Below are 115,343 nucleotides of genomic sequence, written 5' to 3'. Positions count from 1 at the left end.
TCGATATCGGCGGAACCTTTACGGATGCCATCGTAACAGACGGACATGGACAGGTTGTCGCTGCGCTAAAAACACCCTCCGTAGCTGATGCTCCCGAACAGGCGATTTTTCATACATTAGAGCAACTGCAGTCCAAGGGAGTAGATACCCGCAGCATCAAACTTTTCGTGCATGGTACTACACTCGGGGTAAACACGCTGATCGAACGCAGTGGTGCTGTAACCGGACTGCTGGTGACCAAAGGCTTCCGGGATGTGCTCGAAATACGCCGCTTGCGGCTTGAGAATACCACCAACCTTTATGGGGATAAAACGCAGCCGCTTGTCCCCCGCCAGCTTGTAAAAGAAATTAATGAACGGCAGCTTGCAGACGGCAGAGTGCTGACGGAGCTGGACCCGGAGGAACTGCTTCGGGCGGTGGACGAATTGGTGAAGGACGGAGTTACAGCTCTGGCAATCAGTTTCCTGCACTCTTATGCCAATTCTGGACATGAGCAACTGGCTGAACAGCTGATCCGTGAGCGTCATCCGCAGCTGTTCATCTGCAGAAGCAGCGCAATCTGGCCGCAGCAGCGTGAATACGAGCGTACACTCGCCACGGTGATGAATGCTTATGTAGGCGAACGGATGGGTTCTTATTTCAACCGTCTGCAAGCCGGAATTGGACAATACGGAGTATCGGCGACGCTGCTGTCCACGATGTCGAACGGAGGAATGATGACTGCCGCCCGTGCTGCAGTTGAACCGGTAAGGACACTCCTGTCTGGACCCGCCTCCGGTGTAATCGGTGCAACCTATATCGCGGAACAGGCAGGGATCAGTCAGGTCGTTACCTTCGATATGGGCGGGACAAGCGTAGATGTCGCCTTGATTGACGGAGAACCTGCCTACTCTACGGAGAATCAAGTGGGTGATTTCCCGGTCATTATTCCGGCAATAGACGTGACCGCTATCGGTGCGGGCGGAGGTTCCATAGCCTGGGTTGATTCGGTAGGGGTACTGAAGGTAGGGCCGCGCAGTGCAGGCGCCAAGCCGGGACCGGCCTGCTACAACCGGGGCGGTGAGCAGGCAACAACCACTGATGCCTATCTCCATCTGGGCATTTTGCAGGCAGACCGCTTTCTTGGCGGTCAGATGCGCCTCTTCCCGGAACTGGCTGAACGGGCGCTTACACATTTGGGCAACCAGCTTGGGCTGAATGCCACCCAGACTGCGCAAGCTATTCTGGATGTGGCTACCGCCAATATGTATGCCCAATTCTCACCGCTGATGGCGCGAAAGGGAGTCGATCCCCGCGACTTCACTTTGCTAGCTTATGGCGGAGCGGGCCCGATGCACGCTTTTCTGATGGCGCGTGAGGTTGGCATCCGCCGGGTGCTGATTCCACCATCTCCCGGAACACTTTGTGCAATGGGCTGTACGGTTGCGAACCTGCGTAATGACTTTGTTTTCACGCTCCACAAGAGCAGCCGTGGACTGGCTGAGGATGAACTCAAGACCCGTTTCTCCTCGCTGGAGCAGCAAGGCCGCCGCTGGATCGAAGAAGAGGCCCGGGGCGGAGTGAAGCTGGAAGGTACCTATGTCATTTACAGTGCCGATATGCGGTATGAAGGACAGGCATTTGATCTGGAGGTCATGCTTTCCGAATCTGAGATTTCCGAACCTGAAGAAGCCAAGAATAAGTTCCACGGACAGTATGAGTCTGTCTTTGGCATCAGCCAGCCAGAGGCGGAAGTCATGTTCGTCAATTTGCGGGCAAGCATCGTCGGGCTTCTGCCGGGCAAGACCATGGCAATTCTTCCACAGGCAGAAGCGAGTGGGAAACCTATTGAAGCCCGGAGAATCTCATTTGATGGACAGGAATATCAGGCCAAGGTGCTGAGCCGGGAGCATCTGACAGCAGATAGCCGGGTTTCCGGTCCGGCTATCCTTGAGGAATATGATACGACGGTCTTTATTCCTTCCGGTTACACGATACACGGTGATCTTTACGGAAATATTATCGGGGAGGCAGATTAATGATTACGGATAAAGTCTTCCTGGAGATCTTCAACAACCGGATTCAGGCTGCCGTAGAGGAAATGGCTAACGTCGTGCTGCGAACCGGCTTTACCGCCTTTGTCAAAGAAACAGGAGATTTCGGTACTTATCTGTTATCCCCGGAAGGTGAGACGTTCGGTTCCCCGCTGGATACGGGATACAACCTGTCGCTGGGAATTCCTGCGGCTACCACCATCCGGGCAATCGACCATTGGCAGGATGGTGATATGGTCATCTGCAACGATCCTTATACCACGGGGGGGATGGTTACCCATCTTCCGGATATCCACTTGATTAAACCCTATTTCCATGACGGCAGGATTATTGCCTTCGGCCTCTGCTTCGTGCATTCCTCGGATGTCGGCGGCAAGGTTCCGGGAAGTGTGTCGCCAAGCGCGTATGACATTCATATGGAAGGCATCCGGATAGCACCGGTCAAACTGTATGAAGCCGGCCAGCTTAATGAGCAGGTGCTCCGGCTGCTGCTGGACAACAGCCGGATTCCTGAGCAGAACCTTGGAGATCTCAAGGCGCTTATGGCTGCGCTGAATAGAGGGGAGCAGCGTTTGAAGGAGCTGATCGTCAGATATGGTGCACAGCAAGTGGAACAAGGCATCGAGAATCTGCTTGAATATGCCGAGCTTAAAGCTCGGACGATCATTCAGGACATACCCGACGGCTCCTATGACTTCTGGGACTACCTGGAAAAGGGTCCTGGCGGCTATCCGATCCGGCTGCGTTGCCGGATGACAATTACCGGAACGGATATCCATCTGGACTTTAGCGGAACCGACCCGCAGGTTAGAGCCTCATTTAATATTCCGACGCATAACCAGCAGGGTCACTATATGCTTGTGCCTGCGCTGATCCGCTACTTCCGGACCCTGGATCCGACGATTCCCTGGAATTCCGGGATGGTAAGGATGGTGCGCAACTACGCGCCCCCGGCATCGGTGCTTAATCCGGAACCGCTGGCGGCGGTAGGTGCGAGAGCAGCAACCTTTATCCGGGTGATGGATGTCATTACCGGTGCGCTGAGCCAGGCGCAGAGCAGTAAAGTGCCGGCTGCGGGAGCGGGCCAAGCCTGTATTGTCATGATGGCGATGACCGATGCTTCCGACGGCAAGCGCAAAGTCGGTGTGATCCAGCCGGTCTGTGGCGGATCGGGGGCCAGACCGATGAAGGACGGAATTGACGGGATGGATTTTGCCGTAGGCCATTTGCGGAACATCCCGGCTGAAACCGTTGAGGCGGAGATGCCGGTACTGATTGAACGTTACGGCCTGCGGGCGGATTCAGCCGGAGCCGGCAAATTCAGAGGCGGCAGCGGCATTGACTTGCGCGTTAGAATCCTCAGTCCGGATACCGTAATGACCGCAAGAAATATGGAACGGATGGAATTCCAGCCCTGGGGCCGTCTGGGAGGCGGTGTAGGAGAGCATGGAGAAGCGATTTTGAATGAAGGCCGGGCAGATGAACGTAACCTTGGCCGGATTGACGAGCTTTTGCTCCAGCCGGGGGATACCGTGACTTTCCTCTCCCAGGGTGGCGGCGGATATGGAAGTCCGTATGAACGGGACCCGGCACTCGTACTGAACGATGTGCAGAAAGGGCTTTTGTCGGTGGAGCAGGCTCGTGAATGCTACGGTGTAGTGATAAATGCCAATACCATAGATGAAGTGTTCACAAGATTGCTGCGTGGCGGGCTTCATAATAATGGGGAGGCCTTCAGCTTCGGGGAAGCCCGGAACGAATTTGAAATCCTGTGGACGGATGAGATGCAGCTCGCCGTGAACGCTGCCTTGAGCAGCTATCCACTGGCGCTTCGGGATTATTTGAAGCGACAGACAATGGCTGAAGCCGAGCGTAGGGTGGCCTCAGGCCATCCGGTCTCACCTTCAGCAGTTCCAGGAATAATGGAAGAATTGCGCGGGGGAATAGGACTGCGCTGATGACTACAACCGCTGATGATCGTAAGAAAACTAAATTACACCAAATAGTAAACAACCTGGAGGAGAGAAACCAATGAGTATTCAAAAACCTAAGCGTTCTTATATCTTACCTGCCGTGTCGCTTGCCCTGATGCTGGCACTCTCGGCTTGCGGAGGGGGGACCAATGTGAATAACGCTGCCGGAAACAATGCTGCAGGAAGCCCGGACAATTCCCCGGCAGCCGGTAGCGGAGAAAAAGTAAAGCTGACCATGTTTATCTGGGCCGGCTCCAATCAGGATGTGGTTCCTAAGGAAGTCGTAGCTGAATATGTAAAAAACCATCCGAATGTTGAGGTGACCTTCGAGGAATCCTCCAATTCTGTAATGTATCCGAAAATGCTGGCAGGCAAGCAGGCCGATGCTGACAATCCGATTGTAAACTTCGGGTATTTCAATGCGGATGCTTCGGCGAAGGGCCTCAATGACGATATGTGGGAGCCGCTGGATCCGGCCATAGTGACGAATATGAAGGATATTCCCGAATCCTTCCATACAACAGACAACAAGGGTATCGTCTGGGGAGTATCCAGCTTTGCGCTGGTCTACAACAAGGATCTGGTGAAGACACCGCCCACAAGCTGGAACGATCTGTGGGGAAGCGAAGAGTTCAAAGGCAAAACTGCATTGTGGGATTACATGTTCTATTCTTATCTCTCCCCGCTTCTGGCTGTAAAAGGGGAAGAACTCGGCGCATCCTATGACAATCCTGAACCAGCCTTCCAATTCTGGGCAGACAACAGTGATCAAATCGGAACGCTGGTTACCTCGAACGATCAGCTCAAGGGTCTGCTTGACTCAGGCGACGCGCTGATTGCTCCATTCAGTGCACAGGTAGCACAAACATGGATCGAAGGCGGCTCCCCACTGGCTGTAGCCTATCCTAAGGAAGGTGCGATTTCCTTCCCGTATTCCCTGCAGGTTGTCAAAGGCTCCACACCAGAGCAGGAAAAAGTGGCCAACGAGATCATTAATGAGCTTCTTAGCGCAGAAGCGCTGTCCCGGTATGCCGAGGTAACAGGAACTCCAGTTACAAGTACAGCTGCAGCGATTCCGGATAAATACAAGGATGATCCATCCTTCTCCGTTGAAGAACAGGGCAAGGGGATTAATCCGGACTGGGATACGTTGGCCAAGAACAGCTCTGCCTGGAAGGATCTATGGGACCGTCTGGTCAAAACAGAGCTATAATCCGGCAGCTGTCATCAACCGAATAGATAGGAGATGAGCACAATGAGCGGCGGAGTGGGGCCGATTGCAATCGAGACGCGGGACGTGGTCAAGCGTTATGCGGGAAGTACTGCCGTTAATCAGGTATCGCTACAGGTGAAACGGGGAGAGTTCGTCTCTCTCCTCGGGCCCAGCGGCTGCGGGAAAACCACGCTGCTCCGGCTTCTCGGCGGTTTGGAGCAGCCAGATGAGGGTGCAGTACTGCTGTCGGGACAGGATGTCTCAGGTATTCCGGCTTATGGCCGCAATACGAATATGATTTTTCAGCAGCTGGCATTGTTTCCCCATATGGATGTTTTCAACAATATCGCTTATGGCTTGAAGGTCAGAAAAACGCCGAAAAGCGAAATCAAACGGCGTGTTCAGGAGATGCTGGAACTGGTGCAGCTCGGTGATTACAGCCGGCGTGCCATTTCCCAGCTGTCCGGCGGTCAGGCGCAGCGTGTTGCCATTGCCCGCGCTTTGATTAACAAGCCGGAAGTTCTCCTGCTGGACGAGCCGTTATCAGCACTGGATATGCAGCTGCGTCTGGATATGCAGCGGGAACTGAAACGGATACAGCGCGAATTCGGAGGCACGTTCATTTTCGTTACCCATGATCAGAATGAGGCGATGAACATGTCGGACCGCATTGGTGTCATGCGTGGCGGCAAGCTGCTTCAATACGGGACGCCTGATGAAATTTACGAACGGCCGGTTGACAGCTTTGTAGCCAAATTCATCGGCGATACGAACCTGCTGCAGGTTAAGATAGTGGGTACTGAAGAAGGCCTGGTATGGGTTCAAGCAGGCGGTTTGAAGCTTGCCGTGCGGCCGCAGGAAGGACTTTCGGCGATTTCTGCAGGTAGCGGGGCTTCGCTGTCTATTCGGTACGAGTATCTAAGGATAGGTGCAGAGGCAAATAGCTGCGTCAACCGTCTGGAAGGAACCGTCACCGAGAGTGTGTATGTCGGTGCAAGCATCCGGTACACGCTGGATATGGGCGGTCATATCCAGCTGCAGGCCAGCAGTCTGTATCAGCGGGGAGATGCCCGGTATGCACCAGGAAATTCGCTGCAAATCGGATTCAATCCCGAAGATGGACTGCTTTTGCCTATAGAGGCACCTGCCTACGAGGAGAGTTCCTTATGATGCGTGCAACTGGCAAGCTTATAGGGCTGTTCTCCCATAGGAACCGTACCTGGGCTGCACAACTGCTGTTGCTTCTACCTGCACTTGTCCTAATGGGTGTCGTCTATCTGGGTGGTCTGCTGATCTTCGGCCGGTACAGTTTTGATCTCTACGAGAACGGGCGGCTGATCAGGGATTGGAATTTGGCATCCTACCGTGCTTTCCTTGGAGATCCCTATTATTGGACCTTGATAGCCACCACCTTTAGAGTTGCCGCCAAGGTTACCTTATGGAGCCTGCTGCTTGCTTATCCGCTGGCCTACTGTATTGCCGGACTGAAGCGGGCGGTACTGAAGCAGACCCTCTTGCTGCTCACATTTCTTCCGCTTCTGGTCAGTGCTGTTGTCAGATCATACGGATGGCAGCTGCTGTTGTCCAAACAGGGTTTCATAAACTGGCTGTTTGTTGAGCTCGGCCTAACGGATAACGGTTTTGAGATGATGTACAATGAGACCGGTGTGGTTGTTGCACTGGTACATATCTTTTTGCCGTTTATGGTATTCCCGCTCTTGAATGTGCTGACCCAGTCTGACGGTACGCTGAAGGCGGCGGCCCATGATCTGGGTGCAGGCAAATGGCGCACGTTTCTCACCATTACACTGCCCTTGTCCGCGCGGGGGATTGCCAGCGGAGTGCAAATTGTCTTCACACTTTGCCTGACCGCATTTACAACCCCGCAGCTGATCGGAGGCGGGCGCGTCATGACGCTTCCGGTATTGATTTATCAGCGTACATTGGATACGAACTGGCCGATGGCAGCCGTGGCGAGCCTCTTTTTATTTGTTTCGTCGATCGTCGTCTCAATGATTGTGAACAAGGGAGCCGACTGGCTGATGTTCCGGCGTACACGGGCAGGGGGACAAAGCCATGTCTAAAAAAACACGGAATTACAAGTGGGTTCTCTATGTAGGTGTCGGCGCGGTCGGGCTATATCTGCTGCTTCCGCTGTTGATGATCCTGCTGACTTCCTTAAGCAGCGGAACCTCCAGCAAGTTTCCGCCCGAAGGGCTGACGCTGGAATGGTATAGCCGTCTGGGAGATCAGAAGCAGTTCATGGAAGCCTTCCGGAACAGCATTCTCGCTTCAGCGGGTGCGGTTTTGTTGGCTCTCATTACAGGTACGCTGGCTGCACTGGCCATTGTTCATTATTCTTTTCCGGGCAGAGGGCTTTTGCGGGCCTTTTTTATGTCACCAATGGTAATGCCCAAAATTACACTGGGCGTGGCGTATCTGATTCTGTTCTCAAAGATGCATATCGCCGGAGGATTGTTTGCCCTGATTCTGGGGGAGGCGGTCATCGTACTGCCGTTTGTACTGTCTATTGTGGGCAGCGCTCTGGCCAACCTGAATCCGGCACACCGCGAAGCTGCTGCGGATTTGGGTGCGGGTCCATTTCGTATTTTTTTCACGGTTACGTTGCCGCAGCTGCGGCTTTCACTTCTTCTGGCAGGCTCCATTTCCTTTGTCTTCACCTTCGATCAGGTTGAGACAGCATTGCTTATTCTGCGTCAGGGAAATTACACCTTGCCTATTCAGCTCTTTCTGTATATGGAAAAATGGCAGGATCCTACGGTTGCCGTTGTTTCCGTCGTACTGATTGCTTTTGCGCTCGCTTTGTTCTTTGCAATCAAACTGGTCATCCGTTCCGCACCGGGCGTGGAAAACATGCTCGGCAGCAGAACGAATAAAAGGAGGTCTTGAACCTGATGGACAAGCCAATTTCGATACCTGTTTCCGGAGTGAACCGGACACGTGCTGCTGAATTGATGGCTGCCAGCAGCTTGGCTGCTCTTGTAGCAACCACACCGGAGAATATTAACTATATTCTAGGCTCTCAGCTGCGGGCCAGCAACTGGACCATGCAAATCTATGCGGTACTGCCACAGGAACCGGAAGCCCGTCCCTGTGTCATTATTCCGACCAACCGGCTGGGTGTAATCGCACAGATGGGGATTACCGGCGCGGATTTATATGTGTATAGCGACTTTTTTGTGGAGGGATCTATCGAAGGCAAGCCATCCACGCCGGATATTGATCTCTTTTACTCCTTGCTGCAGAATACGACAACCCATGCGGGACCGATTGAAGCCTTGGAGGCGGCACTTGAGCATCTTGGCCTCAAAGGACAAGCGGTCGGCGTGGATGAGATGAGAATTGCTCCGGATCTGCTTGCCAAATTTGCCGGTGGACTTCCCGGCGGACAAGCTATGCCTGCGTATAAACTGTTCCGTCAAATCCGCCAGATCAAAACACCGTTTGAAATCGAACGTCTGCGGCAGTCTGCGGTTCTGAATGAGGCCATTGAGCAGCAATTAATCGATCTGATCGCCGCAGGTGTGCACGAGAAAGAGTTGGCCGACCATTACCGGCTTGCCGTGATGAGAGCAGGCGGCACCCCCGCAATGACGGCGGTCGGTGCAGGGCCGCGCAGTGCTCTTCCCCTGATTGAGAATTATTTCCGCGTCATCGAGCCAGGGGATCAGATCCGTTTTGATCTGTGTCTCCAATTGGAAGGATACTGGGGAGATACCGGCAGAACGGTTGTGCTTGGTGAAGCCACCCCATGGATGGAACATCACTTTCAGGCGGTACGCAGCGGCTGGGAGCAGGCACTTGAAACGATCCGTCCCGGTGTGAAAGCGTCCGATGTCTTCCAGGCAGCCGTAGCCAGAGTTCAGAAGGAAGGGATTCCTCATTACCGGCGCCAGCATGTGGGACATGCCATCGGCCTGGAATTGTACGACGATATCACCCTGTCGCCCGGGGATCACCGCGTTCTGGAGCCTGGAATGGTACTGTGTGTGGAAGTTCCTTATTATGAATTGGGTGCTGGAGGGTTTCAGATTGAAGACACCATTGTAGTGACAGCGGACGGTTATGAATTTCTGACACAGATGGAACGCAAGCTGTTCCGCAAATAACAAGGGAAGGTTCCGGTCAACCGGTCCTGTTCCGACAACCGGAGCTTCTCCAGTGAAGAAGGTTGGAAGCAATGAAGATTCTGCAGGGTTCAAAATCGTTCCGCAACGTTAGCCTTGCACTGTTTGCCGGAGGGTTCGTCACCTTCGCGCTTCTGTACACCCTGCAGCCGTTGATGCCGGAAATCACCGGTGCGTTTGGAATCACACCGACAGAAGCCAGTTTAACACTGTCCGTCACCACCATATCCATGGCACTGACCATGCTGTTCATAGGTTCTCTATCCGATGCCGTTGGCCGCAGAGCTATTATGACAGTATCGCTTGTCGCCGCTTCCGTGATCGCCATTATCTCCGCTTTCAGCCCGTATTTCCCTGTGCTACTGCTGCTGCGCATCCTGCAGGGGATTGCACTGGCCGGATTGCCGGCTATTGCAATGACCTATCTGGTGGAAGAGATTGATCCTGCCAGTCTGGGTTATGCGATGGGATTATATATCAGCGGCAATTCCATCGGAGGGATGGCCGGCCGGATCATCAGCGGTTTACTCACCGACTGGTTCGGTTGGCGGGCGGCAGTCGGTGCGATTGGCTTGCTGGGCCTGGCCGCAGCGATGATATTCTGGCTGGTGATTCCGCCTTCGCGCCATTTCGTGAAGCAGACAGGCAAGCTTAGCAAGGTTATTCCACTGCTCTGGTCACAATGCCGCAATCCCCGGCTCTTATGCTTGTATGGGCTGGGTTTTCTGCTGATGGGCAGCTTTGTCACCTTATTCAATTATATTGGCTTCGAACTGACAGGTGAACCGTACAACCTTAGCCAGTCACTGGTCGGCAGCATTTTTGTCGTTTATCTGATGGGAACCTTCAGTTCCACTTGGATGGGACGGCTGGCTGACCGATATGGCCGCAGCGGTGTGGTCATGCTCGCGCTGGCCATTATCTTAACGGGGGCACTTTGCACCCTGCATCCCTTCCTGTGGGTCAAAATCATCGGTCTGGCGCTGTTTGCCTTTGGTTTCTTTGGTGGACACTCCATTGCCAGCAGCTGGGTAGGCCTGGTGGCCGATGAGCATAAGTCGCAGGCCAACGCACTTTATCTCTTTTTCTATTACGTGGGCTCCAGCTTCAGCGGTACGGGTGGCGGAGTGCTGTACGGAAATTTCGGCTGGGGAGGCATCATCAGTATGATAGCAGCTTATGTGGCTTTAAGCCTGTTGCTATGCAGTTTCCTGGTGCGTAAGAGCCGGCTTGGACACCGGCGGTGAGGAGCAGACACAGCGGGAGATTACGAAGGATCAGGGGATCTCGCGGAGTTATGTGTCACGGATAGAGAAAAAGGCGCTCATGAAAGCATATCATGAGTTTTATAAGGTGAAGCGTTAAATTTGAATTATGATTCTAAGTAAGCAACTTATCCGCGGATAAGTTGCTTTTTGTTAGTAAATTCGGATTACTGTTGAGTATCTGAATTCTTCTGATTAGGCTTGAGAAGTAGACTGAGCAATGCTCCGGCAAGAGCAATACAAGCAGCTAACATGAAAGTGTCGGAATATGCACCCAATCCGGCTAATGCACCGCTCACAGTTTCAGTTTCGCGCACTGTGGCCCGCATTAGAAGGAAATTATTAAGGCCTGCGATGGCGAGGGGGATCACTAGATTAGCACTGGCTGAGGTCATCGGCGTAACTCGGCTGATGGATTCAGGAGGTGCTGATTGCAGAATGTAAGTGTTAAGTGACATCATACATAATCCCATGCCAATACCCATCAATCCTACTATTCCACCAATCATCATACCGCTTGTACCCTCATTCATTTGAGATAATAGTAACAAGGCTATACCGATTACACTGAGCCCTGATCCAGCAAGCGGACGAATTCCAATGCGATCAAACAACCTGCCGCCAACCGGCATTAGAAGTCCTGAGGTTACCGCTAACATACTCATGACTAACCCAGCCTCGAACGGGCTATAGGCTCTGAAGTTCTGCAAGTATTGAGGGATGAATACGAGCGAGCCGTTGAGCGCTATATACTGTATCCAGCTGATCAGCATCCCTCTTCTAAATCGTACTTCACGAAAAGCACGCACTTCGAGAATGGGATGGGGATGTCTCAGTTCATGAAACCATAACCAAACCAGTAGCAGGAAACCAGCTCCTCCCATCAGCCATCCTGCCCAAAGGCTGGATTTAAGATTAATGCTTAGTGCAAGCAGAACAAATGCAGAAGGAGCCAAGAAAAGGCCGGGCGCATCCAAGGATTTCTTTTCTTTGGAGATAACAGATATTTGGGGCGGGCTTTTTTTCAATAAGTGACGGCTTGCTAAAGCTAATGTAATCATTCCGATCGGGACATTAATCCAGAAGATCCAATGCCAGCTTATGGTCTCCAACAGCCAGCCGGATAAGACCGGGCCGGAAGCGGGAGCGAGCAGCATCGGAATGCCAAGCATCCCCATGATCTGTCCCTTTTTATTGTCAGGAGCAAGACGGAAGATCATAGCCATGCCGATGGGCTGGATCATCCCCCCACCCAAGCCTTGTATGATCCGGAAGACAATTAACTGATTTACATCCTGGGCCATTGCACACAGCACTGAGCCGATAACGAAAAAAGTGACTGTGACCATAAATGCTCTTGCTGCACCGATTTTGTCTGAAAACCAGCCCGAAAGCGGAATCGTAACCGACATAGCCAGCATATAACCTGTAATCACCCACTGCAAAGTGTCAAAGGAGACATCGAAATTATGGCTTAGATTGGTAATCGCCACATTCATTGCGGTACTGTCAATCATCACCATCATCATGCCAGGTATAATTGCCATCAGCATCAAAATAAAAGTTTTCCTGGGTAAAGCAGTGTTCTCTCTCGCAGTTTCGTTAGGATAAATAGGTTGTTCTGCCATCTCTTTTTCTCCTTTTAGTGAACGCCGTGTTGATTAACCATTCGTAGATGATTATAATCAAAACGTATAAAAATTCGATGAACATTTCCCGGATCAGTGTTTATTAATCAACAGCCGGAATTGAAATGATCAGTAAATCCTGTTTTTTTTAGGAGGAGAGGCAGTGCAAGAGAAAACAGACCGTCGTATTTTGCGAACCCGGCATCAATTGCGGGATGTATTACTTGATTTGGCTATGCAGATGCCTCTGGAGAGCGTTACTGTAAAAATACTAACAGAACATGCCGGATTAAATAGAGGTACTTTTTATCTGCACTATCAGGACATCCATGATTTTCATGAACAACTAAAGAATGATATCTTAGAAGAATTTCATGCAATTATAAAAAAACTTAGTCACCCTATTGGAAGTCATCAGTCCATTATGGACCCTCCTTCCGGTTATGTGCGCCCCTTTGAATATGTCTTAGAACAAAAAAGGTTTTTTCAAGTTTTTATGGGGTCAACCGGAGATAATGTGTTTTCGTTACAACTGACAGAATTATTAAAAAAACAATTTCTCCATGCTTATCTGTTGCAGCATAAGCAGATTAAGTTAAGCGATGTTCCCGATAAACAGTATTATTTGTTTGCCTACCTGGCTTCAGCTTATGTGGGGACCATGCAATTTTGGATTCAACAGGATTTTCAATTATTGCCTACTGAGATGGCTATATTATTTTCACAAATCTCGAGACTTGGTTCTGCTCATGTTCGTTTTTAATCTGTTGATCTTAGGCGATAAGGGAACTAGCTGGAGAATTAAAAGATAACCAGCAGGAATGAGAGATTGAAGTCTCAATCCTGCTGGTTATTTGTGTGATCATTAATATTGGGTTTTATTTCAATTAATTAATCTGCGGAATCTTCACAATTTCTACGAATTGTTCCTATGGAGAATCGTAATAGAGCATGCACAAGAAAAGGACATGCCGCTGAATGGTACAGATGATATGATGGAACTAAACCTGCATTGAAATGAATAAAGATAAGGCTGAGAAACGGAGTAGATCCACAAAATGAGAAAAATGCTGATGGGCCTGATTGTAGTGGGCCTCGGATGTTTTGCTATATTATTCGGCCTAGTGAAAGCCTCTGATCATAAAGTTCAGAACCCCGTTCCCGCCCGGCATGGTGTACTAGATTTGAGTGCATGGGACTTTCAGGGAGAACAGGTCGTTTCGCTGGATGGACAATGGGAGTTTTATTGGGATCAGCTGCTCAGGCCGGGAGCAGAACCAGCTGTTTCTCCTGGATATATGCAGGTACCCGGTTTTTGGAAGCATGCGAATGAAGACGGGGGCCTAAACAGCCAAGGAGCCGTTACCTACCGTCTAAAGGTTAAGCTTGAGCCTTCGGCAACGATGTATGGGCTTAGAATATCCAACATCCGCATGGCCAGCGAGATCTACATGAACGGGAACAGGGTTGCCGGCAGCGGTAAGCCCGCGGAATCCGAAAGCCTGTATAGGTATGAGAATAAACCGTACAATGCCTTTTTTACGGTACAGGGAGATACGGCGGAGATCATCATCCATGCAGCAAATTACGAGAATTCGCAGGGCGGGATTCCTTATAGCCTTTATTTCGGGAGCGCCGGGGGAATTCTTAAGCTGAATACCCATACAACCATTCTCAATTTAATTCTGATTGTATCGCTCCTTATGCTCGGGTGCTATCAGCTTAGTGTGTTTATTATACGGAGAGAAGAAAAAGGACTTCTTTATTTCGGACTCAGCTGTATCATTATCGCCTGGTCTTTTGCCAGCAACGGTGACCGGATTCTGGTTGAGTATGTGAATCTGCCGCATGAGATTTATTATAAGATTCAAGCCGTATCGCTGTATCTCTCCCTGATCACGATGGTCATGTTTATTAAGACTATGTGTAAAAGCATGATTCCTGAGTGGTTAATTAATAGTGTTGTCGGTGTGACGGCATTGTACATCGGCTTTGTGCTGCTCACGCCGTTTCAATGGTATTCGCGTTTCAATGCGGTATTCAGCTATCTGCAGCTATTCATCTATGTCATCATTCTGGGATTGATGCTTCATTCATACCTGAAGGGCAGGTATGGAGAATTCAGCAAACGGACACTGCTCCTCTTTATATTGGCCTTAGGCGGATATGTAATAGGGCTGTTTGATTACGGGTTGTATCTGAGCAGCCTGACACCCACTTATACCATAGGATACTGCTCCATATTGATTTTTTGCTTTCTGGCCTCCTTCCTCCTGTCTTACCGGTATTCGGAAGCGTATAAGACGATAGAAGGAATGGCTGTAATGCTACAGCAGGCGGATAAGCAGAAAGACGAGTTCCTGCTGCATACTTCTCACGAATTCCAGACTCCGCTTCACGGAATTATTAATTTATCCCAATCCATGCTGGAGACAGGAGCCGGAGCAGAAGCAGAAGCCGGAGAACTCAGCGCAAGCCATATCCAGAATCTGTCCCTGATCAGAGATACCTCCAGAAGGCTCTCGGGACTGGTTCATGACATTCTGGATCTGGAGAAAATCAAACGCAACGAGCTAAAGGTTCAACTAACCGGTGTGGATGTCCGTGTGTCTGTCTCCCTCGTGTTCGATTTATTCCAGGGTTTGATTACTGGTAAAAAAATCAGGTTTGTCAATGCCGTACCGGAGCATCTGCCCCTCGTCTATGCGGATGAGAACCGGCTCAGGCAAATCCTCCATAATCTGGTCGGCAATGCGGTGAAATTTACTCATGAGGGTATGATTACGATTCATGCTCAGGTGATAGAGGGTCAGGTCAAAGTTGTGGTGGAGGATACCGGAGTGGGGATGAGCTTATCTGACTGGGAGGATATATTCCAGCCCTTTGAGCAAGCACACTCTCCTGAGGAGTACGGGGGAACAGGACTGGGGTTGTTTATCTGCAGGAAGCTGCTGCATTTAATGGGCGGTACCATCAAGGTAGAGTGGTCAGAACCGGAGCAGGGGACGGGCATCGCTTTTACACTTCCGGTTGCCGAAGCAGCCCGGAATTCACTCCCGGATTACGAAGCAGCCAAGGAATCTGCCTCCATAAGCGAAGAATGGGGCATGGCGGAATTACCAGGCCGGAGCAAGAGCACCTTCACACTGCTGGCCGTTGACGACGAGCCATCCAATCTTCAGGTCCTGTCCCGGGTTTTTGCCAATGAGCCTTATCAGGTCATCTGGGCGACCAACGGGCTGGAGGCCTTGGAAATGTTAGAGAAGCGCTCTGATATTGACCTGGTTCTGCTCGATGTAATGATGCCCAAAATGTCGGGGGTTGAAGTCTGCAGAGAGATCCGCGGGCAATATTCCCTGTTTGAGTTGCCTGTTGTATTGCTGACGGCGCGTTACGGCAATAGCGATATTGCTGCAGGCTTCAAGGCAGGGGCGAATGATTATATCATCAAGCCGTTTGATGCTGCAGAGGTCAGGGCCAGAACGGAAACGCTCCTGAAGCTTAAGAAGTCAGTGGAAGAAGCTTTGAAGGCAGAGGTGGATTTTCTCCAGTCGCAGATCAAACCGCATTTCTTGTTCAACTCCTTGAACTCGATTATTGCCTTATGCCGGACAGACGGCGCGCGTGCGGAGAAGCTGATTATGCATTTAAGCTATTACTTAAGAAGAAGCTTTGACCCGAAGCCTGACAGCTTTGTCCGGATCGAGGACGAATTACAGCTGGTCGATGCTTACGTGCAGATCGAGGAAGCCCGGTTTGAGGAGAGGCTTACGGTCGTATATGATGTGGACCCGCAGGTTCTGAAGCGGAAGATTTTGCCGCTGACGATACAGCCTTTAGTAGAGAACGCTATCCGGCATGGGGTAACGAAGAAAATGGAGGGAGGAACGGTCAGAATCTCCATCTCCCTGGACAAGGATACGGTTTATGTGGAGGTGTGGGATAACGGGGGCGGTATTAGTGAGACGGGAATCCAAGCCTTATGGACAAGCGAAAGGGCTTCTTCCGAAAGAAGGGGAGTTGGACTCGTGAATATTCAGCGGAGACTGAAGTATTTCTATGGAGAAGCATTACAGGTATCCAGTGAAGAAGGGGAATGGACAAGCGTTCGGTTTCAGTTCAAAATTCAGCATTACGCGTAAGCCTTAGAAGAGGGAAGGGTCATTCATGAGAGTTGCAATTGTTGACGATGAACGGCTGGCGGTCCAGCGGCTTGTACAAATTCTGGAGTGCCGTGACGATGTCGAAGTGGTTGGGGCGTTTACCAAATATACAGACCTATTGCATGACTTCACCTGTCTAAGACCTGATGCGGTCTTTCTGGATATTGATATGCCCGGAATGAACGGGCTGGAATTGGCCGCTTCCTTAATTGAGCTAGACGAGCACGTGGAAATTGTATTTATTACGGCTTATGATCAATATGCACTGGAGGCCTTCCGCGTAAATGCTGTCGATTACCTGCTCAAGCCGGTTGATGAGGATGCTTTGGCACGTACCCTCAAACGGCTCAACAGGCGGAAAGGCCATACAAGGATTAGCCAAAGTATTGGCCGCTCCACTCCGCAAATAGAATGTTTCGGACATTTTTATGTTCACCATTCAAGTGGAACCGGGCCTGTAGATTTTCCGACCGCTAAGGCGGAGGAGCTGCTGGCTTTTCTGCTCATTCACAGGAATACGAATGTTTCTAAATGGGTCATTTGCGAGAGCCTGTGGCCGGAGCATGATCCCCATAAGGCAGAGCAGAACTTGCATACGACAGTATTCCGGACGAAAAAAACTTTGCTGGAAAGCGGACTCTCCATCCAGTTAACCTCCAAAAAAGGCCATTATTATTTTCAGCTGCTTGGAGAGTGTGACTATATCCGCTTTGAAGAATTGAAGAAGGAAGGGACAACACGGCTTGCCAGCATGGCTGCAGATGCGGAGCGTATTCTCAGGCAATACAGAAGGCCTTTATTCGGATATAAGGATTACCCGTGGTGTGAGAGCGCAAGGGAGCAGGCGGATCTGAGCTTCAGAGAGATGTCCATAGCTCTCGCACGTTCTTATATCAAGGCTGGGGAATTCCGGCTGGCCCATGACTTCCTGAACTTTATGCTGTCCCTTGTTCCCTACGATGAAGAGGCGCATGAGCTGATCCTCCGCATCTATCTGCACTGGAAGGACCGGGCAGCTTTTTATAAGCATTACGATAAAATGAAAACAGCCTTGCAGCAGGAAGTCGGCGTTGAGCCGCCCGCGTTTCTTGAATCCCTGCTTCAAGAACTCATGAAGGATTCCTGATCAGGAAGTTCATACTCACTGCTCTTCTATAACTCTGAGACCTTTCGTACCCGGAAGGATGACTCAGAGTTTTTTGTGCAACCCGGCAATGCATGTTTATGAAAGGTTTCCTGTAAGCGTTTTGTAAGAATTGTCGAATAGAATGAGTGTTGGAGCCTTTTGTCGAATGATTGGGAGATTCGGTGATTGGATCGGGGGTTTCGTATAATTTATTGTGGAGGGAACAGGATGGGGAGTTTATTTAAAAGAAAAGCCAAGCGTATGATATCAGGCGTTATGGCTTTTATGCTGGTGGCATCATTGTTTGGAACGGTAGTGCATGCGGGTACGAATAGCCAGGTGTCAATAATAGTCTCGGCAGATAAGCAATCCTATTCGCCAGGAGATGAAGTAACCGTCACTGTTTCCGTAAAGAATATTGGTGGCGTAACTGCTGCAGGTCTTTCAAAGGTATTTATTGCTCTCGATTATGATCCCAGGTTTTTGAGTGCAGATGACTATGTTACAGAGCAAGACGGAATGCGCATATTTAAAGAGGAAGCCTATTCTCCTGGAGGCACCCTCGATAAATCAGCTTATAATTATTCAGCACCCACAGATTTATCTTATGAGGCAGGAAACTATGTTCCGGAGGGATATAACGAGGTCCAGTTTTCGGTCGACGCGCTTATTGAACCTGCAGCACTGTATTCGGATACGGAGCTGTTATCTTTTAAACTAAAGGCACTAGACAATGCGCCTGATGATGCAGATCACTTAATTAAATTGAATCCGCAAATCACTTATTTGCAGGAATATGGAGTGGGGCACCTTGATCCATCAGAAGTGGCTTTACACCCTGCAGAGGTAGTGCTGGCAACGAACCCGGGGCCAACAGGCCCAACACAGCCGACAGATCCAAGCGGTCCGGGAACTCCGGCTGCAACACTCACTGATTTCAGATTGGATACGTACACGACAAACATAACTGTTGGTGATGTCATTAAAGTTACAGGGACAGCCTACTACAGTGATGACAGTACGGTTGAAATCACTAAAGATGTGGAATGGTCGTCAAACAGCGGTAAAGCTTATATGAATAACGGGTGGTTGACAGCGTGGGAGTCAGGCAGCTATCAGATCACAGGCAGTTATGAAGGGTTCACAGATTCCCTGACATTTGTTATTGCACAGCCTCAAGGAGAAGTTAATATAGAACATGACTTACTTCTTAATGCTTCTTATCTTATTTTCAAGATTGGTGATTATAAAGATATTTTAGCCTATAAACGTTATATGAATGATAAAATAGATCCGCTTGATTTATCCGAAATTGAGTGGTCCAGCTCAGACGCATCTGTCGCCAGTTTTGGCGAAGATGGCAGAATTACTGCTCATGCCGCAGGGATAGCGACTATTACTGCCAGTTATCATGGTTATCAAAGAATGGTTACTGTTGAAGTTTCAGGAGAATCCAATACAACCCCTTCCAAGACTGAAAGCGGTATTGTCCTCAGTTCTACGGAGCTGACGGTTGGAGAAAACGTCGACCGGCATGTAACCGCCTCAAGAACGTTTAGCGATGACACGCAGGAAGAACTTGCAGCCTCTGCAGTAACCTGGTCTTCCTCTGACGAGTCCGTTGCTAAAGTTCAGGACGGGCAAATTACAGGGATTAGCAAAGGTGTTGCCACGATAACAGCACAATATAATGGTTATGAAGCTGAGACCGAAGTTATCGTGTATGTCCTGGATCTGGGGATGAAAGATTATAAGGTTAGGGGTACCTCAGATTTGAATATCGTAAAGGTTGGAGAGACAGACGCCTTTACAGCAACCGCTGAGTATTATGACGGTCCTTCCAAAAATGTTACAAACGATTCCGTGTGGATCAGTTCAAATCCGGACATTTTCACAGTAAATAATGGCGTTGTAACGGGTGTAGCACCCGGATCGGCAAAATTGACTGCTGTCTACTCAAGCGTAAAGTTTGAGCAATGGGTTTCTGTTGAAGTGAAAGACACAACCGGCGGAGGTACCGAACCCGGTACGGGAACACCGACCGATCCTGGGGCAGGATCTGGTGGCGGTTCAACCAATCCGGGAGTCCCTTCCAAGACAGAAGTAGGGATCAGTCTGATTCCAAATGATAATCTTTTGCTTGCGCCAGCCGGTAAACAACCGATAGCGGTGTATCAGAAATTCAGCAATGATTCGGAGGAGTCACTCTCAGGTGAAGACGTACAATGGTCTTCCTCTGACGAATCGGTCGCTACGGTTGATGACCAAGGCTTTGTTACCGGGATAGCCAAAGGCGTATCTGTAATAACGGCCAGACATAACAATTTCGAAGCAAAAATCAATGCCATAGTGTATACACCAGACACTGGTATCATGGCATTTGGGATTGCGGGCGAATCGGCTTCGAATGTTGTGAAAGTGGGTGGTACGTATGCTTTTACGGCGACTGTGAAGTATGCAGGTAACTCGCAAAAAGATGCTACGCAGGATGCGGTTTGGGTTAGTTCTAATCCCGCTGTGTATACAGTTAAGGATGGGATAGTAACCGGGATATCTCCCGGTATGGCCCAAATGTTCATCTTCTATGCAGGAGCTAAGTATAGTCAATGGGTAATGGTTGAAGCGGGAGATCCAACCGGAGGAGACACACCGGGAGGAGGCACGCCTGGAGGAGAAACACCAGGAGGAGGTACGCCTGAAGTAGAAACACCAGGAGAAAGCACGACTGGAGGAAATACATCCGGTGGAAACTATTCCAGTGGAAATACAACCACTAATACCGGAACGAGTACAAATACTACAACCGGAACAATCATCACTGGCAGCATAGCAGACACCAGTATGCCTGTACAGCCGTCCACTCCATCAGTAACTGAAGTATTTAACACAAAGGTAGTAAGTCCTCAAGCGGTGGTCAGCAAAGTACAGACTCTGGTATCTTCGGCCACACCTGCCGCCAGCTTCCAACAACCGGCAGATGTGAAGGGACATTGGGCAGCGAAAACAATCGACATGCTCCTCAAGCTTAATATCATTAAAGGCTACACAGATGGAACGGTGAAACCGAATCAGGCCATTACCCGCGCCGAATTTGTGGGTATCCTGTCCCGCATCTTTGATGTGGAAGGGACAAGCGCTGTATCGTTCAAGGATGTAACGGGCAGCAGCTGGGCCAAAACGGCAATTGAGCAGTTTGCAGCTGCGGGCATCATCAATGGTTATGCAAATGGCGAGTTCCGGCCCCACCAGACGATTACCCGGGAAGAAATGGTGATTGTACTTAGCCGGGTGATTAATCTGGAAAGCCTGGAAACAGATGCTGCGAAAGGCGGCTTCAGCGATATTCAAGGAGCCAAAGCGGCCAGCGCCATTGAGCAGGCGGCACAAGCCGGAATTATCAGCGGCTTCAGCGGCGGCACCTTTGCACCGGATGGTAATGCTACCCGTGCGGAAGCGTTAACGATGATCCTGAACGCCTTGAACCTGAACGGCCAAATCAAGACCATGCTGGATACCTTGAAATAAATTAATTTAAATTATAGCCTGGATCGGGCGATTGAAAGAACGGCAGAGATGCCGTTCTTTCTTTATTTTCTTCGTATCCGGTTATTTGAGTAGAAGTTTGCAGCATGGTCTTGCCTCCTAAGGGGATATGATATTTGTTAGACGATAAATAGCGCTCCCCCCTGCAGTTCAAGGGAGATATCTAATGTTGTAGATTCTATTAATATTTATAAAGAATGAAGCTGTAGATCCAGTAGCAAAAAGATATAATAAGAGAAAACTGCCAGGATGATCCGGTTCGGGTTGTTCCTAATCCATTGGAGGCTATTATGTTTCAAGTAACGGAAGCAACAGGGTGTCCTTTTGACAGAGGCTATTTAATGAAGGAAACGCATACATTCGATATCCGCGGGTATGGGGCGGATCCGGAGAATGCGCCTGTGGAGAATACCAAGGCAATTAACCGCGCCATTCAGGCAGCATCTGCAGAAGGCGGCACTGTGGTTATTCCTGAAGGCAGCTTCAGAGTATATACGATTCGACTGCGGAGCGGCGTTAATCTGTACTTGTCGGCAGGGAGCGTGCTTTCCGCAGCAAGAACGGATATCCGCCATTCCTATGAGCAGCAGATCGGGGAAGGTGGCAATTATGAAGAGCCTGAGGTTAATTTATATGCCGGTCTGCAGGATCACGGTCATACGTACTTTGCCAACAGCCTGATTTATGGCACGGATATCCGGAATGTGATGATTTATGGGCCCGGGCTGCTGGATGGAAGTTCTTTGAATGATGAGGGAGAACTGGAGCAGGTTCTGATGGGCGGGGACCCGCATGAGCCACTGCGCCGGGACGAGCCCGGTCACCGCGGTGAATGGTTCGGCAATAAGGCGATTGCGATGGTGCGGTGCGAGAATGTCGCATTCTGCGACTTTTCTATCCTGGCCGGCGGCCATTTTGCCATTATAGCAACCTGTGTGAAGAATCTGCATGTCGGGCATATTCTTGTGGATACGAACCGGGATGCGTTTGATGTGGACTGCTGCGAGAATGTGACCATTGTTCATTCCACCTTCAATTCATTAACCGACGATGCTATTGTGCTTAAGGCCTCCTATGGCGGTGGAATCTTTATGCCGCTCCGCAATGTATTGATTGAAGACTGCGTGGTTAGCGGCTACGACACAGGCTCCGTATATGCGGGAACGTATACACAGGACAAGCTGATTGCAACAGACCGCTGCGGTCCTACCGCCCGCGTCAAGCTGGGTACGGAATCTACCTGCGGGTATGATTGTGTTACGGTCCGCCGTGTAGCGTTCAAACGGTCGAGAGGTTTTGCCCTTGAGGCTGTTGACGGGGCGGATTTGAGTAATATTATTTTTGAGGACTCCACGATGGAGGACATCAGCAGCTCGCCTATTTTCATCAAAATAGGAGACCGGGGACGTTTCCCTGTCACGGGGAATAGCACCGGGGAAGAGATGATAGCGACCGGGGATGCAGCACCTAATGTAAGATTGGACCAGCCTAACTGGGTGCTGCCGGCCAAGGAATCGTATCAGGTGTATCCGGCAAAGCGCTATCTGCCAGCCTATAACAGAACACGCAAGGTTTCTGCGGACGGTGTGTCCACTTTTAATATTGTAGATCCTGAGCGGCCTTGCCGGTTGAATCCTGCTAACTATCAGGAAGAGGGCGGCAAATGGTTTGCTGTCCGCTACGATGAGCACTCGAAGAAGTATGTGCCTGACTACACTAAGGAATTACAGGAAAGCGAGCTGTCGCTGTACGGCAATGCCAATGGTAGCGGCCGTATAGCCAATGTTCACGATATTATCATCCGCAATATTACCGCTAAGAATGTCGACCCCCGCTATCCCATTGAACTGATGGGGCTGGTAGGCAACCGGATTAAAAATGTCTCGATCTCCAATATTCAAGTGGATTACCGCGGTGGTCTATGTCTGGAGCATGCGGTGGAACAGCGCCAGCTGAATACGAACTGGGAATATACCCGGTACGGCAGTCCGAAGCGCAGCATTCAGTTGCTGCCGTGGCTGGTGAACACCTTTTTCCTGAAAAATGAAGGGTTATTGCCCCGGGTGGAATGGAATCCGGAAGCAGGAGCGTGGAAAGATGCGCCGTTTAACGTACCAGAGCTGCCGGAGGTGTATCCTGAGCCCAGCAACTGGGGAATCCTGCCGGCTTATGGTCTGTACGCCAGACATGTGGACAATCTGTATCTGAAGGAGATTCAGCTGCGCTATATGACGGAAGATACCCGGTATCCCATTGTGCTCGATGATGTTGTAAGTGGCGCTCTTGAACATATCCATGCCAGCCATGCGCAGGGGGTAGAAGAAGTCGTACTGGTAAGCAGCAGCTTCAAACGGCCCGCAGGCCTGGAATATGTGCCGGATTATCCGTATCAGCAGACTGCAGTTGAGAATGTGACAATGGACAGCAATCTGTCCGTCAAAAGGATAGAAGTGGAGGCGCCTGCTCCAGGCACGCCGAAGGACAGCTTGTATCCGTATGAAACTGTTGCAATTCCCGGAAACGGCTATACATATCCGTCTGCAACCGAAAATTATCCTTTGCCTCAAACGGTATTCCGGCCCTTCTTCACAGTTGTTCCGGCACAGAGCGTGAAGGCAGGTGAGACGCTATCCTTTGCTGTTGTAGCCAGACAGCCTGCATTCGAGACTTCGTCCCGGGAGACGGATGGCAGGATTTATAATGAAACCAGCCCGGATAAGGACCCGGCAGTACAGGGGATTGCTGAGCCGATGACTGTAACAACGGGCAATCTGCCTGAGGGGGCAACTTTTGACACCTCCTCTTTTGTACCAGGCCAGGCTTGTATGTTTAGCTGGACTCCTGCTGCTGATGCGGTTCGTGATGAACCTTACACTGCCACTTTTATTGTTGATGACGGGATAATCCCGGTCAAGATGAATGTCAGCATTAAGGTTGTAGGATGAACTATATGAAAAGATATATGAATTCAGTAGACCCCAAACGATTGATCATTATGCTTATCGGGAATGTTTTCTTAGGGATGGGCATCAGCATTTTTAAGCTGTCCGGGATGGGGAATGATCCCTTCAGCGGCATGGTGATGGCACTTGCAGACACCAGCGGGCTCGCCTATGCGAATTTTCTAATCCTGCTGAACCTGGTATTGTTTGTAATCGAGTTTATCACGGGAAGGAAGTATATTGGAGCCGGAACTTTCGTAAACGCCATTTTGCTGGGTTACATCGCTACCTTCTTTCATAGTACCTGGCTGGAGCTGCTCGGCGAACCTCAGCTATTGTGGCAGCGGGTGGTTACAGTGGCGATTGGTGTGGTGATCTGCAGCTTCGGGGTATCCATGTATCAGACGTCGGATGTGGGAATAGCTCCCTATGACAGCCTGTCCCTGATTATGAGGAATAAGTTTCCGGCAATCTCTTATTTCTGGCACAGGATGTTTACAGACGCTTTTTGTGCTTTGATCTGCTTCCTGTTCGGAGGCATCATCGGTTTGGGGACTCTGGTGTCCGCACTGGGCCTTGGCCCGATCATTCATTTCTTTAATGTGAGTTTTACGAACAAGCTTCTGGCAAAAAAAGGTCCATAAGCAAATGAGGATTCCATTTCGCTGAGTTAATATTAAACAAGGGTAGCCCGGGCTCTGCAAAATTTTGCAAGCCCGGCTACCCTTTTTCATCGTTCAGGCTTGAATCGGCTTCAGGTATAGGGTGAACGCCCGGCCGGGTGAACCACCAAATCCTGCTTTTCCCGATTCACATCCTCCCGTTAAAAGCTTGTTACCTTTTTGGTTTTATGAATATCTTCCGTACCGCTGTCTAAGGCAGTCTTATAATAAGAGCATTTATGTTCGATGACTTCCATCGTTTTCTTCAGCTCCTCCATCTGTGCTTCAACTGAGGCTTTCCGCTCCAGGAACATGTCATATCTCTGCTGCAAAGTGGAATCTCCCTCAGAGCACCACTCAATGAAATGTTTGATTTCCTTAATCGGCATCCCGGATGATTTCAGGCATTCAATTATTTTTAGAGCTTCCATATCCGCTTCCTTGAACACACGTCTTCCGCTGGAGGTCCTTTCGATAAAGGGTATAAGACCTTCCTTGTCATAGTAACGCAGAGTATGCGGTGTCATATTAAAATGTTCTGCAGCCTCAGTTATAGAGTATGTCTTCATCACGAATCTCCAGTCTCAATTGTTTTTTGTGCTTGACTTAGAGTTAACTTTAAGTAATATCATATGGTTTGTAAAGTCGTCCTTACGGATTCTACTATGAACAAGAAGAGAGGTTACACCATGATACAAGTTAATGCACGCGCTACATTCAGCCAGGAAGGCCCGTTCAAGCTAACGACCATTGAGCGCCGGGAGCTTCAGCCGCAGGATGTTCTGATTGAGATTAAATTCGCCGGGATCTGCCACTCGGACATTCATACCGCCCGCGGGGAGTGGGGTCCAGTCAAGTATCCGCTCGTTCCAGGCCATGAGATTGCCGGGATTGTCAGCCAGGTCGGTACCGGAGTTACAAAGTATTCCGTTGGTGACCGGGTAGGGGTGGGTTGTATGGTCGACTCCTGTGGAGAGTGCAGTAATTGCCATAAAGGCGAGGAGCAGTATTGCCTGCATGGAAATACGGGTACCTATGGATCTACCGACCGGTACGGTCACTATACACAGGGCGGGTATTCCACCCATATTGTGGTGACAGAGGACTTCGTGGTCCAGATTCCAGACGCTATTCCGCTTGACGCCGCTGCCCCGCTGTTATGTGCCGGAATCACAACCTATTCACCGCTTCGCCATTGGGGAGCCGCTCCAGGCAAAAATGTAGCCGTAGTAGGTCTTGGTGGACTTGGACACATGGCTGTGAAGATCGCTCATGCTATGGGTGCTGAGGTTACGGTTCTGTCACAGTCACTGAAGAAGAAGGAAGACGGTTTGCAACTAGGTGCGGATCATTATTATGCGACTAGCGATGCGGAGACATTCAAGCAGCTTGCCGGTTCTTTCGACCTGATCATAAATACGGTAAGCGCGCAGATAAATATCGATGCTTATCTATCGCTTCTGGCGCTGGATGGTACCTTGGTCAATGTTGGTGCGCCTGCTGATCCGCTGGCCGTTAACGTATTCTCGCTGATCGGCCACCGCCGTTCATTTGCCGGATCGATGATTGGCGGAATCCGTGAGACGCAGGAGATGCTTGATTTCTGCGCCGAACATAACATTGCCTCTGAGATCGAGGTTATCTCTGCCGACCAGATTGATGAAGCGTGGGAACGTGTACTCGCCTCCGATGTCCGTTACCGGTTTGTCATTGATATCAGCACGATGGGTAAGGAGTAAAATCCTGCACATAATACAAAATTTACCATATAATCTCGGCTAAAATTCAGTATTGTTGTATAAAAGGCAGCATTTCTTCTCCTTCAAGCAGCTCAGCGAAACAATTGTTGTATTTCATACAACAATCTGTCTCAACACCCGGATATCCGGGCAGCTAAGTTGCAGTTTGTACAACATTTAGGCCTATACAGTGTAAGTGTAGACCAATCTGGTTATATTTGCTTATGAAATCCAAAGGGATCATATCCTTTTGGATTTTTTTGTTTTTTGAAATGCTCAGAACTAATGCACAGCAAATGCTATTGACAAACCCGCCAACAAGTCATATATTCAATATATCGAAACGATATATATCAACATATTATATATAAACCCGCTATATGTCGTACTGAGGAAGGAGGGAATGAATGCTTATATATGTAATACTCGGGTTTCTGTGCGACAAGGATATGACAGGCTATGAAATCAAGCAGAAGATGATGCGCAGCACCTCCAGCTTTATTGATGCCAGCTTCGGCAGCATCTATCCTATGCTCAAGAAAATGGAAAAGGGGGAGCTGATCAAGGCTGAAGAAGGGGTTGAGGAGGGCAGATTCAAGAAAGCCTATGGGATCACGGAAAAGGGGAAGGGTGAGTTTATGGAATGGCTACAGACACCCTGTACATTTTCCCCGTTCAATTATGAGTATTTGAATAAGCTGTTCTTCTATAAATATCTTGACGAGCATGAGGTTGCCCGGCTGATTGCCAGCTTCCGCACCACTGTCGCCAGTGAATACAACAAGCTTACTTTAATAGAAGAGAAGCACATTCAAGAGATGGGTGTATACGAACACGCGACGTTGAGGTTTGGCAAAGAATATTATCAGATGATTATGAATTGGCATGAGGATCTCATTAGTGAAATTATAAGAAAGAAGGAAGATAACAATGAGAATGACCAAGAAATTTAAATTGCAGATTGCCGCGGACAAGGTGGATTTGTACAAATGGGTGACGGAGATGACTCCAGGTGAATATGAATCTTTCTCGAAGGGCCACAAGGCAATGGGCAGTTATTTTGAAGAGGGTGAGTTCTATATGGTTAATGTGGAGAATATGGGGAATGAGATGATTGTTCAGCACTATCAGTTAAAAGAGCATGCAGAGGATCATTTGCGGTTCTACTCTGACCGGACAGAAGCCTATATCATGCGGTGGATACCCGCCATTGTCGGAGTGCCATGGGAAATGAAGATTACGCCTATTAACCGCAACTCTTGTGAATTCAGCTGTACGATTGGAGCAGATTTCCCCTCACGGTTGCTGGCTATGGCAGCTTGGATAAACGGCCTTGGGGGGTTCTTTATGAGACAACATTTGGCCGGTGAGGGCGTGAAATTTGCTGAAAATATTGAAAAGAAGTTTAACAAAGCCAGTACACGCTGAGCTTGGGAGATAGTACATGTGTACACATACAATGTTCGACAATCAATGAGCAAATGACCAGACTGAGAACCCTATTTTATGGTATTATCATAGAACAGTATTTACGCAGGTAAGCTACTCTTCATCAATCTAAAGGTATAAGCAGAGAAGCCCAGTGTATGCGGGGCTTCTTTATTTTAGATAAATTTACCGTAGGAACAGGGGGCACACCATGAAAAAAACACCGATGATGCTACAGCTGGCATTGATTCTATTCTGTATCATGGCCATTCCGGCAGCGATCTTGACGTGGTATAGCGGGGCACAGATCATAGAAAATTCAGAGACAGCCATCGGTGAATCCGCACTTGCCGGTCTGAATGCCAACCGCAAGTTAAATGAGAATGCACTGGCCAATCTCGCCCAGGATACGGCGCGTCTGGCTGCAACCAATGTATTTGATCGCATCCGCAGCTTCGAGACGTATGACGAGGTGAACGCAAGCTACACTAATGTGACCAAGGCCTTGTCTGTGATGAATGAACTGCTGAACCTGAACCGCCGTGTAGACGGCGTTTATTCCTCATACTTTTATCTGAATAACTCCGATTATGTTATTTCTACAGACAATGCAGTTACGAAGCTGGAGCGGTATGAGCAGGTGGGCTGGACAACCGAAGCACTGGCAGGCCAGAGAGGAATCAGCGGTGTGTGGGTACCCCGCGTGCTGGGCTCGGGCGATCATGTGGTGTCTTATGTATACCCTCTCAATCGTCTCTCCTCCACAACGGACGGATTGATTGTCGTCAATATGCGGGAGAGTCAGATCGGCAAATATCTGAATACGGCAGAGGCCGGGGACGGCCATTCCCTGCTCCTTGGATCTGACGGAAAAGTAATATCACACAGTGACAAGTCGCTGCTGCTCACCGACGGCTTTGAGCAGCCCTTCCTACAAGAAATCCTGGATCAGGATTCAAGCGAGGGCTATACGTTCCGCGAGCTGGACGGCAACCGGATGGTTTATGCATGGAGCCGCTCGTCATTGTCCGGATGGTGGAATGTAAGCTGGAGCTCGATGGATAAGCTGATGACCAAATCACGGGATATGCAGGGGAATATTATTTTGCTAACCGGAGCCATTATTGTGCTGGGAACGGTACTGGCGGTCTTTCTCGCTACCTGGATGTCCAGACCACTCCGGCAATTAGTCCGGATGATACGCTCGAAAAGCAATCTGGAGGTAGTCAATAAGAATGAGCTTGCCTTTCTGAATGTAGCGTTTAAGCGGATGCAGGAGGAGGAGGAAGGCCTGTTCCAGCTGCTGCAGGAGCGCGAACAGGACACCCGCAGCTTCGCCGTTCACCGCCTGTTGCGCGGAGAGATTCCGCCCCGGATTACGGAGATCTTCCCTGAGGTGTATTACAGAATAGCTGTGGTCTCCATCGACCAGTACAGAGTGTATGTTGGCAATACGAATCTGGAGACACGCAGCTATCACGGATATCTGCTCAACGCGAAGTACGAGAGCCTGTTCCCGGAGGGGGTTCTCGCCCGTTCTGTCTATCATAGTGACGGCTGTATTGTGATTGTAATCAACTTTGCTCCGGGCGGGGATGAGCAGAGTTATGACCGGATCCAGCAGGCGCTGGACAGAATCCGGGAGGAGTCGCTAGTGCTGCTGGGCCATTCGGTCACCATAGGGGTAAGCGGCTTGGCAGATGCACCCGAAAGGGTTGCCCAGCGGTTATTCGAAGCGATGGAGTTGATTAAGCAGCGGATGATTAAGGGAGCCGGAAGCGTGATGTACTGGCAGGACGAAGAGGAGAACAGCCGTAAATATATGGATTCCGAGAGCAGCGAGCGGCGGATTCTCAACTTCCTGGATGCCGGCGATCTGAACGGGATACTTAAGGAGCTTCAGGTCATCCGCTGCCAGATCGGCTCAGCAGAGAATATTTCCTACGATAACATTATGTTCATTTATCACCAGCTGCTGGGTGCGACGATCAAGCATCTCCGTGAGAATCATATCAGTACCGGAAGAATGATTATGGGGAAAGGCAACATCTACACCCTTCTGGCATCGATGGATACGCTGGATGAGCTTGAGGCATATTTGCACGGGTTCTTCCAAGAAATCGTGCAGGACCTGGACCGGGGTACCCGTGAAGCCAATCATGGGGAACGGATCATTCAATATTTGCAGGATCATTACCGTGAAGAAATTGTATTGAAGGATATGAGCCATGATTTTGGCATCAGCTACTCCTATATGCGCAAGATTGTGTATGACTTAACCGGCAAGAGTATGATTGATTATCTGAACCAGCTGCGTATAGAGAAGGCCAAGGAATTGCTGCTGGATACCGACCTGACGATCAAACAGATTGCGGCAGAGGTGGGCTACTTCAATATACAGAGCTTCAACCGGTTTTTCCGCAAATACGAGGGCATGCCGCCGAGCAGCTACAAAACAGCCAAGACCAAAAGCTCTTAAGGGCCTGCTTCTGGCCGTAATTATTCAATTCATGACTCTTAATGAAAACGTTTTAGCCTATCATATTTGATCATATTGCGGCTGCGGAGGCCTTATAAACCGCGCGGTTGTCAGTTTTAATGGCCAGCAGCATTACTCATCGTATTCAAAACCGGCTAATGGAGATAGCATAGAGCTCAGGCCGGTGGATGCAACTGGCACAGAGATAAAATGATGTAGGAGGTGAGACTTTGAAAGTTGCAAACGCTTCAAAGACAAATCAAAATGCTCTATTAAGAAAGAAACAGGGGCCCGGGTATTTTTTAAAGCGTGACTGGCAGCTCTATTTCCTGGTATTGATTCCACTGTCTTTTGTAATCGTATTCAAGTATCTGCCGATGACCGGACTTGTAATCGCTTTTAAAGACTACAAAATTGCAAAAGGCTTCTGGGGCAGTGAATGGGTGGGCCTCCAAATCTTCCAGGATATTTTCGCCAAGCCTGACTTTGCTCCTGCTGTCCGCAATACGCTGCTGCTGAATATTCTGGATCTGTGCTTCAGCTTCACGATGCCGATTCTGCTGGCGCTGCTGCTGAATGAGGTCAAAAGTATCCGGTTCAAACGCATCAATCAGACGCTGCTGTATTTGCCGCATTTCCTGTCCTGGGTCATTATCGGGGCTATCGCTTATCAGCTTCTTAGTGAAGGCGGCGGTGTGATTAACAATCTGATTGAACTGATGGGCGGTACCCGTGTTCCGTTCCTGCAGGAAGATACGAACTGGCTGATCAGCTATCTGGCTATCGGTGTGTGGCAGAGTATGGGCTGGGGCACGATTATCTACCTGGCGGCGATGAGCGGGATCAACCCGGAGATGTATGAAGCGGCTACGGTCGATGGAGCAGGACGCTGGAGAAAGGTATGGAATATTACGGTACCTTCTATCCGTGCAACCATCGTAACCCTGCTGATCATGAATCTGGGGAAAGTAATGGAGGGCTCGTTCGAGCGCATCTTCGCTCTGCAGAACAAGGCTACCACGGAGTACACAACAACCATACCGGTCCTGGTATACCGCTGGGGGATTGAATCCGGTAATTTCAGCCGGGCGACTGCGCTTGGATTATTCCAATCTGTTATCGGAATTATTCTTGTAATAACGGCAGATCGCGTCGCTAAAAAGCTCGGTGAAGATGGAATATTATAGAAAGGAGGGAAACCATGAGAGCATCAACAGTCCGTTCGGCCTCACTAAGTAAAGGACGTTTGGACATCTGGGATGTGCTGATCCGCATCGTCTTAATTGTTGTTTCACTAATTTGTCTGCTGCCGTTCCTGCATGTCGTGTCGAAATCCCTGAGCTCTGACTCCTTCGTCATTGCCAATAAGGTCTTTCTGTGGCCGCAGGGCTTCACCATCGAAGCGTATAAGAAAATCTTCGCGGATGCCAGCATCCTCCGTTCCCTGTACATCTCGGTAATTGTAACCGTACTGTTCACGATTCTGGGAATGATTCTGACGATATGCGCTGCGTATCCGTTGTCGAGAGCCCAGTTCAAGGGCCGCCGGGTTATCACCTTCATTTTCCTGTTCACGATGTACTTTAGTGGAGGGATCATCCCGGATTACATGAACATTAATAATCTGGGACTGATGGATACGATCTGGTCACTGATTCTGCCCTTGTCATTCAGTGCCTTCAATTTGCTGATTATGAAGACATCGTTAACGCACGGGATTCCGGTGAGTCTGGAAGAATCGGCGCGCATCGACGGTGCCGGTCATTTCCGGATTCTGTTCAGCATCGTCCTGCCGTTGTCCAAGCCGATTATGGCGACACTTGCCCTCTTCTACGCAGTTGGACGCTGGAATGCTTACCAGGATGCACTGTTCTACATCAAGCATGAGACTTCGCTCCGGCCGCTACAGCTGAAGCTGTATTATCTGGTCATTCAGGCGAGTGAAAGCTTCCAGCTGGAAGCCACCACAGTATCACTCAGCAACCCGGAAGTGCTTAAAGCATCCGTCGTGGTGTTTGCTACCCTGCCGATTCTCTGCGTGTATCCTTTCGTTCAGAAATACTTCGTGCAAGGAGTTATGCTAGGCGCAGTTAAGGAGTAACCGTATGTTCCGCAAGCAGCAGTAAATAGCACCCGAAAATTAAAAATGGGGGAATTACGATGAACAAAAAAGGTTTTGCTTCATTAATGATGGCATCTGTCATGACAGCCGGCATGCTTGCCGGATGCTCCGGCGGAAATGATAAACAGAGTGCAGGAACGGACACGCCTGCAGCTTCCAGCAACCAGAGTGAGGGCTTTGCAGATTATTCACAAGGCTTTAAAGAGAAGGTTACGATTGATATTCCGGTCTATGAACGCGCTTTCGAGGGCTGGAATGTAAGTGATAACTATTACACCCGCTGGGTTCAGGCGGAGTTCGGTGACAAATACAATATCGATGTTAATTTCGTGCCTATCTCCCGCAGCAGTGAAGTAACCGATTACGAGCAGCTGCTCGCATCGCATAAGGCGCCGGATATTATTTTCCACTACGATATGCCTCAAGCGCTTACTTATTACGGTGAAGATGTAATGCAGACGCTTAATTATGCAGAAATAGAAAATTATGCTCCAACTTACTGGGCGAATCTGGGTGAAACGATCCAGCAATACGGTAAAGTGGACGATAAGAATACCTTCTTCTTCGCTGCACGTCCTGAAGCCGATAACTTCGTCAGTATCATCCGTAAAGACTGGGTGGAGCAGGTGGGCATGAAGGTGGAGGATTTGACCTCCCTGGAGAAGTATAATGAGATGCTGGCGAAATGGAAAGAAGCCGGACTTGGTGTGACTGCGGGGAATCTGATTAAGGACTTCTACAGCTATAACTATGCTTTCCGTGAATGGCCGGTGGATCAGGCATATCGTGCCCTGTATTCGGATGTAAGTGTTGCTGACTTCACCAGCGCCGATACCGAACGTTTCCTGCGTAATCTGAACTATCAGTACAATAACGGTCTCGTGGATAAAGAATTCTATCTGCGCAGCGATGATAACAAGATCAAATCTGAATTCGTTGCCGGCAAAACGGGTAACTACGCATTCTATCTGACCAACAATGCAGACGTCTTCGCAGCTACGCTGGCCAACAACCCGGATGCCGAATTTGCGGTAATTCCTCCGAATGCAATGGTGCCGGAAGGTTACAAGCCTCAAGGACGCGCTTACTGGCCGTTCGGCTTCATCATGGGCATCAACTATGAGACTACGGATGAAGAGCGCGCTGCCGTCTGGATGTACCTCGAATGGCTGAGCCAGCCGGAGAACCTGTTCAAGTTCCAGAACGGTATTGAAGGCGAGAACTATACACTTGATGCTGAAGGCATTGCTGTGAAGAACCCGGATTACAAAGGCGAATCGGTCCTCTCCACGAACAACAATAAAGACTACTGGGGACTAGTGACTGAAATTGCGCAATATCCGGATGCAGAGAAGACCCTCCAATCGAATCTGCGTAACTGGTCACCGGCCGGCTATGAATATCTCGCTGAGGATATGGTCAAATACTACAACGAGGTTGCGGAATTCCGTACACCGGATGCCATGTTCAGTGTAGTGCTCGAAAAGGTTAATGAATACAAAGCGGATCTGAACTCGCTGTTCCAGGATCTGTATGTGAAGACCGTTCTGGCTCCGGAAGCTGAATTCGATGCAGCCTATGCAGATGCCAAGAAGAGCTTCCTTGATGCTGGATATCAGGAAATCCTTGATGAGAAGCAGGCAGCCATCGATGCGGGCCAGTTCCGTTAATTTGAAGTTATAACGACAAAAAGCAGCGATTCTCTTGTTATTGGAGGATCGCTGCTCTGCATTTTTGGTCATTTTGTGGCTTGCATTTTTTATGTTATGAAGACCGGAATTCGCATTCCGCTTAAACAGCGGAGAGGACGGAATGACCCGCGGAAAAGCGGCAGCGGTCGCCTTTGTGTCCGGATTTTAACCGCTAAGGAAAATTAAAAAAATCTGGACACAACAGCGATTGGAACAACGATCCGTTCGCGCAGCGTTCTCACGAGCTCAATCGTCTATCTGACTCCAATTTGTTGTTTCACAATGCCTTCGTCATAAACACACTGTAAGGATCCTCAATGTAATCCCCGAACGGGCGGCAGGTCTCAAACCCGAATCGTTCGTATAATTTCCGGGCCGCCTCGAAGCCTTCCGTCGATCCGGTTTCCAGACTCAGCCGCACATAGCCTTGCTGCATAGCTTCCTTAAGGATGTGGGCAAGCATTGCAGAGGCGACGCCTTTTCTGAGGTGCCTGCCAGAAGTCCGCATGGATTTGATTTCACCATGATGGTCCCCAAGGTCTTTAAGCGCCCCGCAACCTAACAATTCGCCGTGTTCCCAGGCACTCCAGAAGGTGATTTCCGGTGACCGTAATTTGTCCAAATCCAGTGCATGTACACTTTCCGGCGGGGATTGCTCAAACATGCTCTGTAAATGCTCGCTGATCAATGCTATGATTTCAGTTCCAGTCAAATTATCGATTCTAATCTCCATGTGATTCACTCCTGAGTGTAAGATGACGATCCAGGGCCTTCTGTGTAAGTGGCATAAAGTAATTAAGAATGAAGCCGCCCAGACCAATCGTAAGCAGAGTTCCGATACCAATCGGCCCCTTGAACATAAGTGCGGCAACTAAGAAAATCAGGTAAATGAGGGTTCGGGTAAAAAGTATATTAAGCCCGGTTACCGTTTGTAGTACTAATGTCAGCCGGTCTACCGGAATCGGGGCGTATTTTGAATACAAATAAATCGAAGTCCCTAATCCAATGGCGATTAAGCCCAGACTATAAAAAGCAATTTTACTGACCCACAGATGAGGTTCGATCAGATGGTGTAAAAGGAAAAGCCAGCCGTCGATGCCGATACCTGTGATAAATGCAGTGACCAGCCCTAATATTTCCGGCCTCTGCCGGGTTAACCACGAGTTGCAGCCAATCAAGAGGATGGCGATCAGCACTTCCCAGCTTCCTACGGTAAGGCCAACATTCCTGGACAGGCCGACTAAGAGTGCATCAAATGGTGAAGCTCCAAGGCCGGATAAGATGGTAAGCGAGACGCCCAGGGTTAAGATGAGAATTCCGCAGCTGAAAATGAAAAACGCAGGTAAACGGGACTTCCTTATCCTTGCCCACTCCATTCTACATTTGTTTTTTGTGCCAAAAACGCCATAATGAAATAACGATATTCATTAGTATATATAGATTTATTATTGTTGTAAATACAACATTATTGGACGGGCAGGTGATCAAGTGAAAGAGATACTTCGTGAGGTTGGAATGATTGCGAGGGCACTGGATTCTATAAGTAATATAGAGTTCAAGGAATTAGATCTGACTAAGGGGCAATATTTATATCTCGTCCGCATCTATGAGAATCCGGGAATTATTCAGGAGAAGCTGTCCGAAATGATCAAGGTAGACCGGACAACTGCCGCACGTGCGGTGCAGAAGCTTGAAGTCCAAGGCTTCATTGAAAAGAAGGATGATGAAACAAACAAAAAAATCAACAGGCTGTTTACAACTGAAAAAGGTGATCAGGCTTACTCTTTTCTGAAAAGAGAAGGGGATCATACGGACAGGGTTGCCTTAGCCGGGTTCTCCGGACAAGAATCAGAACTATTATTTCAGCTTCTGCAGAGGGTCCGGAAAAATATCGAGGTTGAATGGGAGTATGTGAAGAAGGGGAATAAAAGAGAGTACTAATTAGTCCGCCCGAGGGGAATTGTAGAGATGAGAACTCTCAAATTCGAATCAGGATGAGGACGGAATTCATGAAGCAAACCTCCAGTAAAACCGAAGATGACAAGAAGCTTAAATGGTGGCAGCTCAGTTTATTGGGCATAGCAGGGACTATAGGAACCGGATACTTTTTGGGCTCGGGACTGGCCATCTCCATGGGCGGTCCTGCTGTGCTGCTGGCCTACATTTTGGCTGCTGGCGGAACTTATGTTGTATTTGATGCGCTGGCAAGAATGACGGCAGAACATCCGGAGCAGGGCTCCTTCCGGTCCTATGCCAAGAAAGCATTCGGCAGCTGGGCGGGGTTCGGAAGCGGCTGGGTATATTGGTTCTCGGAGCTGCTGATTATGGGAAGCCAACTTACAGCGTTATCCATCTTCTCGCGTTTTTGGTTTCCGGCCGTACCGATGTGGGTTTTTGCTGCGGGGTTTGCCGCAGTGAGCCTGTTAATTGTGTTTTTCGGGAATAAGGGATTTGACCGGGTTGAAAACCTTCTGGCTGTCATCAAAGTGGCGGCGATCCTGATGTTTCTTGTGATTGCTGCTGCGCTGCTGGCAGGCTGGATCGGCGGGGGGAAGTTCACACCAAAGGTTCCGCTCGGGGTTAAGGCATTGTTTCCGTCAGGAGGTATCGGACTATGGTCGGCCTTTATTTTTGCTTTTTATGCTTACGGCGGCATTGAGGTGCTGGGGATTATGTCCTACAGGCTCAAGAAACCTGAGGAGGCTCCAAAAGCAGGGAAGGTCATGCTGCTCGGACTGGCTGGGGTGTATGTCCTGTCGATCGGACTTGCGGTGATCATGGTGCCGTTAAGCGCCTTCAACCCGAAGGAAAGTCCTTTTGTTCTCGCACTCAGCAGCGATCATCTGGCCTTTGTGCCGCATTTGTTTAACGGGGTGCTGATCATTGCCGGATTCTCCACGATGACAGCCTCGCTGTATGCCATTACCTCGATGATGATCACTCTTGCGCAGGAAGGCGATGCGCCCAAGTTATTCTCGAAGAAATGGAAGGATAAATATCCATTCTACGCACTATGTCTGATTGCTGCCGGTCTAATAGGCGCTATCATGATGTCTTTGTGGCTGCCGGGAAAAGTATATGAATACATTACCACGGCTGCGGGCCTCATGATCCTGTATAACTGGTCCTTTATCTTGCTCTCAGCCGGCCGACTGCTTAAGCCCAGTCTTCTCAGCGGAGTGAAACGCTGGACGGGCCTGGTGCTGATTGCGGCTGCTGTAGCAGGGACACTGTTTCATGCGCTCAGCCGTCCGGGCTTCTACATCAGTCTGCTGATTGTTTCACTGATTGCGTTGAGTGACTGGATTGTTCAACACTTTCGCGGCAAAAAAGGCGGTACCCATGAATCTCATTCTCTGCAGGGCGGTCCTGAGTTCCGGATCACAGGGATCAGACTGCGCAAAAACAAGGTTTAATGAAAAAAGAGCAGCCGTGCAGCCTGTACACCAAAATAAAAACCAAAGCCAATCAGCGACAGGCCGGACAGTACGGAGATCACCTGTAATACCCTGACCGTCAGAAACTTACGGAAGAGACTGGAGGCGGCCGCCATGGTTACGTCCCAGAGCAGAATCCCGAGGACGATTGCCCCGCTGTAGATCAGCAGCTGCTGCATCGGATAATTACGGGCAGCCTCAGCCAATATCGAGCCGTATATACCCAGCCAGAACAGGATGGACAGGGGATTGAATAAGGACATCAGAAATCCCGAAACATAAGATCTGGACAGTGAGGCATCGCTTCCCCTTAGGCCGGCCACTGAAAGGTCTCCTGTATTCTTGATGCTGTCCACCCCTGTATAGACGAGGACGAAGAACCCGAACAGCCACAAGAATACTTTCACAAACGGGTCGTCCAGCAGGTGAATTAGGCCGAAATAGACAAGCAGCATATAGATAATATCTGCGCTGACCGCCCCCAGGCCAACAGCCCAGGCATGCATGAATCCTCCGCGGAGTCCCTTGTCCAGCTGTGCAGCATTAATGGGCCCCAAGGGTGCGGAAAGAGATAATCCCAGAAAGATATAACCTATAAATACGTTAATGTTGTCCTCCCCCTTTATACAGATAGCATATTCTGGTAAAGGTGGATATAGGACAACCAAAAAAGGGCCCGCGAAAGATCGCGGCCACTTTCTATAAATTGTTGAGCGTTACTGCAAGGTGTATAAATAATGCCGTATGAACCACAATAAGCAGGATGTGATTACAAAGAAGGTGGTTCGCCATGAAAGGTTCAAAAGGAGCATTAATTGCACTTGCTTCCATCCCGTTAATCATGACACTTGGCAATTCCATGCTGTTGCCTATTCTGCCGCAGATCTCCAAAAAGCTTGGTATCAATGCTTTTCAGGTCAGTATGATCATCACGGTGTATGGCCTGATCGCCATATTAATGATTCCGGTTGCCGGTTATCTGTCAGACCGCTTTGGGCGTAAAATCGTTATCCTGCCCAGTCTCATCCTTGCGGCCATAGGCGGTGCTATTTGTGTTGCCGCTGCCTGGTTCTTAACCGGAATAACTGCCTATTGGGTCATCCTCGGAGGGCGTCTAGTCCAGGGGATTGGAGCCGCAGGAGCCTTTCCGATCGTCCTCCCCTTCGTAGGCGATCTGTTCAAGGATGAGAAAGAGGTTAGTAAAGGGTTGGGAATCATTGAGACCTCCAACACCTTCGGCAAAGTATTAAGTCCGATCCTTGGCGCGTATCTCGGTACATTGCTATGGTATGCACCCTTCATCGCGATTCCGGCCTTGTGTCTGATTTCCTTTGCGCTTGTTGTATTTCTCGTCAAGAAACCAAAGTCAGAGGAGAAGGCCGAAAAGAAAAGCATCGGGCAATTCTTAACCGGCATTAAAGAAATCCTGCATGAAAGAGGCCGCTGGCTGTATGCCATATTTGCGATAGGTGGAATCTGTATGTTCGCAACCTTCGGTGTGCTGTTCTATTTATCGGAGACACTGGAGTCGGAGTATAACCTGCATGGGGCCTCTAAGGGATTTGTACTGGCCATTCCCCTTGCACTTCTGTGTCTGGCCTCTTACGGAAGCGGCAAAATCATCGGCAAAAACAAGCTGTTAATGAAATGGCTCGGTTTCGGAGGTATGGCGGTGCTTACAGCAGCTATGCTGATAACAGGCTTTAGCCAGAATATATACTTCATGGTAGGCTTCTTAAGTTTAAGCGGTGTCGGGATTGGTGTGGTTCTGCCCTGCATGGATGCATTGATCACGGAGGGGATTGAAAAAGAGAACCGTGGTACAATCACCTCCTTATACAGCAGCATGAGATTTATCGGGGTTGCGCTGGGCCCGCCGGTCGTGTCACTTCTAATGAACCGGGGACATTGGGTTTTATTCGGTACTATGGCAGCCGTAGGGGCGGCTGGCGGGCTCCTGTCCTTTTTCGCCGTTACTCCAAGCAAAGGAGAGGCTGGAGGCGAGAACAATCTGAAGCAAGCCAGCATGAAGCATAAAAAAGCAAATCCGATGCGCCAGCGTGTCCGTTAGAGCGGTTGATATCAAATCTTATCAAATTTCTCCTGTACAAACTTCTCCAGCACCCTGAAATCCTCGGTAACCCGCTTGAAGGGCAAAGCCCCCAGCACCTTATCCCGGTAGTCCTTACGGGCTCCGGCGGACAGGCGGGAATCGAGGATGCTGAGCACACCCAGGTCTGTTTCACTGCGGATCAGACGTCCTGTGCCCTGTCTCAACCGGAGCAGCATGTCCGGGACGAATACGTCTTTCAGGGGGTTCTCAGCCAAAGAGGCCTTATATTCATAGACCGGATCGGCAGGAACCGGGAAAGGGAGCCGGACCACAATTAACTGCGATAAATCAGAGCCTGCGATATTCACGCCCTCCCAGAATACCCCCGTACTCAGCAGAACGCCTTTACTGGCCCGGAATTCAGCGATTACCCCATCCTGGGACGAGCCTTCCCTCTGCACATGCAGCGCCCAGTTAAGCTTCTCGGCGCTTAGCTTCTGATGAATGTACTTCATATCCTCTTTGGCCGAGAAAAGCACCAGTGTCCGCCCGTCCGTCAAATTGCAGAGCCTCAGCAGCTCCTTGTACGCTGCTTCCAGATAGGCTTCCCGGTTGTTGTGGTTATAGTAGGGAACGTTCCTGGCAATGTACATCAGGGTGTGGTTATCGTAATCAAACGTTGAAGCCTGGCGCTCCATATAATCTCCCCGGTATCCGAGCGACTCTGTCAGATAAGCATATTGTTCCTCCAGCGTATCTCCGGTCTGGCACAGGGTTGCTGACGTTAAGATGACAGAGGTCTTCCCGTTAAACAGGCTGTGTTTCAGGAACTGGCTTATGCCTTTGGGACAGATGCTGACCGTGCTCTCCCCCCGCGTATGGCTTGCCCAGATCAGGTAGTTGTCCTCCGCTCCGGCGAGTACAGCAAAGAGGCTGATAAGTCCGTTCATGGCTTCAAAAGCATTGTCAATCTCCCGCTCACGCCGGGAAGTGAGGACCGACAGGCTGAGACTGAACTCTCTCAATACCTGAATTCCCCGCTGCAGCGGGACTCCTGTAATCTCCGATACTTTGATCCGGTCATTGTCCTGCTTGGCTGTGTGCAGCAGATCCGCCTCTACCTGTCTGAAAATATCCCCGGCGCATCTTTTTATAAATTTATATTGTGCCATTAGCTCCTTATCTGCGGATTGCCTGAAAAGAATCTGTAAGGCGTCCTCCAGTATGCGGCAGGTTCCCCGGAAGGTGAATTCGAGCGTTCTTGCATCTCTGACCTTTGCTTCGAGATTATGCGCTTCATCTATTACGATCAGCGCCGGCCGTTCCGCAATTAAGCCCTTAGTTCCTTCCTTCTTCTTAATCAGGTCACGGATAAGCAGGTCCTGATTAACGATGATGAAATCCATGTCGCCGGGGCCGGCATTAATTTTGGCCCTCATCTCGTAGAACGAGCAGGTGCTCCGGTAATGGCATTGCTCAAATTTGCAATCATTCACACAAACGCCGGACCATACCGCGTCACTAACACCGCCCTCAATATCTGCCCGCTCATCGATCCCGTAATTCACAATACGTTCGGCAAGCGCAGACAGGGGGGAAGCAGCAGCATCCGGCTTGATTAGTTCAGCTGCCCTGTACCGGCAGGCATATTGCCCCATACCTTTCCCGACTACGGAGCGGACCGAGGTGAACCCGAGCCGGCTGCCGATGAACCGCAGATCTTTATGGATCTGTTCGGAGAGCTGGATGGAGGAGGTGGCAATAATGACCGGCTGCCGGGAGATCTGGTTAATGAGCAGGCCGGGGATGAGGTAGGCAAAAGACTTGCCGATGCCGACTCCGGCTTCAATCATCGCATTGCGGCTATGTACATAAGCATCCGCGATATCCAGAGACATATCCTGCTGGCCGAGCCTCTCTGTGAGGCCGATCCTCGGAAACCGGTCATACATCCGGAAGATGGCATTGACCAGAGCGGGTTCGATGTCCTTTTTCAGCTCCCGCTTCTGTAATTTATAGAGATCATTTAACCAGCTGATAACGACCGCCCCTTTTCTATAATCAATGATGTGCCTGTCCCGTATCTATTTGGGTGAGGTTGTTATTATCATAGATGAAGCGCTAACAGTCAAGGGTTAGAATGTAATAGATCCGTGCAATGCTCCACTCTGTGTCAGACCGTTCTTGAAAACAAAAGGCGCGCCTGCTACTGTTACTGTTATATAGAGAGAAGGAAGGTTTAAAGATGACAGAACACATGCAAGTATTCAAAGCTACGGAGACATATGTGAAATTGACCGGCCGGACGCACTACAGCAATGATGTGCTGTGGCTGGCACTCTCCGGCAGCGGTATCGAATTTTCATTCTATGGCACCAAAGCGGAGATTACATTGAAAGCTGATAATATTGCCTTAACCGGTAATAATCTGGCCAGGATTGGCATCTGTGTAAACGGAGTACGGGTCATTGACGATCAGCTGGACACGCTGCTTAGAACGTATACGATATTTGAGAGCGAGACGGAGCAGGAGGTCAGGGTAAAGGTCACCAAGCTGTCTGAGGCGGCAATGTCAACGGCAGGGATTCAGGAGATTGCTGTCCATGCAGCGGATGGAATCAAACCCGCTCCGGCAAAAGTACATAAGATCGAATTCATCAGCGATTCCATTACCTGCGGCTACGGCGTGGATGATGATGACGGGCTGCATTCCTTCTCCACAGCTACAGAAGATGTCACCAAAAGCTATGCTTATCTGACGGCCCGCCATCTTGATGCGGACTATAGTATGGTTTCGTATAGCGGCTATGGCATTATTACAGGATACACAGAAACCGATCAACGGCTGCTGACACATCTTCTCCCGGATTATTATGAACAGGTAGGCAAGTCCGAGGGTAAGTTTGACGGTGTTCTGCTGCCCCAGGATATTCGTTGGGATTTCAACAGGTTTGTGCCCGATCTGATTGTCATCAATCTCGGAACGAATGATGATTCCTATACCAGAGACGATACCGGCAAGCAGACGGAATATGCCAGGGAGTATGCTGAATTCCTCAAAATGGTCAGACGCAATAACCCCCGCACACCCATTCTGTGTACGCTGGGCATCATGGGAGACAGATTGTATCCTTATGTCGAACAGGCAGTGAAGGGATATAGTCAAGAAACAGGAGACAGCAATATTTCTGCCATGAAATTTGATGTGCAGGAGGCAGCGGATGGATACGCCTCCGACTCCCACCCTTCCCAAGCTACGCACAGCAAAGCGGCCCGGAAGCTGACGGCTCATATCAAGGGGCTTATGGATTGGTGATACAGAGAAGCTTGATTGGGCAGGATAATATCTGCTCTGAATATTGCCCAAAGAAAGAAAGCGGCCCGTCCACGGACGATCGCTTTTTTTGTTTTCCCGGCACTGGTGCATATATAGAGAACAATGGGAAAGCTATAAGGGTAAAGGGAGTTTCGTTATTTGAAATTATGGGTATATAAGCTATATTTTCGAAATATAAACGTCAGCAAGCCACAAGTCGGAAAGTGAGGGTCCTCATGGATTTCCCAGTCAACATCCTTCTCGTAGACGATCACCCCGAAAACTTGCTTGCCATTGAGGCTGTTCTAAGCGGAGAACCATATCATCTGTTTCGGGCATATTCCGGGGTAGAGGCTTTGCGCTGTTTATTGGAAGAAGAATTTGCCGTCATCGTCATGGATGTGCAAATGCCGGGAATGGACGGGCTGGAGACGGCACGCCTCATCCGGACCCGGGAGAAAAACAATTACGTGCCTATCATCTTTATGACAGCGACCAGTAATACAATGGAGGATATCTTCGCAGGCTATTCGGTCGGCGCTATGGATTATATGACGAAGCCCTTCGTCCCGCAGCTGTTCAAATCCAAAATCGAGGGCTATGTCAGTATGTATGAAGCTAACAAAACCCTGCAGATCCAAAGCGACATGCTCAAGCAACAAGCGAAGCAAATGGAGAAAACGAATCAGGAGCTCAGAGAGGCTAAGGAAGCGGCGGAAATCGCATCCCGTGTGAAATCGGAATTTCTGGCCATGATGAGCCATGAGATCCGGACTCCGCTGAATGGGATCATAGGCATGTCTGATCTGCTGCTCACCTCCGATTTGCCGGAAGAATACGCTGAGATGGCAGGAATTATCCACACGAGCAGCAATGCACTGCTTTCGGTCATCAATCCTATTCTCGATTATTCCAAAATTGAATCCGGAAAGATGGAAGTGGAAGAGGCGCCGTTCTCCCTTCAGGACTGCCTGGCTGAAACGATAGATTTGTTCACAGCCAAAACCAGGGAACGGAAACTGGAGATGGCTGTGACCGTAGATCCTTCGGTTCCGCCTTATATAACGGGTGATATGACCCGCCTCCGTCAGGTATTGAATAATCTGGTGGGCAATGCAGTGAAATTCACCCATGAAGGCAGTATATACATAATGGTTAACAAGCTGTCCGAAGAGGCGAATACGCTTACGCTTGAATTTACAATTAAAGATACGGGCATCGGAATTCCCCCGGATAAGATAAACGAGCTGTTCCAGCCCTTCTCCCAGCTGGATGCCTCTACAACACGCAGGTTCGGAGGCACAGGGCTGGGATTATCGATCAGCAAATCTTTAGTTGAATTAATGGGGGGCAGCATCCGGGTAGAACCGTCGAATGAACCTGGCGCCACCTTTGTTTTTACAATTGCAGTCAAAACAATTCCAAGTAAATAATGCATAAGGGGCAGGGTTGATACTATGAGCGATCAGAACCAAAGCAAAGAGATAAGCGGGGAGCAGATTGACGCCGGCGAATTGCTCAACGCCTTAATGGCGATGAAGAAAGGAAACTTCTCCCACAGAATGCCCTATGACCGCACGGGAATAGCCGGTAAGGTAGCGGATACCTTCAACGAGATCATGGATATTCAGGAGAGTCTGGTGAATGAAGTCCAGACAGTAGCCAGGGTGGTCGGTAAAGAAGGTAATCTGTCGCGCAGATTCGTGCAGAAGAATCTGGGCGGCTCCTGGGAGACCATTACCGATTCACTTAACGGGATGGTTATTGACTTAATACAGCCGACCAGCGAGATGGTCCGGGTGATTAACGCCGTAGCCAAAGGCGATCTGTCCCAGAAGGTGGAGCTGGAGATCGAAGGACGGCCGCTCACTGGTGAATTCCAGCGGACGGCAAGCAATATTAACATGATGGTGAATCAGCTCAGCACATTTGCCTCCGAGGTTACCCGGGTAGCACGCGAGGTTGGTACGGAAGGGATTCTGGGCGGCCAGGCAGATGTCAAAGGAGTATCGGGAACCTGGAAAGACTTAACTGACAGCGTGAATTACATGGCGACTAACCTTACGGATCAGGTACGTAATATCGCGGCGGTAACGACTGCTGTGGCGAACGGTGATCTGTCAAAGCAAATTACAGTAAATGCACGGGGAGAAATCCTTGAGCTCAAAAATACGATCAACACCATGGTGGATCAGCTCTCCATGTTCTCTTCCGAGGTTACTCGTGTAGCGCGAGAGGTTGGCACGGAGGGGAAGCTTGGCGGGCAGGCAGACGTGAAGGATGTATCGGGTACATGGCGCGATCTAACCGAAAGTGTAAACTACATGGCCTCCAACCTGACCAATCAGGTGCGTAACATCGCGGTTGTGACCACTGCGGTCGCAAACGGCGATCTGTCGAAGAAGATTACTGCCGATGTCCAGGGCGAAATCCTGGAGCTCAAGAACACCATCAACACGATGGTGGATCAGCTGTCGACCTTCGCTTCCGAGGTTACCCGGATGGCGCGTGAGGTAGGAACGGAAGGAATCCTTGGCGGACAGGCGGATGTTAAAGGCGTATCGGGCACCTGGCGGGATTTGACGGAAAGCGTAAATTACATGGCCTCGAACTTAACCAATCAGGTCCGCAACATTGCCGAAGTAACAACTGCCGTCGCTAAGGGCGACTTATCGAAGACAATAACCGTTGATGCGAAAGGCGAGATTCTTCAGTTGAAGAGCACCATCAATATTATGGTGGATCAGCTCAGCAACTTCGCCTCCGAGGTGACGCGGGTGGCGCGGGAGGTCTCCACAGAAGGAATTCTCGGCGGTCAGGCGGATGTGAAGGGCGTATCCGGCACCTGGAAGGATTTAACGGACAGCGTTAACTTTATGGCGGGTACCCTGACCGATCAGGTGCGTAATATCGCTGAAGTGACGACGGCGGTGGCCAAGGGCGACCTGTCCAAGCAGATCACGGTAAATGCGACCGGCGAAATCCTGGAGCTCAAGAACACCATTAACACGATGGTGGAGCAGCTCTCTACCTTCGCTTCCGAGGTTACCCGTGTGGCGCGCGAGGTGGGTACCGAGGGCATGCTGGGCGGACAAGCCCAGGTTAAGGGCGTGGCCGGGACCTGGCGGGATTTGACCGAGAGTGTAAACTATATGGCCTCGAACTTGACCAATCAGGTGCGTAACATTGCTGTTGTAACGACGGCAGTAGCGAACGGAGATCTGTCCAAGAAAATCACTGCCGATGTACAGGGCGAAATCCTGGAGCTCAAAAATACCATCAATACGATGGTGGATCAGCTCTCGATGTTCTCCTCCGAGGTGACGCGTGTGGCCCGCGAGGTAGGTACAGACGGCAAACTGGGCGGACAGGCGCAGGTGAAAGGCGTCGGCGGAACCTGGAAAGACTTGACCGAGGGCGTAAATAATATGGCCCGGAATCTGACGGATCAGGTGCGGAATATTGCGGACGTAACGACGGCGGTAGCCAAAGGGGATCTGTCCAAGAAGATTACCGTAGATGTCAAAGGTGAAATTCTTGAGCTGAAGAATACGATCAACACCATGGTGGACCAGCTCTCGATCTTCGCCTCCGAGGTTACGCGTGTGGCGCGCGAGGTCGGTACGGACGGCAAACTCGGGGCGCAGGCGGAAGTTAAGGATGTTTCCGGTACCTGGAAGGATCTGACCGATACGGTCAACTACATGGCCAGCAATCTGACCATTCAGATGCGCAACATTGCCGGCGTTACGACAGCGGTAGCGAACGGCGATCTGTCCAAGAAGATTACGGTAGACGTTAAAGGCGAACTGCTTGAGCTGAAGAACACGATTAATACGATGGTGGACCAGCTGAATTCGTTCGCATCCGAGGTTACGCGTGTGGCGCGCGAGGTCGGTACAGACGGTAAGCTGGGCGGACAAGCCCAGGTGCGCGGTGTCGGGGGGATCTGGAAGGATCTGACCGACAATGTTAACATTATGGCGACCAATCTGACGGATCAGGTGCGCGGGATCGCCAAGGTTGTGACTGCCGTTGCGAACGGTAATCTGAAGCAGAAGCTGACTGTGGAAGCCAAAGGTGAAATCGCTGAGCTGACCGATACCATCAATAATATGATCGAGACGCTGGCGACCTTCGCCGACCAGGTGACCACGGTGGCGCGGGAGGTAGGCGCCGAAGGGAAGCTGGGCGGACAAGCCAGTGTGCCTGGAGCAGCAGGAACGTGGCGTGACCTGACCGACAACGTTAACTACATGGCGAGTACGCTTACCACACAGGTGCGGGCCATTACGAATGTTGCCACGGCGGTAACGAATGGCGATCTGTCACGGGCCATCGACGTATCCGCCTCCGGGGAAGTCGCGACACTCAAAGATAATATTAACGAAATGATCCGAAACCTGAAGGAGACGACCCGGATCAATACAGAGCAGGATTGGCTCAAAACCAACCTTGCCAAATTCTCACGGATGCTGCAAGGGCAAAGAGATCTGTATGCGGTGAGCCGTATGATCCTGTCCGAGCTGGCTCCGCTTGTATCCATGCAGCATGGGGTCTTCTACATCAATGAGCCTTCTAACGGTGAAGCGGTTCTGAAGCTGTTCGCCAGCTATGCTTACCAGAGCCGCAAGCATCTGGCGAATGAATTCCGGGCCGGGCAAGGGCTGGTCGGCCAGTGTCTGATTGAGAAGCAGCGGATTCTGCTTACCAATGTGCCGGGCGACTATGTTGTAATTTCGTCCGCATTGGGAGAAGCTACCCCGCTTAATATTATTTTGCTGCCGATTATTTTCGAAGATCAGGTGCTGGCGATACTGGAGCTGGCCACCTTCCGCCCTTATAGTGATATCGACATCGCCTTCCTGGATCAGCTTACAGAATCCATCGGCATTGTGATCAATACCATGCAGGCGAACCAGCGTACGGAGGAATTGCTGATCCAATCACAGTCGCTCACCGAGGAGCTCCAGAAGCAGCAGATGGAGCTGCGGAGTACGAATGACGAGCTTGAGGATAAAGCGAAGCTGCTGGTGCTGCAGAAGGCGGAAGTGGAGAGCAAGAATCATGAGGTAGAGGTAGCCAAGCGTTATCTGGAGGAGAAAGCGGAACAGCTTGCGCTCACGTCCAAGTACAAATCCGAGTTTCTGGCCAACATGTCGCATGAGCTGCGTACCCCGCTGAATTCCCTGCTGCTCCTGGCAGAACAGCTGGCCGAGAACCCGGATGAGAATCTTCATGAGATTCAGGTGAAGTTCGCGAAGACCATTCAGGACTCCGGACTTGAATTGCTTAACCTTATCAACGATATTCTGGATCTGTCCAAAATCGAATCGGGCACGATTACGCCGGATTACAGCGAGGTTTCTCTGGCAGAGCTGACAGACGGGCTGGACCGTACCTTCCGCCATATGGTGGATGCCAAGAAGCTGGACTACCGGATCATCATTGATTCCGGCGTACCGGCCAGAATAGCAACGGATTTCAAGCGGCTGCAGCAAATTCTGAAGAACCTGCTGTCCAACGCCTTCAAGTTCACGGAGCAAGGGCAGATCATGCTGCAGATCCGCAAAGCAGGCGAGGGCTGGCATCCGGAGAATGAATCGCTGACGCGGGCCAAAACGGTGATCTGCTTCTCTGTAAGCGACACGGGAATCGGTATCCCGCCTGAAAAGCAGCAGATTATCTTCGAAGCCTTCCAGCAGGCGGATGGCAGCACGAACCGGGAATACGGCGGGACAGGCCTGGGTCTTGCCATATCCCGCGAGATTGCCGAGATGTTAGGCGGAGAAATCACGCTGTACAGTGAAGCGGGCAAAGGGAGCGTCTTTAATCTGTACCTGCCTACTGAAGCGGAATTCACCGAACCGGAGATCCCCAAGGCACATGTTCCGGAGGTGATCGATATCACCCCATCCAAACGCAGAAGTAATCTGGCCAAGCCGGCAGATGATACGTTCCTTGATGACCGGGATCAGATCGGGCCGGGAGACCGTGTCTTCCTGATTATTGAGGATGACCAGAAGTTCAATGAAATTATGCTGGATATGCTCCACAAAAAAGGAATCAAAGCCGTGATTACATCCAGCGGCTATGATGTGCTGGAGCTTGTTCATAAGTACCAGCCGATTGCTGTAACACTCGATCTGCATCTTGGCGGAGACGCCGACGGCTGGCTGGTACTCGAGCAGCTGAAGAACGATATTGAGGTGCGGCATATTCCGGTCTGTGTGATGACGGTCGATGAGGATGAGGTACTGCTGTTACAGCGGGGCGCTCATGATTACTTCCGCAAACCGGTGACCAATGAAGAGCTGGAGAATGCGCTCGACCGTCTGAACCAGTTTGCGGATAAGAAGACCAGGAATCTGCTGGTGGCGGTCCAGAATGAGGAAGAGCGCAAGCAAATCATTGAGCTGTTAAGCAACCCTGATATCAGTCTTACGGCAGTGGACACGGCACGCAAAGCGTTGAACCAGATCAATACCAAAGAATTCGATTGTGTGGTACTGGACAGCGGCCTGCCGGAGATGAATCTTATCCGGTTTATCCGGGATATGTACAAGAACGCGAAGAACAAAAAAGTTCCCGTCCTGGTCCACATGAGCAGGAAGCTGACACCGGCGGAAGAAAGCGAGTGGGATGAGCTGGTCAAAATGGCGGTGCTCAAAGAGGTGAAATCGAATCTCCAGCTGATCGATGAAACGACCCTCTTCCTGCACCGCAAGGCGGAGAACCTGCCATCCGGTTCAAAGGATAAGCTGGTTAAGCTGCATCACTCCGATGAAATGATTGAGTCTAAGAAAGTGCTTGTAGTGGATGATGATATCCGGAACATCTTCGCGCTCACGTCCATTCTGGAACGTCATCAGATGAAGGTCATCCCTGCGGAGAACGGGCAGGATGCCATCACTCTTCTGGAACAGACACCGGACATCGAAATTGTCCTGATGGATATCATGATGCCGGGGATGGACGGCTATGAAACGACCCGTGCCATCCGGCTCAAGCCGGAATTCAAGGACCTCCCCATTCTTGCGCTGACGGCGAAAGCGATGAAGGGAGACCGGGAGCTGTGCCTCGAAGCAGGCTGCTCGGATTACATTACCAAACCGGTCAACAGTGCACAGCTGTTATCTATGATGCGTACATGGCTGGATAACGGTAACTAAGATTTATAAAAACAGGAGCCGACCCCAAAGCCGTGAAAAGGCTGCTTGGGTCAGGCTCCTTTACCTGTTTCAAGGGGGAACATAGCGATAGTTGTATAATGTGCAATTAAAAACAGCGAAAGGGCATGCTTGCATCTTATAACTGTAATCTGTACAACTAAATCTGCCTGAACGGGTGAAACAATCTGCAAATGGAAATTTAATTGCACGAAATACAATTAAACAGATAATCGGTTGAAAATCAGACGATTTAGTTGTACAAAATACAACTAAATATACCGGAGGTATATTTTAAAATTGAAATAAATATGGATTTGCTCTAATTTTAAGCAGGAAAATATAAACATATATTGAATACATCATGCAAAGAGGGAGGATGGAAATGGGATACAGTGAAAATCAGTTGCGCTCGTCATTAACACCGGCAGTTTCAATGATTCTGAACACTCATTATCACTCTGTAATCATGAAAAACCCCCAATTCGCCTGGTTCATAGAGACGCATAAGGAATTGCTGGATGCAACCTTCACGATGACCTTAATGTCTATAATAGAAGCATTGTTCCTGGGGCCTTCTGATTATGAGCAGTACCTGCACACACAGGAGCAAGAGGGGTTTGCGCAAGGGGCTTATACTGCAGAGATATTCGGCGACCATTTTGATATTCTGCTTGAAATGAGCAAAGATTTGAACTTAACCGCCCAGAATATGATGTTCGGGACCATTGAAGCTCTTGTGGATGATTCGGCGAACCGGCTGTTTTTCTATAATCGGCTGATGGAATCCAACTGGACCCGGTTTACCGGCTTTGCTCAAGGTTATTTGTCTAATAAAGACCAGCAGATCGACAATCTGCATGAACAAAAAATCGCGGTTATGGGACAGATGGCTGCAGGCATGGCACATGAAATCCGTAATCCGCTGGCTTCAATCAAAGGCTTCGCCCAGCTTGTGAATAATAGGCTTAATGAGCCTGAGATCAAAGCTAATGAACTGCGTGCCTATATGGATATTACAATTAAAGAGATCGATACGCTGAACGGCTTAGTTACGGACTTCCTGATGCTGTCGCGGAAAGGGGATCATGCGAAGAATAGCGGCGTAGTGTTTAATGTAATCGAGGTTATACATAGAGTGAACAACATTGTGAATCAGCTCATACTTAGCGGCGATATTATTCTGGCAGTGGATTATTCGGATGAGACTATTCTGACTTTCGGAAATGCCTCACAGCTGGAGCAGGTCTTCCTGAATATTTTGAAGAATAGCATTGATTCCTTCACCGCATGCCAAGGCAGGATAGATATTACAGTGACCACGGCGGATGAGACCCATGAAATCATGCTGATCTTCAAAGACAATGGCGAAGGGATACCGCCGGATAAATTAAAACGGATCTTCGATCCGTTCTTTACCACCAAGCAAAAAGGGACAGGCATCGGCTTGTCCATCTGTAAACAATTAATCGAGATGTACGGCGGACAGATTAGGGTAGATTCGGAACTTCAGGCAGGAACCAGCGTGAGGGTAACTTTGCCGTGGGTGTGCGAATCCAATGAGCGTGTGGAGGGTGGTCTGTTAAATGCCCATTAGGGAGCTTTGGTGTGTTTCCTGCTTTTTTAAAAAATAACATAATTCGACAAATTCCTATGCGTTCATGTGGTATTCTTTGTAAGGTGATTTGGCCGCTGTAAGATTACTAGTTTGAAAGGGGAATACAATGAATAAAAAAGTCTTCATTTTTATAGTGGCCTGTTTGCTGTTTATGGCTGTCCCGCAACAAAGCTTCGCTGCTGCAGAATATCCGGACGTCAACATCGCGGTTAATGGAGTTTCGCTTGTTGGTTCAGAGCCTTTGTATGTGGAGAAGGGGAACACGCTTGTGTACTACCGGTTTTTCTTTGAGTCACTGGGAATGACTGTGGATATGAATGTCGAATTAGGAAGAGTTTATGTTTTTGACAGCGGGGAAGAAGAGGCCAAACCGCTAATCACCTTATGGCTGGGCAGCAAAAAAGTAATGTATAAGGATAAAGAGGTGACACTCCCGGCACCTGTACGGCGAATTGGAAATCTTACATATATGCCTGTCCGTTCAATCAGTGAAATGTTAGGATATCAGGTGAAATTTAATGTGGACGAGCAGACTATTCTTCTAACGAAAACAATAACCGATGAAGGAGACAAGATCCGTCCTTTATTCGACAGCTTCTTTAAGGAGGGTCAGATCAATCCATCGCGTGAGATATTTACCGGTCAGGGATGGGATATTTATACCACTATTGATTCGGAGATGGGTGTAGATTTCAACTTCCTTCCTTTAAAGGACTCCACTGTCTCAGTAGATAAAATTGGATATCTCTCAGATAATAAAGCTGTCGTCAGAGTAGCCTATAAATCAGCATCCGCCGCATTTAAACGGGAGATTGACTTTATATTCACCGTCACCAAAGAAAAACAGGATTGGAAGTTAGCCCGTTTATATATGGAGGGTCCCAGATATGAGCTGGCCGAAGGGGCAACAGCAGGAGGTACAGTCACTGCCGGACAGGGCGGTGAGGCTGCAGCAGTTATGTCGGGTTTGGATGCATATAATCAGGCATGGGCAAACGGAGATGCAGCTGCAATCATTCAGTCAACATCACCGGCTTACATAAGCGAATTTGAAAGCGAGACTGGCCTGCAATTTGAGGTTGAGATGGCCCAGCAAGCATACAGCTCTGAGAAACAGAAAGTGGCTGGAACCTATATTCCTTATCTAAGCGCTGATCATGCTGTCGTGTACGCAGCTGAACTGCATAAGGAATGGGATGATAACGATAATCTGGTGGAAGTACCGGTTGACGTAATGTTTCGTATGGATAAAACCGCAGACGGGCGCTGGACAGTACACAGCTTACTGGAACTGGTGGATAGTGAAATGACTATAACTTTACAGTAAATATTATTTATATTAGCGTAATGGATTTCTCCGGGTTGAAGGACCGGTTAGCTGCTGCTGACCGGTTTTTATGCTGCTCCCGGCATGGATTAGCTCATTAGTATGTTTTCACGTACACTGGAAGGATAGAGCAATTATCGAACTGAGCTGCGGGGTGAGTGGAATGGAGAAGCTGATAGAACGGATCAAGGGTGAGTTATTGGCACAAGCAACGATAGAGAGTGTTGATCCACTGGAACCCGTGAAGGTCCGCAGCGTGCCGAAGCCCTGGAGGGTGCTGGGAACCGGGAATTACGCCGCCGTATTCTATCATCCGGAAGCTCCCGATTATGCAGTGAAGGTGTACGCCCCGGGCAGGCCGGGCCTTGCGGAAGAAGCAGAGGTGTACCGCCGCCTCGGCCGTCATCCGGCATTCTCCGAATGCTATTACAGCGGACCGGACTTTCTGATCCTGAAACGGCTGCAAGGAGTTACCTTCTATGACTCGATGAAACGGGGGATTCTCATCACCGCGCAGGCCATCGAAGATATTGACAGCGCGCTGGGTTATGCCCGGTCCCGCGGACTCCACCCGCATGATGTCCACGCCAAGAATGTGATGGTTCAGGACGGCCGCGGCCTGATCGTAGATATATCCGATTTCCTGAAGGACGAGGACTGCAGCATGTGGGAGGATTTCAAGAAGGCGTATTATCACCTGTACCGGCCTGTTGCCTCCCGCTGGATGTTTCCGGTTCCCCGGCCCATTCTGGAGATCGTCCGCAAGGGCTACCGGTTGTGGCGGCGGTTGAAGGAATAAGCTGGGCGGTCACTTATTTCTATTACCGGAGGATGGAGTAGTAGGCGACCGATTCGTCGATCAAGCGGGATAACGTCAACTCACGGAAGCGGCTGTCTACCGGGTATGGAGTAAAGGCGGCATGAGAGTTTACCTGATGCGCATGTCCTCCGTGCCCCGCGGTAACAGGAACCCTGACCTGAAGAATGCCGGATAAGGCGGAATGCAGCAATCCAAGCTGACCTGTTGCCCACTCCTGCTCCTTGCGGCGCAAGGTTACCACTATCTCCTCCACTGTTGAATGGTGAATACATCTCAGAGGAGCCCCCCATTTCGTCAAATCAAAGGATTGTCCACTTCGTGTAATCTCGATCTCGCATGCCCCGTAATGAATTTGTTCTCCCCAGGTGAGCCGCAGCAGCAGATATAATGAACCGGTCCGGACCGGTCTGTCGGCGAACGAAGGAGTGGTATCAAATGCAAAGAGTTCAATCTGCAACAGCTTGTTACTATTCATGGATGCCGCCCTCCTGAAGTTCCGTAAGCACTATTGATGTTAAATGATGGGTTTGTTTCGCCCGGGCCAGATAACCGGTAAGCTGGGCTTCATTCTCGCAAACGGCCGCATGCTCCAGCCAGATACTATATTTAGTTTTACGGACAACAGACAGATGCAAGGGGAATTTGTCACGGGACCGGAGGACATACCAGCCGTCAGGCATACTTTTCCAGGGTTCCTTGAAGGCTGTCCACAAAGCCAGCCGCTTGCGCGTCTGCCAGTCACGTTCCTGCTGCTTGTCTCTGATGCTAGTGTAAATATTGTACAGCACCTGTTCATTTGAACAAGTGAAGTAGGCTGAGGATCTGCAAAAGTGAAACAGCGTTTCGATCTGGTCTGCCCCAAATCCATAGCCTACCACATACCGTTGCTTGCCCTCCTCGTACCACAGCACGCCAAAGCTAGAAAACTCCAGACTGACCGGATCCAGCATATGAGGATGAATGCCCAAATAATAGGTTGTCGATGTCTCTATCTCTTCCACTCTTCAAGACTCCCTCCAGTAGTTGCTCACAGGAACTCAGCACAGGTGTTAATGGGAATCATACACGCAGTTCTATTCCATGTAAAAAGCGCAACCGGCCTTAAAGGTCAGCCATAGCACATATCCCGGCAGAAAGTGAGAATAATCCTGCTTATTCTTGGTGTCACCATGGTTTTTCTTCCGTATACGTTAGTTTGTTGCCTTCTTAACGGGATCTTAACTGATGGCAGAATAGTCTTATAAGTTCTTAATCCCGCCGCTTCACCGCCGTGATTTCCGGTAATCCCGGGGCGGCAGGCCGGAGATCATCTTGAACACCTTGCCGAAATGGGTGAGGCTCTCGAAGCCGCAGGCTTCCGATACTGCCGTGACGCTGAGGTCCGTGTCCCGCAGCAGGCGTTCGGCTTCCCGGACCCGGGTGATGTTCACATATTCGGCGAACCCGAAGCCGGTGATATGCTTGAATACGCGGCTGAGATGGCTTTTGCTGATGTAGAACTTCCTGGCAATTGCATCAAGCTGCAGGGGTTCTCCATAATGCTGATTGATATGGCGGACGATATCCGTAATCTTATCCTGGACCGGTGAGGGTTCGTCAGCCGCCTGCGAGCCGCGTCTTAGAATGGTACGGGCGGTATACAGCAGCAGCTCAACGGCCATGTTCCGGATATGCAGCGTATAGCCCGGCGGCTGTTCGATGATTTCGTTCATCAGCGAGAACATCAGGCTCTCTACATACAGGCGTTCCTGAAGGTTGAAGCGGATCAGCGGATGGTTATGGATAAAAGGAGTCTGGAGCAGCTGTTTCTCCTCCGCTGTGAACCCGTCAAGGAAGGACGGATCGTAATAGACAACAATCCGTTCATAATTAGGCTTGTCGAGCTCGGAGGTTTTGTGCAGGGCGTTGGAATTCACGATTACAAGATCTCCTGCCCGGATATGGTAGATGCTGTCCTTGACGAAGTACTTTCGTTCCCCGCTGAACAGGTAGAAGAGCTCATGCTGAATATGGTAGTGATTATTGGTCATGGAATAATGCCCGATGCGCCGGTCAAATTCGACCTTGAACGGGTCATCATCTGAGCCGAAGCGCAGCATGCCGGGAAGGGACTGGACAGACATAGGGAGCTCCTTTCGTTACAATCTGACTAATGCTTTTATTATAGCAAAATAAATGGAATATACGTATTTTTGCGCTTAATTGCGGAGTAATCCCATTTATATTGTGTTAGTCTGTTTACGCGAAGCAGGCTAAATATTCATGGGAGGAACAAATGATTACTAACATTACCTTAAATACGAATGCGCTTGAACAAGGGCTGGATAAACTCTGGAACAAGCTGCATGGCACAGATGAACATGACAACCTGGACTATTGGGAATGGGTTCAGGGGGTCGCTTTGTACGGTGTGATCAAGGCTTATGAGGAGACAGGGCAGACGAGATACGCGGCTTTTCTCCAGCAGTGGACGGCAGACAATGCGCATCAGCTAAGGAACGGCTCGGTCAACTGGGTTGCGCCGGCGAATGCGCTGCTGAGTGTGTACCAAGAGACTAGAGACCCAGAACTGCTGAAGCAATGCAGGGAAGTTGCGGACTGGTGCGTCCATGGAGCACAGCGGACAACGAATGGAGGTTTCGCCCATGTATGGGGACCGGGAGCCGGCGGACTTGAGGATTATAAGAACCAGCTGTGGATTGATACCTTGTTCATGGCGGGGATTTACATGCTGCGCTTTGGTCTCTTTGAGCAGAACCGAGCTTGCACCGAAGAAGCACTGCATCAATTCGATATTCATGTGGATTGTCAGTTCGATCCGGCCAGCGGACTCTACAGCCACGGCTATCATTGTCTGGAGGAAAAGCGCCTTGGCGAGCATTGGGGACGCGGTAACGGCTGGGCGGCTGTCAGTGTCATTGAGCTGCTGAACCTTATGAACGGGCAGCCTTATTCTACGGACAAGTATGAACAAGTGTTCAAGCAGCAGATGGAGAGCGCTTACGGGCTCAGGATGAAGGACGGTCTGCTGCGGACACTACTGGATGTGGAGGAATCTTACCCTGAGACCAGTGGCTCGGCCTTGTTTGCTTATGCAGCGCTTAAAGGCCACCGGCTTGGCATTCTGGATAAGAAGTACCGTGAATGGGGAGCGCAGATTGCCATGGAAATTCTGAACAATCATCTAGCCGATGACGGCACGGTGCTCCATGTCTCCGGCGGGACAGACTGTCAGGATGCCGCAGGATACTTGCGGGTACCTTACGCCCCGAGACCATACTCAACCGGGGTTGTAATGATGCTGTTCAGTGAGGCGCTGGCGTATCACAACTGATGGAATGTGCTGCTAATGGGTTGCAGTAAGATGTACTAAATCATTACGCCAAGCAAAAAGGATCGGATGGGGATTTTGGAACTGGAGGGAGCGTTAGCGTCCGCCTTTGTTACCGGATTTCTACCGCGAACAGCGGTTTGAATCAGGAAATCTGGGAACAACAGCGGCCGGAAGTCCAAAACTTCACCGGAGTGACGACTGAGCTTTTAGTTGATATTTTGAAGTTTATCTTGATTTTTTTAACAAATAGAAACGGAGGAGACGATCAGCATGTCCAAGCTGAAATTACATTGGCTAACAGCAAGAAAGGCGACACAGACCGCTGTAAGCTTCGGTACACCTTGGAGCCAAGGGGCTCTGCTGCCGGGAGAAGCCGTTTTGCTGCAAGATGAAGCAGGGACGGGCGTTCCCGTCCAGACCCGAATTAACGCCTACTGGCCGGACGGCTCCGTGAAATGGCTGCTGCACAGCGGGGTACTGGATACGCGGCAGACATACAGTGTCAGCAAAGGGGAGAATGCTCGCCCGGCTGCCACCGCTACCCTCTCAGCCTCCCAGTCCCCGGACGGTTCTGTAACGGTCGAAAGTAGTCTGCTCTCCTGCAGAGTTGCACCGGGAAGCACCCTGATCTCTTCCATCCTGCGCAAACAGACCAGCCATAAGCCGGTATCCGCGCAGCTGACGGCTCTGATCGAGAATAGGGACGAACAGGAAGGGATCGAGACGATCTCTATCCATAAGCTGAACGGAGTTACAGAGAAGATTACGCTCGAAGAAGCCGGACCGCTCCGCGCCGTCGTCAAGCTGGAGGGACGCCACCGCTATACGAATCGTGAGATTTCGCGGTTCCCTTTTGTCATTCGTCTCTACTTCTATGCGGGAAGTGACGAGATCCGGATGGTGCACAGCTTTGCCTTCGATGCGGATGAGCATACCGATTATCTAAAGGGGTTGGCGGTACATTTCCAGATGGAGGCTGAGGGGGAGCTGTGGAACCGCCATGTCGGTTTTGCCGGGGATACGGGCATGTTCTATGAAGCGGTGCAGCCGATGTATACGTATAGCGGCGCAGTTCACCCGGTCTACGAACAGCAGCAGATTGCTGGACAATTTGTCCCGGTCCAAGAGGTTGAAGAGGCTGGTCTGCTGGAGAATGTGCGGGATAATGCGGCTTGGGGGAATTTCCGCCTGCAGCAGGATTCGTGTGACCATTACAGTATTGTCAAAAGCACAAACCGCCAGTGCGCCTACATTCCTGCCGCCCAGGGGAACCGCTCTCTGGGTGCCGCCTTCTTCGGAAGTGAGAGCGTTATTCTGAGCGCTGCGGTTAAGGATTTCTGGCAGAAATCTCCGATGGCGCTGGAGGTCACGGGTGCGGCCGGGGAGCAGCCTGCCCTGACGGTATGGCTGTGGAGCAGATACGCGGAAGCCTTCGATTTCCGGGCGTATGATACGGAATCGCATCCCTTCTCCTACGGGGATATGGATAATCATCCGGAAGGCATAGCCAACACCAATGAAATTGCCGTCAAGCTGTTCGGACAGATGCCGGGCAAGCAGGCAATTCTCGACTTTGCCGGGGATGTGCAGACCGATTCCCTGCTTATTGCCGATCCCCGGGTATATGAAGAGACCAAGGTGTTCGGTACCTACTGGCTTCCGCCCAAGCAGGAGCAATACACTACGCCTGAGCATGAGAGGGCCCTGCTGGGGTTCATGGATTTCTACATTCAAGAGGTGGACCAGCGCAAGTGGTACGGCTTCTGGGACTACGGGGATGTGATGCATACCTATGATCATGTGCGGCACACCTGGCGGTATGATGTCGGCGGGTTTGCCTGGCAGAATACGGAGCTGTGCAACACCTATGTGAACTGGCTGCTGTTCCTGCGGACCGGAGACTATGGCATCTTCCGGTTCGCCCGGGCGATGACGCGGCATACGAGTGAGGTAGATATGTATCATCTCGGCGCTTATGCGATGCTGGGCAGCCGCCACAATGTGCGCCACTGGGGCTGCAGATGGAAGGAGCCGCGGATTTCCATGGCCGGGCATCACCGTTTCTTCTATTATCTGACGGGCGATGAGCGGACCGGGGATATTATGGACTTTGTTAAGGATGCCGACTATGCCAAGCCGAAGGATCAGGTCGTTACGGCAGAAGGCTTCACTTCCGTACGTACCGGTCCTGACTGGTCCTCTTATGTCTCCAACTGGATGGTGCAGTGGGAGAGATATCAGGATACCAAGTACCGTGACAAGATTCTGACCGGCATCGCGAACCTGAAGCAGGCGCCGAACCGGCTGTCCTCCGGCTCCCACTTTCACTACAACCCGGGTACGGGTGAGATGCACTACCTCAGTGAAGGGAACTACCAGTATCATATGGTGATCTGCTTCGGGGGACCGGAAATTTGGTTCGAGCTGTCAGAATGGATAGAGGATGAAGAATTCAAGGATATGCTGGCGCAGTTCGGCGATTATTTCGCCATGACACTGGAGGAGAGAAAGCTGACGTCGGGCGGCTTATTTAATGAGAGCAATGATCAGGCCTGGGATGGTCTGCGGTTCGCTATCCGGATGCCTGCGTATACCGGTTACCGCCACCAGAATCAGGCACGGATGCAGCAGGCACTTGATATGCTGAGAGGCAAAGCGGATATCAGTTCGAATACACCCGGACAGACGGATGATGAGGGCAATCTGATATATACGAATGTTCCGAAGACAGAATATATCCGCGAGATCCGCGAGGTTCCGTTCGTGAACACCAACGGTATTTCCCAGTGGAGTCTGAATTACATGGAAACGGCCAGACTGCTTGAATTGATGAATGAAGAAGGAGATCAATCAGATGACAACAACTGACGTTAACGAGCTGACACCACGGAATCTTGTATCCCCCCCGGCAGCGCAGACCGATACAACAATTGCCCTCGCATGGGATAAACCGCAGTCTGCAGACGATATCGCCTGTTACCATGTGTATGTGAATGGGAAAGTTCATGGGATCATTACCGCTACAGACTATACTTTAACCGGACTCGAACCCTCTCACGCGTACGAAGTGCAGGTATATGCTGTCTCCAGAGCCGGAGTTGTGTCCCTGCCGGGGCCCACCCTAACTGCTGCAACCAAACCGGAAAGTGAGAGATTTGATATTACGTCCTTCGGGGCGGTGGCAGACCGCGAAACCATGAATACAGCAGCGATCCAGGCAGCTATCGACGCGTGTACCCCTGGCGGTACGGTATATGTTCCCGAGGGTGTATTCAACACGGGCGCTATTTTCCTCAAAAGCCATATGACCCTGTATGTAGCCAAGGGCGGCGTATTGCTGGGCAGTGGCAATCCTGCCGATTACCCGGTCATGACCTACAGATGGGAGGGCCGGGAACAGCTCTGTTATGCGAGTCTGGTGAATACCAGGGATTGCAGCGGCGGGGAGCGGCATGAGCAGATTACGATTGCCGGCGAAGGGACGATTGATGCGAACGGAGCAGCGCTTTTCAAGGGAGAAATGGCTGAGAAGAAGGGATATCGCGGCAGAGCGGTATGTCTGCGGAACACGGATTATGTATATCTGAAGGATATTACCGTCCGGCAGTCGCCTGCCTGGTGCGTTCACCTTATCTATTGCAATCAGGTCAGTGCGAATGGAATCAGCATCTATACGAAGAATGACGAGTACGGCCGGAGATATGAGAATATTTTCAACGGAGACGGGCTGAATCCGGATTCCTCCAGTGACATCTACATTTTCAACTCTATGATTGCCAGTCAGGATGATTGTATCGCCATTAAATCAGGCCGTGATGAAGAGGGCAGACGGGTGGGCATCCCCTCCCGGGACATCCGGATTACCAACTGCCGGTTCAACAGCGGCTTCGGTGTGGCGATTGGCAGTGAAATGGCCGGAGGCGTAAGCGGTGTTCAGGTGACCGACTGCATATTCGAAGATGTATACAGCATTGGTACGGTCAAAGCGCCAAGAGGACGGGGGGCAGTCATCGAGAATATCTCGTATGAGAATTGTACGCTTAAGAATTACAGTCTGGAGCATGAGGATTGTGAATGGTTCAGAGGCGCGATTAACATTGACCAGTTCTACAGCCATATCGAATATGACGCGGACCTCCTGGAAGAGGTCAATGAAGGAACGTCAATTATCCGGAACATCAGCTTCCGTAACATTGTCCTCGACACGTATGCCGGTAATGCGGTGTTCATGGCCGGGCTGCCGGAGAGTCCGCTGCAGAATATCGTGCTGGAGAACGTATCGGGTATAGGGAAATTTGGCCTGAAGGCTTACAATATCGAAGGTCTGACCTTGACGAATGTGTCTGTTATGTCACGGCTGGATGAAGATTATCAGTTCCATAATACCAGGCAGGTATAGACCGGCTTGCCGCAGAACAATAAAATGGAAGTAATTTCGAACAGTGGAGGCTTGGCTGATGGCGTATTATTATGATTTTGGACCTGACGGCTCGGAAGTGAGTCAGGGATATACGAAGGTAACAGCGGGGGATGTATATGCTCGGGAGCGTGGATACGGTTTCACTGATTGCAGCCAGGTTACTGCACTCCAAAGGAATGAGGAAGCGCTGAGCGGGGACTTCTGTATCCCGTTCGGGGCCACCTTCCTTGCTGATGTGCAGGATGGGAATTATATAGTAACCCTAACTGCAGGAGATAAATATGCACCTACCCATACTACGCTGAGAAGCAATGGCGAGCGTTCAGTCCTGCCCGATATTCACACGGTGGCGGGACAAGTTGCCCGCGAAATGTTTGCCGTGAATGTGCGGGGAGGGCAGCTGAAGCTTAGCTTCGGAGGCTTGGCTCCGCGCGTGAATACACTTGAGATTGTCCCTTCCAAGGAACAGGTCACCCTGTTTTTGGCCGGTGATTCCACCGTTACGGACGCAAGCGAGGACGGATTCCCGTTCTCCGGCTGGGGCCAGCAGCTGCAGCGGTTCTTCAAGCACGATGTCGCCGTAGCCAATCATGCAGAGGGCGGGCGCAGCACCAAGAGCTTCATCTCCGAGGGCCGGCTTGATGTTATCCTGGAAGAACTTAAAGCGGGCGATTATCTGTTCATCCAGTTCGGACATAACGACCAGAAGAATGATGATGAGCGTCATACGGATCCGTCAACGACCTACATCGAGCATTTGCGCAAGTATATTGAAGCAGCCTATTCCCATAAAGCGACTCCCGTGCTCATCACCTCTGTGCACCGCCGGTTCTTCGATGCTTCCGGGAAGCTGCAGGATACGCATGGAGCCTATCTTGATGCGGTGAAGCAACTGGCTGAGGAGGAAGGCATAGCGTTGATAGATTTGGCAGCGAAGAGCAAACGGTTATTCGAAGCGGAGGGCCCCGAAGGCACGAAGTCTATCTTCCTGTGGGGTGAGCGGGGAGAATGGAAGAACTATCCAGGCGGTGTCCGGGACAACACACATTTCCAGGAGCGCGGCGGCCTGAGGATTGCCGAACTGATTGTTGAGGGCATCCGGGAGAATGAGCTGCAGACGCTCATTATGTATTTGAGATGAATGGATAGTTCAGTTCTTTCTTCGATAAAAGTCTGGGCTTGATCTGACCGTTCCGGCGGATGGACACCATTCCGGACGGTGAACCGGATTCCGGTTTGGCCGGAAAAAGCCGTGATTTCAGTAAATATAAGCTCAAATCAGGACGCTGTCCCGCACCGGGAAGCGTTCTTTTTTTGGTCTTCAAGGGCGAGGGGAAGCCCGCCATACCGCGCTGTATAAGGGTTCGGAATTCGGATAAGGCTCCAGAAATGAGTCTATTGTGCGGGTCTGCAGCGCCGGCGTATAGTGTGGTTATTCAAGTCCGGCTGGCAGCATCAGCCAGGGGAGAGAGCAGACATATACGTCAAGCAACCGTAAGGGAAGGGATGTTCATGAACCAGAGTATTGCAGGGTCAAAAAAGAAGGTGTTACCGCCGAAGACAATTAAACCGAAGCGGATCGCGAAGGGGATCTGGAAGGACTATCAATTATATTTGCTTCTACTTCTTCCAATCGCCTATTTCATTATTTTCAAGTACGTACCGATGTACGGTGCAGGGATTGCCTTTCAGGACTATAGCATTTTCAAAGGGGTAAGCGGAAGCGAATGGATCGGCTTCGAAAACTTCAAGGAGCTATTCGCGATGAGTCAGTTCTATACGGTCGTGCGGAATACGCTGCTGCTGAATCTGCTGGATCTGATCGTTTCCTTTCCGGCGCCGATTATTCTGGCTCTGATGCTGAATGAGCTCAGAATCGTCTGGTTCAAAAAGATATCGCAGACCATTCTGTATCTGCCGCATTTCATTTCCTGGATCATCATCGGCGGTCTCGTGTACCAAATCTTTTCCAATAAAGGCGGTCTCGTCAACAATATGATCGTAGCGCTAGGCTTCGATTCCGTGCCGTTCCTGACAGAGAAGAATCACTGGCTGCTCGTCTACTTGGGAACAGGAGTCTGGCAGAGCGCAGGCTGGGGCACAATTATTTATCTGGCTGCACTTACAGGCATCAATAAGGAGCTGTATGAGGCTGCAGAAGTGGACGGAGCCGGAAGATGGCGGAAGATGTGGAATATCACGCTGCCGGGAATCCGCTCAACTATTGTGGTCATGCTGATTCTGGCCCTTGGCAAAATTATGACCATTGGCTTTGAACGGCCGTTCGTAATGGGGAATGCGCTGGTCATGGATTATGCAGAAGTTATAAGTACCTTTGTCTATAAAGTGGGTCTTCAATCGGCGCAATTCTCGCTGGCCACCGCGATGGGCTTGTTCCAGGCATTGGTAGGACTCGTCTTCGTCATCGGGTCTAACGCGATTGCGAAGAAGATGGGGGAACCCGGGCTATGGTAGGAGGCAAAGCAATGAATAACAAAATCAGACAAAACCCGCGTCTCTCAGACGTGCTTATCATGATTTTTATCGGAATCACAGTGATTATAAGTATCCTTCCGTTCTTGAACATTATCGCGGTATCCCTGAGCTCGAAGGAAGCGATTATCTCCGACAAAGTAACCATCTTTCCGCGGGGCTTCAACATTGAATCCTACAAGCTGGTGTTCGCGGATATCCGCATGCTGAAGTCGATGGGACTTACCATCGTGCTGACAGTGATCTATACAGTTCTGAGCATGATCATGAGCATCTGCGCAGCCTATCCGCTGACCAAGGACAATCTGAAGGGCCGGTCCTTCTTCTCGATGCTGATCATCTTCACGATGTTCTTCAGCGGCGGTATGATTCCCGAGTATCTGCTGGTGAAGGAGCTCGGCATGCTGGACAGCTTAACGTCGCTCATCGTTCCAGGCATGATCAGCGCCTTCAATCTGATTATCCTGCGGACCTTCTTCACTTCAATTCCGCCAAGTCTGGAAGAGTCAGCCTATCTTGATGGCAGCTCCCATATCGTTACCTTGACGAAGATCGTCCTTCCGCTGTCGCTGCCCGTACTGGCCACACTTAGCTTGTTCTATGCGGTCTCCAGATGGAACACTTACATGGATGCACTCTTTTATATTACGAATTCGAATTTGTATCCCATACAGCTAAAGCTGTATCAGGTGGTTATGAACAGTATGGTAACGGATCTCACAGCGCAAGAAGGAGCCATGCAGACTGAAGTTATTGCTGAAGGTATCAAGGCTGCCAGCATCATGTTTGCTACGATCCCGATTCTGATTGTGTACCCGTGGCTGCAGCGGTACTTTGTATCCGGCGCCATGGTCGGAGCTGTCAAGGAGTAGCGGTTGATCACTTCGCACTTGCGAAGTTGAAAGACATATAGCACAATATCACCATAAAGGGGAGTACAAACATGAAAACAATTCATAAGAAATGGTTCGCGGCTCCTGCAGCAGCATTGCTGCTGGCAGGTATGCTGTCAGGCTGTTCCGGCAATTCAAATGAGGGGGCCTCATCCTCTGCAGCACCCGCTTCCGGGGGAGAAGCGGCGGCTACCCAGAGTAAAGATCCCGTTACACTGAAAGTGGAAGTGTTCGACCGCGGTAACGCACCTGCCGGTGCAGGCCCGGTTACCGATAACTACTGGACCCAGTGGATCCAGAAGAACTTTGGTGATCCTAACAATATCAAGTTGGAATTTGTACCCGTTCCGCGTAATCAGGAGGTTGATAAGCTGAATGTGCTTATGGCCACCGGCGACGCTCCGGACCTTGTCTTCACTTATGACATGAATACCATATATAACTATGTTAAGGATGGCGGTTTAACAGAGGTCGGCCCGCTGATCGAAGAGAATGGTCCGAACCTGAAGAAGTTCCTGGGGGATGAAGTTCTGGCCTATGGTGTATTCGACGGCAAACAGTATACGATCCCTGCCAAACGCCCGCTGCAATATGCCCAGTCCTCTTATATCCGTAAGGACTGGCTGGATAAGCTGGGCTTGCCGGTGCCGGCGACGACTGAAGAATTCTACGAAACTATGAAAGCGTTTAAAGAAAAAGATCCGGGCCAGGTTGGGGGTAAGCTGATTCCTTACGATTTCAGCGCTATTGACGGCACGACGATTACAAGCCCTATGGTTCTGGTTAACTCCTTCGTGAATAACTTAACGGAAGAAGAAACCTATATGTACACCTCAACCAGCTACATTCCGGAAATTTCAAAGCCGGGTTACAAGGAAGGTGTGCAATTCCTGAACACCATGAATGCTGAGGGCCTGATCAATTCGGACTTCGCACTGGACAAAGACGGCAAGCAATTTGAGGGTGATGTGGCCAATGGCTATGTCGGCGCATTCACTGCACTCGCGGCCCACGCTAACCTGATGGCACCGGGCAAGGTTTTCGACACCTTGAAGCAGAATGTTCCCGGCGCTGAATATGTAGCCATGGACCCGTTCACGGATGAAGAAGGCAAGACACCTAAGTCCATTTACGATCCGATCGGTATGCATATCATGATTCCGAAGACAAGCAAGCATGTCGCAGAAGCAATCAAGTATCTGGACTGGATGTCCCAGAGCGATGTGCTCTTTACGCTCCAGAACGGTAATGAAGGCGAGCATTATACGCTTGAGGACGGATTCCCGGTAGCGATTACGTCGGATGAGGCGAAGAAGACATTCTACAATAACACCGACATCGCTATACTCTCCAATGGTAAAGACTTCGGATCTGAAGAGAAGAATATCGAAGCTGCCGCACTCCAGACGCCGGATTACAAAGAGCTGTCGAAGCAGACGATCCTTAACGCCCTCAAGGATGGATACACACTGCCGCGCTTTGAGCGTCCGATTGAATCCGAGATCAAATACGGCGATACCTTGAAATCCAAGGCAACAGAAGGTATTGTGAAAAGTATTGTATCGAATCCCGATAAATTCAGTGAGACTTATGATTCCTATGTGAAGGAATATCTGAAGATCGGCGGCCAACAGGTCCAGGATGAACGTAAGGCTGCTTATGCCGAAATGAAGAAGTAATCAACTCATAATTAAACCATTAATCCAAAAAGCAACGGCAAGCCCCAGATTTTCCCATGGGATTTGCCGATATTTCTATGTACAAAGGATGGCGGAGACAATGAAAGTCAATAACAGCTATATTATGCGGATGCTCCTATCATACCTGCCCATTCTATTCGTCACGATCAGCATTTTGACTTTCATTTTCTTCTCCATCATGAATCAGTTCAATGTCAGTAATGCCTTGCAGGCCAACCGTCTGACAGCCAAATATGTGGTGAATATGACGGATACTTCACTCAAGGCAATTTCCTTCGAGGCGCAAGAGGCCATCGATACCGGGGGGACGCTGCAGCAGTTCCTTGATGCCCCGTCAGACCGGGCCCTGGATTTCGATGCCTCCAATATGCTGAGCACCATGATGATCCGCTTCGGGCTGATCGATTCGGTCTATCTGTACCGGGCCAGAGATGGTATGGTGCTCGATCAGAGCACGATACAGCCGCTGGGGCAGTTTGCCGACCAGAGCTATATCCGGGCAGCGCTGGACCAGGCCTATACCGGGGTCTGGTCTTCGCCGCGCCTGAAAGAGAGCCAGGGAATACAAGGGACCTCTAAAGTGAATGTGACCTCTCTTGGCTTCAAGATTCCGCGCAACTCCGGCAGCCTCGGCTACCTGATTATCAATGTGAGGACCTCTTCCCTGAGCTCGTATATCGGCCAGGCCATCGACCCGACGATCACCGAAGCGCAGATCTACGATAATAAGGGCCAGGCGTTCTTCGGCGAGAATGCTTCGCTCACATCAAAAAGCAGGTTAAGTGTAGATATCGAATCCGATTATACGGGCTGGACGTACAGGGTAGGGATCAAAGGCGGCCAGCTGCTGAGCTTCCTGTTCCACGGCAGCACAGTCTGGATCATGCTGGGGCTGGCAGTCATTGCTTTTGCCATTGGCACGACATTCTACGTCACCCGGCGGAATTATAGACCCATTGAGACCATTCTGCACCGGATTGAGCGGTTCTCACAAGCAGTTATCCCACCGGATTCCAAAGAGAAGGAGAATGAGTTCGCCTTCATAGATCAGGCCATTGAGCGCTTAATTACGAATAATATGGCCTTTCAGGAGCAGCAGGAGGAGCATCTGGTCATCCGCAGGCAGCAGTTTCTGCAGACGCTGCTCAAGGGAGAATATGAAGACGACCGGGAGACCTGGGAGCAGGAGCGGCAGCATTTCGGCCTTGCCGGGGGCCAATATATTGTCGGGCTGCTGGAAATGGATCATTATGTGGATTTTGCCTTGAAATACAGCCCGGGCGATCAATCCCTGTTCAAATTTATTACCAGCAGCGTTGCGGTGGAAGTCTCACAGCAGAGCGGTATGCGGGTTGTTGCTGAATGGATTACGAAGAATCAGCTGGTGCTTCTTCTGATCGAGGAGAACGGCGGGCCGCTGGAGCATCATATGCTGCAGATTGCGGAGCAGATCCGCTCCTGGGTGGAGGGTCACCTGAACTTCACGGTGACTCTTGGCATCGGCACGGCGGTGGACAATGAACCGGCTATTGCCGTTTCATATGATGAGGCGGCGGCTGCCGTCAGCCGCAAAGTCTCGCTTGGCCTCAACCGGGTGATCGACTCGGTGGAGGTGAAGGAGAACAAAGACGGGGAATGGTTCGCTTACCTGGAGATGATCCGCTCGATGGTCCGCCAGATCCGGATGGCTGAGCCTGAATGGCTGGATGAGCTGAAACGGCTGTTTGGCGAAATGGCTGTTCATCACCTGCGCAAAGAAGACGTGGAGCGTCTGCTGCATTATTTCATATTCCACCTGGAATATGAACTGGAGCGGCTGCTCCCCGAAATTACGGAGCCCTGGGTTCAGGAAGTGAAGCCGGGCCTGCTGACCTCTGTGGAGCAGTCGGATACGCTGGCACAGCTGGAAGGCGACTTCCTTGAAACCATCGGCCGGCTGTCGGGCCGGATCACAGAGCTGTCGCAGAACCGGCGGCATAATACGCTCATGCGGGAAATCCGGGACTACGTCGCGGAGCAGTATATGGACCCGAATCTGTCGCTTACGCTGCTTAGTGAGAAGTTCCAGATCAGTCCGAAATATCTGAGCCAGCTGTTCAAAGAAAGCATCGGGCAGAACTTCAGTGATTTCCTGATCGGACTGCGGATTGAGCATGCCAAGAAGATTCTCCGGGAAACCGATGAAACGGTGCAGGATATCTCAAATGCGCTTGGCTACGCGAATCCCACCTCTTTTATCAGAGTGTTCAAGAGAATCGTCGGGATATCGCCGGGGCAATACCGTGAGGCCAATGCGGGTACCGTATCCGGACCATTCATTGAAGACGGGAAGATGCAGGATAAGTGAGGCGTAGCGAAGGTAAGGGCATAGGGGGAACTGCGGGCAATGTCTATATTCTCCTAATCGGGTGACTTGAAAATTAAGGTTTGATATAGCCGGCTCCATTTACAATGGTAGGGATAGTTACAGCTAATTGAAAATGGACAGGAGCGCGGCCAATGCAATATACCAACCCCGTAATACCCGGATTTCATCCCGATCCCAGCATCTGCCGGGCAGGTGACGATTATTATCTGGTGACCAGCACATTTGAATATTATCCGGGAGTACCCATTTTTCACAGCAGGGATATTGTTCATTGGCGTCAGATTGGACACTGCCTTACAACGGTCGGACAGCTGCCTCTGGAGAATGCAGGGAGCTCCGGCGGAATATACGCCCCGACGCTCCGCTATCATAACGGCTGGTTCTATATGGTGACCACCAACGTTAGCGGAATGGGCAATTTCTTCGTCAAGACACAGAACCCGGAAGGTCCCTGGTCACAGCCGTACCCGGTTGCGCAGAGCGGCATCGATCCTTCCCTGTTATTCGATGAGGACGGACGCGTCTACTTTCAGTCCGCCCGGGACGGTGAGCAGGGGAACGGGATCTACCAGTGTGAGATTGATATCGAAACCGGGAGTATGCTGACAGAGAGTATGCTGATCTGGAAGGGAACCGGCGGCGCTCATCCCGAGGCTCCGCATGTCTACCGGATTAACGGCTGGTACTATTTGATGATCGCCGAGGGCGGAACGGAATACGGGCATATGGAGACCATCGCGAGAAGCCGCCAGCCTTACGGGCCTTATGAAGCTTGTCCGCATAACCCGATTCTGTCCAACCGCAGTATGCACAGCAGCATACACGCTACGGGTCATGCGGACCTGATTGAAGCGCAGGACGGCAGCTGGTGGGCGGTTTGCCTGGGGATCAGGCCGGTCTCTTATCCGATGGGACATCATTTGGGCCGGGAAACCTTTCTGGCTCCGGTGACCTGGACGGCTGAAGGCTGGCCGGTGATTGGAAACGGCGGCCACATCGAGCCGGTTATGGACTCGCCGCTGCTGCCGGAAGTTTGCTGGCCGGTCAAGCCTGTGCGGGACCATTTCGACGACAACTGGCTTGGCTTGGACTGGACTTTTCTGCGCAATCCCGCAGAGGGAAGCTGGTCGCTGGAGGAACGGCCGGGCCATCTGGTGCTGCATGGCCACGAGGCCACGCTGAATGAGGCTGCTGCGCCTGCTTTTGTTGGCCGCCGGCTTAGTCACTTCACGGCCAATATAGCCGCAGCACTGGATTATGAGCCGCAGCATGAAGGAGAAGAAGCCGGGCTTACGGTATATAAGAATGAGAGGCATCATTATGAACTGGTCCTCCGCACTGCGAACGGCCGGAGGGTCGCCGTGTTCCGGCGGACGGTCGGTTCGCTTCGGGTGGAGCATATGGAGGAATGTCCGGCCGGACCGGTTATTCTGAGGATTAAGGCGCTGCCCGGCAGCATAGAAGCCTCGGTTCAAAGCCCGGAGTCCGGGGTGACGGAACTTGGCAGCGGAGAGACACATCATCTCAGCACAGAAATCTCCGGAGGATTCACAGGCGTATTCGTAGCGATGTATGCAACGTCAGGGTCTGGGCTGGCCGCTCCGGCAGCGTATGACTGGTTCGATTATGAGCCGCTGGATCAGCCCGCGGTATAGAGTACGGAGCAGGGGGCCATGCAGACCTGCTGTATGGACCCCTGCAACTGCTGCCCTGGCGGCAGGATCACCTGTCCCCGCTGGGGTTTAAACTATAACTGATTGAGCTTGCTTTCTGGCTCTTCACCATTTCCTACACGTTTTATATTATTTATGAAGAAATCATATCTTTTTTTATGGAATTTTCGGCCATCAGGCATTCCTGCTGTATGAGGAGTAAGGATCACATTATCCAGATTCCGGAGCTCACTGTCAATGGGAAGCGGTTCCGATTCAAACACATCCAGGCATGCGCCTGAAATATCCCCGTTTTTTAAGGCATCTATCAAATCTCTTTGATTGACAATCCCGCCCCGGGCTGTATTGATGAAAAGACTGGTATTCTTCATTTTGCTCAATGCCGCTTTGTTGATCAGCTGTTTGGTTTGCGGAGTCAAGGGTACATGTACACTGACTATGTCCGATGTGCTTAGAAGAGTATCGAAATCTGTCATTTTCACCAAACCGTCTGATTGAGGAGCAGCATGTCTCGCATAAGCCAGCACATTCATATCAAAAGCCCCGCAAAACGCAGCTACTTTTTTGCCGATAGCGCCCAAACCGATAATCCCAATCGTTTTGCCGTTTAATTCACTCCCTGTATAGTCCAGTTGATGTTCATCCAGCTTGTTTTTCATGAAATGATCAAGAAACGGTATGTTTTTATAATAAGACAATATCAGTGCCATTACGTGCTCGGCCACTGCCTGTGCATTCACTCCTGCAGCATTGGCCACCCAAATACCAAGCTGTGTACAGGCAGGGATATCTACATTATCAAATCCTGCACCCGTCTGTACCAATTTTAATTTTTTGGCGTTAGCAAGCAGGCTGTGATCCACTTTAATATGTTCAGGGATGAGTACCTGGCAGTCTTCAATATGATGCAGCATTTCTTCTCCGGGCGGTACAATAACCACGTTCCAGTCTTGTGGAAAATACCTTGCAATATTTGATTTTGCGGTCTCGTTAAAATAGCCAACGATGAGAATCTTCATTACTTAACCACCTTTCATATTTTTAAACATACTGAATAATTTTGTGAAACACAAATACTACTGCTGATTGCGGTAAGCCTTCGGGGACCTGCCGTACGTTTTTTTGAAGAGGCGGATGAAGTAGTTGCTGTCATTAAATCCGCACCTATAGGAGATTTCGGTAATGGGGTGTCTGGTTTGCCTGAGCAGAGAGCAGGCCTGTTCCAGCCGGAGGCGCTGAATATAAGCAATCGGTGTAGTCTGATAATACGCCTGGAAGATCCGGTTCAAATGCCGGACAGAGATATCTGATTTGGCGGCAATGGAATCAAGGGTAACCGGTTCATGATAGTGATCCTCGATATAGGAGATCGCACTGGCGAGGTGCATCAGGCTGTTGTCCACGCCCTTCTCCTGAGTGTCATAATGTCTGGACAGATAAACGACAAGCTCCATGAATCTGGAGGCGAGCATGGTCTGATAGCCGTGGTGCTTCTGCTCATATTCGTTAATCATCCCGGCCACAAGCGATGACACATATTCCAGGCTGACGATGGGGAGGTTCATTTTGCTTTTATAGGTGTTAATGCTGCGGTAAAAGGGTTCTAAGACAAACAGCGCCTGATAGCCGTTCAGCGTTCTTAAGTCCGGTCCGGCCAGCTTGAGCATATCGGCTTTGTACATAATGTTGCAGATCTTGAAATCATACGGGTCCTTATACGCATGCGGAGTACCGCCGTTAATGACGAATACATTGCCTTTCTTGATAAAGGCTTCCTCATCATTGACGATATGCGAAGCATGCCCCTTCAGCACAATCACAAGCTCCGAGAAATCCGCATGCATATGCAGATCCATATCTTCCTCGTGCCCGCCGTATTGAATAAAGAACGGGAAATGCTCATCGGTCGTGAACCAGTTCAAATATACATTGCTCATAAAGCTCCCACCTCTGAAATACGTGTTTGTCTATATAATGCTAGTCTGCGACTCGAAAATCAAGGTTATCCGCCAACATCGGCGCTAAAATGAGACTGTAAACGCATTCAGCAAAAGGGGATGAGAGAGATGAAGGCAACACTTTCAAGAAAACTAGGCACGGCGCTTCTGGCAGGCACGCTGCTCATTTCGGCAGGCTGCAGCAGCAATACGGGCAATAACGCCGGGAATGCTGCGAACGGGAATACCAGCGGAAATGATACAGCTCCGGTCACCTTTACTTTTTTTGGTGCCGATGCCAGTCCGAACTGGAACAAGATGCAGGATGATATCGGCAAAGAGATTACCGCCAAGACAGGGGTTACCCTGAATGCGGAATTCGATGTCGGCAGCGGCGGCGGTCAGGACAAAATCTCCATGATGGCAGCCAGCGGGGATTATCCCGAACTCATCTATGCCAAAGGCGAGCTGGGCAAGCTGGTGGATGCGGAAGCCGTCCTTGATCTGACCGATCTGATCGACAAATACGCGCCTAATATCAAAAAAGTAATGGGCGATAACATGAACCGGATGAAATACAGTAACGACAACCAGGCCATTTACTCGATCCCGACCAATGTCGGTGTGGATAACCAGAATTTTGATGCAACCAACGGCTTTCAGATTCAGCACCGCGTATTGAAGGAGCTTGGCTATCCGGAGGTCAGAACGTTGCAGGATTATGAGAATGTGCTTAAGGAATATGCGGCCAAGCATCCGACCACGGACGGGCAGCCGACCATCCCGATGACGGTGAACGCGGACGGCTGGAAGGTTATGATTACCGTCACCAATCAGGGGGATGTCACTACAGGCGGAACCAATGATGGCGAATATTATGTGAATCCGGAAACGTACGAGACGATGCTGCATTATAAGAAACCGGAGGAGAAGGAGTACTTCCGCTGGCTGAACCATATGTATAATGAAGGGCTGCTCGATAAGGACTCTTTTGTCCAAAAAGATGATCAATACAAAGCCAAAATCGCCAGCGGCCGGGTGCTGGGTCTCACTTCTGTAGAATGGGAGTATCAGGATGCGGAGAATGCCCTCAAAGCGGCCGGCAAAGATGAGTATACGTATGCGCATTTCCCGGTGACGCTGAATGAGGAGTATAAGGATCATGCGATGCAGTCAGTAGGCGTGGACGGCTATGGCATCAGTATCACCACAGCCTGCAAGGATCCGGTCCGCGCAATTAAATTCCTGGACTGGCTATCCTCGGAAGAAGGCCAGGTGCTGAGAAACTGGGGCATCGAAGGCAAACAATACAATGTGGACAATGGACAACGTGTCATTCCTGCTGATATTCTCGATCAGAAGGTTAACGATGCCGCGAACTTCACCAAGAATACAGGGATTGGCTTATATTCCATCCTGGGTGTCCGCTACGGTGACGGGGTGAAGGATTCCACGGATAATTACTATACTACGAATTTCCCGGAACAGATTCTGGCTGAATATTCGGATGCGGAGAAGGAAAGTCTGGCCGCTTATAAAGCGACAACCTGGAAGGATCTCTTCCCTGCGGAGGATGAATTCCCGGTCAAGGAGTGGGGCGCACTGTACAACATGCCGGTGCCAACCGATGGAGACTATCAGGTCATCTATCAAAAAACACAGGATATCGTCCACAAGCGCATACCGGAAGCCATCCTCGCCAGCACAGCCGATTTCGATACAATCTACGATGATTTCATTGCAGAGCTGAACAAAGCCGGTGCTGAGAAGATGGAGAAGGAATATACGGAGCTGGTAAAAGCTAGAGTGGAGCTGTTTACCGGGAAGGATGTTGAGTAGACGGAGGGGGAGGAAAGGAAGGGGAAGGAAGCTCTGCAGACTGCAGAGCTTTTTTGCCGTGATAATGGCGGATCAGCCCTTCGGAATATTGCGGTAACTGGAGGGCGAGAAGCCGGACATTTTCTTGAACAGCCGGGAGAAATAATAGGGATCGTTAATGCCTACGGCCGAGCTGACTTCCTTAATGCTGAGTTCGGTAAGATCGAGCAGATGACCTGCCCGCTGGATCTTGAGCCGCAGGAAATATTCAATCGGAGAGACTCCGGTTTCGGAATTAAACAAATAGATCAGATGCTGTTTCGATACCCCTACATGATTAGCCAGCTCAATGAGTGAAATGGAGCCGCCCATATGTCCATTCATGTATTGAACCGCCTGCTCCAGATAAGTTTCGCGTTTCTTCTCTTGTACGGATTTCCCGGCACTCAGGCCGATTCCGGAGAGCAGCTGCCTTACGGTCTGCGCAACATGTATATGTGTAGTCAGGGCATAAGTCCGTTCGGCCAGCATCTCAAAGGCAGGGACGAACCATTCAATTAAACGGGCTTTACCGCTTGGTGATAAGGAGAGGGGAGCATTAGATAAACCGAACAGCTGCACCAGTCTATTCGCGTGGCTTCCTTTGAAATGAAACCAGTAGATGCTCCAGGGGTTCTCCTGCATTGCTCCATACCTGTGTGCAGTTTCGGGAGGAATAATCATCATATCTCCCTGCTGGAGGTGCATGCGTTCTCCGTGATTCAGCTCGATCCAGCCCGCTCCGGCTTCGCAAAAGATAAAGATATGCGACGGGCTGCCTTCCAGGCGTTCCCTGAAATGATACTGGGCGTTAGGGAAATAGCCGATGTCCGTAATAAACAAGGAAGCAGTCAGCTCCTCCTGTTCCAGCTCCTTCATCCAGTATTCCGGAAGCACATATAGCTTCTCCTCGACAAACCCTTCAGGCTTGCGAATATGGTCATGACTCATTTCTGCTGCCCCCCTAATAAATACTATATAGATTGAATGAACTAGAGGTTTTATAAATGGGAAAAAGTGACGGAGGAAAAGTTTGGAACTGTAGGAGCGATAGCGACCGCCTTTGTCACCGGATTTCAACCGCGAAAAGCGGCAATAATCAAGAAATCTGGTGACAACAGCGGCCGGAAGTCCAAACATTTTTCGCAGTCGCGACCCTTGCCCATTAGAAATAAAGTAGTGTTCAATCTATATAGAATAAGAATATAATCCATCACTTCCCGCATTTCGTCAATTGGAACCTTCCCCGGCAGACGCTAAAGTATAACTATCAAGATTAGGGAGGCAGTTTAAGCATGAAGCAAGAAGCTGTAGAGCATACATTGGAGGCGGCTCCAGCCGGGTCTGGCGGAATCCAAGTTCAGGTATGGGAGACAAGTGTGTTGATTCCTACGTATGAGGCGGGAGAAGCTGACCCCAATCCTATGTTTCTGGAGAAAAGAGTCTATCAGGGAAGCTCAGGCCGCGTGTATCCTCACCCGGTAATCGAGTCCATCTCGGATGTGAAGGCCGATAAAAACTACAAGCTGGTGATCCTGGAGAATGAATACGTCCGGATTGAAATTATGCCGGAGATCGGCGGCAGAATCTACCGGGCACTCGACAAGACCAATAATTACGACTTCGTCTACTATAACCGGGTCATCAAGCCGGCACTTGTTGGCCTGGCCGGACCGTGGATTTCCGGGGGGATTGAATTCAACTGGCCGCAGCATCACCGCCCGAATACCTTCGGTCCGGTAGAATACCGGTATGAGCAAACCGAAGGTGGAAGCGCTACAGTATGGGTCAGTGAAATTGACCGGATGTACGGCACCAAGGTTACCGCCGCCTTCAAGCTGTATCCGGGCAAAGCTTATCTGGAGATTAACGCACAGTTATACAACCGGACATCTGAGCCGCAGACCTTCCTGTGGTGGGCGAATCCGGCGGTGGCGGTCAACGACCATACGCAATCGGTGTTTCCTCCGGATGTAACTGCCGTATTCGACCATGGCAAGCGCGATGTATCCCGTTTCCCGATCGCGACCGGCACCTATTACAAGCAGAATTATTCGGAAGGTGTAGATATTTCCCGTTACAAGAATATCCCGGTTCCGACTTCTTATATGGCTTATAAATCCGATTATAATTTCGTCGGCGGCTATGATCACGGCGTAGAAGCTGGGCTGCTGCATGTGGCGAATCATCATGTTTCGCCCGGCAAGAAGCAATGGACCTGGGGAAATGGAGAGTTCGGCCAGTCGTGGGACCGTCAGTTGACCGATGAGGATGGCCCGTACATTGAGCTTATGACTGGCGTATACACGGACAACCAGCCTGACTTTACCTGGCTGCAGCCTTATGAGGAGAAGACCTTCACGCAATATTTCATGCCTTACAAGCAAATTGGGGTCGTGAAAAATGCTTCAATTGACGCAGCTGTCAACTTGGAGATTGATGCTGAATCCGGTCAGGCCTTGGTTAAGGTGTATGCGACCTCAAAGCTGGAGCAGGCAGTCGTAGAACTGAGCGGGGCAGCCAACTGCTACCTGCGTGAGACGGTGGATGTGTCCCCGGTGGATGTGTATCAGACAGTTATAACACTGGAGAACGGTGAGCAGGAGCATGACTTGAAGCTGTCCGTCCGAAATGCGGAAGGCAGACTGCTTATCGCCTATCAGCCGAAACGCCCTGAGATTGAGCGTATTCCCGATGCTGCCAAGCCGCTCGCGGCGCCGGAAGAGCTGCGTTCAGCAGAGGAGCTGTATCTGGCAGGCCAGCATCTGGAGCAATACCGCCACGCTACGTTCGAGCCGGAAGCCTACTATCTGGAGGGCTTGAAGCGGGACAGCGGAGATATCCGGCTGAATGTGGCATATGGAATCCTGCTGCTGCGCCGCGGACTTTACAAGGACGGTGAGCAGCATTTCCGCAAAGCGATCGAGCGGTTGACCTGGCGGAACCCTAACCCTTATGACAGCGAGGCTTACTATCAGCTGGGTGCCGCACTTCGCGGCCAGAACCGTCTGAACGAAGCCTATACTGCTTTTCACAAATCAGTCTGGTCGGCAGCCTGGCAGGATGCAGGTTACTTCTCTCTGGCGCAAATTTCAAGTCACAAGGGAGAGTATGCGGAAGCGCTTGACCAGGCGGAACGTTCGCTGATCCGCAATTCGCGCAATTACAAAGCCCGTAATTTGAAGGCAGCTATGCTCCGCAAGCTTGGATTATTGGAGCAGGCCAAGGCATTCGCTATGGAAACAATGGGTCTGGATATCGCTGATTTCGGTGCCTATAACGAGCTGGCGCTGGCACTGCGTGCACTGGAAGACACTGCTGGTGCTGAAAAGGTTCTGTCCGAACTGCATCTGCTCATGCGCAGTGACGCACACAACTATCTTAATCTGATCTCAGACTATATGGACAGCGGCCTGCTGCCAGAAGCCATTGAGATTGGCGAAAGAGCTGTTCCTGCCGGAAGCTCCGTGTATCCGGTGCTGCATTACGCTCTTGGAGAGCTGTATGCACGTACGGGGCAGCTTCAGAAGGCGGAAGAGCAGCGCCGTGCCGGCCAGTCCGCAGCTCCAGCCTATTGCTTCCCTAACACTTTGTTCGAGCTGGCACTGCTGGAGAGCACCGTTGAGGCCAGTCCGGAAGATGACAAGGCGCATTACTATCTGGGCAACTTCTTTTATGATAAAAAACGCCCGGAGGAGGCTATCGCAAGCTGGGAGCGTTCACGGGAGCTTCGGGGGGATTACGCTACTGTTCACCGTAACTTGGGACTCGCCTATTTCAACAAGCAGGATAACCCGCAGGCGGCCATGGCTTCGCTTGAGCAGGCGTACGCCTGCTCACCGGAAGATGTGCGGATACTGTTTGAACTGGACCAGCTCCGCAAGAAGCTGGCCTGGACCTCAGCTGAGCGCCTCGCCATTCTTGAAACGAAGCGCGGCCAGGTGGAGCGGCGTGATGATCTTTTCGTCGAATATGTTACGCTGCTTAACAATCTTGAACGGTATGATGAAGCTCTCGCAGCCTTAAGCTCACGGAATTTCCACCCTTGGGAAGGCGGGGAAGGCAAAGTAACCGGACAATACAAGTTCGCCCATACGGAGCTTGGCAAACAGCATCTGCAGGCTGGACGTTACGGGGAAGCGGTTGCCCGCTTCAAGCAGGCTCTCGTCTATCCGCTGAATCTGGGTGAAGGCAAGCTGGAGGGTGCCCAGGAGAACAATATCTACTATTACCTCGGTATGGCCTACGAAGCTCTGCAGCAGAAACAAGAAGCCATCGCCAGTTATGCCATAGCTTCACAGGGACTGGATGAACCGGCAAGCGCGATGTTCTACAACGATCAGCCGCCGGAAATGATTTTCTACCAGGGACTGGCGTGGCTGAAGCTGCATAACGAGAAGGAAGCCAAACGCCGCTTCAATAAACTGATTGATTATGCGGAGAAGCATATTTTTGATGAGATCAAAATGGACTACTTTGCGGTGTCGCTGCCGGATTTCCTGGTGTTTGAGGATAACCTGGACCGCCGCAATGTGATTCACTGCCGGTATATGCGCGGACTGGGATTGCTTGGACTCGGACGTACCCTAGAAGCTGCTGAGGAGCTGGAAACGGCTCTATCTATGGAGCCTAATCATCAAGGTGCGATGATTCACCGCCGCTTATGTGTACAGAAGTGAAGGGTCAGATCGGGTTGAAATACACAGGAGAGAGGACGTGGATATCTTGATCAAAGAAGGACGTTACACTACAAGACTGGAAGAGGGCTGGAAGTTCCAGCCCGGCCCTGTAACCCGGGGCGAGCAGGAAGGATGGCAGACTTCAGGCTTGCCGTCCCCGGTTACGGTCTCCGTTCCGCATACCTGGAATGTACAGGAGGGCCTCGAGGATTACCGCGGGGCAGGCTGGTATGAACAAATGTTAACAGTCCCTGAAGAGTGGAAGGACTGCCGGATACGGCTTTCCTTTGAAGGGGCTTACCGCGATACGGATATCTGGGTGAATGGCGTAAAGGCAGGCAGACACTACAATTCCGGCTATACCCCATTTGAAGCGGAGCTGACTCCGTATATTCATGCGGGAGGCGGGAACCGGCTTGTGATTCGAGTGGACAACAGCAACAGTGACGTGGCGTTGCCCCAGGGCAACAGCTTTGACTGGGCGGATGACGGCGGGCTGATCCGGCCGGTAACGCTTGTCGTCACAGGATTGGCGTCCATTCAGCAGCTCAAGGTGGAACCGCTGGTCATCTTCGCTGACCAAGGCGGAAATACAAGCGGCAGACTATCCGCCGCTATTAAGCTTTGCGAACCATCAGCCGACGCGCTTAGTGCAGACATTGCCGTCTACCGCAATGAAGTGCGGATTTGGCAGGGGACAGAAGAAATCACAGGCGGGGCCTTATCCTGGAGCTTCACAGACATCCTGCTGCCGGAGGTTGATTTGTGGCATTTTGACCATCCAGACTTGTATGAGCTTGAGATTGTACTGCGCACAGGGGATCAGGTCCAGGACCGGGTAGTCCGCCCGTTTGGTTTCCGGGAGATAGTCGTGAAGGGACATGAGCTGTGGCTGAACCGCGAACCGGTCCGGCTGATGGGTGTGGAGTGGATGCCTGGCTCGAATCCGGCGACTGGAATGGCCGAGAAGCAGGCAGATCTGATTGCGATGCTTGAGCGGTTGAAGGAAGCGAATTGTGTCATTACACGATTCCACTGGCAGCAGGGAAATGATTTTCTGGACTGGTGTGACCGCAATGGCCTGCTGGTTCAGGAGGAAATTCCGCATTGGCAGCAGCCGGCAGAGCCGGGAAAGGAGACCTTCGCGCTTGCCCTGTCTCAAGCCAGGGAGATGATTGGCAGTCATGCGCATCATCCCTGTATCTTTGCCTGGGGAATGGGGAATGAGCTGGATGGCCAGTCTGCAGTGACCCTGCATTATATGGAGCAGCTGAAGGCGGAGCTTCTGCAGCTGGACCCGAGCCGGCTGATCAATTATGTAAGCAACAGTGTTCTTTATCAGCCTGACAGGGATGCCACTGGTGCGGGTGATCTGCTCATGTGGAACGAATATATAGGAACGTGGCATGGCGATTTGGATGAGCATAAGGTCATCCGGCAGATTATTGCCGATTATCCTGATAAGCCCATTGTTGTGGCTGAATATGGGCTTTGTGAACCGGTGTTTGAAGGCGGGGACGCCAGAAGAACCCGGTTGCTTATCGAAAAAACAGAAATCTACCGCAAGTATCCCCAGTTCGCGGCGTTGATCTTCTTCAGCCTAAATGATTACCGCACGCAAATGGGTGAAGAGGGTGAAGGGAAGCTGAAGCAGCGGATCCATGGTTCTGTAGACATTTATAACCGGGTGAAGCCGTCGTTTGCTGCCTTGCGTGAGATTTCTTCACCGCTCATGCTGGTAGAGTTACCAGTCTGGCACGACGGAGCGCTTGAGGTAACCCTGACATGCCGGAAGGATATTCCCAGCTATGCCGTGCGGGATTATTATTTAACGGTGTCCTCAGCAGGCGAGGAAGGAACCAGATTAGTCATTCCAGATATGCAGCCGGGAGATATCCTGACCTTGAACCTCCCTGTGCAACCAGCGCCCGGACAGCAGCAAGTGCTTACCGTGTATCGGCCGAACGGGTACAGTGTCATAGAGCAGCAATTGAACAAAGGAGAGTCAGACCTTTATGAAGAACTACCCGATCAAAGTAAACGATGATAAAAAGAATATATTCTCAGGTCATATTAAGCTTGGCGGCGTGAACCCTTCCGGGGACCGGATCAGCTTTACGAACTATTATATGGAGAAGAACGGGGAGCCGTATTACGGTGTGTGCGGTGAATTCCATTTCTCCCGGTATGATGAAGCCTACTGGGAAGATGAGATTATTAAGATGAAGATGGGTGGCGTTAACATCGTCACGACTTATATTTTCTGGAATTTGCATGAAGAAATCGAAGGCATATATGAATGGGCAGGCAATAAAGACTTGCGCCGGTTCATTCAGCTATGTGATAAGCATGATCTGTACGTCATGATCCGTATCGGCCCTTTCTGTCATGGGGAAATGCGAAACGGCGGGATGCCGGATTGGCTGTTCGGCCGCCCGTTCGAGGTCCGCTCCAATGAAGAAGGGTATCTGGCCTATGTGCGGAGGCTGTATGCGGAAATCGGTTTGCAGGTGCAGGGCTTGCTGTACAAAGAGGGAGGGCCGATTATTGGCACCCAAATCGAGAATGAGCATAATCACTCTTCGGCACAGTGGGGCCTGACGACCGGCATCAATAATATGTGGCTGAATGGCGGCAGTGACGGTAACGAACATATGCTGCTGCTGAGAGATCTGGCGATTGAGGCAGGAATCGATACGCCTATTTATACATGTACAGGCTGGGGCGGTGCTACGACACCAGTACCGGATATGCTTCCATTATGGGGCGGATATGCGTATTGGCCGTGGATTTACTATGAGACGGACCGCTTCGACGGGATTAAGGAGCATCCGGCAACGCCGGAGTATATTTTCCGCGACAAACATAATAACGACCTTCCGAAGAGCTACAATTTCGAGCCCTTCTACCAGCCGGAGGACTATCCGTATGCCTGCTGTGAGATGGGCGGCGGGATGGTCCAGTTCTATAAATACCGGTTCGAATTTCCGTATAACAGCGTTCCCGCCATGTCTGTCATGAAGACGGCGGAGGGCTGCAATATGCTCGGATACTATATGTACCACGGAGGTAGCAATCCTAAGGGAAAGGTGAATCCGTTCACGAACGATCTGGCGACACCGAAGATTTCCTATGATTTCAATGCGATGATTGGTGAATTCGGACAAGTGCGCGAATCGTACAAGCGGACGAAGCTGCAGCATTATTTGTTCACCGGGTTCCAGAATCAGTTCGCTTGGACCAAGACGATTCTGCCGGGTGACACCTCGGAGAATGATCCGTACGATGTGAGTGAATTACGCTATGCCATCCGTTCACATGAAGGCTCCGGCTTCCTGTTCCTGAATAATTTCCAGGATCATGTGGAGAATCATGATTTGCAGGATATGAACGTCAGCATTGAGCTTCCCGGTGAGACGATTACGATTCCGGCTCAAGGAGAGCTGACGCTGGGCAGCGGGAGCTTTGTAATTATGCCGTATAACTTCGATCTGGCCGGTATCACGCTGAAATATGCAACCGCGCAGCTGATTACGAAGCTGGACGTGGAAGATACTGAGTATTACTTCTTCTTTGTGCCTGAGGGCATGAAGGGCAGTTATGCGCTGCAATCGGACGATGTGGCGGGTATTGAGACCGAAGTCGGTCATACCAGGCAGCTTGGGGATATGACGATCATTGAAGTGGAAGAGCAGACTTCGGGCATCGTGCGTCTTGTGTCTGCTGCAGGCAAGAAAGTTGTCATCTACACTATGACGGATAAGCAAAGCTTAGGGTTCTGGAGAACCGAAATCCGCGGCAAGCAGCGTGTCTTGTTCACGGACGCGAATCTGTTGGTATCCAGGGACGAGATCAAGCTGGAGCTGACGGACCGGGAAGAAGTCACGCTGAGCGTGTTCCCTGATTTTGAAGCAGGTTTAGGTTCGGTATCGGGCGGAGAGCTGGTGGAAGTATCAAAGGACGGTTTATTCACAACCTACAAACTGCTCGCACCGAAGACAGAAATTGCTTTTACATGGACGAAGGTCAAGGATGAACGGGCGGTTCTTGAATTCGCATCCGGCTCTCTGGATGGTGTCAAAGAAGCCTTGCTGCAAATTGATTATGCCGGAGATATCGGCTATGCCTTCATTGACGGTGATCTCATTAATGATAACTTCTGCAACAATACGACTTGGGAAATCGGACTTAAGCGGTTTGAAGAGCGGCTGGTTGACAAGGGGATGTATCTCTATGCATCACCGATCCGCAAAGGGACTGTCGTGAATAGTAATACGACGATGGCAGGCTGGAATGAGAGCGCTGCTGAGCTGATTGCCGATATAACTTCGGTCCGCGCTGTGCCTGTGTATGAGCTTGTAATTAGAACGGAATAAGACGCGAATCCCCAAATTAGGAGTGATAATAATGAATTCAGTCATTCAAAAGTTACCGCGCAAACTGACCATCACCATGTGGGATTTCTCCTGGTACACGATGACCCTGCCCGGCGAGCCTTACCACGATTTGGCCGCACGCTTCCAGGAAGCAGTGGATAGAGGCTACAATACGGTCCGGATCTGTGCGATGCCGTTCTTATTGTTCACGGCGGAAGGTAAACGGCCGGGACCGCTGCATTTCGGCAGCCTGGGAGAAGTCGGGCAGCGGACACGCTGGTATAATTGCCGGGGCGGTGCCGAGCTGGACGGGCATGCCCACCTGCTGGAGCTGTTCAGGCAGGCCAAGGCACATGGCGTCTACATCATGCTGTCTTCCTGGGAATATCAGCAGAGTCCGAGCTTCCTGGCGTATCCCGCGCTGCGCGACGAACTGGCCGCTATCGCTCCTAGGGAACGATTTATGGCAATCGCCAGCTCCATGGATCAGCTCATCCGGCTGGTTAAAGAAGAAGGCTTCGCCAGTCAGATCGTCTATGCCGAGCTGCATAACGAGGTGGAATTCGGCCAGCTTACCGCTGTCGGCGTGGAGCAGGGGATCGGAGAGACGGATACGCCTAAGCTGGTAGAAGCGATGCAGCCTTACATAGAAGAAGCGGTGGATTATCTCCGGGCGCAGCATCCCGACATTCTAATAACGGCCAGCTATACGCTGAATGAAGCCTATCCGAAGGCTTATGTGGCCCGCAATATGCAGGTCGCCCATTATCATCTCTATATTAAAGGCGTATTAAATGAACTCATGGATGCAGCCGGATTAAATGATGAACAAATGTCATTTCCGAACGCCTTTGTCCGGTCTTTATTAAGAGAGGATGCACCTCCCTTTGAGAAGTGGACACTGCCGGCAGGGCAGGAATGGCGGATGGAGGGCAATCCGGTCGGGATGAAGCTCATCTACCTGCATGACTGGGCCGATCCGGACCGGTGGGACCTCTACTTATACGACCGTTACGGTGCCCATAAGCTGGCTATGCTGCAAAAGGCGGATATGCGCCTGGAAGAAGCTCATGAGTGGGCGGCGCATTCCGGCATACCGGTCGTTATCGGTGAAGGTTATGTCGGTTATACCCCGCTGCATGCAGGTTTCGAGGAAGGACCGGTCGGCAAATTCATTGCCGAGTATTCGCTGCGCAAAGGTATGGCGCTGGGCTTCTGGGGAATGACGCTATGCTCCAACTGTGCACCGCATCATCCATTCTGGAACGACATCGCCTGGCAGCAGAAGTGGAACCGGTTCATTCTTGAGGCGGAATAGCTGCAGCATACGGGCAGCCCTGCCTTGCCTGCTACGGTATTGCAATCTTACGGACAGCCTGTCACTGGCAGGGCAATTTGCTCCATGGTATATTGGGTGTACTAAACAACGGTCCGTTCCAGTATGGATAACAGGAGGGAGACTAGATGTTGGAGCATTCCTGCCGGAAGTCAGCTGACCTTCCTTACTCTATATATCTGAAGCGGATTTATGAGCCGGCGGCTCCGGAGGACGGGTACCGGATACTGGTGGACAGGCTATGGCCGCGGGGAATTACTAAGCAGCAGGCTGCCATAGACGAGTGGATGAAGGAGCTTGCTCCAAGCCCCGGGCTGCGTCAATGGTTCGGCCATATACCAGAGCGGTTTGCGGCATTCAGTGACAGCTATATCCGGGAGCTGGAGGAAGATCCGGCGCGGGGAAGACTTGCTGCGGAAATCGCAGAATTGGCGCTGGCGCAGGACGTTACACTGGTATACGCCGCGAAGGACCCTATACACAATCATGCGCAGGTACTATATAAATGGCTGCTTTCCCATCAATAAGCACACGGACCGCCCCGAATCTTTAATGATTTGGAAGGCGGTCCGTGTGCTTTTTGGTATACCGGGTTCATGGGCTGCGTACTAGACCCGCTATCTATCTGCTGCTCAATTGAAGGGCCGGTCCGAAGAACTCGTAATGAATCTGCTCGTCCTTCATCCCGAGTGCCCGCAGCTCTCCGATCATCGCTTCCATGAAAGGAACAGGGCCGCATACGTAAGCATCTCCGGTAACATCTACATAGCTCTTGAGGATTTCGCCGGTGATGACGCCATCCGGGCCGCCGGAGTAGAAGAATCTGGTCTTGACGCTGCTCATGGCAGCCGCATGTCTGTCGATGTCCCGGCGGAAGGCGGCAAGCGCCTCGTTCCGCGCGGAATGGAGGAATACCGCCGGCCGGTCCGGTGTTACTGCGGCAACAGCCTCGAACATGCTCATCATGGGGGTAATACCCACGCCGCCGGAGATGAACGCTACAGGTGTGGTTTTGGTTACATCAAGCAGAAATTCGCCTGCCGGAGCGCTGACTTCAACAATGTCTCCTTCGTTCACCTGGTTATGAAGATAGACGGAAACCACACCATTCGGATCATTCGTCTCTTCACGTTTCACGGAAATACGGAATTCATCTGCCCGGGGAGCCTGCGACAGGCTGTATTGGCGGATCATGGTGTATTGCTCTCCAGGAATCAGCACACGGATAGAGATGTACTGACCCGGCTTGTAATCCGGTACGCCTAAGCCGTCCGCCGGCTTCAGATAGAACGATGTAATACTGCCGCTTTCCTGAACCTTACGCACAACGGTAAAAGGCTTGAAGAAGTTCCAGCCATTGTCCTGTTCGCGCGTTTCCTTGTACATGCTGTCTTCGACGCCGATAAAAGCGCCTGCAATAACTCCGTATGCTTCTTCCCAGGCTGTAAGAATCTCATCCGTAGCTGTTTCGCCCAGCACTTCCTTGATCGCCTTCAGCAGGAATTCCCCGACAATCGGATAATGCTCCGGCTTGATGCCGAGGCTGACATGCTTGTGTGCGATCTGGACTACCGCCGGCAGAATATTCTCAAGATTATCTATGTGGACTGCTGCTGCGTAGACCGCATTGGCCAGTGCCGCCTGCTGACGGCCTTGCGCCTGGTTGGCATGGTTAAATACATTCAGCAGTTCCGGGTGGGCTTCGAACAAATTCCGGTAGAAAACTGTTGTTATAGTGGTGCCGTGTTCCGCCAGGACTGGCGCTGTGGATTTGACAATGTCACGAGTTTGTTGTGATAAAATAACGGTCATCCCCTCTCAATGTATACATGATGAATGCGGGCGTTACGCCTCCGCGAACAGAAGAGATTCCTCATCCCGGCTATGAACCGCATTCACTACCAGCAGCGCGTGGAACTGGTGAAGCACACCGGGAGTGAGACCTTCTTCTGCCAGCATTACTTTGACATCCTGAACTATAATCCGCAGTAAGTCATGATCACGTGCAAGCCGCAGAACTGCGTCTTGCAAACCGGGATGCTTCCCGGCCATCTCCTGATAGAATCCGTCTTCCTCCGCATCGGCGTGGCTGATAATCCGCGTCTCCCAGTACTCGATTAAATGCTCAGCGGCCTGGTGCGCCACTTCGAATTCCTTCGCTTCCAGCAGTTCCTCCATTTCTTCCGTCTTGGCTGCAGCACCGGAGAGCCCGCCCTGATGAATAGCCTGGTGAGCGTGCAATTGGCGCAGTGAGGGTCCTGGCATGTTGCTTCATCCTCCCGTTTTTGTGTCAGTATAACACAGAGATGTGTAGTGTAATTCCCGCTAAGGCATTCCCCGGACAAGAAAGAGGGAAGTCCCTAACAGGCCCCTTGACGGGTACAATAAACGGCCAGAACAAAGCTTTTCTCCTCAGCGGGAAAGGCTTATTTGCATTGGATTCAGATCGAGGGAATTCCCGAGGTTCAATAGGTGTTTCCCTAATGGGAAGCAGGGCCGGGGAGATCCATAATGGACTTAACTGAATAGATTTTGAAGGGAGTGTTCCTGAGCGATGAAGAAGAAATTCGGCCTTAACTTTTTTAAACCGGTGGAGAGCTATTCCGGGAACTGGTCCATTCTTGAAGAGAAAAACAGGGATTGGGAGAATATGTACCGCCAGCGCTGGTCTCACGATAAAGTAGTGCGCACCACTCACGGAGTCAACTGTACAGGCTCCTGCAGCTGGAAGGTGTTCGTGAAGAACGGAATCATCACCTGGGAGAACCAGCAGATTGACTATCCTTCCTGCGGGCCGGACATGCCGGAATTTGAGCCGCGCGGCTGTCCCCGCGGAGCTACCTTCTCCTGGTACGAATACAGCCCGCTGCGCGTGAAATACCCGTATATCAGAGGGAAGCTGTGGCGGCTGTGGCAGACGGCGCTGAAGGAGCATGACAATTATGTCGACGCCTGGGCCAGCATTGTTGAAGACCCTGAGAAGGCAAGCCAGTACAAGAAAGCGCGCGGGAAAGGCGGCCATATCCGTGTGGCCTGGGACGACGCGCTGCGGCTTATCTCCGCACAGCTGATCTATACAATCCGTAAATACGGCCCCGACCGGATCGCCGGCTTCACCCCGATTCCGGCTATGTCGATGGTCAGCTACGCCTCGGGGGCGCGGTTCATCTCCCTCCTCGGCGGTCAAATGCTGAGCTTCTATGACTGGTATGCCGATCTTCCTCCGGCTTCGCCGCAGATCTGGGGGGAGCAGACGGATGTGCCGGAATCTTCGGACTGGTACAACGCCGGGTACCTGATGATGTGGGGCTCTAATGTACCGCTAACCCGGACGCCGGATGCCCACTTTATGACGGAAGTACGCTATAAGGGAACCAAAGTCGTGTCGGTCGCGCCGGATCTCGCCGAGAACGTCAAATTCGCCGACAACTGGCTGGCTCCGAATCCAGGCTCGGACGCGGCGCTTGCCCAGGCCATGACGCATGTCATCCTGCAGGAGTTCTACCAGGAACGCCAGGAGCCGATGTTCCTGAATTATGCGAAGCAATATACAGATATGCCGTTCCTGATTCTGCTTGACCCTCATGAGGATGCCCTGAAGGGCGGACGTTTCCTGCGGGCGAGTGATCTAGGAGATACCTCCCCGCACTCGGAGTGGAAGCCGGTCATCTTCGACGAAGCAGCGGGTGAGATGATGGTTCCGAACGGTACGATGGGGCAGCGCTGGGAAGAGGGCAAGAAGTGGAACCTGATTCTCGAGCGGGAGGACGGCCGTAAAGTGCAGCCCGCGCTGACCATCGAAGGGCACGGGGAAGAGTGGACGGAAATCGTGTTCCCGTTCTTCGATAATGCGGGCAACGGCACGTTCAGACGGATGATTCCGGCCCGGACCATACGGCTCGCCGACGGCACAGAACGTTACGCCGCCACAGTCTACGATCTGATGATGAGCCAGTATGGCGTGGCGCGCAGAGAGAGTCCGCTGAATGCCAAGGGGTATGAGGACGCCGGATCTCATTACACTCCGGCCTGGCAAGAGAAGATTACGACAGTGAAGGCGAGTGTCGTCGTGCAGATCGCCCGCGAATTCGCCCAGAATTCGCTGGATACGGGTGGGCGCTCCATGATCATCATGGGCGCAGGGATCAACCACTGGTTCAACAGTGATACCATCTACCGTTCCATTCTGAATCTGGTGGTGCTGACCGCCTCCCAGGGTGTCAACGGCGGCGGCTGGGCGCATTATGTCGGCCAGGAGAAATGCCGCCCGATTGAAGGCTGGTCAACGGTTGCCTTTGCCAAGGACTGGCAGGGTCCGGCACGCCAGCAGAACGCGACATCCTTCTTCTACTTTGCCACAGAGCAATGGCGTTATGAGGAGAGCGGCACCGATTCGCTGAAATCGCCGACGGGCGGGGAGGTAGCTTACCAGCATCCGGCGGACTATAACGTGCTGGCTGCACGTCTCGGCTGGCTGCCTTCCTTCCCGCAATTTAACAAGAACAGTCTGCTGTTTGCCGAGGAGGCTGCGCAGCAGGGCAAGAAGACGAATGCAGAGATTATCAGCCACACCGTGGAAGAGATCACCTCGCGGAAAACACGGTTTGCCGTGGAAGATCCCGGCGCACCGGAGAACTTCCCCCGCTCCCTGTTCATCTGGCGCTCGAACCTGATCTCCAGCTCTGCCAAAGGGCAGGAATACTTCATGAAGCATCTGCTTGGAGCCTCCGATGGTCTCCTGGCCGAGCCGAATGAAGAGCAGAAGCCGGAGGAGATTGTCTGGCGCGGGGATGTGGAAGGTAAGCTGGATCTGATGGTAGCCCTGGATTTCCGGATGACCACCACACCGCTCTATGCGGATGTCGTGCTGCCGGCCGCAACGTGGTATGAGAAGACTGACCTGTCCTCCACTGACATGCATCCGTTTGTGCATCCGTTCAATCCGGCCGTGAATCCGCTATGGGAATCCCGTTCCGACTGGGATATCTACCGCCAATTGTCAGAGGTATTCTCCGAGATGGCGAAGTCGCAGCTTCCTGGCGTCTATAAGGATGTTGTAATGTCACCGCTGGGCCATGACTCCATCAGCGAAATTTCGCAGCCGATGGGCCTGGTCAAAGACTGGGCCAAGGGCGAAGTCCCGGCCATCCCGGGTACAACCATGCCGAACTTCACGATTGTGGAGCGGGATTACACCCAGATTCATGACAAATACACCTCACTCGGACCGAATCTGGCAACCGGCAAGGCAGGCGCGCACGGCATCAGCTTCTCTGTCGCTGAAGAATATGAGGAGCTCAAGAAGATCAGCGGCGTGCATTACGATGAATCGATTAAGAACGGACTGCCGAAGCTGCTAACCGCCCGTCAGGCCGCAGATACCATTCTTCATCTGTCATCAGCCACCAACGGCCGCGTATCCCAGAAGGCTTATGCTGCAGCGGAGAAGGATTCAGGTGTAGAGCTGAAGGATATCTCGGCAGACCGGGCAGCCGAGAAAATTACGTTCCAGAGCATTACCGCACAGCCGCGCGAAGTGATTCCGACCCCGGTATTCAGCGGCTCGAACAAGCAGGGACGGCGTTATTCCCCGTTCACCACGAATATTGAACGTCTCGTTCCGTTCCGGACCCTGACGGGAAGACAGCATTTCTACATTGACCATGAGATCTTCCAGCAGTTCGGCGAAGCGCTGCCGGTCTACAAGCCGACGCTGCCTCCGATGGTCTTCGGCCCGCGTGACAAGGCAGTGAAGGGCGGAACCGATGCCCTGGTTCTGAGATATCTGACACCGCACGGGAAATGGAACATCCATTCAACCTATCAGGATAACCAGCACATGCTGACATTGTTCCGGGGCGGTCCAACGGTGTGGATCAATAATGAGGATGCTGCGGCCCATCAGATTGCTGATAATGACTGGCTCGAGGTCTATAACCGCAACGGTGTCGTAACGGCACGCGCGGTAGTCAGCCACCGGATGCCGAGAGGTACCATGTTCATGTACCACGCCCAGGACAAGCACATTCAGGTGCCGGGTTCTGAAATTACGGATACGCGCGGCGGAAGCCACAATGCGCCTACCCGGATTCATCTGAAGCCTACCCAGATGGTCGGCGGATATGCACAGCTCAGCTACGGCTTCAACTACTATGGTCCGATCGGCAACCAGCGTGATGTCTACGTAGCCGTCCGCAAAATGAAGGAGGTCAACTGGCTTGAAAATTAAAGCGCAAGTGGCAATGGTAATGAACCTGGATAAATGCATCGGCTGCCACACCTGCAGCGTGACCTGCAAGACGACCTGGACGAACCGCAAGGGTGCGGAATATATGTGGTTCAATAACGTGGAGACGAAGCCCGGTATCGGTTATCCGAAACGCTGGGAGGACCAGGAGCTCTACAAGGGCGGCTGGCAGCTGCGCAAGGGGAAGCTTGAGCTGAAGTCCGGCAATAAGCTGTCCAAGATCGCACTCGGCAAAATCTTCTACAACCCCGACATGCCGGAGATGAAGGATTATTATGAGCCGTGGACGTACAACTACGAGCATCTGACGAATGCGGGGGAACAAAAGCATTCCCCGGTGGCGCGGGCCCATTCCGCTGTAACCGGCGAGAAGATGGATCTGGAATGGGGACCGAACTGGGAGGATGATCTGGCGGGAGCCCATGTAACCGGCCCGCTGGACCCGAATATCCAGAAGATCGAAGAAGAAATCAAATTCAACTTCGAGAAATCGTTCATGATCTATCTGCCGCGCCTCTGTGAGCACTGCCTGAATCCAAGCTGTGTCGCCTCCTGTCCTTCCGGTGCGATGTACAAGCGGGATGAGGACGGCATTGTCCTCGTGGATCAGGAAGCCTGCCGGGGCTGGAGATACTGCATGACCGGCTGTCCGTATAAGAAAGTGTATTTCAACTGGCAGACCAACAAAGCAGAGAAGTGCACCTTCTGCTTCCCGCGCGTGGAAGCCGGGCTGCCTACAGTATGCTCCGAGACCTGTACCGGCCGGATCCGCTATCTCGGGGTGCTGCTGTACGACGCCGACAAGGTTCTGGAGGCGGCATCCACGCCGGACGAGAAGGATTTATACAAGGCGCAATGTGATTTGTTCCTGAACCCGCATGATCCGGAGATTATGGCGCAGGCGAGAAAAGACGGCATTTCCGAGGACTGGCTGGAAGCCGCCCAGAACTCGCCGGTCTATAAGCTGGCGATTGAGCACAAGCTGGCCTTCCCGCTTCACCCGGAATACCGCACACTGCCTATGGTGTGGTATGTACCGCCGCTTAGCCCGATTATGAATTATTTCGAAGGCAAGGATTCGCTGAAGAATCCCGATATGATCTTCCCGGCCATCGAAGAGATGCGTACGCCGATCCAGTATCTGGCGAACATGCTGACGGCCGGCGACACGGAGACTGTGAAGGAAGCCCTGCAGCGGATGGCGATGATGCGCTCCTATATGCGCGCCCAGTTCACCGGCCGGGAATTTGATCTTACCCGTCTGGACCGTGTCGGCATGACCGCACAGCAGACTGAGGAAATGTACCGGCTGCTCGCGATTGCCAAATATGAAGACCGTTTCGTCATCCCGACCTCCCACAAGGAGCAGCACATGAATCCTTACCGTGCCCAAGGCTCGGCAGGTTACGGAAGCGGGATGGGAGACATGGGCTCCGGCTCCGGCTGTGACGGCTGCGGACCGGCCAGCCCTTCCGGCGACACCATGAAGACCGGCAAGGAAATGTATGAAGAGAATTTCTACGGGGGGATTTGGCGTGATTGATCTGATCAAACTGCATGATTACAAGGAATCCTTCGGTTATTTCGCCCTGCAGTTGATGTATCCGGAGAAGCTGGACTTTCATCCGGATTTTCTGGAAGAGGCGTTTGACAGCACTCATCCGGGTTATGCCCACGTGCATGCCTATTGGAAGCAAATGCAGAGCTTCAGCCTGGATGAGATTCAGGAGAGCTATGCGGCCACCTTTGATTTTCAGAAGGACTGCGCGCTGTATATGACCTATTTCAAATTCGAGGAGGCCAAGGAACGGGGGCAGATGCTCGCCAAGCTGAAGCTTCTGTACGAAATGTTCGGCCTTGCCATGCCGGAGGGGGAGCTGCCTGATTATTTACCGCTGATGTGTGAATTTATATATGCCGCGCAGTGGCTGGAGGTCCCGGGAGCGCCGGAGAATTTCCGGATGCTGATGGCGATTCTTGAGGACGGCACCTACCATCTGCTCAAGGCGCTGGAGCGGAATGAAAGTCCCTATTACCATCTGGTTAAGGGGTTGCGCGAAACCTTCAAAGCTTGTGTTGAACAGGAGGCCCTGAGTCAATGAATATGTCAGGTCAGTTTTTATGGGTCATTTTCCCCTATATGTGTCTGGTGGTCTTTATCGGCGGCCATATCTTCCGTTACCGTAAGGATCAATTCAACTGGACAGCCAAATCGAGTGAATTTATTGAAAAGAAACAGCTGAAATTCGGCAGCATTCTATTCCATCTCGGCATTATGCCGGTTATTCTTGGCCATATCGGCGGGCTCGCTGTCCCGAAATCGTGGCTGGAGGCCGTCGGCGTGAGTGATCATCTCTACCACATCGGCGCGGTATATATCGGGGGGATCTTCGGCGCAGCTACCCTGCTCGGAATGCTGATCCTGACCTCGCGGCGCTTTACGCTGAAGAACGTCCGCCGGCTCAGCAGCGCATCGGACCTGATCGTCAACTCCCTCCTCCTGTTCATCGTGTTTATGGGGATGTACTCCACGATTGTAACGAATGCCGTACAGCCTGAGTTTGATTACCGTGATACGATTTCTGTCTGGTTCCGCGGTTTATTCATGTTCCGGCCGGACCCGTCGCTGATGGGTGAGGTGCCGTTTTCCTTCAAGCTTCACATTCTGTCAGGGTTTGCGATCTTTGCCTTCTGGCCGTTCACCCGGCTCGTCCATGTATGGAGTGTTCCGTTGAATTATGTAGGCAGAAGTTATATCCTATACAGAAGAAATAAATCGAATTAACGGAAAGAGCCGGGTGAATTTCTTTCCCTGTTCAAATGAGGAGAGAAACGATGAACAATAAGGTGGATTACCAAATCGAGCTTGACCGGATGCGCATAGCTTTGGGATATGACTTCATGTCGCTGGCTTTTGCTGAACCGGCGGAATATGACTATGTCATCCGGTGGAAATACGCCTCAGGGAACACAACGGACCGTTACAAACGGATTGTCCTTCAATCCGGCAGAGGGATTGCAGGCATCGTGTTCAAGACCGGCAAGCCTTTCTTAATCCCGTCTGTGCAGACAGATGTGCAGCCGGACACCTTATTCAACTATCCCATTACCAAGATGGAGAATCTGAGCAGCATCGGGGCTGTGCCGGTGTGGAATGATGCCCGTGTCGCAGGCGTGCTTCTTGGCGGTTTCAGGGGCGAACGGCAGGTAAGCCCTGACATGCTGGGGGACCTGGACAGGGCAGCGCGTAAGGGGATTGGAGACTTGAACGGAAAGGAATTGTTGCTCAGTTGATGACACCCGGAACGGATCTGCAGAGTCTGCTCATGACGAAGCTGTTTGAGAACAGCTCGGAGGCGATGTTCTTTTTTGACCGGCAAGGGAAAGCCCTGGCCATGAATCCGGCTGCCGAGAACATCGTGGACAAGGATATTCTGAAGCAGCTGTATCAGGGGAATCCTGAGGCGCTTTGCGGGACCTGCCGGGGATACACGAGTGAGACGGAGCTCCGTACCTGCCTCAATTGTTATTTTCATACACCGGACTCCGAGGAGTTCACCTCATACCAGGTATATCTGGAGACGAAGGATAAGGGGGTTGTCCCTTATGCGGCCACCTTTCACACCATAGATGACGAGAAGGGTATCAGAGTATTTATGCTTAGGGATCTGACCAGACAGTTCAAGACGCAAGAGAAGTTCTACCAGAACAAAATGATGAAGCATATCATTGAGGCGCAGGAGAATGAACGCAAGCGGATCTCCCGGGAACTGCATGACAGCGTGGCCCAGGAGCTGATGAGTGCCGTGATTGATCTGCGTGTGCTGAAATATATGACAGCGGATGAGCAGCTGCTGAAGAAGATGAAGCAGACCGAGGTCTCCATGACCCGGCTCCTGAATGATATCCGCAACCTTTCGGTAGAGCTTAGGCCGGCTGCCCTGGATGATTTCGGCCTGGAAGCCGCATTCCGGTCACACTTCAAGCGGGTGGAGCAAACCTATGGCCTGGTGATTGATTATGAGTCCCGGCTCTCCGAGAAACGGTATGGGAGTGAGATCGAAACCGTCATGTACCGTGTGTGCCAGGAAGCTGTGCTGAACGCCCTGAAGTATGCGCAGGTTGACTGTGTTAAAGTTTCCCTTACCGAAAAGGACGGCGTACTGCTGCTTCGGGTAGAGGATAAGGGAACCGGCTTTAATCAGGGTGACGAGCCGGATGGAACCGGACTTGGCCTGTTTGGCATGCAGGAGCGGGCGGAGCTGGTGGGCGGCACCTTCAGCGTAGATTCAGAGATAGGCAGGGGTACGGTGATTATTTTACAGGTGCCTGTATGATTTGCGCGAGGAAAGGAATGAGCTTCTGATGAAGATCGTCATTGCAGACGACCATGCGATCGTACGCAGCGGATTCTCCATGATTCTCAATTTTCAGAATGACATTGAAGTGATCGGAGCGGCGGCAGACGGCAGGGAAGCTTACACCATGGTCGCCAAATTCCGGCCGGACATTCTGATTATGGATTTAAGCATGCCCCCGGGAGAGAGCGGGCTGACCGCTACCGGCAAGATTAAAGAGGATTACCCCGATACCAAAATCCTGATTCTGACGATGCATGATGATGATGAATATCTCTTCCATGTGCTGAAGAACGGGGCCTCCGGTTATGTGCTCAAGAGTGCGCCGGACGAGGAGCTGCTGCTGGCCATCCGGACCATTTATGAAGGCGGCACCTATATTCATCCCAAGATGGCAACCTCGCTGGTCCGTGAGTTCATCAAGCAGGATAAAACGGCAGGCACAGAGGATCTGTTCGAGCTGTTATCCAAGCGGGAGCTCGAGATCCTGCCGCTCATTGCCAAGGGATACGGGAACAAGGAAATCGCCGAGAAGCTGTTCATTTCAGTGAAAACAGTGGAGGCCCACAAGGCGAAAATTATGGAGAAATTAAACCTGAAGAGCCGGCCGGAGCTGGTCGAGTATGCTTTGAGGAAAAAAATGCTGGATTTCTGACCGGCGAATGGAGGTAAGCCTTGATGCCGGAACATGCAGGGCTCAAGTTTACGGTGCCCGCCATGCGCATTCTTGAGAATGAACACCGCTATTTATCCTTTCTGATGGAAGAATGGCATGAGATCGTACTTTGGTTTGAGAGGGAGCAGCCCGCTCCGGAAGAAGCCAGGGCTCAGCTTCATAAGCTGCGTAAGGCGGTTCTGGCGTTTACGGGCCCGCTGAAGAAGCATACCGCGAAGGAAGAAACGCATTTTTTTCCGCTGCTGGGCCGTTACATCGGTTTTGAACAAGGGCCGCTGGTAGGCATCCAGGAGGAGCACCGCGAGATTGACGGGTATATAGGACATTTCCTGCATCACACAGAGGGCAATGCCGAACTGATGACGCTTGAGGATATCCGTGCTGCGGTGAAGGATGCAGGGGAAGCCTTTGAGGTGCTGACGGTACACTTTGTCAAAGAAGAGACGGTTATCTTTCCGATGGCTGAGCATCAGCTTAGCACGAAGGACAAAGAGCGGTTAAGCCAACAGCTGAATACGCTTATTACGTGAGAAGGCATGAACAGGCTGCTCCTATGCGGGGCGGCTTTTTTTGTGCACAGGAAATTAGACAACAAGAAATTGGATTTTCTCCACTTGTCAATGAACAAAGCCTCCCCTGTCAAACAGCAGTTGGAAAAACAGCACAGAGGTCGAAGCCCGAAGAAGGCGATAGAGAATATGTAAGATGTTTCGTTTGTGGCAGGAGTTGCAGGAGTGAATAAGGTCTGGAGCAATGCCCCGCTGTGCGGGGTTATTTTTTTTAGGGTTTCCCCTGTCAGGGAAAGGGGACTCCCCTATATCTGAGCCGGGGGACCGGCGGATACAATGAGTACAGGAAGTATTCATACGAATAATCAAGAGAATAAACGGCGAAAAGGTGAGTCGAATGATTAAAAAAGTGCAATTGCCGCTACAAACCTTAAACTTGATTACCGGATTCATGGTGTGGGTGATCATCTCTTCCCTGATGCCCTTTATTTCCGAGGACATCAGCATCCCTCCGGGAAGACTTGCGATGGTCACAGCGATTCCGGTGGTGCTTGGCTCGATTCTAAGAATTCCTTTGGGCTATTATGCGAACATTCTGGGAGCACGCATTATTTTTATGTCCAGCTTTATCCTGCTGTTGTTTCCGGTCTACTTCATCAGTGAAGCGTCTACGGTTACTCACTTGATTATCGGAGGCCTGTTCCTTGGAATCGGCGGGGCTGTATTCTCGGTGGGGGTGACCTCTCTGCCGAAATATTTCCCCAAAGATAAGCATGGTCTGATCAACGGAATCTACGGGATCGGGAATATCGGCACGGCGGTCACAACCTTCTCTGCTCCGATGGTGGCAGCACAGATAGGCTGGGCCCCTGCGGTGAAAATGTATCTGATTCTGCTGCTGGTGTTCATCGCCTTGAATTTCTTCTTCGGGGACCGTCATGAGCCTAAGCTCAAAACCCCGATTATCGAACAAATCAAAGGCGTATCCCGAAATGAGAAGCTCTGGCTGTTCTCCTTGTTCTATTTCATTACCTTTGGCTCCTTTGTGGCCTTCACGATTTATCTGCCTAACTTTCTGGTATCGAATTTCGGTCTGGACAAGGTGGATGCCGGGATGCGCACAGCCGGCTTCATTGCCGTTGCGACCTTCTTCCGTCCGGTAGGCGGCTGGCTTGCCGACAAGTTCCAGCCGTTGTTCCTGCTCACCGGCACATTCAGTATCTATACAATTGCCGCTATTATCCTGGCCTTTATGCCAGACATGGGATTATATACAGCCGGATGCCTTGCGATTGCGTTCAGTGCAGGAATCGGTAACGGAGTCATTTTCAAATTAGTTCCGCTGTATTTCAATAAGCAGGCGGGTGTCGCCAACGGAATAGTATCGATGATGGGCGGCCTGGGCGGCTTTTTCCCTCCGATCATGCTGTCTGTGATTTATTCGGCGACCGGGCAATATTCCATCGGGTTCATGCTGCTCTCCCAGGTGGCGTTGGCCAGTCTGGTGCTGGTCGTGTGGCTCTATTTCCAGGACCGGCTTGCGCTTACCTCTGAAGTGTTCAATTCTACCGGACAGGGGATTCTGGTCACCGATGTTTCCGGTTTGATTAAGACCGTCAATCCGGCCTTCACGAAGCTCACCGGCTATACGGAGGACGAGGTTCTCGGCAGACAGCCCAGCATTCTCAAGTCAGGCCGCCAATCCAAAGAATTCTACCGAGTCATGTGGGGGGAGGTCAGGGAGACGGGAATGTGGCAGGGCGAAATCTGGAACAGGCGCAAGAACGGGGAAGAGTATCTGCAGTGGCTGAACATCAGCGCTGTGAAGGATGACACCGGCGAGGATGTCCGGTATGTAGGCACATTCAGCGATATTACGCAGAAATAACCGGATGAAGTGGCGTTGAACCGCTGCAGCCAATCCCTTTCCATACAGGACGGCATAACCGGTTCTACTGGGTCCGGCATCAAGTTAGGAGCAGATGAAGGTGGAAAAGAACAGAAATCCGGTTACCGTGGCGGAAGCTGTATTCCGGGTAACCGAAAGAGTGTGCTGCACAGGTACAGAAAGAGTGCCGCTTGCCGCAAGCTATGGACGCATCCTGGCGGAGCCGCTGACGGCAACCCATGATGTTCCGCATTTTACGCGGTCCCCCTATGACGGGTATGCAATTGCTTCGGCAGATTCAGCCGGTGCTTCCGGCAACAGCCGGATCAGCTTCACGGTTGTAGATCATATCGGTGCAGGGGAGATATCTCAGGTTACGCTTGGGGCATTCGAAGCTGTCCGTCTGATGACGGGAGCCGCGCTGCCGGCGGGTGCAGATGCGGTAGTCATGTTCGAACAGGCCTCGGAAGCGGGCCGGACGTTTACCATCCGCAAAGCCTTTGCCCCGCAGGAGAATCTGTCCCTGCAGGGTGAAGATATGCGGTCAGGAGAAAGGATCGTTCCGGCAGGCAGCTTCATTCATCCCGGAACTGTGGCGTTGCTGGCTACCTTCGGGTACGGGGAGGTGCGGGTCGGCAAGCGGCCAGTTGTAGGCATATTGTCAACGGGAACCGAGCTGCTGGAGGTGACGGCTCCGCTCGTACCCGGTAGAATCCGCAACAGCAACGGGCCGATGATCGCTGCCCAGCTCGCCCGGATGGGTATCCCTTACCGGATGTACGATACGGCAGCGGACCAGCTGGAAGAATGCCTGCAGACGGCCAGGCACGCGATGACAGAAACAGACTGCCTGATCACCACAGGCGGCGTATCCGTCGGCGACTATGACTACTTGCCGGAAATATACAAGCGCCTCGGGGCCGATGTGCTGTTCAACAAGGTGGCGATGCGTCCGGGCAGCGTGACTACAGTCGCGGTTGCCGGGGAGAAGTGCCTGTTCGGATTGTCCGGCAATCCGTCGGCGTGCTTCACAGGCTTCGAGCTGTTTGTCAGGCCCGCCCTGCTCAAGATGATGGGGGCAGATAAAGTCTATCTGCCGCGTACGACAGCCGTACTGGCAGAGGATTTCCCGAAGGCCAATCCGTTCACCCGGTTTATCCGGGCTGTTCATGACCGGATCTCGGTGCGTCCCGCCGGCTTCAATAAATCGAATGCGGTATCCTCCATCGCACGCGGGAATTCGCTGATTGTGCTGCCGGGCGGGACAAGAGGTTATGCTGCAGGCGATCCTGTTGACGTACTGCTCCTCGGCGTTGAGGAAGGTACGGACGAATGGGTGCTGTAAGCTTACTGGAAGGGAGATAGACATATGAATGCTCATCCATTGCAGGACCAGCTGCGGCGGCCGATCCATGATTTGCGGATCTCGGTAACGGACCGGTGTAATTTCCGCTGTTCCTACTGCATGCCGAAGGAAGTGTTCGGAGAGGATTATGCCTTCCTCCCGGCAAGCGGGCTGCTTACCTTTGCAGAAATTCTCCGGCTGACGAAGCTCTTCGTCTCCCTTGGCGTAAGCAAAATCAGGCTTACCGGAGGCGAGCCGCTCATGCGGCGGAGCCTGCCCGAGCTTGTTGCCGGAATCCGCGCTATCCGTGGTGTCGAAGACATGGGGCTGACGACGAACGGGGTACTGCTGGGCGGGCAGGCAATGCCGCTGTATACTGCGGGACTCCGCAGGCTGAATGTCAGCCTGGATGCTCTGGAGCCTGAGCTGTTCGGCAGAATGAACGGGCGGGGTTACAAGCCTGGAGCGATTTTAAGACATATTGATTATGCCATAGCAGCCGGCTTTGAGGTCAAAGTAAACATGGTGGTACAAAGAGGGGTGAACGAATCGGAGATTGTGCCGATGGCGGCCTACTTCAAAGATAGAAATATAACGCTTCGCTTCATCGAATTCATGGATGCCGGCAACGACAACGGCTGGAGCTATGAGAAGGTCGTTACCAAACAAGAAATTCTGGAGCGCCTCCAAGGTACTTTTGTGCTGGAAGCCCTGGAGCACGATTATTTCGGCGAGGTGGCGCAGCGTTATGGCTACAAAGGCAGTCAGGCGCAGATCGGCTTTATCACTTCCGTATCCGAATCCTTCTGCTCCTCCTGCACGCGGGCCCGGCTGTCTTCCGACGGCAAGCTGTATACCTGCCTGTTCGCATCGGAGGGCTTTGATCTCAGGGCAATGCTCCGCAGCGGTGCGGATGATCAACATCTGCTGGCTGCCATTAGAGACGTCTGGGAGAAGCGCGCTGACCGCTATTCCGATGAGCGGACAGAACAGACCGCGGGGAACAGAACCAAGATCGGCATGTCCTATATTGGAGGTTAAGCACAGAACGCATTATTCAGCGGTTGAGCGGGCAGGAATGCAGCCTGAAACTACATTGTATATGACGGGAGACGAACTGAACTTATGAACGGAGCACAGCTGCTGATTGAGATGCTGATCGAGAAAAAGATTGAGACCCTGTTCGGCTACCCCGGCGGTGCCGTATTGCCTTTATATGACGCGCTCTATGATTGTGACCGGATTCAGCATGTGCTGGTCAGACACGAGCAGGCTGCGGTCCATGCTGCGGACGGATACGCAAGAGCGACGGGACGCCCGGGGGTAGCCCTTGTTACCAGCGGTCCTGGAGCAACCAATGCCGTCACCGGAATTGCTACCGCCTTCATGGATTCGGTTCCGTTAATTGTCCTTACCGGCCAGGTATCCACCGAGCTTATTGGTCTGGACAGCTTTCAGGAAGTGGATATTTACGGAATGACGATGCCGGTTACGAAACACAATTATATCGTAAGGGAGATCAAGGAGCTTCCAAGAATTATACATGAGGCGTTCCATGTGGCGACAACAGGACGGCCCGGTCCGGTTCTGATCGATCTGCCGAAAAATGTCATGAATGCGGAATTCACTGCAGCGGGGGATACCTCCGGCCAGTCCTCACCGCCAGTTATCCGGGGGTACCAGACCGATTATTTCATAGATTCGGCGGATATTCAGCTGGCGGCAGAGCGGCTGAACCGTGCGCAGCGGCCGCTTGTGCTTATTGGCGGAGGCTGTATTCAAGGGGAGACCCCGGCACTCCTGAAGGAATTCGCCGAGCAGCTGGGGCTTCCTGTAGCCAGCACGCTGATGGGCCTCGGAGCTTTCCCGTCCGGACACTCCCTGCATCTGGGCATGGTCGGGATGCATGGAACAGTGGCTGCCAACCGTGCACTCCAGGGTGCTGACGTTGTGCTGTGTCTCGGTGTGCGATTCAGTGACCGGGTAACGGGCAACCGGAAGGCCTTCTCGCCGGGTTCCTATAAAATTCAAGTGGATCTGGATACCTCCGAGCTGAACAAGAACATTCCCATAGATCTTGCGGTCACCGGTTCCTGTGCAGATTTCCTTAGCGGATTACGGGGACAAGTACAGGCAGCGGAGCATTCCGCCTGGGATCAGCAGATCATGGCCTGGCTGAAGCGTCCGGTGAAATCGAGCAAGGGCCAGGATGCCAAGATGACTCCCCAGGAGGTTATCGGATGCATTCAAAAGGCTACAGCGGGCGATGCGATTATAGCCACAGATGTCGGCCAGCATCAGATATGGACGGCTACGCACTACGAGTTCTCGGAAGCACGGTCGTTCCTGACCTCCGGCGGACTAGGTACCATGGGGTACGGCTTGCCTGCTGCAATCGGCGCCGCTGTTGCTTTTCCTGACCGCCATGTGGTTTGCATTACAGGGGACGGAAGCTTTCAGATGAATATGCAGGAGATTATGACGGCTGTTGATCATGGGCTGAACGTCAAGGTGGCGATCTTTAAGAACGGGTATCTGGGGATGGTAAGACAGTGGCAGCAGCTGTTTCTGGGCCGGCGGTATTCCTCGGTGCGGATCAGCTCGCCGGATTTTGTCGCCTTGGCGGAGTCCTTCGGCGCCCACGGGTTCCGGGCACGCACGCTTGCTGAAGCAGAGCAGATTATTGAACTTGCGCTGCATACGGAGGGGCTTGTCGTAATGGAATTTGATATCACCGAAGAGAGCAATGTATATCCCATTGTGCCGCCGGGATCGAGCAATCAGGATATGATTGTGGAATAGCATTACGCAGCAATAAGGAAGCTCCTCTACCGTGATTACCGGCAGAAGAGCTTCCTGATTTTATACGTTTGGGGTTATTTTATACACTAGAAGTAGAGCACAAGCACTGACACATATAACATAACGGAGAAGCCGATCTCGATGATTCCGGTACGTTTGGCAGTGATGCCCGTCTTAGGCAGGATGGCCGCCCGCAGGAGCAGGATCAGCAGCGGAACCAGCAGAGACGGAAACAGGAAGAGTCCGGCTACTGCAACCAGCAGATGATAGAGCACCGAGCCGTAATAGAAGCGGATATTGTTCCGTTCACGGATGACGGTTTTGACATATAATGCGGTTCCGGTGAAGTACAGCACGGCCAGCACGAACAGCTCGGTTGTAGTCTGCCAGCTCCCGCCCTGACCGACATAGAAGACCGGATAGATGATCAGGCAGAAGGCCACTATGGCCGAGATGTCATTGAGCAGGGCCCGTTCATTTTTGGTTCTGGCATAATAGAGATTCACAGCGAACAAAGGCACGAGCGGCAGAACAAACCATAACAGCACAGGCTCAGCTGCCACCAGATAGATGATTAAAGGGAGCAGCAGAATGCCATACAGCTTCAAGGGATGGGCATAACGCTTGAATTTCCTTGTCTTCACCCCCTGCAGCAAAGGAAAGCTGAACAAATAGATCAGCAGCCAGCAGACAAACAGCGGAATATGTATAAGCTGCCCCCGGGATGCGGCTACCCCGAACAGAAAGGGCAGAACGAGCATCGCCCAGGCGCCGTGCTGGTTAGGGATATATTTCTTCATACTAAACATGACCTCCTACCCTGAACTATCATGGCATGTGAGGATGCCAGACTCTTTAACTATACTTTTTTTGATGGGGGACGCGGGTGATTTGAAGCACAAGATATGCGCTGCTCCCCAGGGTTATCACTGAACGTTATTATGACAAAGGAGAGGCTGCAACGTGATTATGAAATCTCATCATGCAGCAGTACGGGGACCAGTTCCTGTACTGCAAATTGTCGGTTATAAGAATAGCGGAAAAACAACCCTGGCCTGCCGCTTAATCCGCGCCTTATCCGCCCGTGGGCTGCGTGTCGGGTCGGCCAAACATGATGCCCACCACTTTCAACTGGATGATCCGGGCACAGACAGCAGCAAGCATTTGCTGCACGGTGCAGTTGAAGCTGTACTGACCTCGTCAGAGGCTACAAGAATCATGCGGAAGTCCGAAACCTCATTGGAAGACATCGCAGCATCTATGTACGGTAAGGTTGATCTGCTGATTGCAGAAGGCTTCAAATCTGCGGATTATCCCAAAATCGCATTGATCCGCAATGCAGACGAGATGAGCCTGCTGCGAAACCAGACTGCGAATATATGCCTATGGCTGAGCTGGGAGGAGAACGAGGTTAAGCACAGGGCAGCCTCTCCGGTCAGCCCGAATACTATCCCTGTACTGCCTCTGCAGGATCAAGCGCTTATTGATGAAGAAGTTCTTTCTCTGGCTTTGTCACTTCTCTAATCAAAAGGAGCGGGAATACTTACGGGTGGTGCTTAATTTGCTGACTGGAATCATACTGGCAGGCGGACAGAATTCCCGGATGAAGGGCCAGAATAAGGCGCTCCTGACCTATCAAGGGGAGCGTTTCGTGGATAGACAGCTGAAGGAAATGCGAACCGTTTGCTCTAAAATAATTGTTGTTACGAACGATGCTTCTCCGTACATGGATTACCCTCCGCAAGGAGATATCCGGTATCTTCCGGACATCTATGCGGGGCATGGACCGCTGAGCGGGTTTCATGCTGCTTTTGCCGGGGTGGAGACGGAATATGCCTGGGTTGTAGGGTGTGATATCCCTAACATTTCAGCTCCCGCCGCTTCGTGGATGCTTACCCGGCTCATGGAAGGGGACTATGAGGCTGTTCTTCCCGTAATGAATGGCAAACATCAGATGCTCCATGGGGTATACCGGCCGCACCGGATTCTGGCGGATATTATTGAAAGACTGGATACACGGCAGTACCGGCTATCCGGATTATTAGATTCGATGCACTGGTTAGGGGTAGACAAGGACGATCTTGCCGGTGCGGGTATACATGAGGATTTCACTGCAGATATTGATACACCTGAGCAATATAAGGACTTGCTGCACGCAGATATGGAAAGGGAGTGATCACTTGGGCAGTGCATTATTCGAAATTACAGACAACCCGATTCAGCCGCAGGCGGTCTCTGATAAAGTTCTGCGGAGAGAAGCGGGAGCGGTCACTTTATTCATAGGTACGGTAAGGGAGCTCACGCAGGGTAAGCGGACATTATATCTTGAATATGAAGCGTATCCGCTTATGGCGCTCACGCAATTGGAACGCATCGGGCAGGAGGTCAGAGAACGCTGGCCGGATACCAGGGTTGCTGTGACACATCGGGTAGGAAAGCTTGAAATTATGGATATCGCTGTGGTTATCGCTGTATCTTCGCCGCACCGTAAGGCTGCTTACGAAGCGAATGAATATGTGATAGACCGGATTAAACAGATTGTACCGATCTGGAAAAAAGAAACGGGCGAAGACGGCAAAGCATGGATTGGCGACCAGCTGAATCAATGTGCTTATCCGGAAGGCCGGCCCCTCTTACCGGATATTCCTGTGGAAGTCAGGAAGTAAAGAAGCCGCAATTCGCTATCCGATGAACTACCAGATTGTTGATCTGAATGCACAAAGGGAGCTCCATAACGGGGCTCCCTGTTTTTTGGTATTCCGGATATACGCAAACCGGTGCAGAGCTAAAGCGCGGATACCCGCATGCTCTGCTTCTGCTTGTTACACATACTCGCACTTAAACTCCGTGAACTCCGCCGAAGCATCTTCCCCGCAAGCGTACAGTCCGATGAGTACCCCTGTAAATCCTCCGGCCACCTCGGAAGAGAGGTATCTGGTCTGGGCCGTGCCGAGGGGGATTTCCCCGTGTTCACTGCTAATGAAGAAGCTGTATTGCTCCTTACCGGATTTGATCAACAGCGTGGCCTGATTGCTACTGCCCAGAGCCACTTCATGCTGGATGGATTTGACATCTCCAGTATTGAGGCGTTCGATTACCCGGTACTGCGCTCCGTCTTGGCGTATTGCCAGATCATAATGATGATTCTCGTCCATATAGAGCGTGATGCCGGCTTCTCCGCCTGTGAGCGTTATGTTGCAGGAAATCACCGCGTCGAAATCCCGTTGGCGGAGGCCTATAAAGGTCGGGGATGCCGGAACATCCAGCGTTACTTCTGTGCCTTGTAGCGTCAGTTTGTCTTGTCCCAGCAGATAATTCTCTCTGGCCGGATGGCGAAGATAAGCCCAGTCCAGATTCCAGCCGGTATTCTCAAAAGTATAGCTCTTCTTCTCCTGCTGAATCACTGTGTCCGGAATACGGTCAGTCTCGAAGCTCAGGAGAACCGTTCCGTTATGCCCGGCTGTAAACCAGCCGTCTTCGCCGAAGGTCACCGGAGTCAGGAACACTTCGCGGCCCAGATGGTGGTAAGTGAGCCAGCGTCCGGTTTGCCGGAATCCCAGATGCAGGAGCCACCAGTTCCCCAGCTCATCCTGGATCAGATCGCTGTGTCCGACACCCTGCAGCTCATAGCCGCCCAGATTGCGGTTGGTCAGGACAGGATTATTCGCATAGGCCTCGAACGGACCGGAAGGGGAAGTCCCCCGCGCATAAGTCGCCATATGACCATATTCGGTTCCGCCTTCGGCTGCGAGCAGGTAGTAATACCCGTTGATTTTATAGAGGTGAGGGCTTTCCAGATAACGTCCGCCCGTTCCCTGCCAGATAGACTGGCTCAGCGACAGCTTGCTGCCCGTTTCAATGTCAATCTCACACTGAATCACACCCGGGTTGTTATTATCGTCAAACCCGTTGCTCATAAACAAAGTCTTGCCGTCTTCAAAATACAAATCCGGATCGATTCCGCCCTGATCGACATAGACCGGTTCCGACCATTCGCCGTAAATATCGTCCGTCCAGACATAGAAGTTCTGGCGGGTCGTGTCATTGGTAGTCACCATGTAGAAACGGCCGTTATTGTGGCGGATGGTAGGGGCGAACACGCCGCCGGAGCTGCTCACCGTACCCAGCTGAATCTGGCTCCCGCGGGTCAGGCAATGGCCGATTTGCTTCCAGTTAAGCAGGTCCGCGCTCTCGAAGATGGGCACTCCAGGGAAATACTGAAAGGAGCTGCAGACCATATAATAGATGCCGTCCACTTTGCATACGCTGGGGTCAGGGTAGAAGCCTTTGATTACGGGATTGTTGTATTTCATACATACACCTCTTCTATAAATTCATATATATATAAATTCAATATGAACACTTCTAAGGAAATTAAACACCAACTTGAGATTCATAGCAATAGATTAAGCTTGTCTGCGGGATTTAAATCGGTTAAATTAATAGAAATATGAATTCAGTGATCAGGAGATAATCATGATGATAAAAGCGGACGGGAAACCGGAGTTCATGCCTTTATACGAGGCGCTGGCCAGTGAAGTCAGGTGGAGAATTATGAGCCTCATTGCCGAGCGTGAAATGAATGTGAAGGATATCGCGGATAAGCTTGCGCTTAGCCCATCCATCGTCACCCTGCACATCCGGAAGCTCGAAGCCGCCGGGCTGACCGGAAGCCGCAGGGTCCGGCTGAACGGGGGGACGCATAAGCTGTGCTTCCTCAAAGCAGCAAGCATTGATATCCAGCTGCCGTCTGCCCGCAAGGACACGAAGGTACTGGAGCAGAGCATTTCTGTGGGTCATTATACGGCGTTTGAAGTCCATCCAACCTGCGGGCTGGGTACACATGAGATGGAAATTGGGGTGTGGGATGATCCGCGTTATTTTCTGGATCCCGAGCGGGTTAATGCTGCGATTCTATGGTTTGGCAGAGGATACGTGGAGTATAAAATGCCCAACTATCTGGCCGCCGGACAGACGGCGGACTTCCTTGAAATTTCAATGGAGCTGGCTTCGGAAGCGCCCGGATTAAGAGACGAATGGCCGTCGGATATCGGCTTTACGTTTAACGGTGTGTTCCTTGGAGCCTGGACGAGTCCGGCGGATTTCGGCAGAGCGGCACGCGGCAGATACACGCCCGAATGGTGGCACCGGAATGTGAATCAGTACGGGCTGCTCAAGACGATCCGCATTGACGCTTCGGGTACTTTTATAGATGGAGTGCAGATGTCGGAGGTGACCATTCACGAGGTGAAGCTGCAGGAGCCGTTCTGGACGCTTCGGTTCACGGTGGACGAGCAGGCAGAACATGTAGGCGGATTGACGCTGTATGGGGCAGGCTTCGGCAATCATGACCAAGATATTGTGGTTCGGGTGTATCTCCGGTAGGTTGCAGCTGCGCGAACCGTACAGTACAATTTCAGTACCCGGTTATGCCGGTCAGGCTTAAGGGATCACTTTGAAGAGAATACTTCGGATAAAGGGAGTGTTATATAATGAATGCAGAAATGGTCATGCAGGAGCTGGAAGAGCTCGGCAAGGAACGAACCAGGAAAATATATAGCTCGAATGGCGCGCAGGAACCGCTTTTTGGTGTAGCGACCGGGGCGATGAAGCCGATCTTCAAAAAAACCAAAATCAATCAGCCGCTGGCTGAAAAGCTATATGCGACGGGGAATTATGACGCGATGTATTTTGCCGGAATCATTGCCGACCCTAACGGGATGACGGAAGCCGATTATGACCGGTGGATGGACGGGGCTTATTTCTACATGCTGTCTGATTTCGTGGTGGCCGTAACTCTGGCGGAGGCGGATATCGCCCAGCAGGTTGCCGATAAATGGATCGCGAGCGGGGAGGACCTGAGAATGTCGGCGGGCTGGAGCTGTTACTGCTGGCTGCTGGGAAGCCGCCCGGATAAGGAATTCTCTGAGAGCAAGCTGGCCGGTATGCTGGAGCTGGTGAGCAAGAGTATTCATGACGCACCGGAGCGCACCAAATATTCAATGAACAACTTCCTCTACACAGTAGCCGTATCCTATTCGCCGCTGCATGACTTGGCGAGTGAGACAGCGAAGAAAGTAGGTCCGGTAGAGGTGGGCAAGGACAAGCCTGCAGGCAAATCCATTAATGCCTACGACAATATTCAAAAGACGGTCGAAAAAGGCCGCGTCGGATTTAAACGCAAGCATGTGCGGTGCTAGGCGGGTATCCGCTGAATCTGGTGTTTTAATTAACATCTGCCTCTTAACGTGGGCAGGTGTTTTTTTGTTGGGGCGGAGTTCACGATTGTATGCCGTCTGCAAAATACATTCCACTAATGTTTAACTAACGTTCCACCACGTCAACCCTGTTCCACCCACATCAACCCTGTTCAGCACCTGCTCAACCCACGTTTAACCTGTTTTTTGCGCAGCTGGAATCCGGTTGCCTTTGTAATCCTGCACAGAATACAACATTATCCTCTTAATCCCGGCCATAGTTGTAGAACGTACAACATTTCCGTGCTAAGCTTCGGCGGCCGCTCGCCCGTGTGCTGCTATGGCTGTAACGCTAGCTGTAAGTTAGTGTTTACATAACGAGATCAACAGAGTCCTATCTGTTGGTCTCTTTTGCTGTGGAGCCCGGCATAAATAATTGTCACGCTTGAGACTGCTCAAGTGTTATATCTATAGAAACAGAAGAAATAGAAGAAAGGAGACCAACGTGAATTCTATTGAAGAGAAGATTGGGAGAATACAGGCCGGAGAGGCCCACCTGTACTCCGATGTGATCAGGCTGTACCAGCAGCGGATATACTTCTACTGCTTCCGGCTACTGAACAGCAAGGAAGAGGCGGAGGATGCGGTGCAGGATGTCCTCATCAAGGCTTATCAGAACATCGGCCAGTTCAAGCCGCAGGCGGATTTTGTCTCATGGCTCTACAAGATCGCCTACCACCATTGTCTGAATCTGTTGCGGCGGCAGAAATTCCAGCTTCAACTGCGCAAGCTGCTCCGGCAGGACGTTATGGTGAACAGCGCCGAACAAATGGTTGAGAACCGCCTGTTCAGCGAGCCGGTCTCGGCCGCCCTGGGGAAGCTTGATGTGGAAGACCGGAACTTGTTGATTCTGCGTATTTATGAAGATAAATCGTTTGCGGAAATCGGCGAAATTCTGGGTGTTAGTACGGCTACAGTACGCAAAAGATATGGACGGACCAGAGACAAGCTAAAAAAAGCGATTGAGAGAAAGGAGAAACAATTATGGGCAAGAGTGAATTGACTTCGGAGGAACGGTTCCTGAAGGATGGAGACCGGTCTGCTAATTATCTCCCCGTGGATGTTCATGACCCGGTAATGAAAGCGCTCGGGCTTGGCGGGACTTTATCTGCTGATGAAGAGCAGACAACGGTGCAGACGCTTCCGCCAAACGAAGATGCTCCTAACACTATGCGCAGGGTTGAGACAGAAGCCGGAACAGGGCGGAGACGGAAGCGGATTCGGGTGCAGGGCTGGGTGGCGGCACTCCTTGTAGTAGTGTTGCTGGGCGGCGGTTATGCCCAGTATTCCGGTGAAGTCCGGCAAGGGGCCGAAGCCCTGTTTTCCAGTGAAGTCCGGCAGGGGGCCGGGGCTCAGTACAAGGTGCTGCCCTATAAGCCGCTTCCGGCGACGGCATCGGGCGGCATGATAGAGAAGGCGAAAGAACCCTTGATGCCCTATACTCCTGAGGCACAGCCGGGTATAGAGGATGAAGCCTACCAGGAGAGTAAGCTCTACAGCCAGAAATATTCAAAAGGGCACGAACTCATGAAGGAGTTGCTGCTTCCCGGAGAGTATGCCACCTATGTAATTGCGCGTGAAGACCGGCAGGAAGAGGGGAGTCTTAACATGTACCTTCCACCGCTCACGTTCAAGGAGTATGCAGCTTACAAGACCAGCGTAGAGAAGCACAACACTCCGATAGTGAAGCAACCGGCGTATATGCCGGAAGGTTATGTCTTGGACGAGGCAATCATCAAGCCTTCTTTCCTAAAGGTTCCAGATGAGAAGCAGCTTGAGGGCGGAAACGCGAGAGACCTGGGGGACAACTTCCGGCTGACCTGGAGAGTAGAGAAGGCGGAGAACCTTGTCTACCAGTATTCATCGCTGATATACAAGAAGGGGGAGACTCAGGTAAGAATCGGTGTCTCACGTGTTGATGACAATTCAGGACCGGCATATCCGCTGCCGTGGAGCGAAAAGACAAAGGTGGAGAATGTTGAGATAGGCGGCAAGCAGCTCATTTATCTTGATGACTCCAGCAACACGGAGCTCGACTTGGGGTATAAGTATAAACTGGTCTGGTCTGACCCCGAAGCGCAGATCATCTATTCCGTGGCGGTTGGCCAGGAGAATTCGGAGTTAACCAAGGATGATATCATCCGCATTGCCGCCAGTATGATGAATTAGACGAATGCAGTTGGGGCGCTCAGGGCTGCCCCGCTATCTATGATAGCGGAACAGGCCTTGAGCGTTTTTGGCATGCCCGAAAGACTTCATTTCCGGGAGATTTTATAATAATTCGTGCATTGCTCTTATATGAACTTCAAATCCTAATTGTTACTATAACAATGTAGTAAGAGAATACAGATGTATACAGGAGGGTTAAAGATGTTGAAATGGAAGCGTTCTCTTTCGCTGTTAGCCATGACAGCTATATTGGGTACACTGGCTGCCTGCGGCGGCGGAGGGAATGGAGCAAACAATGCAGGTGCTGCAACTGCGGCACCTGCCAGTACTGATGCTGCGGCAACTACAGCTCCTAGCAGCGGTGAACCTGTCAAACTCCGGATTATGTGGTGGGGCTCCCAGCCGCGCCACGAGGCAACCTTGGCTGCGCTGGACTTGTACACGAAGAATCATCCGAATGTAACGTTTGAGCCGGAGTATTCCGGGATGGACGGATATCTGGACAAATTATCTACCCAGGCTGCGGCCAATAACGCTCCGGATATCGTGCAGCTCGATCCGGGCTGGATGCCGGACTGGATGGCCCGCAAGCAACTCACTGAATTGGCGCCAGAGGTGGATGTCAGCAAATTCGATGAGAAGCTGCTGGCCGGCGGCCAGCTGGACGGCAAACAGTATGCCGTTCCGCTGGGCTCAGTAGCCTTCGGTATGGTTTATGATAAAGCCGCTATGGATAAGCTGGGGATTGCCAATCCGGCCAATGGCTGGACCTGGGATGATTTTTTTGCCTTAGCCAAGGAATCCCAAGCAAAGCTGCCGGACGGCCAGTATTTCACTCTGGACTATGCGGGGAACTACTTCATGTATTCGGCTTACCAATACGCCAGGGGGAAAGGGCAGGTTATCACGGATGACGGTCATTTCAATGTGGATGAAGCCACGTACCTGGAATGGACCCGGAAATTTGAGGAGCTGCGTACAGAAGGCCTGGTTCCTCCGGCGGATGTGAATGCCTCCGATAAGGAGAATGATCCGCAAATGGACCTGCTGGCAGCAGGCAAAGTCCTGTTCCGGTACAGCTTCTCCAACAACCTGGGAACCTGGGACAGTATTAAACCGGGAGCTTACGCCCTTGTAACGATGCCGCGTGCCGAAGAAGCCGGAGGCTGGCTGAAGCCGTCCATGTTCCTGGCCGTTTCCAAGAATTCCAAGCATGCCGAAGAAGCCAAGAAATTCATCAACTGGTTCGTGAATGATCCGGAGGCAGCTCAAGTCACCCAAACCTTCCGCGGCCTGCCGGCCAATAAGGACAATGCCGCCCTTCTGGAAGCTAACATGAGTGAACTGGATAAAGTAGGGTTAGGGCTCCTTCGTGCTACTGAGCCGGATGGCCAGACCTGGTCGGCCGGAGCCGGAGGCTGGACGAACTTCGTGGATAAAGACTGGGTGCTTGTCCGTGACCAGCTGAGCTTCGGGAAATCCACGCCGGAGGAAGCTTATAAGCAGCTTAAGGAAGCAGCGCAATCCTACGAGAAATAGAAGGATTATTGATAGCATAAGGCATATATATTCTATAGTTGAACAAGAAGCCCGGGACAGCCATGTCCCGGGCTTTATTCCGGACTATTTGGTTCCCTGGAATTACCGTTATATTTTGAAAGAATTCGAGCATTCCCCTCATTTAGCCGGGTGTGGGCCAATTATATACTTGAGTTATCCAAATTGACCACAAGAGGTGACCACAGATGAACCGTTCCACAACGACTTTAGCCGAAGCGGCTCCATTGCCGAGAAAAAGCTCCTACTTTCGCAGCAGATGGAACGCTCCGCTTGCGGGCTATTTATTTATTGCGCCCTGGCTGATCGGGTTTCTGGCGCTGACGGCGTATCCGTTATTCTTATCGCTGTACTATTCGTTTACCGACTACACTTTGATGCAGCCGATGCAATGGATCGGGTCCCGCAATTATGAACGGATTTTTACGGCGGACCCGAAATTTATACAATCTGCCAAAGTAACCGTCATGTATGTGCTTGCATCCGTGCCCCTGAAGCTGGCAGCCGCTCTATTCGTTGCCATGATTCTCAGCAAAGCGGTGAGAGGAATTAGTGCTTACCGTACGGCGATCTATTTCCCGTCGCTTATCGGCGGCAGCATCGGGGTCTCCCTGCTCTGGCGTAACATTTTCGGAGTAGAAGGGATTTTTAACAAGCTGATTGCTGTGTTTGGAATAGAGGGGAAAAGCTGGATTACCAATCCGGACACAGCTCTTGGCACATTGATTCTGCTGACCGTCTGGCAATTCGGCTCCACCATGGTAATCTTTCTCGCAGGACTGAAGCAGATCCCGAATGATCTCTACGAGGCATCCTCGGTTGACGGGGCCAGCAAGAGAACGCAATTCTTCAGAATCACCCTGCCGATGCTGTCACCGATCCTCTACTTCAACCTGATCATGGCTGTCATTGGCGCCTTCCAGATGTTCACTTCCGCTTTTGTGATTACGAACGGAGGGCCGATGAACTCCACTTATGTCTATGCAATGTATCTGTATGAGAGGGCCTTCAGCCGTTACGAGCTGGGTTACGCTTCCGCACTGGCCTGGATTATGCTGGTCGCCATCGTTGCAGCAACCGTCCTGATCTCCTACACCTCGAAGTATTGGGTATTCTATGAAACAGACACTGGAGGGAAACAACGTAAATGACAACATTGAAATGGAAGCCGGCAATCCGTCATCTGTTCATGATTCTCTTCAGCTTCGTCATGGTCTATCCGATTGTCTGGTGGATTGGAGCTTCCCTGAAAGACAGCACCGAGCTTAGCTCACCGGGAATCTTCCCGGCGGTCCCGCATTGGGACAACTTCACCAAGGGCTGGAATTCGGTTCCCGGCCACACTTTTACAGATTTCTATCTCAACACCTTCGGGCTTGAAATTGCTGTCATTATTGCAACCCTGTTATCCTGTACGCTGGTTGCCTTTGGTTTCGCGAGACTGGATTTTCCGCTGAAGAATTTCTGGTTTTCGATTCTGATGCTGACCCTGATGATGCCCGGACAGGTGCTGATCATCCCGCAATATGCTTTATTTTATCAGCTGGGCTGGGTCAATACGTATTTACCGTTTATCATTCCCCATCTGCTGGCGGGCGGGGCGGGCGGGAGCTTCTTCGTCTTCCTGCTGATCCAGTTCATCCGCGGTGTTCCAAGAGAGCTTGATGAATCAGCCAAAATCGACGGATGCTCCTGGTTCGGCATCTTCTGGAGAGTCGTTATGCCGCTGGCTTTCCCGGCGATTGTTACGGTGACCATCTTCTGCTTCCTGTGGAACTGGGATGATTTCCTGGGCCATCTCCTGTACATCAACACGGTGGATAAGTATACAGTCGGCCTTGCGCTGCGCATGATCAACGATTCCCAATCTGCGGCGGAGTGGGGCCAGCTTCTTGCTATGTCGCTTGTATCCATTCTTCCGGCTACTATTGTCTTCATGTTCCTGCAGAAGTATTTCGTAGACGGGATTGCGACAACAGGAATAAAGGGATAAGATGTAAAAAAACATCAGTCACATAACGGTAAAGCGCCCGAGCCTCATTCGCAGCTTTACCGTTTCTTTCGTGTGAACCGGAAGTGAAGGAAGGTACGGACTTGACCAATCCTTTTAAAAAATTCAGAATCGACCGCCTGTTTTTCCACAGCTTTGCTATTGTGCTCATTCTAGTAATCGCAGTTACAGCATGGACAAGCTACAGCAATTCATCCAAAGCCCTCGTGCAGACGACCTCCCATTACCAGCAGCGGCTGCTGGACGAACTGAATAATGAAATTACAACGCGGCTGGATATGATTGAGCAGATTTCACTGTCCAGCTCACGGGACAACGAACTGACCACTTTTCTCCGGAACAGGCAGGATGATTTCGAGCGCTACCGCAGGCGTGTAGGCGTAGAAAGTGCGCTCGCCAATCTGACCTATGCCATTCCTTTAATTCAGGGAATTGATCTGTATATGGATGAGCCTATGCCGAGTGAGAGCCAAAGCTACATCCAGTTCCGGAATATTATTGATCTGGATAAGCAGGAATGGTCCAAGCGTCTGGTGAAAAGCGATTTCGCCTGGTCCGGGGAA

The 115,343-nt window shown here is 51.3% G+C and carries 84 protein-coding genes and 1 pseudogene (2 of these 85 only partly in view); 69 read left to right on the top strand and 16 right to left on the bottom strand.

Annotation, left to right across the window (positions count from 1 at the left end; translation table 11 throughout):
• From MHI42_RS12545 to MHI42_RS12505, 9 genes and pseudogenes are all read left to right on the top strand, one after another.
• On the top strand, window positions 1–2,018 hold the 3' portion of the coding sequence (locus tag MHI42_RS12545; protein ID WP_342423994.1) for a hydantoinase/oxoprolinase family protein. Its footprint begins 25 nt before the window's first position; 2,018 of the gene's 2,043 nt are visible here — the last part of the coding sequence; its start codon lies off the left edge, out of view; the stop codon is at window positions 2,016–2,018.
• Window positions 2,018–3,991 carry a hydantoinase B/oxoprolinase family protein gene (locus MHI42_RS12540; RefSeq protein ID WP_076242468.1) on the top strand — a complete coding sequence of 658 codons (1,974 nt, stop codon included), beginning with the start codon at window positions 2,018–2,020 and terminating at the stop codon, window positions 3,989–3,991. Before MHI42_RS12545 ends, MHI42_RS12540 begins: the two co-directional genes overlap by 1 nt.
• Window positions 3,992–4,064: 73 nt before the next feature.
• Window positions 4,065–5,219, top strand: a complete 1,155-nt coding sequence (locus tag MHI42_RS12535) for an extracellular solute-binding protein (RefSeq protein ID WP_340988544.1) — start codon at window positions 4,065–4,067, stop codon at window positions 5,217–5,219.
• Window positions 5,220–5,261: 42 nt separating this feature from the next.
• Window positions 5,262–6,389, top strand: a complete 1,128-nt coding sequence (locus tag MHI42_RS12530; protein ID WP_342423993.1) for an ABC transporter ATP-binding protein — start codon at window positions 5,262–5,264, stop codon at window positions 6,387–6,389.
• Window positions 6,386–7,303, top strand: a complete 918-nt coding sequence (locus MHI42_RS12525) for an ABC transporter permease (protein ID WP_076242471.1) — start codon at window positions 6,386–6,388, stop codon at window positions 7,301–7,303. The genes MHI42_RS12530 and MHI42_RS12525 overlap by 4 nt, the downstream gene beginning before the upstream one ends.
• Window positions 7,296–8,129, top strand: coding sequence for an ABC transporter permease (locus tag MHI42_RS12520; RefSeq protein ID WP_342423992.1), 834 nt, complete (start codon window positions 7,296–7,298; stop codon window positions 8,127–8,129). The genes MHI42_RS12525 and MHI42_RS12520 overlap by 8 nt, the downstream gene beginning before the upstream one ends.
• 5 nt (window positions 8,130–8,134) lie before the next feature.
• Complete coding sequence (locus MHI42_RS12515; protein WP_342423991.1) at window positions 8,135–9,349, top strand: Xaa-Pro peptidase family protein; 1,215 nt, start codon at window positions 8,135–8,137, stop codon at window positions 9,347–9,349.
• A gap of 71 nt (window positions 9,350–9,420) precedes the next feature.
• The gene (locus MHI42_RS12510; protein WP_340988540.1) at window positions 9,421–10,614 is read left to right on the top strand and encodes an MFS transporter; all 1,194 of its coding nucleotides are present in this window, start codon (window positions 9,421–9,423) and stop codon (window positions 10,612–10,614) included.
• Window positions 10,589–10,732: pseudogene (locus MHI42_RS12505) on the top strand (sigma factor-like helix-turn-helix DNA-binding protein); the annotation flags it as partial. The gene MHI42_RS12510 and the pseudogene MHI42_RS12505, both read left to right, overlap by 26 nt.
• A 67-nt stretch (window positions 10,733–10,799) precedes the next feature.
• Here MHI42_RS12505 and MHI42_RS12500 read toward each other — a convergent pair.
• On the bottom strand, window positions 10,800–12,260 hold the full coding sequence (locus MHI42_RS12500; protein ID WP_342423990.1) for an MDR family MFS transporter: 1,461 nt from the start codon (window positions 12,258–12,260) through the stop codon (window positions 10,800–10,802).
• 163 nt (window positions 12,261–12,423) lie between these two features.
• Here MHI42_RS12500 and MHI42_RS12495 point away from each other — a divergent pair, with 163 nt between their 5' ends.
• From MHI42_RS12495 to MHI42_RS12470, 6 genes are all read left to right on the top strand, one after another.
• The gene (locus MHI42_RS12495) at window positions 12,424–13,023 is read left to right on the top strand and encodes a TetR-like C-terminal domain-containing protein (RefSeq protein WP_342423989.1); all 600 of its coding nucleotides are present in this window, start codon (window positions 12,424–12,426) and stop codon (window positions 13,021–13,023) included.
• Window positions 13,024–13,318: 295 nt separating this feature from the next.
• Window positions 13,319–16,402, top strand: a complete 3,084-nt coding sequence (locus MHI42_RS12490; protein WP_342423988.1) for an ATP-binding protein — start codon at window positions 13,319–13,321, stop codon at window positions 16,400–16,402.
• Between the two features lie 25 nt (window positions 16,403–16,427).
• Window positions 16,428–17,549, top strand: coding sequence for a response regulator (locus MHI42_RS12485; protein WP_342423987.1), 1,122 nt, complete (start codon window positions 16,428–16,430; stop codon window positions 17,547–17,549).
• A 228-nt stretch (window positions 17,550–17,777) separates the two neighbouring features.
• Window positions 17,778–21,074, top strand: coding sequence for an S-layer homology domain-containing protein (locus MHI42_RS12480; RefSeq protein ID WP_342423986.1), 3,297 nt, complete (start codon window positions 17,778–17,780; stop codon window positions 21,072–21,074).
• A gap of 308 nt (window positions 21,075–21,382) precedes the next feature.
• Window positions 21,383–24,037: a hypothetical protein gene (locus MHI42_RS12475; RefSeq protein ID WP_342423985.1), complete on the top strand. Its 2,655-nt coding sequence runs from the start codon at window positions 21,383–21,385 to the stop codon at window positions 24,035–24,037.
• Between the two features lie 5 nt (window positions 24,038–24,042).
• Window positions 24,043–24,678: a hypothetical protein gene (locus MHI42_RS12470; RefSeq protein ID WP_171716900.1), complete on the top strand. Its 636-nt coding sequence runs from the start codon at window positions 24,043–24,045 to the stop codon at window positions 24,676–24,678.
• A gap of 179 nt (window positions 24,679–24,857) precedes the next feature.
• Here MHI42_RS12470 and MHI42_RS12465 read toward each other — a convergent pair whose 3' ends face one another.
• Window positions 24,858–25,265: a MerR family transcriptional regulator gene (locus tag MHI42_RS12465; RefSeq protein WP_342423984.1), complete on the bottom strand. Its 408-nt coding sequence runs from the start codon at window positions 25,263–25,265 to the stop codon at window positions 24,858–24,860.
• Between the two features lie 120 nt (window positions 25,266–25,385).
• On the opposite strand from MHI42_RS12465, the gene MHI42_RS12460 reads away from it, so the two are divergent.
• The 7 genes from MHI42_RS12460 to MHI42_RS12430 all read left to right on the top strand — a co-directional run bounded on the left by MHI42_RS12460 (window position 25,386) and on the right by MHI42_RS12430 (window position 34,134).
• A complete protein-coding gene (locus MHI42_RS12460; protein WP_342423983.1) occupies window positions 25,386–26,435 on the top strand; it encodes an NAD(P)-dependent alcohol dehydrogenase in 1,050 nt (349 codons plus the stop codon).
• Between the two features lie 407 nt (window positions 26,436–26,842).
• The gene (locus tag MHI42_RS12455) at window positions 26,843–27,388 is read left to right on the top strand and encodes a PadR family transcriptional regulator (protein WP_342423982.1); all 546 of its coding nucleotides are present in this window, start codon (window positions 26,843–26,845) and stop codon (window positions 27,386–27,388) included.
• Window positions 27,372–27,863: a hypothetical protein gene (locus MHI42_RS12450; RefSeq protein ID WP_342423981.1), complete on the top strand. Its 492-nt coding sequence runs from the start codon at window positions 27,372–27,374 to the stop codon at window positions 27,861–27,863. Before MHI42_RS12455 ends, MHI42_RS12450 begins: the two co-directional genes overlap by 17 nt.
• Before the next feature lie 211 nt (window positions 27,864–28,074).
• Window positions 28,075–30,342 (top strand): helix-turn-helix domain-containing protein, encoded by a 2,268-nt coding sequence (locus MHI42_RS12445; protein ID WP_342423980.1) that lies wholly within the window; start codon window positions 28,075–28,077, stop codon window positions 30,340–30,342.
• 335 nt (window positions 30,343–30,677) lie between these two features.
• Window positions 30,678–31,529 carry an ABC transporter permease subunit gene (locus MHI42_RS12440; protein WP_342423979.1) on the top strand — a complete coding sequence of 284 codons (852 nt, stop codon included), beginning with the start codon at window positions 30,678–30,680 and terminating at the stop codon, window positions 31,527–31,529.
• A gap of 14 nt (window positions 31,530–31,543) precedes the next feature.
• Window positions 31,544–32,443 carry a carbohydrate ABC transporter permease gene (locus tag MHI42_RS12435; RefSeq protein WP_042134639.1) on the top strand — a complete coding sequence of 300 codons (900 nt, stop codon included), beginning with the start codon at window positions 31,544–31,546 and terminating at the stop codon, window positions 32,441–32,443.
• A 59-nt stretch (window positions 32,444–32,502) separates the two neighbouring features.
• Window positions 32,503–34,134, top strand: coding sequence for an ABC transporter substrate-binding protein (locus tag MHI42_RS12430; protein WP_342423978.1), 1,632 nt, complete (start codon window positions 32,503–32,505; stop codon window positions 34,132–34,134).
• Between the two features lie 298 nt (window positions 34,135–34,432).
• Here the strand turns inward: MHI42_RS12430 and MHI42_RS12425 are convergent, their stop codons facing one another.
• Both MHI42_RS12425 and MHI42_RS12420 read right to left on the bottom strand, forming a co-directional pair.
• On the bottom strand, window positions 34,433–34,888 hold the full coding sequence (locus MHI42_RS12425; protein ID WP_342423977.1) for a GNAT family N-acetyltransferase: 456 nt from the start codon (window positions 34,886–34,888) through the stop codon (window positions 34,433–34,435).
• The gene (locus MHI42_RS12420) at window positions 34,878–35,531 is read right to left on the bottom strand and encodes a YitT family protein (RefSeq protein ID WP_342423976.1); all 654 of its coding nucleotides are present in this window, start codon (window positions 35,529–35,531) and stop codon (window positions 34,878–34,880) included. The genes MHI42_RS12425 and MHI42_RS12420 overlap by 11 nt, the downstream gene beginning before the upstream one ends.
• 112 nt (window positions 35,532–35,643) lie before the next feature.
• On the opposite strand from MHI42_RS12420, the gene MHI42_RS12415 reads away from it, so the two are divergent.
• Both MHI42_RS12415 and MHI42_RS12410 read left to right on the top strand, forming a co-directional pair.
• Complete coding sequence (locus MHI42_RS12415) at window positions 35,644–36,096, top strand: MarR family transcriptional regulator (RefSeq protein ID WP_042134644.1); 453 nt, start codon at window positions 35,644–35,646, stop codon at window positions 36,094–36,096.
• Between the two features lie 68 nt (window positions 36,097–36,164).
• Window positions 36,165–37,571, top strand: coding sequence for an amino acid permease (locus MHI42_RS12410; protein ID WP_342423975.1), 1,407 nt, complete (start codon window positions 36,165–36,167; stop codon window positions 37,569–37,571).
• Here MHI42_RS12410 and MHI42_RS12405 read toward each other — a convergent pair.
• Window positions 37,568–38,200: a LysE family transporter gene (locus MHI42_RS12405; RefSeq protein WP_342424733.1), complete on the bottom strand. Its 633-nt coding sequence runs from the start codon at window positions 38,198–38,200 to the stop codon at window positions 37,568–37,570. The two genes, MHI42_RS12410 and MHI42_RS12405, sit on opposite strands and share 4 nt — an antisense overlap.
• A gap of 182 nt (window positions 38,201–38,382) precedes the next feature.
• Here MHI42_RS12405 and MHI42_RS12400 point away from each other — a divergent pair, with 182 nt between their 5' ends.
• Window positions 38,383–39,663, top strand: coding sequence for an MFS transporter (locus MHI42_RS12400; RefSeq protein WP_342423974.1), 1,281 nt, complete (start codon window positions 38,383–38,385; stop codon window positions 39,661–39,663).
• Window positions 39,664–39,674: 11 nt separating this feature from the next.
• On the opposite strand, the gene MHI42_RS12395 is transcribed toward MHI42_RS12400, so the two are convergent.
• Entirely contained in the window at window positions 39,675–41,597 is a 1,923-nt protein-coding gene (locus tag MHI42_RS12395) for an ATP-dependent DNA helicase (RefSeq protein WP_342423973.1), read from the bottom strand.
• Between the two features lie 293 nt (window positions 41,598–41,890).
• On the opposite strand from MHI42_RS12395, the gene MHI42_RS12390 reads away from it, so the two are divergent.
• The 6 genes from MHI42_RS12390 to MHI42_RS12365 all read left to right on the top strand — a co-directional run bounded on the left by MHI42_RS12390 (window position 41,891) and on the right by MHI42_RS12365 (window position 53,874).
• The gene (locus MHI42_RS12390) at window positions 41,891–42,961 is read left to right on the top strand and encodes an SGNH/GDSL hydrolase family protein (protein ID WP_342423972.1); all 1,071 of its coding nucleotides are present in this window, start codon (window positions 41,891–41,893) and stop codon (window positions 42,959–42,961) included.
• A 236-nt stretch (window positions 42,962–43,197) separates the two neighbouring features.
• The gene (locus MHI42_RS12385; RefSeq protein ID WP_342423971.1) at window positions 43,198–44,394 is read left to right on the top strand and encodes an ATP-binding protein; all 1,197 of its coding nucleotides are present in this window, start codon (window positions 43,198–43,200) and stop codon (window positions 44,392–44,394) included.
• Window positions 44,395–44,418: 24 nt separating this feature from the next.
• Window positions 44,419–50,133 carry a HAMP domain-containing protein gene (locus tag MHI42_RS12380; RefSeq protein ID WP_342423970.1) on the top strand — a complete coding sequence of 1,905 codons (5,715 nt, stop codon included), beginning with the start codon at window positions 44,419–44,421 and terminating at the stop codon, window positions 50,131–50,133.
• Window positions 50,134–50,515: 382 nt separating this feature from the next.
• Window positions 50,516–51,727: an ATP-binding protein gene (locus MHI42_RS12375; RefSeq protein ID WP_342423969.1), complete on the top strand. Its 1,212-nt coding sequence runs from the start codon at window positions 50,516–50,518 to the stop codon at window positions 51,725–51,727.
• A gap of 127 nt (window positions 51,728–51,854) precedes the next feature.
• A complete protein-coding gene (locus tag MHI42_RS12370) occupies window positions 51,855–53,075 on the top strand; it encodes a copper amine oxidase N-terminal domain-containing protein (protein ID WP_342423968.1) in 1,221 nt (406 codons plus the stop codon).
• A 163-nt stretch (window positions 53,076–53,238) separates the two neighbouring features.
• A complete protein-coding gene (locus tag MHI42_RS12365) occupies window positions 53,239–53,874 on the top strand; it encodes a serine/threonine-protein kinase (RefSeq protein ID WP_342423967.1) in 636 nt (211 codons plus the stop codon).
• A 22-nt stretch (window positions 53,875–53,896) separates the two neighbouring features.
• Here MHI42_RS12365 and MHI42_RS12360 read toward each other — a convergent pair whose 3' ends face one another.
• The 3 genes from MHI42_RS12360 to MHI42_RS12350 form a co-directional block, all read right to left on the bottom strand.
• Entirely contained in the window at window positions 53,897–54,370 is a 474-nt protein-coding gene (locus MHI42_RS12360) for a hypothetical protein (protein ID WP_342423966.1), read from the bottom strand.
• Entirely contained in the window at window positions 54,363–54,896 is a 534-nt protein-coding gene (locus tag MHI42_RS12355; protein ID WP_342423965.1) for a hypothetical protein, read from the bottom strand. Before MHI42_RS12355 ends, MHI42_RS12360 begins: the two co-directional genes overlap by 8 nt.
• Before the next feature lie 261 nt (window positions 54,897–55,157).
• Window positions 55,158–56,018, bottom strand: a complete 861-nt coding sequence (locus tag MHI42_RS12350; protein WP_342423964.1) for an AraC family transcriptional regulator — start codon at window positions 56,016–56,018, stop codon at window positions 55,158–55,160.
• 152 nt (window positions 56,019–56,170) lie between these two features.
• Here MHI42_RS12350 and MHI42_RS12345 point away from each other — a divergent pair, with 152 nt between their 5' ends.
• The 9 genes from MHI42_RS12345 to MHI42_RS12305 all read left to right on the top strand — a co-directional run bounded on the left by MHI42_RS12345 (window position 56,171) and on the right by MHI42_RS12305 (window position 70,758).
• Window positions 56,171–57,229, top strand: coding sequence for a glycoside hydrolase family 88 protein (locus MHI42_RS12345; protein ID WP_342423963.1), 1,059 nt, complete (start codon window positions 56,171–56,173; stop codon window positions 57,227–57,229).
• Between the two features lie 270 nt (window positions 57,230–57,499).
• The gene (locus MHI42_RS12340) at window positions 57,500–60,097 is read left to right on the top strand and encodes a hypothetical protein (protein ID WP_342423962.1); all 2,598 of its coding nucleotides are present in this window, start codon (window positions 57,500–57,502) and stop codon (window positions 60,095–60,097) included.
• A complete protein-coding gene (locus MHI42_RS12335) occupies window positions 60,084–61,628 on the top strand; it encodes a glycoside hydrolase family 28 protein (protein ID WP_342423961.1) in 1,545 nt (514 codons plus the stop codon). Before MHI42_RS12340 ends, MHI42_RS12335 begins: the two co-directional genes overlap by 14 nt.
• Window positions 61,629–61,686: 58 nt before the next feature.
• Entirely contained in the window at window positions 61,687–62,790 is a 1,104-nt protein-coding gene (locus MHI42_RS12330) for a GDSL-type esterase/lipase family protein (RefSeq protein ID WP_342423960.1), read from the top strand.
• Window positions 62,791–63,161: 371 nt separating this feature from the next.
• Complete coding sequence (locus MHI42_RS12325; RefSeq protein ID WP_342424732.1) at window positions 63,162–64,124, top strand: ABC transporter permease subunit; 963 nt, start codon at window positions 63,162–63,164, stop codon at window positions 64,122–64,124.
• 11 nt (window positions 64,125–64,135) lie between these two features.
• Window positions 64,136–65,014 carry a carbohydrate ABC transporter permease gene (locus tag MHI42_RS12320; RefSeq protein ID WP_171716926.1) on the top strand — a complete coding sequence of 293 codons (879 nt, stop codon included), beginning with the start codon at window positions 64,136–64,138 and terminating at the stop codon, window positions 65,012–65,014.
• A 71-nt stretch (window positions 65,015–65,085) separates the two neighbouring features.
• Window positions 65,086–66,714: an extracellular solute-binding protein gene (locus tag MHI42_RS12315; protein ID WP_342423959.1), complete on the top strand. Its 1,629-nt coding sequence runs from the start codon at window positions 65,086–65,088 to the stop codon at window positions 66,712–66,714.
• A 100-nt stretch (window positions 66,715–66,814) separates the two neighbouring features.
• Entirely contained in the window at window positions 66,815–69,082 is a 2,268-nt protein-coding gene (locus tag MHI42_RS12310) for a helix-turn-helix domain-containing protein (protein ID WP_342423958.1), read from the top strand.
• A 152-nt stretch (window positions 69,083–69,234) separates the two neighbouring features.
• The gene (locus tag MHI42_RS12305; RefSeq protein WP_342423957.1) at window positions 69,235–70,758 is read left to right on the top strand and encodes a glycoside hydrolase family 43 protein; all 1,524 of its coding nucleotides are present in this window, start codon (window positions 69,235–69,237) and stop codon (window positions 70,756–70,758) included.
• A 92-nt stretch (window positions 70,759–70,850) separates the two neighbouring features.
• On the opposite strand, the gene MHI42_RS12300 is transcribed toward MHI42_RS12305, so the two are convergent.
• Both MHI42_RS12300 and MHI42_RS12295 read right to left on the bottom strand, forming a co-directional pair.
• Window positions 70,851–71,795, bottom strand: coding sequence for an NAD(P)-dependent oxidoreductase (locus MHI42_RS12300; RefSeq protein ID WP_342423956.1), 945 nt, complete (start codon window positions 71,793–71,795; stop codon window positions 70,851–70,853).
• A 57-nt stretch (window positions 71,796–71,852) separates the two neighbouring features.
• Window positions 71,853–72,713 carry a helix-turn-helix domain-containing protein gene (locus MHI42_RS12295; protein WP_342423955.1) on the bottom strand — a complete coding sequence of 287 codons (861 nt, stop codon included), beginning with the start codon at window positions 72,711–72,713 and terminating at the stop codon, window positions 71,853–71,855.
• Between the two features lie 129 nt (window positions 72,714–72,842).
• Here MHI42_RS12295 and MHI42_RS12290 point away from each other — a divergent pair, with 129 nt between their 5' ends.
• Window positions 72,843–74,552 (top strand): ABC transporter substrate-binding protein, encoded by a 1,710-nt coding sequence (locus MHI42_RS12290; RefSeq protein WP_342423954.1) that lies wholly within the window; start codon window positions 72,843–72,845, stop codon window positions 74,550–74,552.
• A gap of 72 nt (window positions 74,553–74,624) precedes the next feature.
• Here the strand turns inward: MHI42_RS12290 and MHI42_RS12285 are convergent, their stop codons facing one another.
• A complete protein-coding gene (locus MHI42_RS12285; protein WP_342423953.1) occupies window positions 74,625–75,521 on the bottom strand; it encodes an AraC family transcriptional regulator in 897 nt (298 codons plus the stop codon).
• A 344-nt stretch (window positions 75,522–75,865) separates the two neighbouring features.
• Here MHI42_RS12285 and MHI42_RS12280 point away from each other — a divergent pair, with 344 nt between their 5' ends.
• The 5 genes from MHI42_RS12280 (at window position 75,866) to MHI42_RS12260 (ending at window position 85,488) form a co-directional block, all read left to right on the top strand.
• Window positions 75,866–79,249, top strand: coding sequence for a DUF5107 domain-containing protein (locus MHI42_RS12280; RefSeq protein WP_342423952.1), 3,384 nt, complete (start codon window positions 75,866–75,868; stop codon window positions 79,247–79,249).
• Window positions 79,250–79,286: 37 nt separating this feature from the next.
• On the top strand, window positions 79,287–81,296 hold the full coding sequence (locus tag MHI42_RS12275; protein WP_342423951.1) for a sugar-binding domain-containing protein: 2,010 nt from the start codon (window positions 79,287–79,289) through the stop codon (window positions 81,294–81,296).
• The gene (locus MHI42_RS12270; protein WP_342423950.1) at window positions 81,265–83,625 is read left to right on the top strand and encodes a beta-galactosidase; all 2,361 of its coding nucleotides are present in this window, start codon (window positions 81,265–81,267) and stop codon (window positions 83,623–83,625) included. The genes MHI42_RS12275 and MHI42_RS12270 overlap by 32 nt, the downstream gene beginning before the upstream one ends.
• A gap of 31 nt (window positions 83,626–83,656) precedes the next feature.
• Window positions 83,657–84,943, top strand: coding sequence for a cellulase-like family protein (locus MHI42_RS12265; protein ID WP_342423949.1), 1,287 nt, complete (start codon window positions 83,657–83,659; stop codon window positions 84,941–84,943).
• Window positions 84,944–85,089: 146 nt separating this feature from the next.
• Window positions 85,090–85,488 carry a DUF488 family protein gene (locus MHI42_RS12260; protein WP_342423948.1) on the top strand — a complete coding sequence of 133 codons (399 nt, stop codon included), beginning with the start codon at window positions 85,090–85,092 and terminating at the stop codon, window positions 85,486–85,488.
• Between the two features lie 94 nt (window positions 85,489–85,582).
• On the opposite strand, the gene hmpA is transcribed toward MHI42_RS12260, so the two are convergent.
• Window positions 85,583–86,764, bottom strand: a complete 1,182-nt coding sequence (gene hmpA / locus MHI42_RS12255; protein WP_342424731.1) for an NO-inducible flavohemoprotein — start codon at window positions 86,762–86,764, stop codon at window positions 85,583–85,585.
• Between the two features lie 42 nt (window positions 86,765–86,806).
• Window positions 86,807–87,226, bottom strand: a complete 420-nt coding sequence (locus MHI42_RS12250; RefSeq protein ID WP_342423947.1) for a hypothetical protein — start codon at window positions 87,224–87,226, stop codon at window positions 86,807–86,809.
• A gap of 289 nt (window positions 87,227–87,515) precedes the next feature.
• Here MHI42_RS12250 and MHI42_RS12245 point away from each other — a divergent pair, with 289 nt between their 5' ends.
• The 12 genes from MHI42_RS12245 (at window position 87,516) to ilvB (ending at window position 102,786) form a co-directional block, all read left to right on the top strand.
• Complete coding sequence (locus MHI42_RS12245) at window positions 87,516–91,190, top strand: nitrate reductase subunit alpha (RefSeq protein WP_342423946.1); 3,675 nt, start codon at window positions 87,516–87,518, stop codon at window positions 91,188–91,190.
• Complete coding sequence (gene narH / locus MHI42_RS12240; protein WP_342423945.1) at window positions 91,180–92,751, top strand: nitrate reductase subunit beta; 1,572 nt, start codon at window positions 91,180–91,182, stop codon at window positions 92,749–92,751. The genes MHI42_RS12245 and narH overlap by 11 nt, the downstream gene beginning before the upstream one ends.
• Window positions 92,744–93,310 (top strand): nitrate reductase molybdenum cofactor assembly chaperone, encoded by a 567-nt coding sequence (gene narJ, locus MHI42_RS12235; protein WP_342424730.1) that lies wholly within the window; start codon window positions 92,744–92,746, stop codon window positions 93,308–93,310. The genes narH and narJ overlap by 8 nt, the downstream gene beginning before the upstream one ends.
• The gene (gene narI / locus MHI42_RS12230) at window positions 93,307–93,993 is read left to right on the top strand and encodes a respiratory nitrate reductase subunit gamma (protein ID WP_042134707.1); all 687 of its coding nucleotides are present in this window, start codon (window positions 93,307–93,309) and stop codon (window positions 93,991–93,993) included. The genes narJ and narI overlap by 4 nt, the downstream gene beginning before the upstream one ends.
• Before the next feature lie 50 nt (window positions 93,994–94,043).
• The gene (locus tag MHI42_RS12225; protein WP_042134708.1) at window positions 94,044–94,502 is read left to right on the top strand and encodes a GAF domain-containing protein; all 459 of its coding nucleotides are present in this window, start codon (window positions 94,044–94,046) and stop codon (window positions 94,500–94,502) included.
• The gene (locus MHI42_RS12220; protein ID WP_342424729.1) at window positions 94,502–95,545 is read left to right on the top strand and encodes a sensor histidine kinase; all 1,044 of its coding nucleotides are present in this window, start codon (window positions 94,502–94,504) and stop codon (window positions 95,543–95,545) included. The genes MHI42_RS12225 and MHI42_RS12220 overlap by 1 nt, the downstream gene beginning before the upstream one ends.
• Window positions 95,546–95,573: 28 nt before the next feature.
• On the top strand, window positions 95,574–96,221 hold the full coding sequence (locus tag MHI42_RS12215; protein ID WP_039308190.1) for a response regulator transcription factor: 648 nt from the start codon (window positions 95,574–95,576) through the stop codon (window positions 96,219–96,221).
• 23 nt (window positions 96,222–96,244) lie between these two features.
• Window positions 96,245–96,772, top strand: coding sequence for a hemerythrin domain-containing protein (locus tag MHI42_RS12210; protein ID WP_342423944.1), 528 nt, complete (start codon window positions 96,245–96,247; stop codon window positions 96,770–96,772).
• Window positions 96,773–97,148: 376 nt separating this feature from the next.
• Window positions 97,149–98,639 (top strand): MFS transporter, encoded by a 1,491-nt coding sequence (locus MHI42_RS12205; RefSeq protein ID WP_342423943.1) that lies wholly within the window; start codon window positions 97,149–97,151, stop codon window positions 98,637–98,639.
• A 94-nt stretch (window positions 98,640–98,733) separates the two neighbouring features.
• Complete coding sequence (gene glp, locus MHI42_RS12200) at window positions 98,734–99,984, top strand: gephyrin-like molybdotransferase Glp (protein WP_342423942.1); 1,251 nt, start codon at window positions 98,734–98,736, stop codon at window positions 99,982–99,984.
• Between the two features lie 24 nt (window positions 99,985–100,008).
• The gene (gene moaA / locus MHI42_RS12195) at window positions 100,009–101,025 is read left to right on the top strand and encodes a GTP 3',8-cyclase MoaA (RefSeq protein ID WP_342423941.1); all 1,017 of its coding nucleotides are present in this window, start codon (window positions 100,009–100,011) and stop codon (window positions 101,023–101,025) included.
• Window positions 101,026–101,109: 84 nt separating this feature from the next.
• Window positions 101,110–102,786: a biosynthetic-type acetolactate synthase large subunit gene (gene ilvB / locus MHI42_RS12190; RefSeq protein ID WP_342423940.1), complete on the top strand. Its 1,677-nt coding sequence runs from the start codon at window positions 101,110–101,112 to the stop codon at window positions 102,784–102,786.
• An 86-nt stretch (window positions 102,787–102,872) separates the two neighbouring features.
• Here ilvB and MHI42_RS12185 read toward each other — a convergent pair whose 3' ends face one another.
• Window positions 102,873–103,586, bottom strand: coding sequence for a YwiC-like family protein (locus tag MHI42_RS12185; protein ID WP_342423939.1), 714 nt, complete (start codon window positions 103,584–103,586; stop codon window positions 102,873–102,875).
• 169 nt (window positions 103,587–103,755) lie between these two features.
• Between MHI42_RS12185 and mobB the strand changes: the two genes are divergently transcribed.
• From mobB to MHI42_RS12170, 3 genes are read left to right on the top strand one after another with little or no spacing between them, the layout of a single operon-like run.
• Window positions 103,756–104,310 carry a molybdopterin-guanine dinucleotide biosynthesis protein B gene (gene mobB / locus MHI42_RS12180; RefSeq protein WP_342424728.1) on the top strand — a complete coding sequence of 185 codons (555 nt, stop codon included), beginning with the start codon at window positions 103,756–103,758 and terminating at the stop codon, window positions 104,308–104,310.
• Window positions 104,311–104,347: 37 nt separating this feature from the next.
• Window positions 104,348–104,962 (top strand): molybdenum cofactor guanylyltransferase, encoded by a 615-nt coding sequence (locus tag MHI42_RS12175; RefSeq protein ID WP_342423938.1) that lies wholly within the window; start codon window positions 104,348–104,350, stop codon window positions 104,960–104,962.
• 4 nt (window positions 104,963–104,966) lie between these two features.
• On the top strand, window positions 104,967–105,452 hold the full coding sequence (locus MHI42_RS12170; protein WP_342423937.1) for a molybdenum cofactor biosynthesis protein MoaE: 486 nt from the start codon (window positions 104,967–104,969) through the stop codon (window positions 105,450–105,452).
• 156 nt (window positions 105,453–105,608) lie between these two features.
• Here MHI42_RS12170 and MHI42_RS12165 read toward each other — a convergent pair whose 3' ends face one another.
• Window positions 105,609–107,099: a glycoside hydrolase family 43 protein gene (locus MHI42_RS12165; protein WP_342423936.1), complete on the bottom strand. Its 1,491-nt coding sequence runs from the start codon at window positions 107,097–107,099 to the stop codon at window positions 105,609–105,611.
• Window positions 107,100–107,265: 166 nt separating this feature from the next.
• Here MHI42_RS12165 and MHI42_RS12160 point away from each other — a divergent pair, with 166 nt between their 5' ends.
• From MHI42_RS12160 to MHI42_RS12125, 8 genes are all read left to right on the top strand, one after another.
• A complete protein-coding gene (locus MHI42_RS12160) occupies window positions 107,266–108,171 on the top strand; it encodes an ArsR family transcriptional regulator (RefSeq protein ID WP_342424727.1) in 906 nt (301 codons plus the stop codon).
• A gap of 107 nt (window positions 108,172–108,278) precedes the next feature.
• Complete coding sequence (locus MHI42_RS12155; RefSeq protein WP_342423935.1) at window positions 108,279–108,986, top strand: DNA alkylation repair protein; 708 nt, start codon at window positions 108,279–108,281, stop codon at window positions 108,984–108,986.
• Between the two features lie 502 nt (window positions 108,987–109,488).
• Window positions 109,489–110,046, top strand: a complete 558-nt coding sequence (locus MHI42_RS12150; protein ID WP_342423934.1) for a sigma-70 family RNA polymerase sigma factor — start codon at window positions 109,489–109,491, stop codon at window positions 110,044–110,046.
• Entirely contained in the window at window positions 110,028–111,212 is a 1,185-nt protein-coding gene (locus MHI42_RS12145; RefSeq protein WP_342423933.1) for a hypothetical protein, read from the top strand. The genes MHI42_RS12150 and MHI42_RS12145 overlap by 19 nt, the downstream gene beginning before the upstream one ends.
• A gap of 201 nt (window positions 111,213–111,413) precedes the next feature.
• Window positions 111,414–112,751 carry an extracellular solute-binding protein gene (locus MHI42_RS12140; RefSeq protein WP_342423932.1) on the top strand — a complete coding sequence of 446 codons (1,338 nt, stop codon included), beginning with the start codon at window positions 111,414–111,416 and terminating at the stop codon, window positions 112,749–112,751.
• 206 nt (window positions 112,752–112,957) lie between these two features.
• Window positions 112,958–113,920, top strand: a complete 963-nt coding sequence (locus tag MHI42_RS12135; RefSeq protein WP_342423931.1) for a sugar ABC transporter permease — start codon at window positions 112,958–112,960, stop codon at window positions 113,918–113,920.
• The gene (locus MHI42_RS12130) at window positions 113,917–114,762 is read left to right on the top strand and encodes a carbohydrate ABC transporter permease (protein WP_342423930.1); all 846 of its coding nucleotides are present in this window, start codon (window positions 113,917–113,919) and stop codon (window positions 114,760–114,762) included. Before MHI42_RS12135 ends, MHI42_RS12130 begins: the two co-directional genes overlap by 4 nt.
• Before the next feature lie 101 nt (window positions 114,763–114,863).
• Window positions 114,864–115,343 carry the 5' end (the start) of a sensor histidine kinase gene (locus MHI42_RS12125; protein WP_342423929.1) on the top strand. The gene runs 1,275 nt beyond the window's last position, so only the first 480 of its 1,755 coding nucleotides appear in the window; the start codon lies at window positions 114,864–114,866; the stop codon falls past the right edge of the window.

The organism is Paenibacillus sp. FSL E2-0178, from assembly GCF_038593005.1.
GTDB classification, from domain to species: domain Bacteria; phylum Bacillota; class Bacilli; order Paenibacillales; family Paenibacillaceae; genus Paenibacillus_AQ; species Paenibacillus_AQ phytohabitans.
Note: the sequence above shows the minus strand (reverse complement) of the source record. Positions and strands in the feature narration are given on the sequence as shown.

Excerpts from the sequence above, each read along its gene's own strand:
- MHI42_RS12205 (WP_342423943.1), top strand. The coding sequence starts at position 97,149 with ATGATTAAAAAAGTGCAATTGCCGCTACAAACCTTAAACTTGATTACC.
- MHI42_RS12510 (WP_340988540.1), top strand. The coding sequence starts at position 9,421 with ATGAAGATTCTGCAGGGTTCAAAATCGTTCCGCAACGTTAGCCTTGCA.
- MHI42_RS12310 (WP_342423958.1), top strand. The coding sequence starts at position 66,815 with ATGAAAGTCAATAACAGCTATATTATGCGGATGCTCCTATCATACCTG.
- ilvB (WP_342423940.1), top strand. The coding sequence starts at position 101,110 with ATGAACGGAGCACAGCTGCTGATTGAGATGCTGATCGAGAAAAAGATT.
- MHI42_RS12425 (WP_342423977.1), bottom strand. The coding sequence starts at position 34,888 with ATGGAGATTAGAATCGATAATTTGACTGGAACTGAAATCATAGCATTG.
- MHI42_RS12145 (WP_342423933.1), top strand. The coding sequence starts at position 110,028 with ATGGGCAAGAGTGAATTGACTTCGGAGGAACGGTTCCTGAAGGATGGA.
- MHI42_RS12500 (WP_342423990.1), bottom strand. The coding sequence starts at position 12,260 with ATGGCAGAACAACCTATTTATCCTAACGAAACTGCGAGAGAGAACACT.
- MHI42_RS12430 (WP_342423978.1), top strand. The coding sequence starts at position 32,503 with ATGAACAAAAAAGGTTTTGCTTCATTAATGATGGCATCTGTCATGACA.
- MHI42_RS12400 (WP_342423974.1), top strand. The coding sequence starts at position 38,383 with ATGAAAGGTTCAAAAGGAGCATTAATTGCACTTGCTTCCATCCCGTTA.
- MHI42_RS12410 (WP_342423975.1), top strand. The coding sequence starts at position 36,165 with ATGAAGCAAACCTCCAGTAAAACCGAAGATGACAAGAAGCTTAAATGG.
- MHI42_RS12390 (WP_342423972.1), top strand. The coding sequence starts at position 41,891 with ATGACAGAACACATGCAAGTATTCAAAGCTACGGAGACATATGTGAAA.
- MHI42_RS12130 (WP_342423930.1), top strand. The coding sequence starts at position 113,917 with ATGACAACATTGAAATGGAAGCCGGCAATCCGTCATCTGTTCATGATT.
- MHI42_RS12210 (WP_342423944.1), top strand. The coding sequence starts at position 96,245 with ATGCCGGAACATGCAGGGCTCAAGTTTACGGTGCCCGCCATGCGCATT.
- MHI42_RS12360 (WP_342423966.1), bottom strand. The coding sequence starts at position 54,370 with ATGAATAGTAACAAGCTGTTGCAGATTGAACTCTTTGCATTTGATACC.
- MHI42_RS12380 (WP_342423970.1), top strand. The coding sequence starts at position 44,419 with ATGAGCGATCAGAACCAAAGCAAAGAGATAAGCGGGGAGCAGATTGAC.
- MHI42_RS12330 (WP_342423960.1), top strand. The coding sequence starts at position 61,687 with ATGGCGTATTATTATGATTTTGGACCTGACGGCTCGGAAGTGAGTCAG.
- MHI42_RS12290 (WP_342423954.1), top strand. The coding sequence starts at position 72,843 with ATGAAGGCAACACTTTCAAGAAAACTAGGCACGGCGCTTCTGGCAGGC.
- MHI42_RS12530 (WP_342423993.1), top strand. The coding sequence starts at position 5,262 with ATGAGCGGCGGAGTGGGGCCGATTGCAATCGAGACGCGGGACGTGGTC.
- MHI42_RS12490 (WP_342423988.1), top strand. The coding sequence starts at position 13,319 with ATGAGAAAAATGCTGATGGGCCTGATTGTAGTGGGCCTCGGATGTTTT.
- MHI42_RS12470 (WP_171716900.1), top strand. The coding sequence starts at position 24,043 with ATGAAAAGATATATGAATTCAGTAGACCCCAAACGATTGATCATTATG.
- MHI42_RS12460 (WP_342423983.1), top strand. The coding sequence starts at position 25,386 with ATGATACAAGTTAATGCACGCGCTACATTCAGCCAGGAAGGCCCGTTC.
- MHI42_RS12525 (WP_076242471.1), top strand. The coding sequence starts at position 6,386 with ATGATGCGTGCAACTGGCAAGCTTATAGGGCTGTTCTCCCATAGGAAC.
- MHI42_RS12455 (WP_342423982.1), top strand. The coding sequence starts at position 26,843 with ATGCTTATATATGTAATACTCGGGTTTCTGTGCGACAAGGATATGACA.
- MHI42_RS12535 (WP_340988544.1), top strand. The coding sequence starts at position 4,065 with ATGAGTATTCAAAAACCTAAGCGTTCTTATATCTTACCTGCCGTGTCG.
- MHI42_RS12540 (WP_076242468.1), top strand. The coding sequence starts at position 2,018 with ATGATTACGGATAAAGTCTTCCTGGAGATCTTCAACAACCGGATTCAG.
- MHI42_RS12320 (WP_171716926.1), top strand. The coding sequence starts at position 64,136 with ATGAATAACAAAATCAGACAAAACCCGCGTCTCTCAGACGTGCTTATC.
- MHI42_RS12260 (WP_342423948.1), top strand. The coding sequence starts at position 85,090 with ATGTTGGAGCATTCCTGCCGGAAGTCAGCTGACCTTCCTTACTCTATA.
- MHI42_RS12350 (WP_342423964.1), bottom strand. The coding sequence starts at position 56,018 with ATGTCTGTCCAGTCCCTTCCCGGCATGCTGCGCTTCGGCTCAGATGAT.
- MHI42_RS12265 (WP_342423949.1), top strand. The coding sequence starts at position 83,657 with ATGAATTCAGTCATTCAAAAGTTACCGCGCAAACTGACCATCACCATG.
- MHI42_RS12340 (WP_342423962.1), top strand. The coding sequence starts at position 57,500 with ATGTCCAAGCTGAAATTACATTGGCTAACAGCAAGAAAGGCGACACAG.
- MHI42_RS12435 (WP_042134639.1), top strand. The coding sequence starts at position 31,544 with ATGAGAGCATCAACAGTCCGTTCGGCCTCACTAAGTAAAGGACGTTTG.
- MHI42_RS12370 (WP_342423968.1), top strand. The coding sequence starts at position 51,855 with ATGAATAAAAAAGTCTTCATTTTTATAGTGGCCTGTTTGCTGTTTATG.
- MHI42_RS12395 (WP_342423973.1), bottom strand. The coding sequence starts at position 41,597 with ATGTATGACCGGTTTCCGAGGATCGGCCTCACAGAGAGGCTCGGCCAG.
- MHI42_RS12270 (WP_342423950.1), top strand. The coding sequence starts at position 81,265 with ATGAAGAACTACCCGATCAAAGTAAACGATGATAAAAAGAATATATTC.
- MHI42_RS12445 (WP_342423980.1), top strand. The coding sequence starts at position 28,075 with ATGAAAAAAACACCGATGATGCTACAGCTGGCATTGATTCTATTCTGT.
- MHI42_RS12420 (WP_342423976.1), bottom strand. The coding sequence starts at position 35,531 with ATGGAGTGGGCAAGGATAAGGAAGTCCCGTTTACCTGCGTTTTTCATT.
- MHI42_RS12365 (WP_342423967.1), top strand. The coding sequence starts at position 53,239 with ATGGAGAAGCTGATAGAACGGATCAAGGGTGAGTTATTGGCACAAGCA.
- moaA (WP_342423941.1), top strand. The coding sequence starts at position 100,009 with ATGAATGCTCATCCATTGCAGGACCAGCTGCGGCGGCCGATCCATGAT.
- MHI42_RS12300 (WP_342423956.1), bottom strand. The coding sequence starts at position 71,795 with ATGAAGATTCTCATCGTTGGCTATTTTAACGAGACCGCAAAATCAAAT.
- MHI42_RS12185 (WP_342423939.1), bottom strand. The coding sequence starts at position 103,586 with ATGAAGAAATATATCCCTAACCAGCACGGCGCCTGGGCGATGCTCGTT.
- MHI42_RS12220 (WP_342424729.1), top strand. The coding sequence starts at position 94,502 with ATGACACCCGGAACGGATCTGCAGAGTCTGCTCATGACGAAGCTGTTT.
- MHI42_RS12165 (WP_342423936.1), bottom strand. The coding sequence starts at position 107,099 with ATGAAATACAACAATCCCGTAATCAAAGGCTTCTACCCTGACCCCAGC.
- MHI42_RS12285 (WP_342423953.1), bottom strand. The coding sequence starts at position 75,521 with ATGAGTCATGACCATATTCGCAAGCCTGAAGGGTTTGTCGAGGAGAAG.
- MHI42_RS12485 (WP_342423987.1), top strand. The coding sequence starts at position 16,428 with ATGAGAGTTGCAATTGTTGACGATGAACGGCTGGCGGTCCAGCGGCTT.
- MHI42_RS12375 (WP_342423969.1), top strand. The coding sequence starts at position 50,516 with ATGGGATACAGTGAAAATCAGTTGCGCTCGTCATTAACACCGGCAGTT.
- MHI42_RS12155 (WP_342423935.1), top strand. The coding sequence starts at position 108,279 with ATGAATGCAGAAATGGTCATGCAGGAGCTGGAAGAGCTCGGCAAGGAA.
- glp (WP_342423942.1), top strand. The coding sequence starts at position 98,734 with ATGAAGGTGGAAAAGAACAGAAATCCGGTTACCGTGGCGGAAGCTGTA.
- MHI42_RS12295 (WP_342423955.1), bottom strand. The coding sequence starts at position 72,713 with ATGAGCAATGTATATTTGAACTGGTTCACGACCGATGAGCATTTCCCG.
- narI (WP_042134707.1), top strand. The coding sequence starts at position 93,307 with ATGAATATGTCAGGTCAGTTTTTATGGGTCATTTTCCCCTATATGTGT.
- mobB (WP_342424728.1), top strand. The coding sequence starts at position 103,756 with ATGAAATCTCATCATGCAGCAGTACGGGGACCAGTTCCTGTACTGCAA.
- MHI42_RS12385 (WP_342423971.1), top strand. The coding sequence starts at position 43,198 with ATGGATTTCCCAGTCAACATCCTTCTCGTAGACGATCACCCCGAAAAC.
- MHI42_RS12135 (WP_342423931.1), top strand. The coding sequence starts at position 112,958 with ATGAACCGTTCCACAACGACTTTAGCCGAAGCGGCTCCATTGCCGAGA.
- MHI42_RS12280 (WP_342423952.1), top strand. The coding sequence starts at position 75,866 with ATGAAGCAAGAAGCTGTAGAGCATACATTGGAGGCGGCTCCAGCCGGG.
- MHI42_RS12345 (WP_342423963.1), top strand. The coding sequence starts at position 56,171 with ATGATTACTAACATTACCTTAAATACGAATGCGCTTGAACAAGGGCTG.
- MHI42_RS12160 (WP_342424727.1), top strand. The coding sequence starts at position 107,266 with ATGATAAAAGCGGACGGGAAACCGGAGTTCATGCCTTTATACGAGGCG.
- MHI42_RS12315 (WP_342423959.1), top strand. The coding sequence starts at position 65,086 with ATGAAAACAATTCATAAGAAATGGTTCGCGGCTCCTGCAGCAGCATTG.
- MHI42_RS12465 (WP_342423984.1), bottom strand. The coding sequence starts at position 25,265 with ATGAAGACATACTCTATAACTGAGGCTGCAGAACATTTTAATATGACA.
- MHI42_RS12305 (WP_342423957.1), top strand. The coding sequence starts at position 69,235 with ATGCAATATACCAACCCCGTAATACCCGGATTTCATCCCGATCCCAGC.
- MHI42_RS12225 (WP_042134708.1), top strand. The coding sequence starts at position 94,044 with ATGAACAATAAGGTGGATTACCAAATCGAGCTTGACCGGATGCGCATA.
- MHI42_RS12325 (WP_342424732.1), top strand. The coding sequence starts at position 63,162 with ATGAACCAGAGTATTGCAGGGTCAAAAAAGAAGGTGTTACCGCCGAAG.
- MHI42_RS12520 (WP_342423992.1), top strand. The coding sequence starts at position 7,296 with ATGTCTAAAAAAACACGGAATTACAAGTGGGTTCTCTATGTAGGTGTC.
- MHI42_RS12335 (WP_342423961.1), top strand. The coding sequence starts at position 60,084 with ATGACAACAACTGACGTTAACGAGCTGACACCACGGAATCTTGTATCC.
- MHI42_RS12515 (WP_342423991.1), top strand. The coding sequence starts at position 8,135 with ATGGACAAGCCAATTTCGATACCTGTTTCCGGAGTGAACCGGACACGT.
- MHI42_RS12245 (WP_342423946.1), top strand. The coding sequence starts at position 87,516 with ATGAAGAAGAAATTCGGCCTTAACTTTTTTAAACCGGTGGAGAGCTAT.
- MHI42_RS12140 (WP_342423932.1), top strand. The coding sequence starts at position 111,414 with ATGTTGAAATGGAAGCGTTCTCTTTCGCTGTTAGCCATGACAGCTATA.
- MHI42_RS12475 (WP_342423985.1), top strand. The coding sequence starts at position 21,383 with ATGTTTCAAGTAACGGAAGCAACAGGGTGTCCTTTTGACAGAGGCTAT.
- MHI42_RS12450 (WP_342423981.1), top strand. The coding sequence starts at position 27,372 with ATGACCAAGAAATTTAAATTGCAGATTGCCGCGGACAAGGTGGATTTG.
- MHI42_RS12215 (WP_039308190.1), top strand. The coding sequence starts at position 95,574 with ATGAAGATCGTCATTGCAGACGACCATGCGATCGTACGCAGCGGATTC.
- MHI42_RS12480 (WP_342423986.1), top strand. The coding sequence starts at position 17,778 with ATGGGGAGTTTATTTAAAAGAAAAGCCAAGCGTATGATATCAGGCGTT.
- MHI42_RS12250 (WP_342423947.1), bottom strand. The coding sequence starts at position 87,226 with ATGCCAGGACCCTCACTGCGCCAATTGCACGCTCACCAGGCTATTCAT.